This is a genomic window from Rickettsia endosymbiont of Cardiosporidium cionae (genome assembly GCF_015476335.1).
Classification (GTDB): domain Bacteria; phylum Pseudomonadota; class Alphaproteobacteria; order Rickettsiales; family Rickettsiaceae; genus JADHZC01.
Genome location: NZ_JADAQY010000002.1, coordinates 29,235 through 144,577, shown reverse-complemented (window position 1 = coordinate 144,577; position 115,343 = coordinate 29,235). Strand labels below are relative to the sequence as shown.

Below are 115,343 nucleotides of genomic sequence, written 5' to 3'. Positions count from 1 at the left end.
GGATACGCACTACTCCTAAAGACTGTCTTCTCAATGCATAAGGATCTTTAGAACCAGTTGCTTTTTCACCTGCAGCAATTAATGAAGAAAGATTATCCAATTTATCAGCCAATGCTAATATCGCTGAAGAATTACCAGGGATATCATCCTGTAACATCTGAGGCTTATAGTGATCCCTAGTGGTGAGTGCAATATCTAAATCTATAGATTCAAACACTGCATAATGGTAACCCATTACCCCTTGTAAACAAGGAAATTCTTTGACTATTTCAGATACCAAATCATGCTTACAAAACCTAGATGCCTTTATGGCATTAGTAATATAATCTTGATTTATATTACTACACTGTAATGAATTTTCGTATTGAATATCTTCACATATCTTTGTAATGCGTTGTACTTTGTCATATATACTACCTAATTTACTATGAAAAACTATATCCTTAAGCTTAACTAACCTAGACTCTATGGTCTCTGATATATCTCTATTATAAAGATATATAGCATCCTGCAGCCTGGCATATAAGACATTCTCATTACCCTTGATTACACAGCTATAATTGTCAGAACGTATATTTGCGACAAAAAGGAAATAAGGAGCTAATGCCCCTTTATCATCCCTCATAGTAAAATATTTTTGCTTAATGCGCATTGAGGCAATCAGTATCTCTTCTGGCATAGACAAAAATTTTTCATCTATTTTGCCAACGCACACAGTAGGATATTCAACTAACCCTACCACCTCTTCTAATAATTCACAATCCTGATTCAGGGTAAAGCCTAACTCCCTAGATTTATCTAATAACCCACTTTGAATATAACTTTTACGTTCATTTTGATCTATCCATACATAATGCAAAGATAGATAATTTTTATATTCACTAAATTTCTTTATACCTGAAATTACATTTGGACTAATAATTTTATGCCCGTAGGTGAAATCACTTGATGATAAATGCTCATATTTAAACCTGAGTAATTTTCCATTAAAAATACATAATATATTTTTCAATGGTCGCACCCAATACATAGTATGCCCTCCCCACCTCATCGACTTAGGCCATACATATTGTCCTATTGTATCAGCTATAGTATTGCTAAAAATATTCTCAGATAACTGGGGATAAATGATTCGTTTATAAAAATAAAATTTTTGGTTTCCAGTGTCAGAAAGATATAAATCATTTTCTGTGATATTGTTAGAATTACAAAAATTTTTGATTATATCTGGAGTAGCATGTAAAACTTTCGGACCTTTAACATTTATCTCCACCTTAGTACTGTAATCTGCAACCCCAACTATATGTAATATAATCCTTCTAGGGCCGTAGTAGTAATTAATCTTCTTATAACAGATATGATGTTGTATTAAATATTTAGCAAATATATCATAATAACTTAAACAAGCATGCTGTTGTAAAGCATAAGGAATTTCTTCACTAAGCAATTCAATTAATAACTCTTGACTCATCAGCTTTCTTATTCATATTCAATAAGTTACTACAACATAATTTGACTAAATTACGTATTCTAATAATATATGCAGCCCTTTCTGTAACACTTATCACACCATGAGCATCAAGTAAATTGAATAAATGACTAGCTTTTATACAATAATCATACGCAACTATTGGCAATTTACTATGAATCAATTCAAGGGATATCTGCTCTGCTTCCTGAAATTGCTGAAATAATAACTCAGTGTTAGAAAATTTGGTACTAAATTGTGAAAATTGTTTTTCTGAAATAAATTCTAATTCTCCATATGTGAATAATTTTTTACCGTTATTAGAATAGTTCCATACTATATCCTTTATTTGATCTTTTTGTTGAATATACAAAGCTAATCTTTCTAAACCATATGTAATTTCTCCAAGAACTGGAAAAATATCTATTCCAGCCATTTGTTGCATATAAGTAAATTGTGAAATTTCCATTCCATTACAACACACCTCCCAGCCCATACCAGAGGCTCCTAGAGTTGGAGATTCCCAATCATCTTCTATAAATCTTATATCGTTTTCTTCTATGTTAAGCCCTAACTTTAGCAAGCTATCCAGATACAACTGCTGCATATTATCAGGTGAGGGTTTCAATATCACCTGAAATTGGTAATAACGTCCTAATCTATTGGGGTGTGCTGAGTATCTACTATCTGTGGGTCTCCTAGAAGGCTGCACATAAGCTGCATTCCAACTATATTCAATTAATGACTTAAGAACAGTTGCAGGATGGAAGGTACCAGCACCCATTTCGAGGTCATATGGTTGAAGCACAACACAACCATAATCACTCCAGTAATTCTGTAATAGCGAAATTATTTGCTGAAAAGACAAAACTTGCATAATTAATAATTAATACCTCAACCAATAATACAAAATCAATAATTTTTGATAAAAAAATCCTACGCTCAATCGATACACTATAATAGAATTCTAATATAAAAACACTGAAATAACATAAATTATAGTAGATAAAATGAGAGCAGTAATATTATAAGGAAGCTGCGTAATAACATGATCCAAATGGCTGCAGCCAGCGCCTATTGAAGATAATATTGATGTATCTGATATAGGTGATGTATGATCTCCAAACACCCCCCCAGCTAACATAGCTCCTATAGTCATAGGAAGTATATTGATATCATTAATTAACAATTGACAAATTATAGGTATCAGCACAGCAAAAGTTACCCAGCTGCTGCCTGTACAGATTGAAATCATCACAGCAGTAAAAAATATCACTATAGGAATATAAGACTTATGAAAATTTGAAGAGATAATCACTGAAGCAATGTAATCTCCTACATTTAATTCATTCATTGCAAACGAAAATGCCCAAGCAAAAACTAACACATAAATAGCTGATGACATAGTTTTGTAACCTTCTGAAAGATTTAATACTAGATCTTTGTAATTTATAGGACAGAAAATTAAAAAACATATCAAAGAAAGCGTCCCTCCACAAAATAGTGAAAAACCCAACTTCATATTACTTAAAATAGATATAAAACTAACACTATCACTATAAATATAACCAGTAGCAAACATAAACAATAATGTAGAAGCAAATAACACCATTACACTCACAGGTATAGAATAAAATACCAATTTTGAGGATATCATACTAGTAGCTGGTGAATCATTATTGTTATTTTTTGCCTGATTTTCAAAATATAACATTTTAGGAAAATCAAAATTCCAAATAGAGAAAATAAATAGCATGATCAATGATATAATTGAATAATAATTATAACATACTGATTGCAGAAACAATTCTACACCGCTAGTATAAGGCAATCCAAATTGGAATATAGAACTATCCAATATTGCTACAATAAAAGCTCCCCAACTTGATAAAGGCACCATAACACACACAGGAGCAGCTGTGGTATCTAAATAATATGCCAATTTCTCTCTAGAAAGAGATTTTTTATCAAATAAAGTTCTTGCAGAAGAACCAATAGCTAAACTATTAAAATAATCATCTATAAAACATATAATACCCAAAAAAAACACAATAAGCTTGGCATAAGTCGGAGATTTGATATATTTTGTAATGCGTTCTGCAAGAATCGACATAGCTCCAGAGTAAGTATAAACAGATATAATAATACCTAAGACCCATAAAAATAATAATGTAAAAATATTATTCCAAGAGATTTGAGAAGATTCATAAAAAACTGATTGAAAATAACTAAATATAGTATAAATAGTTGAAAAGCCTATAGATTGGCCTTGTATTACTGCAGCTGTAACAATACCCGCAATCAATGAAGGAAGCGTTCTCCTGCTAATCATCATCACAACAAAAATCATTAATGCAGGAACCAGCACTATAGATTTAGTAAGCATATAATTTAATTTCAGATTTATATTTTAAATAACAAAGCATAAAGTGCTATTGATTACTATAACACGAAAAATAATAACACAGAAATTACCCTAGTCAATAGAGTTCAGTATTTTATATTTGATGAGAGAAGTCTTAGTTTTAGTCAAGGCCAATATAATACCAAATTCAATACTCCTTGCAATTAAAGAAGATCCTCCATAACTTATAAAGGGCAATGTCATACCCTTGGTAGGCAATAAATCAAGAGTAACACCTATATTGATACAAGATTGTATTCCAAAATTACTAATAATAGATAATAAAGTTAACTTTACAAAATTATTTTCTTCTTTATAAGCCTTTAGTAATACATAAATTGTTATAAATGCAAAGCATAGTATAATGATTAAGGATATAAACACTCCAAATTCTTCACCTGATACAGCAAAAATAAAATCTGTATGCGAATCTGGCAAGTATCTTTTAAACTCGCCCTCACCAGGCCCCTTTCCAAATATACTACCATTATAAAATGAAGCTAGTGATTGTTTCACTTGATAATTATCATGATATTGAGGATAAATATATTTATTTATCCTCTGAGATATATGAGGAAACATAAAATAACTAGCCATAAATACAACAACAGATAACATAACGGATATTACAAACCACATAATAGGTATCCCAGCAACAAACAACAATATCACAAATACTATTGTAATAATAACCAGCATACCAAAATCAGGTTGGATGATTATTAAAAATGCCAATATAAAATATAGTATACTAACAACATAAATTCTCACACGCAGAGTATATTCATCCAGAGAAAGGATTTTTGATACTACTACAAAAAAGAATGGTCTTATTATCTCAGAAGCCTGATATGATATATTAAATATAGAAATCCAACGTTTTGCTCCTTTAACTTCACGACCATAAAAAACAATAATAGCTAAAATAATAATATTAAATATTAACCCTAATAAAGAAATTCTTCTTAATGTTTGCTGACGAACATTTGATAATATAAACATTAATACAAGTGCAATACCTAAAAATATCACATGTCTTATAATAAAATAATTTTTATTCAAATGCATATTATTAGCTGCTCTTTCACTTGAAGTAATAACTAACAGTAATCCAATAGACATTAGTATAGAAATTGCTATAACTATTTTTTGGTCAACACTCCTCCACCAATTATTTATTAAATATTTCATGAGACAAGATCTACTTTATTAAAAATTGTTTTACTAAATCTACAAAATGATTTCCTCTATGCATGAAATTACTAAATTGATCAAATGATGCAGCAACAGGTGATAACAATATATTACAACTTCTATTGAGCAGCCCTGCATCCTCAACTGCTTTTAAAAATGCTTCATCAAGACAATCAAATAATTCTAAAGCTAGCTTGCCTTCAAGGTAACGCGATAGTATTAACCTATCTTTGCCAAACACATAAGCCTTTCTAACATTAAGTAATGCTACATCTAATGCTGAAAAATCAGTTTCTTTACATACACCTCCTAATATCCATAATATATCCTCAAGCGCAAGCAGAGCAGATTTAGTTGCATTGCTATTTGTTGCTTTACTATCATTATAAAATGATATTTTATATTTATAACCGATATACTGCAATCTGTGTTCTAGCGACTCAAAACTCCTGATATATTGTAGAATTTGAGTAGCAGGTATATTAAATATTCTACATATTATGTAACCTGCCAATATATTAGACTGATTATGATCACCCAATAAATTAATTTTATCTGGCAAATGATATGTTTTTCCACTGATATTATCAATAATTGTAGAATTTTTTATGTATAAACTATTGGAATCCATTCTAGAGTCATAATTATAAATAGAACTATGAAAAAATGTTATAATATGTTTATTAGGATAACTCTTAGTGTATTCTGTATAAAATTTAGAAGTTATATCATTAAAAATACCAATTACATTGATATCAGATAACATGCATAACTTAAATTTAGAATGGATATATGATGTAAAATCTTTATATCTATCTAGATGATCTGGGAATATATTAACTATTAAAGATAATGTAGGTTTAAATATCTTTAATAAATCTATCTGAAATGATGATAATTCAAGTATATAAAAAGCTTTACCAAATCTCATGTTTAAGACAGGTTGTCCTATATTACCTCCAACGTCACAGTCAATACCAGCTGACTTCATTATATGAAATACTAAAGATGTCACAGTAGTTTTACCGTTAGTACCAGTAATTGCTATAAACTTAGAATTTATATTTTGGCTATAAAATAAATCTATATCAGATGATATCCCTATACTATATTTTGTAGATATATCATAAATTTTATGTTCTGAACTTATCCCAGGGCTGAGATAAATGACATCTAAATTTTTCCAACATGAATCACTAATATCTATAATAGTTGCATCATCAAATCTAGACAAAAAGGATTTTCTTTTAGCTGCCTGATCGTCATAACATAATATTTTGTTATAACCTTTAGACACAAAATACTTATATAAAGATGTACCAGTTACTCCTAACCCTAATATTCCTATATTTTTCTTCATGATATTCCCATTTTCAGGAGTCCACTAACTGAAAGAAATTACTTGATTCTTTAATGAAATATACGCCCTATCCAGCTGATTGCTCAATGATAAAATAATTCTTCAAATTGATTAGATTTGACTAAAAATAATCCATAAACCAAGTAAGAAATTAATATTACAGCACCTATTTGGTGTAATAACGCTAAAATTATAGGCACATAGTAAATCAAGGTCAGTACCCCTAATACAAATTGTATTGCTACTGCAAATAATAGCACTATGGATAATTTTATTAACTTGGTATATCCAGTACGAATTAAAACTATAGCCAAAAATACATTATATAATAGTATAAAAATTGCGAACAATCTATGTAAACACTGTACTAATACTGGGTTATTCAATATATTCATATCCAGCTTTAAATGAAACAGCTCACTAGCTATAACATCCCCTCCCATACAAGGATATGTATTATATACTAAACCAGCATCAAGCCCTGCAACAAATGCTCCTATTATAATTTGCAGAAATACAATAATAATGGCTATAGATAAATATCTACTTACCACTGCTAACTGATTAGCATAAACAAACTCAGATACCAAAAACATATCAAAAGAAGAACGCATCAACTGCCAAAACAACATAATATATATTACAAGGGAAACAAATAAATGTAAAGCAAGCCTATAGTGGCTCACTGAAGGGTTATTCACCAACCCACTCTTCACCATATACCAGCCGATATAACCTTGCAATAATATTAACATACCTACAATGCAATAATAAAAGATATTTCGTGATGTAATATAATGACAGAATGCAAAAAATAAGCCTGGTATAATATACATAATGAATATTAATCTTCCTATAATTCTATGAATAAACTCGAGCCAAAATATCTTTTTAAATCCTCCAAGATCCATAGTAAAATTTGCATATTTATATTCTGGAGATAATTTGTATTTATTGAAAGCCAGCATCCAATCAGACTCAATTAAAGGAGGTATTACACCTGAAATAGGTAACCACTCAGTGATAGATAAGCCTGATTTCGTAAGCCTAGTCAACCCTCCTACGAATATTGCCAAAATCACCATAAAACACATTATGTATAACCATACAATAAAAAAATTTTTACTTTTATAACGACCTAAACTCATTTTATAAACTACGATCTAATATGCGAATACATAAAATACTATTTCCTTTTGTTATAAAATCAATAATAGTAAAACTACCTAAGTAAAAAATCTAATTTATTTCCTAACATCAGATCAACAATCGTGATATCCTTATTCACTGACTTAAATTCAGTTTGAAAATGTAGATATTGTTTAGGTGAAAACACAAGATTTTTGCGCTCAACTATATCCATCTTCAACACTCTATTACTATCATCCAAAAGCCTTACTCTAACTAAAGGCATTTCGGTTTTTCTGTTAGAAATATTAAATATTTTATAATCAACTACAATATGTTCTCTATCTTCATCATAAGAGATTTTTACATCTTCTATTTTCAACCTATTATTATCAAGAAATGAAGGGATACTAAAAGCCCTGGGGAATGTCATCACTATCATAAATACAATGATACTAAATAAAAAAATTGGAATAATATAAAGATAAAAGGGAATCTTTACCGGTAAAATAACAGGTAAATTGGTATCTTTGTCCAAATTTTTAGTACTAATACTATTACCTTGATTAGGGTATTGATGCCAAATATTCTTACAATTAGAACATTTGACCTTTCTACCATTATCTCCAATTTGTCCATCATCAACAAAAAAATTTGTCTTACATTTTTTACATGTAATATACATAACTAATAACTTTATAAATAATTCATTATATTTAAAAAATCAGTCGTTTATAATTGCTTACTCACTATATCTGATGTACAATTCGGCCCTCAGTTTTGTATCAATACAAGACACATATCTTAATATTTTTCTCTTCTGTTTAGAAGTATTCTAATGAAAGATAAAGATAAAATGAATCAAATAGCATCACTGATTTTATGAATATGCAAGAGTACAAAGATTTTATAGAAAAGCTATGGCAACAAAACTGCGAAAAACAGCTATTGCCCCAAACAGCTATAACAATAGCTCAGTCTAAACTAGATTTTATTATTAATCAACTAAACATTGGAAACATAAAAGTTTGTTACAAAGAAAATAATAGTTGGTACGTCAATGAATGGGTAAAAAAAGCTATTCTTTTATATATGAAATACTCTGATAACAAAATATATGAAGTTGGCAATATCCGCTGGTTTGATAAAATCAACAATAAATTTACAGAATATAATGAGAAAGACTTTATTACCAATCAACATCGTATCGTGCCAGGAGCCTTTGTGCGTAAAGGCTCCTATATAGGAAAAAACACAGTTATAATGCCTTCATTTATCAATATAGGCGCCCATATTGGTAATAATACTCTCATAGATACCTGGGCAACTGTAGGCTCTTGCGCTTATGTAGGAGAAAATTGTCATATTTCAGGTGGTACAGGAATAGGAGGAGTATTAGAGCCAGTACAATCTTTACCTGTAATAATTGAAGATGGTTGTTTTATCGGAGCTAGGTCCGAAATAGTAGAAGGAACAATAGTTGAGCATGGTTCTGTTATAAGTATGGGTGTATTCATCGGAGCTTCTACTAAAATTATTCACCGCGATACAGGAAAGATATCATACGGTAAAATCCCTGCATATTCTGTTGTAGTACCTGGTTGTATAGCAAATGAAAATAAAAATCTACCAGCTCTCTACTGTGCTGTAATAACAAAACAAGTAGATGCTAATACAAGAAAAAAAATTAGCATAAATGAGTTATTAAGATATTAATGTAACATAACAATGTTAACTTTTAAAAACTTATATTATTAGTACAACACACTGCATTAGTGTATATAAGTTCTATATTTTGGTTCAATTATAGTTAAGAATAATGATAATAACTCCAAATAACATTCTCAGTATGTATTCTTTTTGGGATTACACTCAACACCTAACTCTTTAGCTATAACAACGCTAGCAGAAAAGGCTATTAAAGCAACATAGATACCGGGTATTACAGTGCTATTTGTTATATACCAAAGCAATAAACAAATAAAACTGGTACTGCGCCCTAATATTTCTGTACCGAAGGCTTCAGAGATACTATTTACAAAATACCTATCTCGTATGACTTTAATATGTATCAAAAACACTGTTCTTGATACAGAAAACACTACCCCTAAGAACATTATCCATAATTTTGATAAATTAATTCCAAATAATCCTAAATTAGGGATAACCATAAATATAGGGATAATAGTAATCACAAATAAACTCGAAACTATGAGCATTATCTTTAATAAATTCTCTCTATTAATAATAATGCTTAATATTGGTATCATACTAACATTAATAAACATAAAAAATGTATTATAGGGCATCAATGCTTTTAGAGATATATTACTATTAGCTATTGGAATAAAATAATTAAAAAAAATAAAAGGAATTACATAAGTTGAATAAGAAAATGCATTAACTGAAAATAACTTTATAAAGGTTATTTTATGATTCAGAATTTTTTCTTTGATCTCTGGTTTACCTCCTAAACTAAATGTAGGTTTACTATTCTTTTTAAGATAATGAAACAATCTACTTGGTATAATTTTTAATAGATATAATATATTTTTCTGTAATTTATTCACTATATTAATTATTGATATCGGCAATGAACTAAAAAAATTAGACCACGAATTCCAGAAATTTAAACAGTTTGTAGATGCAAAATGCAATTTTGACTTCAATGATTGATATTTACTAGTATCGTTCAACATTGAAGCAAGATTTTCTTTGCTAGCTGCAATTCTAAGATAGGTAGCAGTAATGCTAGTTAACATTCCAACAATAAATGCTATCCTCCAGTAAAAATCAGGATCAGCACTATAGATTACCAATGTTGCTGCAAACGAAGAAAAACTTATACCTAACATAGTTGAAAACAGATAAAAACCACTGGCTTTTATTTGAAATTTTGCTTCAGTTACTTGTTCTAATACTAATAATTCTGATATAACCTGTTCTCCAGATGCAAAACTATTCTGCAAACTTCTAAACATTATCAGTAATATCGGAGCAAACACTCCAATTTTACTATATCCAGGTAATAAAGCTATAGCAAATGTAGAAATACTAATACCTTGTAAGGTATAAATTAATAACTTCTTAGGGCAATACTTAGTTAATAAATAACCAAATAATACCATAGAAATTGGCCTAGTAAGCATTCGAATAATTTTCTTAATGCTATGTAATAACAACAAACCTTCTACGCTTGATAATTGTGGGAAAAAGACACGTGATAGTACAGGCATCATAAAAATATACAAAGCAGAATCGTAATGGTCCAGGATATTGGCAATGATAATACTAAAAAACAATCTAGGAGATTTAAGGAAATCAGACATTTTAAATCTTATCATAAACCTCAAATGCCAAATTAAATTAAGTGATATTTGAATGATGAAGTTTCATATCATGCTGTATTGTAATAAATTTTACTATTTCTTGGAATATCTCATTCTTGATATGCTGCGTGATATTATCCAATAATTTTGTGTCAGCTAATTTTTTTTCTGTTAAAGATCGATGCTGTACAGCATTTAAACGTGCAAAAAATGCTTCTTGAACGTTATTTTGGTAGATATCAGTGTAATCACCTTTCTTAATATTAAAGATTTCACGCATTAAATTATAAGGAATATCATGATTATTAGAGAATTTATGCAACAGAAAATCACTTCTACTAAAAATATTATTTTTTAAAATAAGAAAATCTTTAGACTTAGATTGATTATTTGTGGTATATTTTTTTTTAAACTCTGCAAATTTGGATATATTATTACTTATTAGTTGTTTATTATAAAACCTAGCTCTTAAGATGGGTTCTACTTCTTCTAATGTTTGCTGCCTTTCCTCCATAATTTTGTACAACTCAACTACTACAATGCCAGATTGATTATTAAGCTCTATAGGATAAGATAACTCGTCTTGAATCATATCAAAAACTTGGTTAGATATTTCTGCTAATATAGGATTTTTATTATTATCCATAGATTGGCGGTTTATATTATTTATACTTATCGGTTTCAACCTAAATTTTTTAGCAATTTGTGATAAATTACTGCCGGCTTCTATTTCGGATTCAAAATCTTTAATATAATTAATGATTTTCTCCTCATTACGCATTGTACGCAGTAAAGAGACGATTTGAGGCTTTGACTGCGCTAAGCTTTTACCACTAAAATCCTCAATATTTTCTTCATAATATGCCTTAATTTCTGCATAAGTAATAGGAATAGTTTGACCGTTCAATGTATCACTATTAACAAATACATAGCTAAAACTTCTTTGCTCTGGTACTAAAAACTCCTGCTTAGTAGCCTCGTATATTTCATTTATCTGATCTTTAGTAGGATTTGATGATTTGCTATTAGCATATCGTTTTTTTAAATCATACTTAACTATATCCACTACCCTCTCTTCTGCAATGTAATATAAAAAATTCTTAGCGAGTATCTTAGAAGGTAAGAAAATATCTAAGAAAACCCCAGCCACATACTGCCTTAATAAATCTCCTTTTACCTCTTTAATATACTGCTTCTCTAGACCATCAGAAGCTCCGCTAAAATAGGATCGAAAAATATTTGGATCAAAATTATTATTAGAATCCTGAAAATATTCCAGCGTTTTTATAAAGTTAATAGCATAATTATTACTTAGATTTAGGTTATAATATTTAATAAAATATTCTAATACGGATTTATTAATTAATTTTTGTATTACTCTGTTATCTATTCCTAAATGCAATATTTCATTTTCAGTCAAGGTTTTATTAGTTTTTTTTTGTATATCTTCTATTTCGTATTTTTTTAGCTTAACAAATTCTTTTTTTGATATATTCTTAATACCGTTAGAAAATGTTACAACATAATCTTCTGTATTACTACTTTGGAATAATGCTATTGACTGAAATCCGATAAAACTAATGATAACTAAAGTTAATAGCAACTTAAGTATGAATTTAGTAAAATTTTTGTGTAACTGCATTAATTGAAAACAAAATTTGGTTTGATCAATATTTACCGATTAGATTCGATCGAATGATATCTATCCAAGTACTCTCAAAAGATAGTGCTTTATAAAAAATAGTGCAAGATGTTTTATTAATTTTTTTATATTTAAAAAATTATCTGTTTATGCCAAAAATGGTTATTATCAACTGGAAGATGCATTATTCACTGAATGAATCATTATTTTTTTTAGATAAATTACAATCGTTGAAAAACACCAGTAATTTTGAATTAATAATTGCACCTCCCGTACCACTATTATCATATTTATTATATAAATATACAGAGTACAAGTTCTGTACTCAAAATATAAGCTTATTTACAGGATATGGATCTTTTACAGGTGAATATTCTGCACAAATGATAAGGGATATCGGAGTAGAATATGCAATTCTAGGGCATAGCGAACGCAAATTATACATGAATGAAAAAGAAGCAGAAATAAAGATCAAGGTAAAAAATTGTCTTAATGCAGGCATTACACCAATCATTTGTGTAGGAGAACCTATTACCATAAGAAACAGTAACTCTTATAAAGAGTTCATAAAAACCCAAATTATTAACTCTGTTCCTCAAAATCTAAGTGGTAAAAAAATTATACTAGCATACGAGCCCATGTGGGCTATAGGATCAGGAAAAAGCCTCGATCAAGATAAAATTAATGAAATTTTTGATTTTATAAAAAATAATGAAGACTTAAAATTCTTAACAGAGAATTGTTGCATGGTATACGGTGGTTCTGTAGGAACAAAAAATTATAAAAATATACTTTCTATAGAAAATATCGGAGGATTATTATTAGGATCTACATCACTTAAAATAGATAACATAGAAATTATTTTACGTAATGTATAAAAACCGCAACAAAGAATGTGTTAATAAAATACTTGAAAAATTTTTAGGAAATTGGAAAATACTAAAGAACATCACTAACAAATCAGATGTAAGATGTATTTATAAAGGATCAGGCGGCGCAAGTTTTAAAATTCTACAAAATACACCTAACACAATGTTGTATGAAGAAAAACTCTTACTAAAAAATGATCTTATAAAATCAAGCAATATTATTGCATATCAAAAATATCTATATAAATATAATCAACAAAATACTATAATTTCTAAATATCTTAGCGATAACAGTTTCCTATGTAACATCTTTATGGTAAACAACCGTGCTAACGGCAAATATATCTGCAATAAAGATACATATAGCTTTAAATATGATTTTTCACTGAATTATCTTTGTATAACATACAATATTGAAGGACCAAGTAAAAATTTTTTGATTCATAATCACTATCTAAAGTTAAGTTAAGCTACTTGTTCAAATTAGCTATCAATTACGAGTTAATTAACCTGTAATTAGCAGTTTTTTTTTACTAAATATACTTATAAGTTGTCTCTTGAATTAATACTAATTCTATCAATAATCCCTATTTTTTAGTTGACTAATATGAAAATAACAATTATCATAGGCGGTAATCGGAAGGTTGTTAGATATTTTATGATGTAAATCTTAAGTAGTCTTATATTGGTCATACTGTATCATTAAAGTCTAGTTCATAAAACACCTACAGTTGGCTGTAGCCTTTATAGAACAGGATGGTTACAATTTTCTATAACACTTTACGTAAAGTATAGTTATTCATTTTTAAACCAAATTAATATGTTTAAATCAAATAAATTTTTATCAGGGCTAGCAAGTGTCTGCTTTAAAGCAAAAAGCAGTTCTAAGTTCGATAATACTACAGTTAGTAGCAAGGAAGATAATGCTAAGAACAATCTAAAAAGCAATGATTCTCCTCAAAGTGAGAATGATAATAATACTAACCAGCATGGCATAGCAGCTAGCATCTTCCATAGTATTAATTCTATAGCAACCCAGGCCTTGAAAACTACTGCACCAATAGCTAGTAAAATAGCTACTACTACATTTAGCGGAACCAAAACTGTAGCCTCTGCTTCATATGCTATAGCTAAGAAACACGTCACCGCAGAAAATATGAAAAGTGCCGCTAATACAATGTATGATATAGCAGCCTGGACCTTAAAAACTACTGCACCAATAGCTAGTAAAATAGCTAGTACTACATTTAGCGGAGCCAAAACTGTAGCCTCTGCTTCATATGCTATAGCTAAAGAACACGTCACCGCAGAAAATATGAAAAGTGCCGCTAATACAATGTATGATATAGCAGCCTGGACCTTAAAAACTACTGCACCAATAGCTAGTAAAATAGCTAGCACTACATTTAGCGGAGCCAAAACTGTAGCCTCTGCTTCATATGCTATAGCTAAAGAGTGCACAACTGTAGCAAAGCAATTTTATAATAGTAATTTACTAAAATCTGAAGATACATTGAAAACTCCTGATTATTATCATGATTCGAAGTTACTTAATACAATAATTGATACCAATACCTCAAGCTATCAACAAAATCCAGAGACTGGGATACCAGCATTGTCAAGTGTCTCTGAAAAACGTGAGTGTAAGTTAGAAGCTGCTGATTATCATTATGGTCAGAAGTTACTTAGTGCAATAATTGATACCACTACCGTGAGCTATCAAAAGGATTTTAAGAATAGAAAGATAGCATTGTCAAGTGTCTCTAAGAAACATGGGTTTAAGTTACAAGATTCTAGTGCAGGCTTTTTTTACAAAAATAGTGAATTTAATATGTATCAATCTGATGTTTTTGTTAATGAAGCAGATAAGACAGTGATTATCAGCAATCCCGGGACAAAAATTGGTTTAGTTGGTGTGAGGTTATACGATATAATCAATGATTTACAGTTGCTTTTAGGTTATACTCCTTCAAAGGTGTATCAAGCTAAGAGCTTTATTGATCAAAAAGTGACAAAAATAGTAAGTGAGTGTGTTGCTGATCCTGATAATGGCCCTGGTACTTGGAAAGTGATATTTACAGGGCACTCACTGGGAGCAGTTATATCAGATTTATCAGCTGTACATTTTCACAAAAAAACTTGTGAAGGAGCACTCAAAGAGTGTATACAGATATCATCTTTGACTATAGAAAATCCTGGATCTAAAAATTTGATTCAAGATAAAGCTGCTGCAAAAGATGTGTATTTCCAGGTTATAAATGGAGGAACAAATATTATTAATAGTATAAAATCCCAAATAACAAGTAAAGTGTGCTCTGTGAATCTATGCCCAATAAAGGAACAAGCAAATATTTTCAAAGAGGATTCTAATAAGAATATATTAAAAACTGTAATAGATTTTTTATCCTGTGCTGATCATCCTTTACCAAAATTCCGTATCGAGTTCAGTGACAACAATAATTCTGAATACAAAACAATGTATAATAAAGAAGATGGAAAATACTATCTTGTATCCGAAATATTTTCTTCAAATCCGCAGACAACTAAAAATGATGAACTAGAGAAATTCATATTTGCTGGCAATGCGAGACCTATATCAGAACAACTAGCCACAAGATTAGGAGAATTATCTACAAGATTAGAAGGAATTAATATTAATAATTATCAATCCAGCGATGTTGAGGATAAATTCACTAAACTTGACCTTAACTCTGATACACAGACAATTGCTAATTCCACTGACGCTGGTAGTGAAACTAACTCTTGTTGTGATAATGAACTAAATGATAGTGAGTTCAATATTCTGGATGATTATAGTATCACCAATGTTGGTGCTGAACAACATATAGAACAAGGAGAAATAACAGAAATGGTATGATCTGAAATAACAGAAGAGCAGTTATTATACTGCGAAGCATAGTGATTAAATAGTGTAACTGTTTCTAAGTAGTGGATTTGTATATCATTTACTTTGCACAAGTATAACTGCCTAGAAACATCAACTGCTATGAGTGCGATAAGCTTACAACATATATATATATAATTAAATAGGAAGAATACAACGAGCTGTAGCTTCTATCTTAATTAGAGTTACAACTTTTAGCGTTTCTTGTGGATAAATTCCGGTATTTTTCTGTGTCTTATATTGAATTATTTGAACTAACTACCTAAAACCGCTACAAAATTATCAGCTATTAAGTATATAACCAATGTTTAAATAAATTCCATAAGTCACGGCCGGCAATTATACATTTGATATGAATTTTATCTTTTGTAAATTAAACTGATATAATTGTTACATTAATTAAGATAAATATCAAAAAATTTGTTGATTCAAAATTCTAGTAGTATATACTCTATGATGGTTTGTGTAGTATATGTATAAAATTGTCATGAGCAATCAAGTAAAATGCAGTCCTCATATATGTTTAGTAGTATGCGAATTAATATGCGTATGTGTACTAAATATTTTCAAGTGACTGCTTGAAATTGGAATTCTGAGTTTATTTGAAAAATGGTGTCAGTTCATCAGAGAAAGCATGGTTGGTTAAAAGCAGGATATGTAGATTTTGTATGCGCTTTTTTAGATAGTCATTATATAAAACTAGTATGCTAATTAATTAGTAACTATTTATATCCTGATTATTGCGCGGTATTTATACCATTCGAAACTAATATAGACATAAATTACATATTATTAATAATATTAGAATATGTAGTTACAATATGTTAAATCATTAAGGTAAAACAAGCTACAGACCAAGCTTGATATAAAAACTTAATTTTAAATAATTAAATATAACTTAGATTAATAAAAGGTATCATGTTTAACGAAACGATAAAAAAAATAGATTGGAATGGCAACATTATAGAATTGAGCACAGGCAAGATAGCTAGACAAGCTACGTCTTCTGTATTAGTGAAAATGGGTAATACTTCGGTATTATGTACTGTTGTTATAGATAAACAAGCAAAGCAAAATATAGATTTTGTACCGTTAACAGTAAATTATCAGGAACAATCATATGCAGCTGGGCGTATCCCAGGAGGATATATGAAGCGTGAAGGAAATAATTCTGAACGTGAAGTAATAGTATCAAGGCTAATAGATAGATCAGTTAGAACGTTATTAGGAAAAAATTTTAACTATGAAATTCAGATAATTTGTACAGTAATATCATACGATTCAGCTCATAACCCCGATGTTTTATCACTAATAGGGGCTTCTGCTGCATTATCAATAGCAAATATCCCTTCTTTTACAATATTAGCTTCCTGTAGAATTGGTTATAGAGATAATAAACTAACTATCAATCCTAGCATACAAGAACTAGCTTCTAGTAAATTAGATTTAATCATTTCAAGCACTAAAGATTCAGTAATAATGCTAGAATCAGGTTGTGGTTTTTTAGCAAAATCAGAATTGTTAAAAGCAATTAAATTAGGCCAAGAATCTATACAGCCAGTAATACAACTTATAGAAGATTTTTCTACTACTGTACTTAATAGCCAATCATCAAAACAATTATATCAATATGATATTTTAGAAAATACTAACAAAGAACTGAAAGCTAAAATTGAATCTTTAGCAACAGAAGATATCATCAATAATTTTAGAATTACTGATAAATCTGAGAAATATGAAATAATCAGCAATATATTAGATAAAATTAAATCTCATGATTCACTAAAAGAACTCTATACAGAAGAAGAAATAAGCTTAGAATTCCTAAAAGTTAGAAATCAATTATTAAGTGACGAAATTTTAAACAAAAAAATTAGAATTGATGGAAGAACAGCAACAGAAATAAGAAATATTGCATCAGAGGTATCTTTGTTAAAGAGCACACATGGGTCTTCGTTATTTACTAGAGGAGAAACTCAAGCACTTTCAGTTACTACATTGGGTACTGCACAGGATGAAAAATTTATAGACGGATTAGAAGATACATATAAAGAATCATTTCTATTGGAATATGTGTTTCCTCCATATTCTACAGGAGATATAGCAGGTCTAAGGGCTCCTAGTAGAAGAGAGATAGGCCATGGAAAGCTTGCTTGGAAAGCACTGAAATCTGCTCTGCCTACTAAAGTAGACCATTTTCCATACACAATCAAAATTGTATCTAAGATTACTGAATCAAATGGCTCGTCATCTATGGCTACGGTTTGCGCAGCATCTATGTCTATGATGGATGCAGGAATACCAATTAAAGAACATATAGCAGGAATAGCTATGGGGCTAGTTAAAAATCAAAACGAATATCTAATTTTATCAGATATCGCAGCAGATGAAGATTATATGGGTTGTATGGATTTCAAAATAGCAGGAACTAGAGAATCTATAACAGCACTGCAAATGGATGTGAAATCTACTGGTGTATCAATTGATATCATTGAACAAATCATTGACCAGGCAACAGTCGGAATAAATTTTATTGTAGATAAAATGGATGAATCTATTAAATCTCCTAATGAATTATCACCACTTGTACCAGTATTCAAATCAATGAAGGTAAATCATGATCATATTAAAAAAATTATTGGATTTGGAGGAAGAACTATCAAAGAGATTTCTAGTACTACAAATACTAATATAGAGATTATAGATGATAAATCTGTGGTTTCTATTTCTAGTACGTCTAAAGATAACATACAGCTTGCTGTAGATAAAATTAATGATATTATTGCCGAACCAAAAATAGGAACAATTTTTGAAGGTAAAGTAGTAAAAATTATAGAAGCAGGGGCATTTATAAATTATGTAGGTTCTAAGGAGGGCTTTGTGCATATAAGCGAAATAGATAAAAAACATATAAATAAAGTTGAAGATGTATTGCACGAAGGACAAATGGTTAATGTTAAGATTATCGGCGTTGATAGATCTGGTAAGGTAAAATTGACAATTAAAAATCTTCACAATGATATAGATTTTGATTCCCGTAAAGATCGTAATCGTTCTGGAGAATCCAATTATTCTAATACTTCTGCACCTAATAACAGAAATTATAGAAGATATAATAATGATAATAACTCGAACGTTAATAACAACCCTAGAGTAGGAGTACGTAGAAATGCAGGGAAGCGTAATAGTGAGTATAACAATAATTTTGCTGCCAATAAAAGTTTTAAAAAAAATACTGATCGTGGTGTAAATAGAGATGGGCATAATAATAGCGAAAGAAAATGGTTTGAATAGTTTTTTTTACTGATATGTGTACCACCCACAGAGCAGAATCAATTTCTGCTCTGTGCTGTTGTCCTATCTTAAAAAATAAATCACCATGAGCTATATTGAGTAATAGAATATAAATCTTAAATTAGTTTTACATATTGTATATTTGAGAATATAATAACGTGTAGGTTGGAATCGAGAATGGTTTTATTATAGCAAACTTTAGCAAATATTTTTACCTACTTTTATTCTGTATTAATTTTTATATATTATTGGTTATATATTTTATAGATTAATTCAAAAATTTATCTAGATTTATTAATACAAAAAAATCTTCTAAAGAATAACCCTCATCGCATGATTTAGATAAACTAGGATCTAGTGGTATTTTATCTAAAATAGGAATGTTGTATGATTTAGATAAAGTTTCGGCACTATTGCCAGCAAAAATTCTTTTATTATGATCTGACAAATTTGTTACTAGATGCATATTCTCTATGATACCAAGTATCTTTATCCCAAATTTCTGGTATAAATCGATGGATCTTGCTACATCTATTTGAGATATTTTTTGGGGTGTAGTCACCATAACTACATAATCAATAAAATAATTCTGTAATAAACTTAAATGTATATCCCCAGTACCAGGTGGTGTATCTATTAGTAAATAATCTAAATTATCCCATAAAGTAAGAGAAAGTAATTTATATAATGCCTTGCTTAAAATAGGGCTTCGCCAACTTATTGCCGTATCACGATTAACTATAAAACCAATAGAATTTATATATACTCCATGAGAAAATATGGGCAACATTTTATTGTCAATGATTTCCGGGGTTCTATTACTATTAAATATCGTGGGAATAGATGGTGTATATATATCTGCATCCAATAACCCTACCCTCTTATTATATACTTTAGATAGCTTTTGTGCTATTAAAGATGTTAACGTAGATTTTCCTACTCCACCTTTACCAGAAACTATAGTTATAACTTTTTTTGCTGCATCTATTCTGATCTTATTACTTTTACCATTTAATATATTAATATCCCTTTCAGCGTGAGTATCATCTGATTTTTTAGATCTATGACTAATAAAAAGTATTTTCAAAGCTTTCCCCTTAACAAGTCCAGAAAGCTTATCTTGTATTTTAATTTTAATTATATTCAAATCTTGATTACTGAAATTTAATGAATCAACCATAACCAATATCTCGTTATCTCTAATTCTAACATTTGAGACCATATCCCTGATACATGAACCATTTTCTAGCAATAATTCATCAAATTTACTATATATTTGAGCTATAATGTCAGTCATACTTGCAATTATTATAAAATTCATATATTAATATGGTTATAGCTTAAATTTAGTATTATAAACAAGCATAAATTAATTAGATTTGGTAATGCATCTTTTAAAAAAGTCTCCTTGGGATGATTTAGATGATTCGAAAAATACGAACATCTTCAGTAAAAAGAAATATGATTTCATGAATTTTCAATTTAACTTTAATAGTAAATTTGTGTTATTCATTATTTTAGCTATTTGCTTATTATGGTTAACTTCTGGTATTTACGAAATAAAAGAGGGATCTGAAGCAGTAGTCACAAGATTTGGAGCTTTCAATCGTATCGCTAAGCCAGGTCTTAACTACCACCTACCAAATCCGATAGAAAATAAATTTATAGAAAAAATTGCTCAATCTCGTAGGGTAGAAATAGGTTACCGCTCAAATAACTCTTCAAAACATTATGGACGTTATCAAAATGCTTCTAATACTGCTTTCAGAGATATAGGTAATGAAAGCATTATGCTCACAGGAGATGAAAATATTATAGAATTGAACGTGGATGTAATGTGGCATATCAGTGATTTGAAAAAATACATATTCAACGTTGAAAACCCTAATGCAACAATAAAATTGGTAGCAGAAAGCGCTATACGTGAAGTCATTGGTAATACTCCTATAGCATCAGTGTTATCTAGTCAAAAACAAGAAATTACCGATAAAATAGAAATTTTAATACAGAGTACCCTAGATCAATATAATATTGGTATTAAACTAGAACAAGTACAATTACTAAAAGCAGAACCTCCAAAAGAAGTAATAGAATCATATAGAGATGTACAAACTTCTAAAGCTGATAAAGAAAAAGAGATTAATCAGGCACAATCATATAATAATGATGTACTACCAAAAGCTAGGGGAGAGGCAGCAAAATTGTTGCAAGAGGCTGACGCATACAAACAAGAAATAATATCAAAAGCTAAAGGGGATATAGATAGATTTAACTCAATATATACAGAATATCTACATAGTAAGGAAGTAACAAAAAACAGACTATACCTAGATACAGTGCGTGATATTCTCATGAATAACTCTAAAGTGATTATAGAGAATTCTACTCTACCTCATATGGATCTTAATACAAAATTAAAAAATTAATTAATAGAAATGAATAAAATCTACGCTATAATTTCTGTTCTGCTAATAATTGCCATTTTGCTTAATGCTAGCCTGTTTCAGGTAGAACAAAGACAAAATGCTATAGTCTTCCAGTTTGGAGAAGCAGTGAGAGTAGTGGAAAAACCTGGCTTAAACTTAATTATACCTCTAATTCAAACATATTCCCTTTTTGATAAGCATTTACTGGATGTCAATGCTGAATCTAAAGAGTTAACAGCTTCAGATGGTAAAAGAATTATAGTAAATGCCTTTCTAAAATTTCATATTATACAGCCTATTGTATTCTATAAGACCGTCTATAATTATCAAGGAGCTGAACTAAGGTTAAATAAAATTTTAGAATCTTCAATGAGAAAAGTAATAGGAAGGTTTCCATTAAACACTCTTCTTACAGACCAAAGGACTGTATTAATGCATAAAATTAAAAATTTAGTGGATGAAGAAGCAAAAGACTTCGGGATTAAAATACTTGATGTAAAAATTCTAAAAGCAGACCTCCCTTCAGAAAATGGAGCTGCAATTTACCGCAGAATGCAAACAGAAAGAGAAAAAGAAGCTAAACAAATCAGAGCAGAAGGTAATGAAGAGTCTGCAAGAATTAGATCAAAAGCAGATAAAGAAGTAAAAGTAATTATCGCAAATGCTTATATGGAAGCTCAAAGAATGAAGGGTATAGGTGATAAAGAATCTACAAGGCTTTATAACTCTGCATATAGTAAAGATCCTGAATTCTACTTATTCTATAAATCATTGTCTACATACAAAGAGGCATTACAAGATAACACATATTTGGTATTATCACCTAAATCAGAATTTTTAAAATACCTAAAATTGTTCCATTAGAGCTCTTTATTTGTAAATGATTTTGAATATAGCTTACTAACTGCTGAATTTATAGTTAAAATCATATTTTGTTATTTTATAAATTTGATATAAGCTTGCAACTGAATTAATACATATAAAAAATCAACATTTTATACCATGATACTTCAGGATTCTTTCAATGAAGAAATTGCAATTTTAAATTTTTATAGTTTTACTAAAATTCAAGATAAAGATTATTTGCTATACAAAATATTATTTCAGGCAAAGAAAAAATATATAAGAGGTACAGTAATAATATCAGATGAAGGGTTTAATGGAACAATTTCAGGGGAAGAAAAAGCTATAAAGCTGTTGTTATCGGATATCATAAAGATCTCTAATACAGATAACATTAATACTAAACTAAGCTTTAGCAATTTGCATCCATTTGATAAGATCAAAGTAAAGATTAAATCTGAAATAGTAAAGCTAAATGTTGGATATATTGATGTAGCAAAACATGCAGCTACATATATTCACTCAGAAAATTGGGATAATTTTATCAATTCAGAAGATGTAATATTAATAGATACAAGAAATCACTATGAAACAAAATTGGGGCATTTTAGAAAAGCAATTCACCCTAATACAGATTCCTTCCGGGATTTTGTATATTGGTTAAAGTCTAATAAATCTTTATTATCAGGAAACAAAAAAATTGCAATGTACTGTACAGGAGGAATAAGGTGCGAAAAAGCTACAGCATATATGAAAACTGCAGGATATACACAGCTTTTTCAATTAAAAGGTGGAATCCTGGAATATCTGGCTAACCAGTCAATAGAACATAAAAACTGGCGCGGAGAATGTTTTGTTTTTGATTCTAGGGTATCTATTACAGCAACCAATAAAATTAATTAATATATGTAAGATATAAATATTTTGCATATCACAACAACATAATTATTAACAATTTTTAATTACAACATCATGGAACAAGTCATAGAATCTCAAAAGTTAAAATACTATATAGATAAAATAGAAAATTTAGAAGCTACTAAAAAAGATATATTACAAGATATCAAATCTGTTTACGATGAAGCAAAATCCGCAGGATTTGATACCAGAGTAATGAAAGAAATCTTAAGAATTAAAAATATTGATAAAGCAAAACTGGAAGAACACGAAACAGTATTAGAATTATACAAAGCTGCATTAAATATATAGTAAGTAATCACAGCTAAACCTTGAACTAAATTCTACTCTCACTAATAATACATAAACTAGTATAAAGAGGTGAAATGCCCAAAGGATTCTTTTATAGCATCAGCTAGCTTCATGACTACGTGATGTGCGATAAAATATACTGTACAGAACATTACCATGATTTGTACAGGTGTGAATATAAAAAAGACCTGAAAACTTGGAATCATCCTAGATACTATTGCACCAGAAATCAGCAATACACCACTTAATATTATAATAGGAGCACAAATTTTAAAAGCTAACAAAAAGCTTTGATTCATAGCTTCTGCGACCATATTGCCTATATCTGATATTTGGACATTCTGATGTAATATTGATAAACTCTTATAACTTTCTGCTATAGCATATAAAAATATATGATGAATATCTGATATCATTATAACCAATATCAAGTATAAAATAAAAAAATTAGAAAATAGAGATTTTTGTATTCTTTGATGAGGATCAAAAAACAATGAAGCTCCTAAAGAAGACTGTGTAGAAATTAGATGGTCAATAAACTGAGTAATACTGAATATGATACGAGATGTGATACTAATAACAATACCTATAAAAAACTCCAAAGCAAGATATCCCAAATTAGGCAATATATTATCTTGATATTTTGGTAAATATACGACTACATTTGGTAATAGAACTATAGTGAAAGTAAACATTATTAATAACTTGTGTCTCTTCAAAAGATACTCATTATTCATAACATAAAAATTACTAATAGCAGCCCCAACTCTAGTTAATACTAATAAAAAATGGTAAATCAACTCTAAAATCTCTCTCTCAAGCACCCACTGCACCACTGATCAATAAAAAATATATAAAGACTTATTATATTGAAATTTCATTATTAGTCTAATTTAATATCATTATTTTTTTTAAACTCTAATAAAGTATCATCATCTGCATTAATACCCCACCTATCACAAATATTAACATACTGAGTGGTTAATAAATAAATCCTAACATTAAAAAAAAGCTTATATATTTTTTTTAGTATTATTGGTAATATAAAATATATCATCAATCCTACAGCTGTTGTAAAATATACCTGGTACCACAAATCTTTCGTAGAGATATAATCTAATATTACACCCTCTACATTACTAGAACTAAAGAGTTTTAGTAAAAACGGCAATATTCCAATTAAGTTAAAATTGACTACCACGTACGACATATTTTTACTCACATTTATGACTAATACCAACAATGAAGGGATTATTATCAATATAAACAAAATAAAACTGTTGTAGTTTATAGTGAATAAAAATAAGGCAACTACACCTAAGAAAAAAATTACTACTCTATAAAATAATGAATTAATAACATTAATAATCTTAAAGTACATATTAATATATCAAATATTTTTAACTGTTAAAACTAGAATAATTATAGCCAATAATATATAAGAAGTAATTATAGTAATGTTCTCTCCTAACTCTTTATACAATTTATAATTTTCTTGTTTATTACTAGTTAAATCTTTCATTTTTTTCTTTATATGCTGTAGCTTTTTCTTAACTTTAATATACTTTGAATTATCATTAAAAACCAACTTGTTACTTGATATAAGAAATTTCGCTATAAGCTTTATATCATGTAGTGTAGCTATTTTATCTAAACGCTTTATCATAGAATTTTTTAACTTCGTATCATATACAATATTACTAAGTAAAATCTTTAGTTCGTCTGTAATAACATTACATAAGCTATTGATAGGAATTCTTGGTAATTGACTATGTAGTAGATTTATTATAGATATAAATTTCAAAATATAATGCTTAGATAATGCTGATAATTTTTGTATACCAATAGTAGGATTAATATTATTTTCTAATTTTAATCTATACATAATAAATGAAATAACATACTGATCCAGGTAAATCGTTTTCTTATACTCTTTACTATACTCTTCTAACTCAGTCAACAAAACAGATATATTATCTATATATTGGTTTAAGATACTACTAATACATCCAATATTAGGGTTCAACATATATAAAACTGTCTCTAAATTACATCTAGATGAGTAATATTTATAATGCTCAACGATTTGAGCAAAAAGCTGTTTGTGTTTTTCTAATACATAGCCTATAGATTCTGTATTACTATAATACTTCCAAGCAGATTCCTTAATAAGATAATTAAATAACTCTTCTGCAAGTTGAAATTGTTTAGTTATCATAAAATGATAAAATAATTCCGGAATTGCTACTGCTGTTACTCCTATATTTTTAATTCTAATACATCCTTCTGAATCCAAAATTGCTAATAAATGACAGAACTTAAGGTCCATAACGATGGTTTGTATATTATTATACTGCTTAGCACTACTAATTTGATAAAAAAAATCTGGAATATTATTAAGAATTTGCATATTAGCTATCCATTGCTTAAACTGAACATCATTAACAAGATTTGAAGAATGCTGCCAATTCTTAAATATCACATAAGCAATAGCCTGGACAGAATAATATTTTTTGTTACTAAATACCAATGGATAATGATTTTTATTAAACAATTCACGATATAGGAATTTTTGATTATTGTTGTTGCTTTGCCACATAACAATATCTAAAAGGTCAGACCTTGTAGATATTTTATCCTCTAACGTAGATTGCAAAAAATATTGCATTTTGTTTGGGATCTTACTAGTTATTTGTTCTGAAACTATGGTTTTATATGTAGTATGTTCTAGCCGAAATATATTATAATCCTCTGTATTCTCGAATTGATCCCATGGAGATTGCTTTGATAGCAAAGAAAATACTAATATACCTAATGCATAAATATCACCTTTAACGCTATTAGGTCTTCTACCAGCTGGATGACAAAATAGAAACTCAGGTGCAATATAGTGATTAGGTTGATAATAATATTTATAGCTAGTTATAAATTCACGTAGTAAAAATTTAGGGCCGTTATCATTTTTCAATATAATATTACTACTATGTATATTATATCCATAGATACCAACTTCGCCTAATTTCGACATCAATTCTGTAAGACTAGATATAAGAGTTTCTAACTCTAACTTAGATATTAATCTATTATTTAAAAATATATTTGTTAAATTATCATGATAGTCATAATATTCTACTATAGATACCAAATGAGTAGAATGATCTCTTGAAAGTCTTACTATAGAATAATCAATCACGTTATTTAAATAACAATCCCTAAAATTCACTAACTTACTAATTTCTTCTACAGGTACTAAAAAATTATTTTTATAAATTATAGCAAAATATTTTTGAGAATTGTGAATATTAAATGCACAATAATAATCACAGAAATCATTACTAAGCTTGTATATATGTTGTGCTAAATCTATCTTATAAAGATCATTTACTACATCTATAGTGCTGCTTCTGTTAATACTGGGATACATTATTAATACTGATGAATCATAAAATAACCTAAATGTTATAAAAACTTTACTTATACAAGATATTCTAAATACAAAAAAGGCGCTAACACTAATTTAGTTTACAATACGGTGCTCTTGAGACTCAACCATTACAAAATCTGTATTTTCTATATTTATTTCTTTTTCGATAAATATATCATCAAATCCGATATATTTAACTTTGCCTATTAAAATACCAGGAGGATAAAATTGACTATCTCCTGAAGTATATATTTTTTCCCCAGTATGAATAGAATTTTTTGTTTGTAGATATTTCACTTTAAGGTTACCATTCTTTACTGATAATACAGCTTTTTCTTTAGAATGCTCAGTAACAACTGAAATATTAGAGTTAGGATCTAATATCAACATTACCTCAGAATAATGCTTACTTGTATTTATTATTCTACCAATCAGCGCACGATTAAAAGTTACTATATCATGCACATGAACTCCAAGTTCAGATCCTGCATTAATGACTAAACGTCCTGCACTATGATTATTGAGTGATCTACCAATTATCTTTGCTATAACTGTTTTAGGAGGCAATGTATATGCAATATTTAATAACTGTTTCAAATGCTCATTCTCCTTTTTTAGCATAAGATATCGATTATGAGAATCGTGTAAATTAATATTTTCTAAAATCAGACGTTTATTCTCTGAATCTAATTGCTGATAAAAAAATATCTTTTTCTTAATACCAGCAATGCAATTGTTGCACTCACTATAGAATAAGTTATTGAAATACAACATCTTCCCTGTAATACCGAGGACTAGCCTGGACTGAAAAGGATAAAAAGACAGAGATATAAAATAAATTGATAGCATCAGTAATAGCACCGGCAACATATTATAAAATATCATAAATAGCATATTGAGCAGCTCAAATAAGGCATCAATACTTCCTCTTTTTCTGTTCCTCAGCAGTACCATATAAACACACTTATGTATAAGTAACTAATAGCTATTATTATATCATAATCAAAAAGTTAATAGAATCTGTATTTCTAATATTTAAATAAAAAATCTATTGATATTTAGTATATAATGATATTATATATGTGTTGATAAGATAACGATGTTAGGTGTATTTTAAAAGTAAATGATTATTAATTAAATAGATGAAACTTAAAATTTTAGGTGGTTATGTATGAACTAACTGCAATTAATAGTAAGTATTGTATATATGAATACTTACAGCAAGTTAATAACATCCCTTCCTTAAGCTGCGAAGAAGAAGTGGATTTAGCAAAACAATATTACGCAAGCAAAACAATAGAAGCTGCACATAAGTTAGTCACCAGCCACCTCAAGCTTGTAGTAAAAATTGCACTTGGTTATAGAAATTATAAACTACCGATGTTTGACTTAATAGCAGAAGGCAACATAGGTCTGATGCAAGCAGTTAAAAAATATAACCCACACCTAGGGCATAGATTATCTACATATGCTATGTGGTGGATTAAAGCCGCAATACAGGAATTTATATTAAAGTCTTGGTCATTAGTAAAAATAGGAACTACAAACGCACAGAAAAAAATATTCTTTAGTCTGAATAAAATCAAACAAAAAATATCTAATATGTATGCTAGACCTGTCAATAGTGAAGATAGTAAAGATATTGCAATATCTTTAGGAGTAAATGAGTCTGAGCTTTTAGAAATGGAGCAAAGACTTTCAGGGCATGATGTATCTCTCAACCAAAGTTTAAATGATAATAATAATTCACCAGAAATGCTAGAATTAATACCAGAAACCAGGTTGGGTCAAGAAAAAAAATACATGCTCATCCAAAATACTAAACTCCAGCAAGCATTGCTTAACAAAGCTATTGATTCTCTGCAAAAACGAGATAAAGAAATATTTATAGCACGTAAATTAAAAGAATCGCCTTCAACGTTGCTAGAATTAAGTATAAAATACTCTATATCGAAGGAACGTGTAAGACAAATAGAGAATAGAGCTTTTGCAAAAGTAAAACAATTTATGTTAACCGGATTAGTATAAGATATATTGAACGTTATACTAAATATCCTAAAAGATATACGATACTACATCTACTACTGGTTTAAAAAAAATACACTAACCTCAATAGTAAGATATGCAATCAATGAAACTAATAAGAATTGATTAACCAATTATGATAAACTACAATAAGTTGTGTGTTGACTATATAAATAAAATCCTAACAGAAAACAGATATAGGTTGTTTGAGCCACTGAATAAAAATAGATGTATCTCTGATATACCAAATGCATATTTGGTTAATGGAACTCAAATAGTGGTATGGTGCAGTAATGACTATTTAGGAATGAGTAACAATCAAAAATTAATAGATACTGCTAAGCATTCAATAGAAAAATATGGTATAGGGTCCGGAGGGACAAGAAATATTTCTGGTACTACAGAATCAATAGTTAAACTTGAACAAGAAATTGCAGCACTACATACTAAAGAATCTTCTTTAGTATTTACTTCTGGGTACATAGCAAATGACTCTGCATTAGTAGCTTTATCTAGAATATTACCAGATCTAGTATTTTTTTCTGATGAATTAAATCACGCATCAATAATATCTGGTATATATAACTCTAGATCTCAAAAATATATATATAAACATTTAAATATGGATCATCTAGAAGAATTGCTACAAAAAATAGATATCAATACACCAAAAATAATTATTTTTGAATCAATATATTCTATGGATGGTTCGGTTTCACCTATACAAAATATTTGTGCTCTTGCAAAAAAATATAACGCCTTAACTTACATAGATGAAGTACATTCCGTAGGATTATATGGTGAACAAGGGGCAGGTTTAGCTAATATGTTAGGGTACGAAGATAAAATAGATATAATACAAGCAACATTAGCAAAAGCTTTTGGTGTTATAGGTGGTTATATTGCTTCTAATACGGTACTAATTGATGCAATAAGGTTAAATTCTAAGGGATTCATATTCACCACATCATTGCCTCCAGTTATTACAGATACAGCAAGAGAGAGCATTAAATATTTGAGACACTCTAATATTGAGCGTACACAACATAAACAAGTTATAAATTCTGTAAAAAATTACTTGAATCAGGCTGGGATTCGCTATATTAAAAATGATACCCACATAATAGCAATAGTTATAGGAGATCCAAACAAAGCAAAACAGGCATCTGAAATGTTACTTAGGAATCACAATATTTTTATACAGCACATCAATTTTCCTACTGTACCTAGAGGCACTGAAAGACTTAGAATTACCCCTACACAATTGCATACTGAGTCTATGATCAAAGATCTAATTGCTGGGCTGCTAGATGTATTTTATAAATTAAAAATTGATTTACCTTTACAAGAAATAGCTTGATATTTAGATAACATCAACTAAAATTCAGATATACAACTAGCTTATACAAAGTTAAGTATAATATATCACTAATTAAATAGATATAGTAGGAGGGGTAGCTAAGCGGTTTAAAGCGCACGCCTGGAAAGCGTGTTTACCTTATGGTAACGAGGGTTCGAATCCCTTCCCTTCCGCGCCAGCTTGTGATTTCTTTAGATATAGTAAATAAAATATCTAAATAATTTCTGCCTATAGCTCCTGTTGTATGTGTAAAATAATTATTTAAGAAAACACAAAGTTCTAAAACCTTGTATTATACTATGTATCGTAATAATTTCCTTGGAAGCGTAGTATGAAAATTTTGCAGTACTAAATTTTAGATTATAAATACTATTGAATTCATCGCTTTTAAGGTTATAATACTTAACCAAGAACTAACATTAATAACTAAGACTTCACACAGTTTAGCTAATTTCTGAGTTTTAATTAATTAGTACTTATTTATAAAACTACTCAGATTATTTAACAATTAAGAAATGAGGTATGCAAAATGCAAATTTGCTACTATCATATAAAACAGTAATCTAAGCTGGGGGACTATTCATTGAGTAACATAGTAATGAAAACTGACTTTATTTATTACTATTTGATCTATTAATTTCAATGAATCCGAATGGAACCCTAATTTTTGCTATATATAGTTAACTTTACATTACTTAGTATATTAAATATTTGTAGAGCATAAGATATAAAAATAGTTTATATTATCTCTTTTAAAATAAATTTTTTACAGAAAATTTTTGATTACTAATGTTATCAAAGCACAATACCAGAATTATTTCTATTATATTAATATTAGTGATACTCATCACAGCTTCAGTTAGCATGTTTTGGATAATATATAGGCCTGGTCCACTGAAAAAAGATACTGTTCTTACAATTAGCACTGGAAAAAACATAACACAAATATCTAACGAACTAGCAGCAAAAGATATTATTGATTCCCCATATTTATTTAAAATTATAGGATATATATTTAGTAAATTCGGCATTTTTTTTAAAGTTGGTGAATATAAAATACATAAATACTCCAGTATAGCAACAATTACAAAAATTCTAATATTAGGAGAATCTATAATATATAAATTAACTATTCCAGAAGGATACTCCATAAACCAAATATTACCAATAATAGCAAGTAACCAGAAACTAAGTGGTAAGATAGATTTTGCTGTAGAAGAAGGGGAATTGATGCCATCTACATATTTCTATTTATATAATGATACTAAAAATAATTTAATAAAAAAAATGCATTATGATATGTTAAATTTATTGGAGGATTTATATAAAAAAGTAGAGGATAAATCCATATTAAAAAACAGTAAAGATTTACTTATACTGGCTTCTATAGTAGAAAAAGAGTCAAGTGATGATATTGCAAAATCTAAGGTTGCTGCAGTTTTTCTAAATCGTTTAAAATGCGGTATGAAACTACAGTCAGATGTTACAGTAATATATGCACTAACTTTTGGCAAATCAACTCTCAATAGAGATTTGAATTATAAAGATTTAAAAACGCCATCAGAATATAACACCTATTATATTGATGGATTACCTAAAAAACCTATCTGTTGTCCAGGAATAAAGTCAATAGAAGCAGTAATAAATCCGGCAGAAATAAATGCAATATATTTCATCACAGATCATAATAATAAATATTATTTCTCTACTAATTTAAATGAACATAATAATTATAAACTTCAATTTAAAAAATTACGATGAATTCTTAATTTGTATTTTGTAGCATATTTATGTAAGATGTTACCTGAAAGTTATCACTACATGATTCAATAACATATATTTAGTATATATGATGCAAGATACAAGCAATATTTTAGATGGAAAGTCATTAAGTAAAAAAATTTTATTTACATTGCATGAAAAAATTTTGGACTACCATTCCAAACAAAATATCTTTCCAAAGATAGCTATAATAATAGTAGGAAATGATGAAGCAAGTGATATATACGTAAGTAGAAAAATTAAAGCTGCAAAATCTGTAAATATTCTAACAAAATTAGATGCATATAGTGAGGATATTAGTACAGAGAGTCTTATATCACATATTCAAGATCTCAATAAAAATCCTACAGTATCTGCAATATTGGTACAACTACCACTACCAGAACATATAGATGCATTAGCAGTAATTAATGCAATAGAAGCTAGTAAAGATGTAGATGGATTGCACCCAATAAATGTAGGATTGCTAAGCAATGGTAGTAGTCAGGGGTTTATACCATGTGCTGCCCGTGCATGCTATGAAATGATCAAATACTGCCAAAGTGATCTTACAGGCAAACATACAGTAATTATTAATCGTTCTAATATAATAGGTAAACCTCTAGCATCACTGTTATTAAGAGATAATTGTACTGTAAGTATATGCCATTCAAAAACTGATAATTTGTCTAATATAACATCAACAGCAGATATAGTAGTCTCCGCTATAGGAAAAGCAAAATTTTTAACAGAGGAATATTTTAACAATAACGCAATTATAATAGATGCTGGTATTAGTAGAATATCTATAGGGGATAAGTATAAGATATTAGGTGATGTAGATTTTGATACAGTAAAACATAAAGCAAAATATATAACGCCTGTACCAAACTCTGTCGGGCCTATGACCATTGCGTTTTTATTAGTTAATGTGTTTATAGCAATGCAAATTAACCATGTTAAAGATAAAGTTAAATAACATCCTAAATAAATATTTTGTATGCATATATGCATTATATAGCCTTGTAATATTCAGTATGCTAATGAAATCATGCTAATTCACCAAACTTTAATCAAAAATTTAAAGGAAATCATAACTGAAGCGGGGGATTTGTCTATAAATATTAGAAATGATGGATTAATTATAAAATACAAAAAAGATAACACCCCGGTTACTAATGCAGATATTGATCTCAGTGATTTTATATATAAAAATATTAAGAAGATGAATCTTAATATTCCTATAATCTGCGAAGAAAGAGCCAGTATAGATTTCCAATCTGATTATTTTTGGCTAATTGACCCCATAGATGGCACTAAGGGTTTTATTAACCAAGGTAAACATTATACTGTAAATATAGCTCTTATTTATAATCAGAACCCTATATTTGGTATGATATATCTTCCTGTATTTAAAAATCTATATTTTACAGATCATGAACAACAATTAATTAAAGAATTAAACAATAATAATTATTTTTCATCTAAAGTTCACGAAAATGATGAATTTATTGGAGTAATCGGAACAAAAAATACAGATTCTATCACCAAAGAATACATGCAATTCAATAATGTGCATAACATTAAAATTATACCTAGTTCCATTAAACTATGTTTGATAGCAGACGGCACATGTGATATATATCCAAAATTTGGTCACACAATGGCATGGGATACAGCCGCAGGACACGCATTAATAAATGCAACAGGAGGGAAAATAGTAAATGCAAATAATACCAACCAAGATATTAAATACAGAAAAAACAATTTTGCCAATCCTCACTTCATAGCGATGAGTAATAAATGGATACAACATAAATACAGAAAATAACACATTAATCTCATCACAATATACCATATCCCATTGAACGATAATAGGAAGGCACCTGGTCGGATTTGAACCAACGACCACTGTCTCCGGAAAACAGGACTCTACCAAACTGAGCTACAGGTGCAAAATAAAACTCAAATAATAGTATATTGTTTAGTGGTTGCTATTTTCTATTTTGTTTCTCTCTTATGAGCTTCTTTATATATACTATTCATATAAAATCCTGTACCAGCAGGTATTAACCTACCTACTATAACATTTTCTTTCAAACCTAATAACTTATCTACTTTACCCGATACAGCTGCCTGTGTTAGCACCTTTGTAGTCTCTTGGAATGATGCGGCAGAAATAAATGAGTTTGTTTCTAATGAAGCTTTAGTAATACCTTGCAATACCAATTCGTAAGATGCTGGTGTATTACCAGCTTTAATAGTTGCATTATTAATTTCTAACAACTGTTGTTTATCGATCACCTCTCCTACTACAATATTTGTATCACCAGAATCAGTCACTCTCACTTTCCTTAACATTTGTCTAATTATAACCTCTATATGCTTATTATCTATCTTTACCCCCTGTAATCTATATACGGATTGAATTTCTTGTATCATGTATTGAGATAATGCTTCAACCCCCATAACTTTTAAGATATCCTGTAATACAGGGTTACCATCTACTATGGTGTCACCTTTTTTAACGAAATCCCCTTCAGTCACGATTAAATGTTTACCCTTATTAATCACATACTCTAAACTATCTTCTGTAGTATCTGAAGTAATAATGATTCTACGTTTAGACTTATAATCCTTACCAAAACTTACATAACCATCAATATCAGAAATAACAGCATGATCTTTAGGGAAACGCGCTTCAACTAACTCTGCAACTCTAGGTAACCCTCCAGTAATATCTCTAGTTTTGCTTGATTCTCTAGGGATACGACCTAATATATCGCCTGCAAGTACTTTATCACCATCTAAGACACTTAATATCGTATTGATTGATAGATAGTGCTTCACCTCTAATCCATTAGACAGCTCTACCACGTTACCATCATCATCTAACAACTGGATACGAGGCCTTAAATCTACCTTTCTTGAATATTGTTTCGACTCAATAACTATTTTACTTGATATACCAGTAACATCATCCACAAAATCTTTAAAAGACACTCCATCTATCATATCCTTGAATACTACTATTCCAGATTTTTCTGTAATAATAGGTATATTATAAGGATCCCATTCTGCAAGTTTTTGATTTTTGTGTACTATATCACTATCTTGTACTATCAAATTTGTACCGTATGGTAATTTATATCTAGCTTTTTCACGTGAATCATTATCAGTTAACACTAGCTCACAAGAACGACTCATCACTATATTCATACCCTGAGAATTTTTAACAATATTAGCATTAATAACCTTTGCTATTGCTAAAAAATTTGCCTCTACAGAAGATACATCTACACCTTTAGTTGCGGCTCCTCCTATATGAAATGTTCTCATAGTGAGCTGAGTACCAGGCTCTCCAATAGACTGAGCTGCTATTACTCCGATTGCTTCCCCAACAGAAACCAATACCCCAGTAGCTAAATCACGCCCATAACATTTAGCACACACACCTATATTAGTTTTACAAAATATAACTGACCTTACTTTAAGTAAGTCTAACCCAGAAGATTCTATCTTATCTAATATTTCTTCATTAATCACTTCACCAGATTTAGCTAAAAGTTCATTGGTTACAGGGTGATAAGTATCCAACACGAGAGTTCTACCTAGTATTTGTTCTGCAAGTGCAACAGTAATTTCCCCTGAATCTATAACTGTTTTTACTTCTATTCCTTGCTCTGTACCACAATCTTCAATTGTAATAGTACAATCCTGCGCTACATCTACTAACCTTCTAGTAAGATACCCAGAATTAGCTGTTTTCAAGGCAGTATCTGTTAATCCTTTACGGGCTCCATGAGTAGAATGGAAATATTCACGTACGTTCAATCCTTCTTTAAAATTTGATATTATAGGAGTTTCAATTATTTCTCCGGAAGGTTTAGTCATTAACCCCCTCATACCAGACAATTGCTTAATCTGAGCTGCAGAACCTCTCGCGCCAGACATAGCCATCATATAGATAGAATTAACATTTTGTTGCTGAATTTGAGATTGCGACTCAGTAGAGTGAGTTCTACCTAAATCATGCAGCATATCATCTGCTACTTTATCAGTACATATAGACCAAGCATCTATAACTTTATTATATTTTTCACCAAAAGTAATTAAACCTTCTGAATATTGTCTCTCAAATTCTTTTGTTAAAGCTATTGTATTATCTACATGCTTAGATTTAGATTGCGGCACAATCATATCGTCCATACCAAAAGATATACCAGACTGAGAAGCATATTTAAAACCTAATTGCATCAATTGATCTGCAAATATTACGGTAGCCTTAGGACCGCAATATCTGTACACAGAATCAATAGCATTAGAAATATTTTTTTTTGTCATTTGTTGATTCAAAATTCTAAAATCAATGTAATGATTTTTAGGCAATAGTTGCCCTAATATAAATCTACCAGGGGTAGTATCAACTATAGATGGTATAAGTTCATTATTTATATTAAGCAATGAAATTCTACATTTTATTTTAGAATGTAAAGTAATCACATTATGGAATAGAGCATATTCCACTTCCTGTATATCATTAAATATTAAAGTGTTTCCATCAACATTATCAAATTCTAATGTTAGATAATATAACCCAAGAACTATATCCTTATCAGCTGATATGATAGGCTTACCATTAGCGGGACTCAAAATATTATTTGTGGACATCATTAAAATTCTAGATTCTACCTGAGATTCTAAAGAAAGAGGTATGTGAACCGCCATCTGATCGCCATCAAAATCCGCATTAAATGCTGCACATACCAACGGGTGCAACTGTATTGCTTTACCTTCTATTAATATAGGCTCAAACGCCTGAATACTAAGACGGTGCAAAGTAGGAGCTCGATTTAATAATACTGGGTGCTCTCTCATCACTTCTTCTAATATATCCCATACTTCAACTTTTTCTGCATCAACTATTTTTTTAGAATTTTTTATTGTACTAGAAATTCCATATAGTTCTAATTTTGAGTAGATAAAAGGTTTAAATAATTCCAGAGCCATTTTTTTAGGCAACCCACACTGGTGTAACTTCAGTTCTGGCCCCACTACTATTACAGAACGACCAGAGTAATCCACCCTTTTACCAAGTAAATTCTGCCTAAATCTCCCTTGTTTACCTTTTAGCATATCACTCAAAGATTTAAATGGACGTTTACTAGAATTTTTTACTACTTTTCCTTTACGACCATTATCAAACAATGCAACTACAGATTCTTGCAACATCCTCTTTTCATTTTTAATAATGATATCAGGTGCTTTCAGCTCCAATAGCCTCTTAAGTCTATTATTTCTATTAATTACCCTTCTATATAATTCATTTAAATCTGAAGTAGCAAACCTTCCTCCATCTAACATCACTAATGGTCTAATTTCAGGAGGGATAACAGGCAATACGTCCATAATCATCCACTCAGGTTTATTATCAGAAGCAAGAAAATCTTCTACTAACTTCAATCTCTTAGATAATTTTTTTTTACGAGTTTCAGAGTTAGATTGTAATATATCCTCACTTAAATTAGTCTTCAGAGACTTTAAATCCAGCTCTGATAGTAGCTGCTTAATAACCTCGGCGCCTGTTGATGCAACCAAATTGCTACCACTATAAAGATTCATTGCCTTATTATAAGATTCTACTGATAAAATATCCCCTTTACTTAAAGGCGATAATCCAGGGTCTACCACGATATATGTCTCGAAATATAATATTTTTTCTAGATTTTTCATAGTAATATCGAGCAAAGCACCAATCCTAGAAGGTAAAGATTTCAAAAACCATATATGAACCACAGGAGATGCAAGCTCTATGTGCCCCATCCTTTCTCTCCTAACTCTGGAGGATGTAATTTCAACTCCACATTTTTCACATATAACGCCCTTATATTTCATTCTTTTATATTTTCCACACAAGCACTCATAGTCTTTTACTGGACCAAAAATACGTGCACAAAATAACCCATCTTTTTCTGGCTTAAATGTACGATAATTAATAGTTTCAGGTTTAGTTACTTCACCAAATGACCAGGCTCTTACTTGCTCAGGACTAGCTATATTTATTCTAATTTGATTAAACTGCTGAGTATTAGAAACCTGACCTAATACATTAAATTCCTTAAACATATATAACAATACCTAATAACTTATCGATAAATTAATTTTCACTTTGATCAGTGCTAGATCCATTACTTTCTTCTAACTGTATATTCAAACATAATGACCTAAACTCTTTCATCATAACATTGAACGATTCTGGTATACTAGATTCGAAATTTTTATGACCTTTTACCATAGTTTCATAAGTTTTAATTCTGCCAATCACATCATCAGATTTTATTGTAAGCATTTCTTGCAATGTATAAGCTGCTCCATAAGCCTGCAATGCCCAACACTCCATTTCTCCAAATCTTTGTCCTCCAAAATGAGACTTGCCTCCTAAAGGTTGCTGTGTAACTAAACTATACGGGCCTGTAGATCTAGAATGGATCTTATCATCTACGAGATGATGTAATTTCAATAAATATTTATAACCTAATGTAATATTACGATCAAACAAATCTCCTGTTCTACCATCAATTAACTTTACTTGGCCAGAAAGATCTTGATTAGCTAACTCTAGCATATCTTTTATATTCTGAATTTTAGCTCCATCAAACACTGGAGTAGCAAAAAATACTGATTTTTTTATAGATTGACAAAAAGATAAAAATTCTTCATCCCCAAGAGTTTTGAGTTTTTCTAATTCAACGTCTTTACTGTATATATTATAAACGAACTGCCTGATAGACTCGATATCATATCTATTATGATAATAAAGATCTAATTTCTCTTGGATAGATTTGGCAAAATTTTTTCCTGCCCACCCTAAATGTGTTTCTAAAATCTGTCCTATATTCATCCTAGAAGGAATCCCTAGGGGATTCAATATAACATCAATTACTTCACCATCTTCTGTAAATGGCATATCCTCTACCGGTACTACCTTAGATACCACCCCTTTATTACCATGCCTCCCTGCCATTTTATCTCCTGGTTGTAACTTATATTTACTTGCTATAAATACTTTTACTATCTTTAAAGCCCCTTGTGCAATATTATCACCTATTTGAATTTTCTTAATTTTGGCATCTATTTTATTATTCAGAGAATTTATACTATTATCATAATGTTTTTTAATGCTGTGGATTTGATCCATAACACTAGTATCTGCTATAGATATATCACAACATTGGCTCAACGTTAGTGACTTCAAAGATTCACTACTAATAACCTTACCAATATCAGTATAATGTGTATTACTAGATGAAATTTGATTAACCAATAATTGTTTAATTCTTATCAATATGAAGCTTTCAATTATCTTAATCTCATCATGTTGATTTTTTAATAATTTTTCTATTTCCTGTTTTTCAATAGTCAAAGCTCTTTCATCTTTTTCTATTCCTCTTCTTGAAAAAATTCTCACTTCCACTACAGTACCAGTAACACCAGGTGGTACATATAATGAAGAATCTTTTACATCTGCTGCTTTTTCTCCGAATATAGCACGCAATAATTTTTCTTCTGCGGTAATAGCAGATTCAGTTTTTGGAGTCACCTTACCTACTAAAATATCTCCTGACTTTACTTTTGCACCTATCCTTACTATACCTACCTCATCAAGATGCCTTAAATATTCTTCACTAACATTCGGCATATCACGTGTAATTTCTTCTGGTCCTAACCTGGTATCACGAGCTACAACTTCAAATTCTTGAATATGAATTGAAGTAAAAACATCATCCTGTACTACTTTTTCAGAGACAACAATTGAATCCTCAAAGTTATAACCATACCAAGAAATGAACGCAACAAGTACATTTCTACCTAGTGCTATTTCACCCTGATCAATAGCCGGCCCATCAGCGATAACAGTACCTTTTTTTACATATTCACCAGAAGATACAATAGGCTTATGATGCACGCAGGTATTATGATTAGATTTTTGAAATGTCAATAGTTGATGTATATATACACGAGGAGTTCCATATTCATCGTATTCATCTGCCCTTAATACTATTCTAGTACTATCAACAAACTCTATTACCCCATCATTCAATGCCACAATAGCAGAGCCTGAATCTCTAGCTACACTGGACTCTATACCTGTACCTACAATAGGTGCTTCAGTAGTGACTAACGGTACAGCTTGCCTTTGCATATTGGATCCCATCAATGCACGATTAGCATCATCATTTTCTAAAAATGGAATCAATGAAGCTGCTACAGACACAACCTGCATAGGAGTTAAATCAATATAATCTACTTCTCCTGGCTTACATATTACTAAATTACCTGAATCTGTATAACATCTTACTACATCTTCAGTTATAACATTATCTTCATTTATTGATATATCAGATTGTGCTATCTTATACTTACTTTCATCGATTGCAGAGAGATACACAATATTATCAGAAACTACTCCTTGCTTTACACTACGATAAGGACTCTCTATAAAACCATATTTATTAATTCTTGCATATATTGCTATTGAATTGATTAATCCAATATTTTGACCTTCAGGAGTTTCGATAGGACAAATACGGCCATAATGTGTAGGATGTACATCTCTTACCTCAAACCCTACTCGATCTCTACTAACACCTCCAGGGCCTAAAGCAGATAAACGCCTTTTATGGGTGATTTCTGATAAAGGATTAGTCTGATCCATAAATTGAGACAATTGGGAAGTATTAAAAAACTCTTTTATAACAGATGTAAGCAACTTAGAATTTATTAATTCATTAGGCATAACAGTAGCAACATCTAACATAGACATTCGTTCTATCACTGCTTTTTCAACTCTAACCAAGCCAATTCTAAACTGATTCTCTATTAATTCTCCTACTGATCTCACCCTCCTATTTCCAAGATGGTCTATATCATCCACATAACCTCTAGCGTCCTTTATATCAATCAAATATTTTATAGTATGTTTTATATCATCTAAAGTTAAACAAGTATTCGATATATCTATATTTAGACCTATTCTAGCATTAATTTTTATTCTACCCACTTCAGAGAGATCATATCTATCAGGGTTAAAAAACAAATTTTTAAATAGATTTTTTGCTAAATCATTACTAACTGGCTCTCCAGGCCTTAATATCTTAAAAATATCAACTAAAGCAGATTCTTGATTGTAATTTTTATCAGATAATAAAGAATGCCTGATATAGGCATCACTATACACAGGATAATTGAGTACAGAAAACTCCTTCAAATTATTTGATTCAATTAATTCCAGCAGATTTTCATTTAGCTGAGTTCCGATTTTAATAATTACTTCTCCTGTTTTAGCATCTATAATGTCCTGAGCTGAGTATTTAGAATAGATAAGATCTTTACTTACAATAAAACGCTTTAATCCTAGATCTGCAAATTTTTTGGCTAATCTAGGAGTGATTTTTTGCCCTGCAGATAATACAACCTCCATATTATCTGCATTAACTAAATCATATGATAAGCGCTGAGATGTAAAACCAGTATGTAAAAAATCTGTTACCCACTCATTTTTATCATTTAAGTAATAAGTATTGGAATCATAAAAAGCACTAATTATATCTGTACTGCTCATACCAAGTGCCATCAAGAGTGATGTAATAGGTATTTTTCTTTTCTTATCTATTCTAAAAAATATGCAATCTTTAGCATCAAACTCAAGATCTAACCATGCTCCTCTATAAGGTATGATTCGTGCAGAGTATAAAAACTTGCCTGAAGCATGAGATTTACCATCATCATGGTAAAAAAATACTCCTGGAGACCTATGCATTTGAGAAACAATAACACGATCTATACCATTAATAATAAAACTACTATTAGGGGTCATCAGAGGAATATCTCCAAGATACACTTCTTGCTCCTTAATACCTTTAATCTCTCTTACACCAGTATCAAGATTATTTTCCATAATGACAAGATTAACTAGGATCTTTAATGCTGCTACATAACTAGCACTACTTTTTCTGCATTCATCAATATCATTTTTAGCATCTTCAATAATATACCTAACAAATTCTAATATTATATTATTACCAGAATCTTTTATAGGGAACATACTAGATAAAACTGCTTGTAATCCTTTATTTTTACGCTGAGATTCAGCAATTTTTAACTGTAAGAAATTTTCTTCATAAGATTCTCTCTGCACTTCTATTAGGTTAGGCACATCTGTTATTACTCTTATCTTACTGAAATCTTTCCTAATACGTGGTACAAATTTTGATTTATCATTCATGATAATAACGATCCCTCAATATCTATTAACGACAGAACTAACAATTGAATATAACAATCTAAACATCATGTAAAAATGGTTTTTTAATCCATTTAATATATTTTATTTAGCTTAACAATACACCCTAATTTTATAAACACTATAACTAAAAACCACTCACCCAACTATAAAAAACAACTAAGACATAACTGAACAACAATTTCAACAATTCATCACAAAGCGAGAAGCAACTTGAGCACTACAGTATTACAACACACATAGAAATAGTAAAAAAACCCGCTCTATAACAAGCGAACTAAAACAAATTCAAGTAAAATATTGCTTAAACATCTAGAAAAATAAAGTGTTACCAGATACAAATAATAAACGCAGTAACTTAAACTAAGTTACTGCTTAGAATCCCCTATATCACTTCAACTCCACTTGAGCACCTGCTTCTTCAAGTTTAGATTTAAGTTCTTGTGCTACATCATTACTAACAGCAGATTTAAGCACGACAGGCGCTTTTTCTATTAACTCTTTTGCTTCTTTCAACCCAATAGATAATACTGCCTTTACTACCTTAATCACCTCAAGTTTTTTAGCGCCAAACGAGATTAAGGTAACATCAAACTCTGTTTTTTCCGCGACTTCCTCAACTTTAGATTCAGTTGATATAGGAGCAACAGATACAGCCGAAGCACTCACTCCCCATTTTTCTTCTAATACTTTAGATAATTCTGCGGCTTCAATTATAGTCAAAGAAGATAAATCTTCTACTAATTTCTCTATATTTGCCATAAGACTTAATTACACCTCAATTTTTATTTTTATAACTAATAATCATATAGAGCAGCTTACACCACTATCCAATACATTCACAAAAAAATAAAAAAGTTAAATTTTATATTAGTTTATGTATATAAACAACAACAAGCCCTATCTACAGCCTACTACAACTATTGTAAGAATAATATATAAATATCCTAAAAATACAAGTACAATAAACATTATCAGATAGGAATTTTACGATTTTTCTGAATATAATTTACACAATTTAGCAATATTGGAGTAAGGAGTTTTAATAACATTTATTAATTGCACAGCTGGCAATTTTAGTAAGTTACTAATTCTTGCTCTCAACACATCTAATGATGGTAATTTCGCAATTTCCATTATCTCTGTTGGATTGAATATTTCACTATCAATAACTGCGGAGACAATCTTTAAAAACTGAAAATCTTTACTAAGGTCTACCACAGTCTTTATTGGGCTTAAAGATTCTTGAGAATAAACCACAGCAGTAGCACCACTAAAAAACGATTCATTATGTATAAAATTTGAATTTAATGCTGCAATCTTAGATAATTTATTATGTATAATTTTGATTTTAGTCTTTTCCTTTCTCAGAGAATTACGCAACAACGTAAGATCTGCAACCGTTAAACCTTGATACCGTATTATTATTATACACTTCATGTCAGAATATATTTTTTGCATATTTGCAATAAACTGAGATTTATTAGTCTTTAACACCTTAATTCCTTCTAATCTAAATAAACAGTTATTAACACTTAATTGATATACTAGACAAGTCTATTTTTACAGATGGCCCCATAGTGGACGACAAAAATATTTTTTTTAAATAACTACCTTTGATATTATCTGGTTTAGCTTTTACAATGGAAGTTAAAAAACTATCGATATTACTTACAAGATCAGCTATTATGAATGATATTTTACCTAATCCAGAATGAATAATACCAGACTTATCTATTCTGTACTCAACCTGTCCATTTTTAATATTTCTTATTGTTTCCGGCAAATTTGTAGTCACTGTACCCAATTTAGGGTTAGGCATTAACCCTTTAGGTCCTAAAATCTTAGCCACAGGCGCAACTAAAGACATCATATCAGGCGTAGTAATGCACACATCAAAATCTATAATAGATTTTTTAATATTATCTATAATATCCACAGAACCAGCCATATCAGCTCCTGAATCTAATGATAGTTTTATATTATCATCCTTACATATCACAGCAACTTTCACTGATCTGCCTGTGCCTGCAGGTAACACCACAGTGCCACGCACCATCTGAGAAGAATTTCTAGGATCTACACCCAATTTTATAGCTATATCCAATGTTTCATCAAAATTCACAAAACTGAATTTTTTAATAACAGATACAGCATCTTCGATACTGTAGAACTTATCCTTATCAAACTCCTGAAACACTTGTCTTAATTTTTTACCCATATCATTAACCAACAATAATGCAATAGTATTCAAATAACACTTAATATAATATCTTTATTCACTGTAATATCTTTATTCCCATAGAATCAGCAGAACCCTCGACTATTTTAGCTGCTGCTTCTATATCATATGCATTTAGATCTTGTAATTTTATTTTTGCAATTTCTAAACAGTCTTGTTTAGAGAGATTAGCAATATAATCTAATTTTTTAGTTGCAGCTGAGCCTTTAGTAATATTTGTATATTTCTTCAAATAAAAAGATACAGGAGGAGTTTTAGTGATAAAATCAAATGTCTTATCAAGATACACTGTAATAACTACAGGTACAGGGGTATTCTCATCCATTTTACTAGTGGCTTCGTTAAACAGCTTACAAAAAGACATAATATTCACACCTCTTTGGCCTAAAGCAGGCCCTATAGGGGGGCCTGCTTTAGCATTTCCTGCTGGTACTGTTAGTTTAATATATCCAGAGACTTTTTTCTGAGATTTCATAATAAAAATACTTTTTGTAAATATTTAGCCAAGCTAAAGACCATTTTACAGATTTTAAAAAAATATGCAAGATTTATAATGAACTTACATTTGATATCAAGCAATGATTTATCACTACTTAGTAACTTGAGTAAAATTCAGTGTAATAGGAGTAGCTTTACCAAAAATCGATACAGAAATTTTCAATCTTTCTGTAGATAAATTAACTTCTTCTACGATACCAGAAAAAGAATCAAAAGGGCCATCTGTTACCGTAACCTTATCCCCTACATTGTAAATGCTAACATTATTTGCGGCATCAGATTCTTGCTGCAACTGCTTAAAAATACTTTGTACCTCTTCTTTTGTAAGAGGTTGAGGGGTGGTTTTACTACCTAAAAAACTTGTACCTTTAGAAATATGCTTAACTAAATAGAAAGATTTATCGTTCATTTCCATATTTACTAGTATATATCCAGGCATTACCCTTTTTTCTACTATAATTTTTTTACCATGCCTTATATCTGGTACTTCTACTATAGGCAACACAATATCTTTGAAATATTGCTGCATATTACTTTTAATAATCTGCTCTTCCAAATTTGACTTGAACTTCTTTTCAGAACCTGCAATTGTCTGCAATATATACCAATTATACATACCAATTATTCAGTGTAATTATTATTTGAAATTATTTTAAATGAATTATAAATTGTATTGCATGATGTATTAAATAATCAATAAATAAAATAACTACACTACAACAAAAGACTGCTATTACCACTACCAATACCAAATTAAACAATTCTTTTCTATTTATCCAATGAATTTTTTTAAATTCTTGATACAACTGGAATAGAAATTTATATAACGAAGATTCCCTTATATGCTTCATATGCTACCTAAAGAGCAGGAGAGACAGGGCTCGAACCTGCAACCTTCGGTTTTGGAGACCGACGCTCTAACCATTGAGCTACACTCCTACAAAAATAATTTACAATATACATAACACTAACCAATATACCTGATAAATATTCAAAATAAAAGCAGATAAAATTACTGACTCTTACTATATATATTTAATACCTTAAACCAAATTAACAATAATTGCACATACAGTGAAATAAACACTTATAGCAAGAAATCTCAGACTAAAACTATACTAATGGTCGATTCTATTTAAATTATTAACAAATGTCAATGAACCGCAAAAGCCAACAGTTCATACAAATTGTAATTATCAATATAAAAGTTCTATTATATTATCTTACGCTACAAATAATTACTAAATAAATCTTATACAGACCTATTTAGTAATTATTTGATTCACAATATTATTCGGCACTTGATCATAATGAGAAAATATCATACTGTACTGGGATCTGCCTTGAGATAAAGAACGCAAGTTATTCACATAACCAAACATTTCCGCAAGTGGTACAAAGGCATTAATTACTTGTATGTTATTGTTCTGCGTCATATCATTTATTTGTCCTCTACGAGAATTTAAATCACCTATCACATCACCCAGATATTCGTCAGGAGTAATAACTTCAACTTTCATAATAGGTTCCAAGAGTTTTGGTGCACATTTAGGTATTATTTCTTTAAATGCATATTTTGCAGCAATTTCAAAGGCTAATACACTAGAGTCCACATCATGAAATGCTCCATCTATCAGTGTAGCTTTAAAATCAACCATAGGATATCCAGCAATAATACCTGTATTCATAATTGTTTTCAACCCCTTCTCTACTCCAGGTATAAAATCTTTTGGTATTACTCCACCTACAATTTTACTCATGAATACAAACCCATCTCCTGGGGAAAGAGGTTCAAACTCTATTTTAACTCTAGCAAATTGACCTGCCCCCCCAGTTTGTTTCTTGTGTGTATAATCAACGACTCCAAATTTAGTAATAGTTTCACGATAAGATACCTCAGGTGCTCCTATATTTGCTTCTACTTTGAATTCTCTTTTCATTCTATCAACTAAGATCTCAAGATGTAACTCTCCCATTCCACTAATAACAGTTTGAGAAGTTTCTTGATCTGTTCTTACCCTAAAAGAAGGATCTTCAGAAGCTAATCTTGAAAGGGCTAACGACATTTTTTCTTGATCTGATACAGATTTTGGTTCAATAGCCAATTGAATTACAGGCTCGGGGAATTCAATTTTTTCTAATAACAAATTAGAATCAATTTGTCCCAAGGTATCACCAGTAGTTGTATATTTCAATCCGGCAATCGCTACTATGCTACCAGCGGCTGCATATTTTATATCTTCACGATTATTAGCATGCATCAATAATATTCTACCCACACGCTCTTTTTTATTTTTTGAAACATTCAAAATGGTATCACCGGAATTAATCTGACCTGAATAAATTCTAATAAAAGTCAATGATCCTACAAATTGATCACTCATAACTTTAAAAGCCAATCCTATGAAGGCATTTTGTATATTACTCTGAATATTCACTAATGAATCAGTTTTTTTATCTATTGCATTAACAATTTTTATTTCATCAGGGGATGGTAAATATTCAACAATAGCATCCAGAAGTGACTGTACAGCTTTATTTTTGAATGCACTTCCACATAGAATAGGGATAAATTTTCCACTAACAGTAGCTTGCTTTATAACTTTTTTAATAGCATTCACAGATAGTGGTTCAGCTGCAAGATATTTTTCCATCAATTCATCATCCAACTCAGATAAAGAATCTAATAAACTAGCTCGATAACTATTTGAGATTTCTACCAAATCATCAGGGATAGGCTTATGAGTAAATTCCAATCCATAAGATTCACTAGACCAAACAACAGCATGCATTTCTATCAGATCCACTACTCCTACAAAATTTTCATTACTGCCTATAGGCAAATGTATTACTAGAGGATTAGAAGATAATCTATCTTTAATCATACGCACACATCTATAGAAATCGGCTCCAGTACGATCCATTTTATTAACGAAACATATTCTTGGTACATTATGTTTATCTGCCTGACGCCAAACAGTTTCAGACTGAGTCTCTACACCTGCGACACCATCAAAAACTGCTACCATTCCATCTAATACTCTTAAAGACCTTTCTACTTCTATAGTAAAATCTACATGACCAGGAGTATCAATAATGTTAATCCTTTTATCTTGCCAAAAGCAGGTAGTAGCAGCAGAGGTAATAGTGATACCTCTCTCTTGTTCTTGTTCCATCCAATCCATAGTGGCCCCACCTTCATGTACTTCTCCTATACTATAAGACTTTCCAGTATAATATAATATACGCTCAGTGGTTGTAGTTTTACCAGCATCAATATGTGCACAAATGCCTATATTACGTATATCAGATAACTTATAATGATTCGACATATCAAAAATTTATAACCAATTAAATATATTTAGTAATGTACAATAATAACAACGGTAGACTAGATTTTAAAATCTAGTCTAAATGCACGAAATGTTATACAATAGATATCTGTTTGTATCATAGGACATAAAAAAGCTAGAGCTACTCATTTATCCACAATAACAAACGAAATACCACACGAATTTCAGCACTTAATTTACAAAAATTCTTATAAATATGCTATAATTAACAAAAGTTAATGACGCGATAAACCCCTCTGTGCAAAATGCGCAAAAGCTTTGTTAGACTCAGCCATTTTATGCATATCATCTCTCTTTTTTATAGCACTACCTCTATTATTAAACGTATCAAATAGTGCCTCAGATAATTTTACTACCATACTACGGCCAGGATAATTACTAGCTGCAGCAATTAACCAACGCATAGATAAAGTATTCCCTCTAACAATATTGACCTGTACAGGAACTTGGTAGGTAGTACCACCAACTCTTACAGGAGTTACCTCAAGTTCAGGCCGAATATTCGAGATGCTTTCAGTAAACACTTGAAATGCATCAAGGCTATATTTGTCTGAGACTCTATCAAGTGCTTGATACACTATAGATTCAGCAAGAGCCTTTTTCCCGGATTGCATTATATGATTTATAAATTTAGCTAATAAAACACTATTATACCTAATATCTGGCTTGATAACCCTTTTTATAGCCGAATGACGACGAGACATAACTAATTCACATAATTAAATTATAAAACATAAGAGCAATACATAATACATTACTAAACAAAATATTTTTTGAACCTAGCAATGAAAATAAAACGCAGATCATTACAACCCGGTATCTCCAATGATGGAGATTCTAACCAAATAATAAAACAATGTCAATGAATCTATTTTAACAGTAGCAAACAGATACCACTGTACTCCTATTAATCAATCTGTATTGCGATAGGACAATCTAATAGCAAAAGATTTTGATGCTACTTTTAGGCATGGATATTTATCTCTACCAATGCAGGTATTAGTTAGCTAGTATTGTAGTACAGCTATGATTACTCCAACGCTATTACTAAAATAACCTTGTTAATAAAAAAAACAAAATGCGAAGAAGAATTTTATGATCAGCTATAACACCACACAAAATTACGATCATATTCTAGTTTTTTTCCCTTTTGCTGTAGGAAGCGGTGAATTATACATCCCATGGTTCAAATATTTTTCTTCTAATATTTGTTGTAGATATGCGGAATTAAAAGGTAGAGGACGGCATTTTCATGAAAATGCTTTTGACACGATAGAGGAGTTAATTGATGATTTTTTTCCAAAACTATATACTATACTTGATAAAGCATTTAGTTTTTTTGGACATAGCATGGGAGCTCTTATTGCCTTTGAGCCAGGCAAATCATTGTATAAAAAATTTAATATTGTACCTTGTCATTTATTTGCCTAAGGGTTTAGATCTCCAAGTCTTATGCATAATAGAGAATATATACACAAAATACCTAAAAAAGAACTGTTTCAAGAAATACAAAAACTAGGAAGACTAAAAATGTATTCTTCAATTAAAATAGAAGATTTTGAACCATTTTTTCCTACCATTTATAGCGATTTTAAATTATGCGAATTATACAAATATCATAATGATGATAGTTTTAAATTACCATCTAAAATAACTATTCTATGGGGAGATTCAGATGAATATATACAAAGTGAAAACATATTATTGTGGAAAAATGAGAGTTCCTTGCCAGTAAATTTTAAAAAATTTCATGGTGGGCATTTTTATATTTGGGAAAATATATTAGAAATAACATCTTTTATTAACAATCAAATCAAACAGAGGGAAAATTTATGAATTGTACTGAAATTAACAAAGATACAATAATTAAGAATATGGAACTCAATATGCATCAAAAGCTACAATATATTCCATCAAAAATATCTACTATGAGCATAAAAAATATAGAACAAACTTTAGTAGTGGATTCTGGTATGGCGACAGACACCTTTAATACAGCCTATGGTGACTCATCACAAAAACAGTTGCAAATGATGTAATGCAATATTATTTACAGAAAAAATTGCCAGTGGCATGGTGGATTGGACCATTTTCAGCACAGAATAAAGATTTAGAAAGCAATATGCAAGAAGCAGGTTTCGTACATGATGAACTTAATATAGGCTGTATTGTGATTTAGATCAATATAACCTAAAGCATTATCCAATACCTGAGATACTAACTATTAAAGAATGTAGCAGTGATAAACATTTTACAGATTTTGGTAACGTGCCGCTTCTATTTTTGAACCTACTTGTGAGCATGTGAAAAGCTTCTATAAAAAAATTTCATCTATAATACCTGATCAATCAAGGAAGAATTTAAGACTTTTCATTGGTTATGTAAATGATAGGCCTATATCAACAGCTGGTGTTTTTATAACTGATGTTGCTGGAATTTATGATATATCTACTCATCCAGAAATGCAAAATAAAGGCTATGGTTCTGCTATGTTTTATACGGCATTAAAGTTTGCTCTAGATAACGGTTTAAAAGAAATAGTATTACAAGCATCTGAAGATGGTTTGGGTATATATAAAAGGTTTGGATTTGAAGAAATCTGTGAATTTAATGTGTGGAGTAATAAAGATAAATTATAAATGGTTAATGTGGAGTGATGGTATGAAAAATTCTTCTTTAAGAATGATATTAATTTACTTTTATTTAATTTTAATTGCTTGTAATTCAGCTTATACTGATACCAGCTTAGAAAATTTAAAAAAGCTTTGTGATGCCTATGGTGTTAGTGGTTTTGAAGGCGATGTAAGAGAAATATTATCTAAATACCGGACAGAGCATAAAATTCAGTACGAAATTGATGGAATGGGTAATTTAATAGGTAAAATTCCTACGCACTCCAAAAAAAGCTTACTTATTTAAAAACAATCCAACTATGTATACTAACTGTTCTTACGCAATTAAGTAATATCTCAAGATCTACTACTTTTTAACAATTATTGATCAGATTTAGATATATTCTAGTTTATAAGAATTCTACTACAGCTTTAGAACACAATTTATATAATATTTTTGAACATACTAAGATTAGATCATTTACCTATATTTCTTACAGTAATTCTTTCTAAATAAACATAATGATTCTACACTTTAGCACATCTAAGTTATATATTCTTAATCAAAGATAGAATCTTTATTATTCTTTAAGCCTGAAATTATCATGTTTATAAGAAAATGATACATCACCCCAATTAATCTAAGATAGATAGAATTGAAAACTTATTTTGTTAATCAGATGTAATAACTTATACGTATGGATTATTAGTTTTTATAAACTCTAACCTGATAGGGGTTGAATATAATTTAAAATCTTTTATTAATTCACTAACTAAATATTTTTTATAACATTCTGTAATATTCTCCGGATCATTTGTGAATATTTTAAAACTTGGAGGTCGCGTTTTATTTTGAGTCAAATATTTAATTTTCACTCTTCTTCCTATTTTTTTATTTATAGGTAAAGGATGTTTTTTTAATAATTTAGCTATCCAATTATTAATTTTGCCTGTTGAAATACGCATATTCCAATTCTCATATGCCTTAATTACAGTATTAAATACTTCATGGATATTTTGTGATTTTTTAGCGGATATAAAAGTCACATAATAGTTTTTCATTTGAGGTAATTTATCGCTCAATAAATTATGAAATAACTTTTGATAATTAATTTTATCTGATATTAAATCAATTTTATTGATTAAAAACACTATCCCACGCCCTTGCGAAGCAGCGTAATTGGCTATTTTACAATCTTGAGATTCTATACCCACTTTGCTATCTAGCATGAGTATTATGATATTGGATAAATTTATTGATTTAATACTATCTTGATAAGAATACTGCTCTAATGTATTTAAACGAATAGATGATCTTTTTTTTAATCCTGCTGTATCAATAATTTTAAGTTTATAACCATTATGTTGGTGATATATATCGATTGATTCTCTAGTAGTACCCATTTCTTCACCAGTTATCACCCTATCTTGTTTCAATATAGAATTAATGAATGTAGACTTGCCTACATTAGGTCTGCCAGCAACCGCTAAAGATATTATATTATCACTTGCAGTATCAATCGGTATATTTATATTTTTTGTTATAGTAGTATTAACTAATGTTTTACTCTGTAAAAAATCTTTCCACTCTTCTAATAAGAATTGATATATATCTATAATACCGACTCCGTGTTTTGCTGATATTGCTACCATTTCTTTTCCTCCTAACTTGTAATAGTCTAGTTCGTGGTAAAAATTTGCCTCTGATTTATTAACTATTAACAAACAACTTTTATGACATTGTCTAATAAAATTTGATATGTAGTGGTCTACAATAGTTATAGGATTTTGATCAACTACTAAAAATACCAAATCAGATTCAATGATAGCTAGCTTGGTCTGTTCTAACATTTTTAATTGTAATGATTCATTAGGTTGGTTACTAACGATGCCTGGTGTATCGACTATCCTAAAATTAATATCTTTCAGACATGCATCTGAATATTTCCTATCTCTAGTAGTACTAACAGTATTATGTGTTAGGGCCCTAGATGATAAAGAAAAACGGTTAAATAATGTGGATTTACCAGTATTGGGCTTCCCTACCAGAGATATAAGTTTCTGCATATACAGCTTCAGACAAATAATAAAATCAATAAATACGTCTTAATGATATAGTATAATGAACAAAATTAAATTTTGCCAAAAATTAAACTAACATTGGTACCACCAAACCCAAATGAATTTGATAATACATAATTCAGTTTTGATTCTTGAGCTTCAAATGGTACCAAATTAATCTTGGCAGAATCTATAGGATTATCTAAATTTAGAGTAGGAGGCATAACTTGGTCACGTAGTGACAATACAGAGAATATCGCTTCAGCGCTTCCTGCGGCGCCTAATAAATGCCCGGTAGCAGATTTAGTAGATGACATAGAAATATTTTTATTATCCTCAAACAACTTTTGCACCATATTCAGTTCCACTTCATCCCCTAACTTAGTAGAAGTACCATGAGCATTGATATAATCAACTGAATTAGGATTTAATCCTGCATCATTCAGTGCATTATTCATAGCACGATAAGCACCTTTGCCACTAGGTGCAGTTATATGATAAGCATCACCAGTGAGGCCATATCCCAACAATTCTGCATAAATATTGGCACCACGTTTTAATGCATGTGAATACTCTTCTAGTACTAATATTGCTGCTCCTTCTCCCATGACAAAACCACAACGATCTTTATCCCAAGGCCTAGAAGCAGCCTTAGGATTATCATTATAATTTATAGCTAATGATCTTGCAGCAGCAAAACCAGCAACACCTACTGGTGTAATAGGCGCTTCAGCTCCACCTGCTATCATAACATCTGCATCTCCATATTTAATTATTCTACCAGCATCACCTATAGCGTGAGCACCTGTAGAACAAGCAGTAACAACTGAAGTGTTAGGACCTGAAAATCCATATTTAATAGCGACATGCCCTGGTAGCAAATTAATCAAAGCTGATGGTATAAAATAAGGGCTAATCTTAGATTTATCACTAGAATGAAAACTAACTGAAGTATTTTCTATAGCGCCAAGACCACCAATACCAGAACCAATAATAACTCCAGTGCTATTTTGATCATGCTCATTATCAGGTGCCCAGCCACTATCAGCAATAGCTTCTGTAGCAGCAACAATACCATAATGGATAAATTTATCCATTTTATGTAAATCTCTTGGCGCAACAAATTTTTCTATATCCAGACCATCTATATAGGCGGCTATTTTACAGGATATTTTAGATGTATCAAAATAATTTATTTTTTTTACTCCACTGACAGAATTTAAAATATTTACCCAAGTATCCCCTACATTAATTCCTAAAGAATTAACTAAGCCTAATCCAGTTACTACAACTCTTCTTATCATATAATTTTCAAATTAACTACACAGATATTTACTTATCACTATTCATTTATCGAAATACACTATGTTACTCAATTAACTGATACATTCTAAAATAAAATATCGAGTGATATATTTTAATTCATAACACCCTTAATTTACTATTAAAAATTATAAATCATTGCCAGTTTTACTTTTTATGTAATTGATCAAATCTTCTACAGTCACAATACCCTCAGACTCTTCTTCACTAATATTACACCCAAAAGCCTCTTCAAAAGCCATCATTAATTCTACTGTATCTAAACTATCTGCTCCTAAATCAGATTTTAATTTTGACTCCAAAGTTACTTCAACTTTTTCTTCTTTTAATTTAAGAGTATCTATTATCATTTGAATTACTTTCTGTTCAATACCTTCTTTCATAAACAAAACCTCGTTAAGATTAACTATAATATTATCCAAAATTAATAAAATTTCAACTTATAATATGAAATATAACCTTTATGGATAACATCTATCAATATTTTTTATTATCCAACACACTAAACCATTAACATACCTCCATTGACATGAAATGTTTGACCTGTTATATAAGAAGATAACGGACTAGCTAAAAATGCTACAAGATTAGCAACATCCTGTGCTTCTCCGAATCTTTTTTGCGGTATTTTTTGGAAAATTTGTTCTTTTTGACTCATGCTTAAAATATCTGTCATGTCTGATTTTATAAACCCTGGTGCAATCGTATTAACGGTAATAGACTTATTCGCAACTTCTGCAGCAAAAGATTTTGACATACCAATTAAACCAGCTTTAGATGCAGCATAATTAGCCTGGCCTATATTACCAGAAATAGCAACCACAGAACTAATATTAATAATACGACCAAATCTATTTTTCAACATTTTTTTTATTGCTTCTCTATTCAATATGAAATTGGCCTTTAAGTTTACTTCTATTACTTCAGTAAAATCATCATTTTTCATCTGAATAGATAATTTATCACGTGTGATACCCGCATTACAAACAATAACGTCAATATGATCTATTGAATTAACTAATTCACAACAGGCTTTTTCATTTTTCAAGTCACACGGTTTAATATAACAACGATCACCTAACTCACTGCAAAGTTTCTCTAATTTTTCAATATTGGTACCCGTGATATACACAGATGCACCCAATTCATACATTAATCTGCTAATAGCAGCACCTATAGTTCCAGAAGCTCCTGTAACTAGAATATTATAATTATCTAATTTTATCATATACCAGAATATTAAAATAAATTATTTAGTATGCTAATAGAGTGTTATCTATAGTACAGATTCGTTGTTTAAACCATTTTCAGATTTATTATTCGAAACATTTTGTAATAAAAATTCTTGATTATTTTGACAAAATTTTCCCCTGACTTTTCTTTCAATTTCGCTATATAAATCTTGATGTTCTAGTAAATATCGTTTTACATTTTCTTTCCCTTGGGCTATTTTATTGCCTTGATAAGAAAACCAAGAACCTGACTTCTCAATCAATTCAAGTTTAACGGCAAAATCTATAAGTTCCCCCTCTTTCGAGATACCATGTCCATATAATATATCAAAGTCTACTACCTTAAACGGAGGCGCTACTTTATTTTTAACAATTTTTACCCTTGTTTGATTACCTACAATCTCATCCTTATCTTTAATGGTACCAATTCTTCTAATATCAATTCTAACAGAAGCATAAAATTTAAGTGCATTGCCTCCCGTAGTAGTTTCAGGCGTACCAAACACAACGCCTATTTTCATCCTTATTTGATTAATAAAAATTATGATAGACTGAGTTTTAGATATAGATGAAGTCAATTTTCTCAGAGCTTGACTCATAAGTCTAGCCTGCAAACCCATATGTGCATCACCCATTTCGCCTTCTATTTCTGCCTTAGGAACCAACGCAGCTACACTATCTACTATTATCAAATCCACTGCACTAGACCTTACTAAGGTATCTACAATTTCTAACGCTTGTTCTCCGGTATCAGGTTGAGATAGTATTAATTCGTCAATTTTAATTCCAAGATTTTTAGCGTACAAAGCATCGAGAGCATGTTCAGCATCAATAAACGCGCAACTACCTCCTGCTTTTTGGCACTCTGCTATAGCGTGCAATGCTAATGTAGTTTTTCCGGAACTTTCAGGACCAAATATTTCAATTATTCTTCCTTTAGGAAAACCTCCTACCTCCAATGCTATATCCAGCCCTAAAGAGCCAGTAGAAATAGAATCGATATTCGTTTTTCTATGCTCTCCAAGTTTCATTATAGAACCCTTACCATGATTTTTTTCAATCTGATGTAATGCCACTTCTAACGCTTTCTGTTTGTCCATAATATTTTATCTTTTTAACCTAAGAACGTCATATAAAACTAAAAAAAATTATATAATTACCAAAACACACAATAGCTACCACTCATTTTATATGACAGTATAAATCCATATAAAATACTAGTAATAAATTAATAAGCAACATTACAACCAGATATTAATTAATCAACTCCTAACATTAAATATTAGGAGTTACTTCAATATATTCAAGAAACTTACTAATAACAATCAATAAGGATATTAGCTGAATTAATTTAAAAGTCAATCTACATAAAAATAATCTAACTCAAGATAACCATCTACAATACTAGAAAAAAAATTAGTAATAACAGCTTATATTGACATATTCATGACTTTATCTAGAGAATCCACTAACTTATTTTTTATTTCCACCACAGTTTTAAGAGTATGGGTTGCCTCATTTGCTGTTGTCATAACATCGATAACTGAAGTATTTTCATTACTTAAGCTAGCGGCAGCCTGCTCTTGTGACTGTAATATGCGCTTTAAATCACCAAGTATGTTATGGTCATTATTGCTAGCAATATCATGAGTACAATGTAAAGACGATGTAACAGTAGAAGTAGGAATTTTTGAATTATTTATTTTATTAAATTCTGCATTAACCATGTTATGGAATTTAACTGGGTCGTGTGAATAAACATGACATAAATTATTAAGATTTTGAAAATAAGTGCTATACATATTATTTACGTTCTGAAAATAATTACAGCTACTTGGTATCAACTGAATGTCCATAATAATCGAAATATTTTGTTAAAATTAGATTTTATTATAAGTAAGAATTGAAGAATATTAATCTAAGTGATACCATCATCTTATCAACTCAATGGTTTTACTAATCAAAGAATTTGAAATTTCCATGACAAATAAATTCGCCTCATAACTTTTCTGAGCTTCACTTATATCAGCTTTCTCAATTTGCAGTATAACATTCGGATATGCAACATATCCGTTAGCGTTCGCTTCTGGATGACTCGGATCGAATTTTAAAATAAATGGTGACTTGTCAAAAGCAATGTTTTTAATTTTAGGAATATTGAAACTCTTTTTTTTATTATATTGATTAAATACCAATAATCTTCTTCTAGAATAAGGATTTTTATTCAATCCACCAGATGTAGAGTCACTATTTACTAAATTTTCTGTAGCAATTTTAATTCTCGTAAGCTGAACAATATTTCCGTACACAGCCAACTCTATTGCATGCTTTAGATAATCTTGTTTTGCAAAAGTAACATAGGGGATGCTGGTTAATGTCATAACAACAAAAAAAACAAATTTCTTATAAAACTTCATTTACTTACCTCCTAATACTGATAGAAACAAATTATTTAATGCAGAGTAGGCTCTAATAGCAACATTATAGCTTTGTTGATTTTGTGATATCTCACTCATCTGCTGATTCATGGATACATTATTACCATTTGGCTTAGTCTCGTAGGAATTTTTTATTTTATTTATCTTATAATGGATACCATTGATACCATTTGGCCCCATATTCTTTGACCCTATATGCTTGGCAGAAGTTGTAGATAAACAAAATACATATCTTTTAGGTGCTGCTTTCACTAGATTCCCAGTATTATCGGCCATAGATACATCTTTCGCTTTGTAATTTGGAGTGTTTAAATTAGCTATATTTTCACTCAGGGTTTTATGTCTTAAAGAAAGAAATTCCAGATATTGCTTGATTAAACTAGATGTATTTACACCCTTTACGGTATTCTTATTACAGGGTACATTTTGAGTAGTTTTTACTCCACCACGCACTGCTGCAACTACAGTGCAGGCGCTATACTGCCCTGCAACAGCCAATATAAAACACAGCATGAATGCAAATTCAATAGCAAGCTTTAGTCTTACAAAAATACACATAACAAACAAAAAATCTAAACTTTAATAATTACCACATGGATCATCAACATCTTCGCGACGCAGAGCATACCAATAACGATAATCATGATCAATTTGTAATTAAGTAGTTTATTAAAAATTTGCTCTATGTGTAATAAAAATACAAGTAATTTGTAATCAGATATTAGATATGGATAACAAAAATCTATAGATTGATTTCAAATCCATCATATAATGGCTGAATATTGTTTGGTAGCACATCTTGTATTTTATGATAGTCAATTGTGTGATGCATACCAGTTAGCAAGATATTATTTGGTGTATATTTTTTATTCCAATCGAGTATCTTATCCAATCCTGCGTGTGAATGATTATGTTCATATCCTATACAATCCAGTACCCAATAATTAATGTTATATAAATATTTTTCTGATTCTTCAGGAAAAGATTCCACATCGCAAGAATATACAAAGTCATTAATTTTGATTCCAATACTGTTAATTTTTCCATGATGTTGAGCAAAAAACTGAATCTCTAGATTTTTTATATTAAATCTTTCATAGAAATTGCATGAATGTATCTTTAATTGATTATTTTTAAATAGATAATCATGTCTTTTTTTAAGTATCTCAGTTGTGCTATAATCAGTGTAGATAGCTAATGCTGAATTATTTATGCAGGAAAATATTCTGATATCATCTATCCCAGCAACGTGATCTGCATGGTAGTGGGTTAGAATTGCTGCATCCAATTGCGATATACGTTCTCTAATTAGCTGCTGCTTGATATCACAACCAAAATCCACTAACACCTTGGTGTTTTCCGTATAAATATATATTGCAGATCTGGTTCTTTTATTATAGTCTGAACTAGACTTACATACTGTACAATTGCATCCTATAATGGGTACACCAAGAGAAGCTCCGCATCCTAAGATTTTGATCTTTAACATGTGTTAGTTACTCATTCATGCTACTTAAAATAGTATATAATTTAATTGATTCCTATACAAAAACTTAAGTATAAAATTACATGACATATAAAGCAATATTTTATGATATGCTAGGTATAAATAAATGGCTATTTATATGGATCAACCAATTAACCAACATAAGTTTTATAGATAAATTTTTATATATTGTTGCACATAGTTTTGACACTAAATCCCTAGCGGTAATTTATTTGATTTATTGTGTATACCTATGTATTGCTATCAATTATAAGGTTAAAACATTCAACTTTAAAAACACAAAGATAAAGTATCTAAAAATAGAAGAATATTTTTTACCGAGATACTTAGTAGTAATTAAAATTACATTATGTTACGGAATTTTTATTATATTATTTACTATACTAAAAATTAGTAGCAATATGCCGAGGCCATTTTGCTCGCTCAATAATTTTGAATTCATCACTATAGAACAACTAAAAATGTCATCATGCTTTCACTCATTTCCTAGTGCACATACAGGTTCTGTAATACTCATTAGTTATTATTTATGGCAATATAGCAACAAAACAGTAAAATATCTATTTATCACTATAATATTGATAGTATCAATATCAAGAATTTCTCTTGCTATGCACTACCCAAGCGATATTATTTATAGTGTACTTATAACCTATATTATAATCCTAATAAACAACTACAGTGTTAACCAATCTAATTACTTCATTACACTGATTGGGAAAAAAATATTCAAAATGTTATTTTCAATATTCAATAAAACCAATAGTAAAATCAAAGTATAAATTTTGCTAGATCTATGTTTTTAACAAACCCTATCAATTTATCTTTAACAAAATTATCATCGATACTGATATTTTTTTTTTTATAAGATGTCACATCATAACTTATATCCTCGAGTAACTTTTCAAGGATGGTATGCAATCTACGAGCTCCTATATTTTCTATTTCCATATTAAATTTTTCTGCATAGCCAGCTATTTCAGATATTGCAGCCTCTGTAAATTTTATTTTATAATTTTCTGTTGCAATCAATGCTGTATATTGTTTTATTAAACTAGATTCAGGCTCCAACAAAATCCTTACCAGATCTCCTTTAGTCAGGGGATTCATCTCAACTCTGATAGGTAATCTTCCTTGTAACTCCGGTAATAGATCTGAAGGTTTGGTAAGGTGAAAAGCACCTGAAGCAATGAAAAGAATATGGTCTGTGTTTACAGTCCCATATTTAGTAGCAACGCTGGTACCTTCTATCAGAGGTAACAAATCCCTTTGTACTCCTTCTCTACTAACTTCTGCCCCTCTTGAATCAGATTTAGAAGTAATTTTATCTATTTCATCTAGAAATACAATGCCATCATTTTCAACAGAAGATATAGCCTGTTGAATTATTTTATCTTGATCAATCATTTTATCTGATTCTTCTAATGTAATGATCCTTTTAGCTTCTTTAACGGTGAGTTTACGCTGTTTAACCTTATTACCTCCGAAGGCTTTGCCTAGCATTTCACTAATATTAAAAACTCCCATTGCTGCTCCAGGTATACCAGGTATTTCTACACCTCCAGGAGCTGCAGGGTTATCTATTACATCAATTTCTATTTCTGTATTATCTAATTGATCACTAAGTACATTTTTACGAAATTGCGCTCTAGTATCAGGAGATGCTGTTTTACCTACCAGGGCATCTACGATTCTTTCTATAGCCTTTACTTTTGCTTTAGAAGCTATAGCAGATTTTGCGGTAGATTTCTGATAATTGATAGCAATTTCTAAAAGGTCTCTAACTATAGATTCAACATCTCTACCTACATATCCTACTTCTGTAAATTTTGTAGCCTCAACCTTAATAAATGGAGCACTTGCCATTTTTGCTAATCTCCTTGCAATCTCCGTCTTTCCTACACCAGTACTGCCTATCATTAAGATATTTTTGGGCATTATTTCACTACGCAATGGTTCTGGTACATTAATGCGTCTATACCTATTTCGTAAAGCTATAGCAACAACTTTTTTTGCTTGGTCTTGACCAACAATAAATCTATCTAATTCTTTAGAGATCTCTTTTGGACTCAAACCCATCATGTCTAATTTTCTATCTGATTTTTGACTAACAGCTTGTATATCTTTTGTATTCATAACCAAAATATTTTTATAATAAATCTTTAATAATCCTAGTATATTAAAAATAAAACATAATACCACTAATATCAACTTTGAATTGACTATATTGTCAATTTAATAAATTACTTAACTGTGGATACTTTTTTGACAATAATGTTATTATTTGAAAACACACAAATTTCTGCAGCTATATTCATAGATTTGATAGCTATTTCTTCAGCGGACATGTTTGTTTCAATTGAAACAAGAGCCTTAGCCGCAGATAACGCAAACAAACCGCCTGATCCTATTGCTGCAATATACCCTTCAGGCTCTATTACATCTCCTCTACCTGTTATTATTAAAATATTATCTTGATCAGCAACGATCAACATTGCTTCAAGATTTCTAAGATATTTATTTGTTCTCCAATCCTTTGCCAGTTCTACTGCGCTTCTAAGCAATTTATTTGAATATTTTTCCAATTTTTCTTCTAAACGCTCAAATAAAGTTAAAGCATCTGCGGTGGAGCCAGCAAAACCTGCTACAACTTTACTACCAACAAGCGTTCTTAATTTTTTAGCACTAGACTTCATAACAGTATTACCTAACGATACTTGTCCATCTGCTGCAATGACAACCTCATCATTTTTTTTTAGACAGAGTATAGTAGTTCCTTTTATATCTAGCTTACCCTGATTTGAAAATGAATCACACATACTTCAACTAAATTAATTTCTAATATTGTATTACCGCATTCCAATTATAAGTATCTAACTAATATCTTAAATAGAACAACCGAATACACAGATCAAACCATATACTAAGCTTTATTGCAAGATAGAAAATACTTTACACAGCTTTTTTAATTGAATTTTTATCCAAAGTCAATAATATTAGAGTTAATTATCCAGTACTCTGGATAACATGTACATGTTAGCAAAATCTTTATAGATGAAATTTAAAAATGTCAGTAAAAAACAATAATTTATATAACAAAGAAAATATTTTTTATAAAATTATACATGGACAAATAAAATCCAATAAATTATATGAAGATCAAGAGTTAATAGCAATTCAAGATTTATATCCCGTAGCACCAATACATTTTTTAGTTCTACCCAAAGACACTTACATAGATTTTGAAGATTTTGTGAAAAATGCAACTCCAGAACTCATTTCTCACTATTATAAAATGATACAAATATTAGCCAACAAATGTGGAGCAACTGAGTATAGAGTATTAACTAACAAAGGCACAAGCGCAGGGCAAACAATAACACATTTTCACACCCACGTGATCGGAGGCAAAAAATTAGGAGCACTAATAGGTAACTAGACTAGTGATTAATGATTCATTTCATTATATAATTTAAATTATATATCGAGTAAACAATAATAATACTAAAAATTAGTGATAAATGATCCAAAAAACTCATAAAAAATACAATATTGCAATAGCAGGGGCTACAGGTAATGTAGGACAAGAATTATTAAAATTCATCGAGGAAAGAAATTTTCCTGTTAACAACATATATTTATATGCATCCAAGCAATCATTAGGGAAAACACTAAGTTATAAAGAACACAAAATACCAATTTTATCTTTAGAAGATGCAACATTTAACGAGATTGACATATTATTTTCATGTACTAATGATAATCTTGCAAAACAATATATACCTAAAGCGATTGATAAAAACTGTATAGTCATAGATAAATCATCTCACTACCGTCTGGATGAAAATGTTGAGTTAATAGTACCTGAAGCTAATATTGCTAATATAAAACATTTAAAAAATAAAAAAGCCTTTATAATATCGAATCCTAATTGCTGTGTAATACCTATTGTAACGGCGTTAAAACCTTTGGATAATGCTGTGAAAATAAAAAGAATAGTAATATCTACATATCAGTCAGTCTCTGGTGCTGGAAAAGCAGCAATGGATGAATTATATTATCAAACACGCGATAAATATAGCTTTAGGGATATCAAAAAAAATGATATTTTCCCTGAACAAATTGCTTTTAATTTATTTCCTCACATAGGTAATATAAGAGAAGATGGTTACACAGAAGAAGAGTATAAGATAGAAAATGAATTAATCAAAATTATTGGTAATCACATTAGTGCAAATGTTACATGTGTTAGAGTGCCAGTATTTGTTTCTCACTCAATTTCTGCTAACATAGAGTTTAATCATGATATCACTGTACAAGAAATAGAAGAGATTTTAAAAGAATCAGATGGTATCTCAGTAAATGGTATTAATGATAAATTGCAGTATATCTCACCTATTAACGCAGTACAGCAAGATGCAGTTTTTGTATCAAGGATTAGGAAAGACAATTCTACCAGAAATGCAATATCTTTGTGGATATCTACTGATAATTTAAGAAAAGGAGCTGCGTTAAACTCTTTACAGATCGCAGAAGAATTAATAAGATAGTTAATCTGTCACTAACATTTAAATATAACTGGAGAGATATTTTTACTTGATCACTTATTAATAAATTAGTAGTTGCTGAGTATATTTTGACTAATATACAACCTGTGCAACCTAAAATGTTATATAAAATATAATTATTTACAATTAGATATATGATATTATCACAAAATATCTTGAGCTTATCACCAGATAACACGTATAATACAGAAGATTTTATAATTTCTTCAAGCAATCTGAATTCATATAATCTGATTACAAATTATACAAAAATATGGGGAACAGAGCCCTTCAGAAATACATTAATAATACAAGGACCTAAAAGTTCTGGTAAAACTTATCTAGGTAAAATCTGGCAAAATCTGCTAAAGGCAGAGTTTATTAATTATAAAAAAAAACTAAATATCTCTTGGATAAAACAACTTCAGGGATTTATAATAGATGACTTTGACAATATCAATTGGGATGAAGAACTATTATTACGTTATTTCAATATAATTAATGAACACAAGAAATATTTATTAATTTTCTTTACAAATATTCCTAACACTAAATTGCCAGATCTAAACTCTAGAATCGGTGCAACATACAAGGTAAAAATATTGATGCCTGATGAAACATTTATCAAAAATCTATTAGTTAAAAATTTTTCTAAATATTCTATAAATATAGAAAAAGAGGTAATAGCATATATAGTTAATATACTATCTAGAGAATATTTTAAGATCATTAATTTTGTTAAAAATGTCAATGAATATTCTCTTCAATATAAAAGAAAGATTACAATACCACTTATTAAGGAGATAATTGCTCTTGATCGAACATTTTAATTGAAAGTACAAAGCTTTCTTCAGCAAGAACCAATATTTGGTATATAACACTTAGCATCACCTAACAGTGAATTTAGTGCTATTTCCCATTTATCCTGGTTATTAGTTAAAAATACTAAATCTACGTCTACCTCAGATAATAACCATAAACCGTTTTCGATTTCAAATTCTAATTGACCAGGTTGCCAACTAGAATAACCTACCATAATCATGGTATTTTTTGGTCCAGTGCCACTAGATATATCTTGTAATATCTGAGAATTAGTACTTACATTAAGATAATTATCAGACTTATCAAATAGTAGATTTTTATTATATTCGTTAGAATGTAGAAAAAATTTTTTTTCAGTAGAGATAGGCCCCCCTAAATAGACCTCAAGCTTTAGTTCTGATATTATTAAATGATCCTCAATCTGATTAAGCAACTGATTCAGTGGCTGATTAATAATTAATCCAAAAGCTCCATCATCTCCATGATGAGTGATATAGATCAAAGATTTGTGAAATAACTTACCTTGATGTATTGAAGGGCTAGCAATTAGAAGCTTATTATTTAAATTAGAAATTTTTAAAATATTCATAAACTTAAAATGTACAATTCAAAAATTTACGTAAGAAATAATAGAATATAACATAATATCATATCCGACAACTCTATCGCCAAAGTATTAACTCTATCAACCAACTTCACATTTTTTTTTTGGTAAGGTATAGATAATATTCCCTCAAAGATTCTAATGAATAATCACCAGTATACTCCTTTTTTTGGATATCAACAATCTTCGCTAACAGATCATTAATTTCATCAATTTCACTCATCTTTTCTGTATCATTGATTTCATCCATACCGAAATTTCCTAAACTCTTAAGAACAGTAGCCTTGAAATCGTTGACCATCTTAAGTAAGACTTTTACCTTTTTTACTATACACACCAGATCCCTGGGCTTTATAACTAAAATCGCTACTAATATTACTATTAACAATTCAACAAAAGACACACAACAACTTTATATTAACCAAAAACTAACTGCAGATACACACCGAGACTCAAGTTTTCTTTTTCTCCTTTTTACTAAACAACCTACTTCGTATTTTATCAGAAATTATTATATTTTCACAGTCCTTTATTAAATATAGGACACGATCTGTAGGAGTGGCTCCCTGATTCAACCAGTACTGGACACGATCTTCTTTACATGAAAAACGATGCAAATTATCCTTTTTTAATAAAGGGTTATAATAACCCAATCTTTCTATAATATCACCATCACGGGGAGACCTAACATCGGCGGAAACCAACCTATAATGAGGACATTTTTTTCTTCCAAATCTTGCTAAACGAATCTTAACGGCCATAACTAATTTATATTATTTATAATTGATTATTTAATTTTTACTTCCTTAAACTCCACATGTTTACGAATTTTTGGATCATATTTCCTAAATGATAATTTTTCAGTTAAAGTTTTAGGATTACGTTTTCTTACTAAAAAATAACCTGTATCGGATGTACTCACCAATTTCACAAGGAAAGTTTTATTTTTTTTCTTAGATGACATTACTATAACTATATAGAACTTTATTTTTACTTACAAATTTTCACTCAATCGAGAACACAGAACTAAATATTCTCAATCTAAACTAACAAAATAAATAAAATGATAATAAAAACAACTAAAAATTCACTAACCCTTAGCTATCAACTACAGCCAGTCTAAATAAAATTTAAACACAAAACCTAAAGCTAATAAAACAGGTAAAATGAACTACCTAACACCGCTCTTGATTTGCGAAGCCACGCACCACCATCCTATATAAAAATCCTAGATATGTCAAACAATATGCAACAAAAGAAGTGTTATTAATAATTTAGTAGAAACTAATAATATTTCATTAATTATTTAATTAGTTAATAATTTCTTTATAGATTTATTGTGAATCATTATCATTGATAATTCTTTTGCTTTAGCTCTATCCATACTAGCAAGTATAGGAGCTATTTTCACTTCTTTCATGTAAGAAACTATTTTTACTAAATCATCTATTTCCATAGTATTAAATATCTGAGCTGCCTCCTTAGGTTTCATAGTTTCATATACCTTAGTCAACCTAATAATATTTTCACTATTTTGTTTATTATCTTTCTCTACTAGAGATCTGAGTTGATCAACCAACTCTTGCATTTCTGAAAATTTTTTATTTATTTTCTCTACTGTAGCATTAAGGAATGACTGCTGTACAGATAATTTTTGACTATTTTTTTCTAATACTTGCCTTCTATTAGATAAAGATTTTAGAATTTCCAGTTCACTATCACTCATATCACCCAGTGATCCATAACGATCAAACACACTATTTATTGATGCATCTTCAGGTGAATTGGTATTTTTGTTACCCTGCGTAGTATCCACTCTTGAAATATTGGAACTATTAATGGTTCCATTATCACTCCGGACTTCATCATGGTTTGAACCTTGTGTAGTAGACAATTGCTGATCATCCACCTTAGCATAGGCATTTTCTAACAAAATCGATTCTGTAGTATGATCTTTAGAGAAATATGACCATATAGCAACCTTACTACATAAGGCACCAACCTTGAATGTCAGTATAGCAATTAGCGCTAATAAAAATGTCATAAATGATAAAACTTTCACTTTTTAACACTAGTTACATTTTTTAAAAAATCATAAAAATTCATCTGCTGCGCCTCGTCATTATTGCTATCTTTATTTGCTACAATTATTTCTTGTAAAACATCTTTTAAATTTCTTGTATTTTTATTCAATAGATTTTTATTTGTATCTTTAGAATGAACTGCTTCATTTTTTTTATTACTATTATCACTTTCTACTAAATTATTTGTATCTACAGATTGGTCAAACTCAACAGCTTCATCAACATCTATTTGAGTTTTAACTTGAGGATCATTAATTATAGCATGGGTAGTATGTTTTAAAATATCTTCTTGATTATCTATCTTATCTGATGCCAGTATTTTCTTACTTACTTTAACAGAACTTACTAAATTATTCTCTATTTTTATAGCGCTACTGATCAATGACTTCAACTTATCACACGCTGCTGAACTTATTTCTTGAGCATTTTCTACATTGTCCTCTGCTCTAGAAATGGTAGCATCCAACAACTTCATCATTTTTGTGATTTCTACCTTGCTATTATGAAATTCATTAATGCGCTTTACTAATAAAATACTATAAGCTATACAAGTAGTTACAGCTATTAGTATTAATAAATCTAGAAATAACATTCTTACTACTTAATTTTAATTTAACAATTGAATTTAGCAAATCACTAAAAATTTAATGCCTCTTAAAAGAACAAAAATTTTTACCTAATACATCTGCAATATACATTACACTTATATTTAAGTCATCATATTAAGAACTTACCTGCACTGCATTTTTTACCTTAAAACCCATTTTATTACCAATTTTTCCTATTTTTCCAAGCAATAACCCAGTATCATCAGAATACATAACCATATCACGGTCTTTATGATGGCTTGTCACTAAGGTATCTCCAACCTGGATTTGCATTATATCCGATAATCTAAATTCACTACTAATCACTGTATCCAAATTTATTTCAACATCTGAAACCAGTTTACGCAATACACCGCTCCATTCCTGCAATGTTCCGTATTTTTCACCTAAAAACACTTCTTGCATCTGTGGTTTTACAGGCTCTATTGTTTTATAAGGAATCATAACTGCAAATGGTAAAGATTTCTCATAAATTGTAATCTTCAACTCTATAACCATAGTGGCATCATCTGATCTAGCAATATTTAAAAAAATTGGATTATCCTCTAATTTTTCGAAAATAAAGCTAGTAGGTACAATTTGGTCAAAAGATTGACCAAGAGCAACCAGAAAAACTTCAGATAATTGACGTGCAACACACCGCTCAATTGAGGTTAATTTTTTCTTAGAATTTTTTATATTAATCTTAGTTTTATTATAACTCTTTTTTCCTCCTAATAGCAGATCTACAAACGATACTACAGTAAGATAATCCAATACTAGCAATCCATAAGAATTGTTCCATTCAACGGCTTTAAATACAGCTAAGGTATAATGAGCATCATAATTCTGAAAATACTGCATAAATCTTGTAGAGCTCAATTCATTAACTTTTACTTCTACTACCTCAGATATTAAATTTCTTAAACTATTTGATAATTGTTGTATAAACTTTTCAAATGCCACCTCCAACATAGGCAATCTGTCATAATGCTGTACAAATTTATCCAACATCAATCTTATGCCACTTACCTCTTTCACTGTACTATCACTAGCATCACCGAAATGTTTTTCTTCCATAATACTTATTCTTAGCTAATGCATTAAATTAAAAATATTAATCATTGATTTTATTAATTTTCAATTAGTTACTATCTCTTTTAACAATATTTCTTGCACAACAACTGGAGCAACAATTTTACTCACCCTCTTTAACAACTCTTCTTTAATTAACAGCAATCCAGCTGTACTATGAAATTCGAGTGAATTAAGAGAAGTTAAAAATACCAAAATATTATCTTTAATAACAGGAAACATAGTTTTTACTACCTTAACATCAGATGCAAGAGCTAATTTTAAAAAAATACCTAGTCTAAGATACTTTTTGCTACTGCTACTACTAGTGCTATGTAACTCCACTAGCATAGGCCCGAGTTCAACATAATTATTCGAACTATTATTAGGTGTAAGAGTTTTATGAGAATTATAGAAAAAACTATAATATACAATAAACGCACCCACTATGATGGAGAGCGCAGATAAAACAACAATTACACTACTATTAAAAATAAAACCTTTAACACGGTATATTATACTATTTTTAACTGTTTTAGCATTTTTAGTATCATTATTATCACCGCTGAATTCTGTACCCTTCACACTACCATCTAATACCATAGGCTGCGATTCTTCATTTTCTGACATAATCAAAATTTTTTTATAACTATTCTCATATACCTATCTAGGCCATAGAGTATTAAATACTATATTAAAATAGTATACATTTATATGCATATAGTAATAAATGCAAGATCTCAAATATCATATAGTGACATTTAAGCATCAACAAATGAAATAAATCTGTATATCAAACAAATATCAAATAGTAAATTTTATAATATAAATACTATTTGACAGTTTATCACACAATGCGTTATGATCCCGGTGTGGATTAGGAGAGTTGTATAGCTATTTCTTGATCTTAGAATTATATCTAGTATGAATTTTTAAGCGATTATTAATACATATACTCATTGCTTAGTCAATATGTGAAACTTGTAACACTAGACTCGGTGATGGAATCAAAATAAGGAGAGGTGGCCGAGTTGGCTTAAGGCGCTCCCCTGCTAAGGGAGTATAGAAGTCATATTCTATCAAGGGTTCGAATCCCTTTCTCTCCGCCATGAACCTTATGGGGTTTTTATCTGTGTACTGTTTCAATTGAAAAATATCAGAAATACTACTGTATCAATATCTTAATTCATAAAAATTGCAAAATAACAGATAGGCAATCATGTTAACAAAAAAAATATATACAGATAATACAGAGAGATATATCTCGTATAAGATAAATATCTGCAATCTAGATCATGAAGCTACATACGTGATATTTTCACACGGGCTGATGTCTAATATGGAGGGTGCTAAAGCAGCTTATTTAGAAGAATTTTGTTATAGAAATAATTATAATTTTATTAAATTTGATAATTTTGGGCATGGTAATTCTTCGGGAGAATTTATAACTGAACATATTACTTCTTGGTATGAAGGATTACAATTAATAATTAATAAATTAACTAATAATAAAAAAACAATACTAGTTGGGTCAAGCATGGGTGGGTGGATCTCTTTATTAGCAGCTATGTACCACCCATTCACTAAAATTATAGGAGTGATAGGGCTAGCTGCAGCAGTAGATTTTACTGAAGAGTTAATTTGGGATTATCTTTCCACAGGACAACAAAAAGAAATGGTACAAAATAATTTATACTACGTACCCTCAAGATCTGTAGATTGTAATGATGCATATCCTATAAGTTACGATTTAATATTAGATGGTAGAAAACACCTGCTACTTAAACAGGATGTTATTAACATTACTATACCAATTATATTAATACACGGTATGAATGACATGTCAGTACCTTATGACGTATCTACTAGATTGATGAATAAAATTTTATCTAAGGATATAACTTTAAAATTAATAAAAAACGGTTCTCATAGCCTATCGAGAATTCAAGATCTTACTACCATAGGAGAATCTATTAGATGTATAGCGAGTAATTCCAATAATATTCCTTAATCGGTATTTACAATTATACGAAGTAGATAATCATATTGATATTATCAATAGTATCTGATAGATTTGTTGGATTAAAATTAGCGATTAGAAGTAGCATCCGCTGGCATACAATCATCAATACTGTTTTGATAAATATAATCCAATATAAAATATTAATTAGTAATGAATCATAGTTTTTTGAATTTAATCGTATCTTTAGTGATTTCACTTTTAATTATATTCGGTTGGAATTATTTTTACAAAAAATTATCTACAGATAGCAATCAAAATATTGCTAATAAGAGAAATACTGAAAATGACCAAAAAAATAACAAAAATTCATATAAAGAAGAATACAGTTCTACAAATAAGTTAACAAAGAAAGATAAAACATTAGAAAAGGTCATTATTGATTCAGATACATTGCTTGGATCAATTGACCTAAAAGGCATAAGATTCGATAATCTAATATTAAAAAATTATCAAAAAACACTCGATAACGATAGTGAATTTGTAGAACTGTTATCTTATAAAAATACCCACCGTTACTTTATAGAATGTGGTTGGATAAGCAATGATACTAACATAGATACGCCAAATAATAACAGTATTTGGAAATCAGATAAACAAACATTAAAAGCTAATGACTCAGTAACACTCACTTGGGTAAATTCAAAAAATATTTTATTTAAAATAGAAATATCTCTTGACCAACACTACTTATTTACTATACGTCAATCAATTACTAATAATTCAGGCAAGACAATATCTACTAAATTATATGGTCTAATAAATCGTAATTATGTAGATGAATCTCAACCATATAATATGAGTAATATACATCAAGGTTTTATAGGCAATATCAACAATAAATTGGAAGAATATAAATATAGCGACGTGAAGGAAAAGCAAAAAATAACCTTTGATCAAACCAAAGTAGATTGGATAGGAATCACAGACAAATACTGGCTTACTTCTTTTGTGCCAGATAAATCATTAACTTATAACACAAATTATCAGTATAGTAATTCATCAAATCAAGAAAGATACCAAGCAGATTTTATTTCATATAATCAATCAATAGATGATAATAATACTCTCTCCGTAACACACAGAGTATTTTTAGGAGCAAAAAAGGTAGATTTATTAGATCATTATGAAAAAATACACGATATTAAGCTATTCGACAGAGCAATAGATTTTGGTTGGTTCTACGTATTAACAAAACCTATATTTTATGCAATGAATTATTTTTATACATATGTAGGGAATTTTGGCATTAGCATAATGATTGTTACAATACTTATTAAGTTAATGATGTTCACTTTATCTAATAAGTCTCATAGATCTGTACAAAAAATGAAATCTCTACAACCTGAAATAGAAAGAATAAAAGAAATATATCAGAATGATAAAACAAAGATAAACCAAGAAGTCATGCTGTTATATAAAAAAGAAAAGGTAAACCCAGTTGCTGGTTGCTTACCTATTATAATACAAATACCTGTATTTTTCTCTATATACAAAGTGTTGTGTGTAACTATTGAAATGAGGCATGCCCCATTTTTTCTATGGATAAGAGATTTATCTGCTTCAGACCCTAGTAATATATTTAATCTATTCGGAATGCTATCGTTTAATACTCCTGATTTTTTACACATAGGTGCATGGCCAATAATAATGGCGCTGACCATGTTGATACAACAACGTTTAAATCCTGAACCAGCTGACCCTATACAAGCAATGCTCATGAAATTTATGCCTTTGATATTTCTTTTTATGTTTGCAAACTTTCCAGCAGGATTACTAATTTACTGGTCTTGGAATAACATATTATCTATACTTCAACAACTATATATCAATCATATTAGTACAAAACTACAAACATAAACAATAATATGGGAAAGAATACTATTTTTAACAAAGTAGAGTTCATATTCTCTATATATAGCGGTAGCCAATCATACCAATTAACTCTACCACAGATAGTGTTTATAGGGAAATCTAATGTTGGCAAGTCTACCCTGATCAATAATTTATGCTATAGAAAATCAATAGCGAGAGTATCATCTACTCCTGGATGTACCAAAGCTATAAATTTTTTCCTGATTAATGAACAATTTTTGTTAGTAGATCCACCAGGATATGGCTATGCTAAGACCCCTAATAAATTAAAAAATTCTTGGAAAGATACTATATATAGTTATTTAGACTATAATAAAGAATCTATTTTTGTTAATCTACTAATAGATGCAAGAAGGGGGGTAAAAGATCCAGATAAACTCATGTTATCTTTGTTAATTACTATGTCAATTAATTTTCAGATTATATTCACAAAATCGGATGCGATCAGTGACACTAAATCATTAATACATAATACTAAATTAGATTTACTATCTACATTCAATATTAACCCAACACTAATATCTTTGAGCTATAAAGATCCAATTGCTTTAAATATGCTGAGAAACAATATGATCCTAATCAAGAATGATATAAAATTAAGAATTACTGATAAAAGTTAAACAGTTTATAAAATTCTGCCTTTAATATTCTATCGAATTTTGTTGTTGTAGTAGAAATATTTAACTCTTGTAGTGAGGTAATAGAAAGATTTTTCATACCACATGGAATAATTTGGTCAAATTTTGTTAAATCTGTATTAATATTCACTGCAATTCCGTGATATACTACCCATTTTCTTACTCTAAGCCCTATAAATGCTAGTTTAGAATGACGATTTTTATATTTAGTCCAAATACCTATATGATTTTCTAATCTATAGGATATAACATCGTAATTATACAGAGTATTAATCATCCACTTCTCTATCATATATAGATAGTATTTAAGATCTCTTTTATAATATTCATTATCTAAGTTAATTATCGTATATATGATTCTTTGCCCAGGGCCATGGTATGTTACCTTACCGCCACGGTTGGTTTTAATCACTGCTGTATTGCTATTATTAACAATTTCTTCTTCTTTATTATTGCTACCTCTACCTATAGTATAAATATCTTCATGTTCGAGCAAATATATTGAATCATTACAATTTTTGCTAATAATTTTTTCTACATATTGTTCCATTAACAAAATAATCTCCTGATATTTCTGTGGAGATTGAAAATGCACCCAATCTATCATATTATTAATAGATTAATATAATTAGATATAAACATATTCTGTTGCTTTGCATAAACCAATGGTTTTTTTATTCCACAAGCTACCAGAGCTACCAGAGCTACTATCATTACATATCTCATCAATGTCACTTTTTACTTTCTAATATAAACTTTAAATTTAAATAAGTAGCCTATCACTAAGATAAAACTTATAGTGATAAAAAACGATATCACTGAAGGATCAAACGTAACTTGTATTACATGCTTAAATAAAATCATTGTAGATAATCCTAATCCCATGCCTAATAGTACTATATTTTTATGAGTCCTGAAACCTAACACTGTGATTATAATCACTGGCACTGCTATTACCAAATAAAAACCCTTTGTTAACAAGATGATCTTCAATAAATTATTTTCATATAAAGCTATTACCACTCCAATTGATCCTAGAATCAATGAAAATAATTTAGCGGCTAATAATTTATACCTAAAACATGAAGATGGCAAAAGATCATTAGCAAAAGTTACAGCTGCACTATTTATATGAGAATCTGCAGTAGAAATAGATAATGCAACAATCCCTGTGATCAATATCCCAGATATCCCCAAAAAAAATGAATACTGCCCTATAATGGTAGAAATAATATTATCCGGATTTAAATCCTGCTCAATAGAAAATATCGATACAGGAATAATAACAATTAATACTGAAAATATAATCAGTACTACCGATGAATAAAGAATCACTTTGCGCATTTTAGATAAATCTCCAGCTACTATTATCCTATGTATTATGGTATTAGAAGATAAACCCTTTACACCAAAAAACAGTGATAAATTTACCATTTCCCAAAATGATGCATTACACATATCTAGCAATGATAACAAGTTAAACTTATTAGACATTTTAATTGTGTCTAAAGCAGTTGTACTACTACAAATATATTGAAATGATAACGCACTAATAATCATAATAGTGATAGAAAATGCAATAAATTGTAATACATCTGTGTATATTACAGATCTTATACCTCCAAATGCAGAATATACTATAATTAATATTGCTGAGAATATTATAGATATCTTAGGATCAATACCAGTAAAATATTCAAATATTTTACTAAAAACACTGAATTGCGCAGCTATAGAACCTATAGAACTTAATATACTAGATACTGATATAAGATATCTAACATTATTGCCATATATCTTAGAAATAGCTTCTGCAATAGATATACTCCCTAAAACTATTTGCATTCTAGGTACAAAAAAAATGCCAAATATTATGAATGAAATAACAATCGCAATATCACTTATAAAATAAGCAATCCCATATTCATAAATGCAAGATAACTCAATAAAAAATCCACTACCACTCAAATAAGTTGCTACTATAGTAGCAACTAGTACAGGTGTTGAAAATACCCTACTACCTAAAGCAAATTCTTTAAAAGATTTTACCCGAAAAATAACTGTTAATACTACATAAAACATAGCAATAACAAATACAGAAATAACCAATAAATCTGCTATACCTAACTCAAACTTCATACTACTCGATACTGCACTCAATAAACATAGGGATAAATCTATTACTCCATGTTGTAATGAATATTAATTTTGCCGTAACGAATTGATTTTCTGAGTTTTATCTTCTAATCGTAGTATTTTATGAGAATCAATAGTAGGCCTTTTATAAGTCATAAATCCTCCCTCTAAATCAAAAAAATAGTGAAACCAAATTAAAATAAATGTTGTCATCATTGCCCCTACTGCATCGCCAATCGGGGAAACTTGTTCTATTGCATATAATAATGATGAACCTCTCATTAATATCAACCACGGAAACGCAGTTATAGCCAGCGCTCCCATATACATACTAGCTAATATAAGATTTTTATGTGTTCTAAATCCAAATATAGTGCAAATTAATATAGGAACCACCATACCCACATAAAGTGTTTTGAACAACAGCATAACAGACATTGCTTCTTCCATATAAAGACTGAGTATTAGAGAAATAATACCGATCAAAAAAGAGGCAATCCTAGCTAACAAAAGATGATATTTAGAATTAACATTTTTACAAATATCATTGACAAAAGTAACAGCTGCAGTATTGATATAAGAATCTGCACCCGACATAGAAACTAATACTAATCCTAATAACAAAATACTAGTAACTCCTGAATCTGATAATTTGTGCAATATAAAATTTAGCATATCATCACCATCTAACCCAGTAGAGCCAACAAATAATAATACTGATATAAGAGCAATTATGATAGCAATAATGATCAATATAAATGCAGCAATTAAAAAAATTTGCCTAGATTTTTTTAAATCATCTGAAACCAATATTCTATGAATATTAGTTGGCAGCAATATATTTCTAAACATTATGAATAAAAAAAGATGAGATATATCTTCAAAAGATCCTGTAGCATCAAAAATTTCTCGCAACCTAAATATTTTATGCTCCTGTAATACAGAAAAATTTTCATAATTATCCAGAGCTAATTTAGCCATTACAAACAAAGTAATAATAATTGCAATGATAAATGTCAATACCTGTATAAAATCTGTATATATTACGGATTTTATACCTCCGAAAGATGAGTATAAAATTAATATAAGTGATATACATATCGTAGCCAAAACTGCAGAAGTACCAAAAAAATACTGAACTATTGTTACCAATATATTGAATTGTAAAACTATCACTATTATATAACTTAAAATACTAGTAGATGATACTATATATCTTACAGTGCTTCCATAAATTCTACCCATAGTTTCAGCTATAGACAAATCTCCTAAAAATATGTGCATTTTAGGTATTACAAAAATTGCCAGTATAATTAAACCGATATAAGCCCCTAGACTTGGGATAAAATAGCCAAAACCGGACTCATATACAGATCTTAATGAAAGAAAAAACTCACTCCCACTAATATGGCTAGCTATTATACTACCAACTAGCATAATGATAGAAACATTCCTATCACCCAGGGCAAAAAATTTGAAAGTTTTGACTTGTGGGAACACTCTAAATGCAACATAAATTATCGCAATAAATATTGCTAACACAGCTAACTTTTCTAACTTAGTGATATTCATTACATATTCTATTATTTCCATTGCTCTATAGTAAATTAAGTGACTTATTAATAACATCCTGCAGGCTTGCCATTTTAATTAATTATTCACCTATAAGCAAATATAATATACCGGTATTAATAGAGAATTTACTATTGAGTGATATAGATAAAAAAACAATTGTTATATAACCATTAATTACAGTTAACTAATTAACTATTGAGAACTAGAAAAATAACACAGATCAATCTTTAGTAGAAAAATGATGATTTTATATTCTTTAGTAAATTTATTTTCTTATTAATCTTAGCTAAAAATATACTATTAAGAATATTTTTTATATAATCATCATGATTGAGTATGAAATTAATCATGATTCTCATTTTCATCTAGTTTTCATATAAAGTTAAATATTCACAAAGATGATCAAAAATATCTTAATACTCGTTAGATATCAATATAAAACCATTCTAACATTACTGTTAATGTTGCTATTAATAATTTTCATATATCAAGGCAATAATTTTACTAAAGATAATAATTTACAAACCAATGAGAGTAATAATATTACAAAACAAACTAAAAACAATAACTTGATCCAATCTACGGTAATACCAGGCAATAATAAATTAGCAAATAATGGTATTAATGAAAATATTGTTCCTTCAGCAGAAATAGCGCACAGAAAAGCTATGATGGTTGATGAGCATGATATGATGTTCGGCGACATTAACTCAAAAATAGTAGTAATAGTATATTTATCACCTGTATGTTATGGATGCGCATATTATTACAAAAATATTTATCCAAAAATTAAAGAACAATATATCAACACAAATAAAATTTTATATATTCCTCGAGAGTTTGTATCTAACTCACAAGAATTCTATGCTTCTGTACTTGCTAGATGCATAGGTGATACAGAAAGTTATCTAAGATTTATGAATGTAATATTTAATAGACAATTCCAATGGGCATTTAGTAAGAATTATAAAGAAATTCTATATAACATAGCGCAGATAGGTCTGGTGCCTAAAGAACAATTCAAAAATTGTATTATTGCTAATCAAAATTCAGATTCTCCTTTAATTAAAAAGACACATTTATTATCTAAATTTTCTGATTTTGGCGTAGTACCTGTGTTAATCATTAATGGAGAACAATATGATTTCCCACATAATATAAGAGAATGGAATAAAATAATTGATGAAAAACTGAACAAAAACAGTTAAAATGATCGGGAGCGGAGTTTTGCTGTGTGGTGTTGTTATGCTCTTAAGGTTATATTAGTTTGTTCTATTGCATTCTGTATGAATCTGGATCAAAAATTTTCAGCAGCCTCAAGCTTTATATAAGTCAGACTTATAGTAGAAAAATTGAATTTGGTATGGGTATTACGCAATTGGTTTTATTATATAACTTAACCTTTTCCCTATATGACAGCGTTAGATTGACTTCTAGATATAAAGCATCTGGATATAGATATACCACACAATATTGTAGATTTTGTAATTTGATTTTGCAAAACACTTTAAAACTATAATAAGTAAGTGGTTATGAATTTCAATCCCTTAGATCAGTTCAAAATTGTCAAAATATTTGCTATAGATTTATTAGGCTTTGATATTAGTATCACTAACTCGTCATTATCGATGACACTGATTTGTACAATGATAGTGCTATATTATTATTTTGCTTTCAAAAATATAAAATTGATACCTTCTAGAGTACAAGCAAGTGCTGAACTGATAATAGATGCAATAAATTCTATGATTGAACAGAATACAAGCACTAAAGGTGAAAAATTTTTTCCTTTAATATTCACTTTATTTATCTTCGTATTGGGTTGCAATCTTTTTGGAATGTTACCCTACAGCTTCACAGTTACCAGCCATATATCTATAACTTTTATGATGTCAACAATATTTTTTGTGATAATCACTATATACTCTATTATAACCAATAAATTAAATTTTATTTTTATATTTGTACCTAAAAATATTCCACGTTGGATGATCCCAATAATGGTCATTATAGAATTATTCTCATTTTTATCTAAACCCATTATTCTATGTTTACGTCTTACCATTAATATGATAGCAGGCCATATAATACTAAAAATACTAGCTTTATCTGTAGTGGCAGTATCTTTATATTTGAAGCCTTTACCAATATTTTTAACTTCTATATTGATAGGATTTGAGATATTTATATCCATATTACAAGCATATATATTTAGCATACTATCATGTGTATATTTGGGTCACATTATTGATACACATTAAATTTGAATTATATTATATTATTATTGAAATTATAATATTGAATCTGTTAGCAAATTAGTATTATAATCTACCGTGTACATCTATTTAAGTAAGATGATTTAATGGCATACAAAAAATTATACAAATATGGTAGGTCAATATGGAAGGTTTTAAATTTATCGCGATAGGTTTTATGGTATTTGGTATGGCAGCAGCGGCACGAGCAATAGCAGATATTTTTAGTGCATTGCTTGAAAGTACAGCCCGTAACCCTTCTGCGGCAGATCAATTACAAAAAATGGCACTGATAGGAGCAGGGCTATCAGAAGCAATGGGTCTGTTCTCATTTATCATAGTAATGTTATTGTTATTTACCTAGAATCATTTATTAAATAATTATTTGTTATAATCGGATATTGATAAATATGCCACAGCTCGATTCCAGTAATTTTATTTCTCAAATTTTTTGGTTATTAATTCTGTTTACATTACTGTATGCCGTAGTATCTAAATTTATTATTCCAAGGTTTTTACAAATTTTACAGAAAAGAAAGGATAGCTTGCTCAAACATTTTGAATTGACAAAATTCTATAATGACAGAATATTGCTACTACAAAATCAACATAAATGCTCAGTAGATGCAGCACACGATGAAGCACAGTTAATATATAAAAACTCTGTGCTTCAGTTAGAAGAAATAAAAAAGGATAAACATCAAAAATTGGTACAAGAAATAATTGAATATAAAAAAAATCTGGATAATGTAATTAGTGATTTTCAATCAGAATTTGCTAATCATGAGTTGAATATGTGTTTTAATTTATCAATGTTAATTTTACAAAAAATCACTACCCAAAGGATAGATGATAAAAAACTATATGATATTTGCAAAAAAGTAACAATAAACTAACTGATAATATTATGATAACTGATTTGTTTGACAAGCTCAATAATGAAAATTTGTGGATTGCTGTAGCTTTTATAATTCTAGTTTTATATTTATATATTTCAGTACGAAAAGTAATAATACAAAGATTAGATCAGAAAATTTTATCTATAAAACAGCAATTTTCAGAAGCAGAATTAGTAAAAAATAATGCTAAGCTTCTATATGAAGATATAAATACTGAAATACAGAGATTTGCTTCACGCAAAAAAGGAATAATTGATAACGCACAATATAGTGCGGATCAATTTGTTACAAATAAGAATATACGATTAAATTCAACAATAGAAAATAAAAGAAAATCTGCCGAACAATCGATGATATTGAATAAGAATTTAAAAATAGAAAATATTTGTAATGAATTGAATCAAAAGGTGCTTTCTGCTACTAAATGCTACATAAAAGAACATCTTGATATTACAACGATTAACACAAAGATACTAGAAAATATACGTAATAATAATCAATCACTTTGATAAGTAAGACTTAGTATTGCGTGAAGAGATTTGGATTTTTTGGCGAGGTAGCTCAGTCGGTTAGAGCAACGGAATCATAATCCGTATGTCGTGGGTTCGATCCCCTCCCTCGCTACCAATAAATATAAGTATAAACTAAACCTCAAGCATCTTATCACTCTAATGATTAATACCAGTACCCATGACATTGTATCCAGAATCTACATAATGGATTTCTCCTGTAACTCCACTGGATAAATCACTCAACAAATATAAAGCTGATTTTGCTACTTCCTGTTGTGTAATATTTCTTTTTAACGGTGCAGTATTTTCATGTATTTTAAGCATTGCTTTAAAATCTCCTATTCCACTTGAAGCTAATGTTCTAATAGGCCCAGCAGAAATGGCATTGATTCTTATATTATTTGCACCCATATCATGAGATAAATATTTTACGCTTGTTTCTAATGCAGCTTTTGCTAACCCCATTACATTATAACCAGGGATCACTTTTTCTGCTCCATAATATGATAAAGTTAATATTGCTCCATTTTTTTCCATCAAAGATTCAGCTTTTCTAGCAATTTCAGTTAAAGAATAACATGATATATGCATAGAATTCAGAAAATTTTCTAAACTAGTATCTATATATCTTCCCCTTAATTCATTTCTATCAGAGAAAGCAATAGAATGTACTATAAAATCTAATCTTCCCCACTGAGATTTGATGATATTAAATAAATTATCAATAGAGTTGCTATCTGTAATATCACATTTTTCTAATATTTCACTATTTAACTTCGTAGCTAAAGGGTGAACTCTAGATTTAAGAGACTCTGTTTGATATGTTAAAGCAATTTCTGCACCATGTTCTTTTAATAATTCTGCTATGGCCCAAGATATTGACATATTATTTGCAATACCCGTAACCAAGCCTTTTTTCCCTTGCATTAAGAGATGTTCTTGATTTCTCATATTATGATCAAAATTAAGTTGTTTATTGTATATCACTCAAATAATATATCATATTGTTTAAGACTGAAAGCAACAACTTTAATTAAAATCAGCATAAAAAATTAATTGATAATTATTTTTAAAAATGAACATAAAAGTTAAGAATATTCTATATGGTATGTTATGCGCTCTATCATTTGCTCCTACCTATTTTACATTAGGATTATTTACAACTTCTGTATTATCTTACCAGATAATGAATAGCAATAAATCTTCTAATGCTTTTGTAAATAGTTACTTTTTTGGATTTGGTTTTTTTTTAGTATCTTTTTATTGGTTATCAATTGCAGTAAGCATATATATCGAGAAGTTTTGGTGGGTTATCCCATTTGCATTATTCGGAATACCAATCTTTATGTCTACATTTACAGGGTTGATTGGAATGGTAAGTTGGTTATTTAGAAAGTCTAGTCTCTATCATTTAGCTTTTTCTATCATATGGGTTAGCACAGAGTGGATAATATCTTGGATATTCAGCGGCTTTCCTTGGGCTTGTATCGGGTATAGTTTAGGATTTTCAGATATATTATTACAATCCAGTAGTGTTTTCGGTATTTTAGGATTAAGCTTTATAACAATATATGTAGTAAGTAACTGGCATATATTGATAATTAAAGATATAAAAAAAATTAAAATACAAGCTATAATGTCCTTAATAATAATAGGTTTGAGTATAATTTACGGATCAATGAGGCTTAAAAATAATGCTACAGACTTTACAAAAATTAAAACCAGAATAGTACAAATTTCCACACCACAAACCCAAAAATGGGATTTCCAGCATTTTCTATCAGAACTCAATAAATATATTGAACTATCAAAAATAACCGGAATGCCAGACTTAATTATATGGCCTGAATCGGCATTGATATTACCATACTGGCATGAGAATATTTATACTAGATTAATGAGTGTTTTCACTAAATACAATCAACTACTAATCACTGGTAGTATCAGTTTGGGTAGTGAAACATCATACAGTAAAGAAAAAAATCACTTTATTTCTATGATTGCTATCGATAATAAAGGGAAATTAATATTTGACTATCATAAAAGTCATTTAGTACCATTTGGTGAATATATTCCATATAAACATATATTGCCTATAAAAAAAATAACTCATGGCTTTTCAGATTACTCAGCCGGTACAGCAAAAACTGTATATATACCAAATCTAAATTTGCAGATTATACCCATAATATGCTATGAATCAATATTTTCTGCCGATATACGTAATCTTCATTATACCAACCAAAATAGTAACTTACTGATAAATATAACAAATGATTCATGGTATGGAAATTCTTCTGAACCTTTTCAGCATTATTTAATAAACAGAGTAAGATCTATAGAAAACGGGTTGCCTATGCTCAGAGCTACAAGTAATGGTATATCCGCAGTAATAGATCCTTATGGACGTAACATTAAACAATTAAAACTGAATCAATTAGGGATAATAGATAGCAACATTCCGTATCCGTGTACCCAAAAAACGTTATTCGTTAAATATGGTACTTACACCTTGTTAACATTAATATCTACAGTAGCAATATTACAGTGTATTATTGCTACAATAATATATAAAAAGTCGCCACTAGCAACCAAAAATACTTGATAACTAAACATACTCATAGTATCATCACCGGCGGTTTAAGTATTTAGGTAAATATAAGTTATTAGGTAAGTAGTAGATATGTCTCAAACAGAAACTAAAGGGCGTGCTGGAATCATAGATAGATTAGTCAGCAAGCGTCTTAGAATGCGTAGAATAATGTTAGGTCTGAGTCAGCATGAGATAGGTAAAGCGCTCGATGTTAGTATTCAGCAAATACAGAAATATGAAAAAGCTGTAAATCGTATTTCCAGTGGAAAGTTACATATTTTAGCTAGGTTTTTACAAGTGCCTGTAAGCTATTTTTTTGATACATCTGGAGAAGAGTCAACAGCAATGTCTAATCTTTTCGTTGCAGAAGAACCAAGTCAATATAATGGTGAAACTCATAGGAATTGTGTATCTGAAAGAGAGATAATTAGCTTAGTACAAGCATTTAGTGAAATCAAAAGCTCTAATAGTAGAAAAAAGATTATAGAACTCACTAGAGTGATGTCATAAAAAGTGGTAACAGCATAGAACATAACTACTGACAATATTAGAGATTCATCGTTGTATTGTAGCGTGTATGCTATGCTAGCTTTGTACCATTATGAATATCACGTGCTGGTAATAGCACAAATTGTTATATCAAACTATTCAATCATCGACAAAAACTCCCTGTAATTGAATGTTACCCCAATTTCATGGGTGATCAAAGAGAATAACTCGTTGTTGCTACTATCCTTCCACAAATTACTATCGGTATCAAGTTTAAAATGATAAGGACCAGTAAACGGAGATGATACCCATATTTCTTTCAAAGAACACTGCTTATTAATAACAAATGTTTTACAATCATCTATCGTAATGGTTAATACTTCATTACTAACATCTGCTTCTATATTATCAGATATAGCATGCTCGTCTAGCCTATCATTAATGTAATGTAGAAGCTTGTGAAAAAACGATAAAAATTCTTGCTGCGACATCCAGATAAAAGACAAACGGTTACTAATTATATCTACATATATTATACGATATAGACATTGCAATATCCAGTGTAGATTGTGTTATTAGTTTAATTTAACTAAAATAGCCTAAATACTATCAATTATCACTATATTCAATTTATTTAGAGTAAATATTAACCTATTTATACTAACATCAATAGTATATTATATAATATTAGTTGTAATTAACCAAATAATATTTGTGGTAGAGATTTGTCATTTTTCATGAGTTCAGATAATACCCTTAGAGCAATCTGCTGCCAAATAGACCCTTTCTGTAATTCTATTATAAACTTATTTGTATCAACATTAGATTGTTCTAATTTCCCACTCTTAATTGTACCTATATTATTCCCCTTGAATCTTATTTTGATCTTACCAGCATCTGGAGTTCGCGTATAACTATTGCCTTCCACAGTATTTAGCGCATTTATATCATCAAAAGTTGCGATTGGTATATCAAATAACATCCTAGTATCTCCATTATCAAACATACCATATAATGTACCCTCACTTATTATAATATCATCAATGTTACCATACTTCCTTCCTCCAGCTTTTAATTGTACATTACCTAAAAATTTTTCATCCCCTAAATTTACTTGTTGTATTTGTGATTTCGATAAAAAATCAATACCAACTTCTTGTATATTACTATCACCGTTATGATGATTAATGCTAATAGGGGAATTAAATTTTTTTACAGATGATAAATCTAATTTTCCATCACTGTTAAAGTTCAATATACCTGAATCCAAATACTGCAGATCACCTTTTTCACGAACATCAAAAATTTCAACAGCCCACCTATTAGTAGCAAGTTTTGCAAATTTAAAATTCAACTGAAATTCATTTCCTAAACTATCAAATAATGTAACATTTGAACTTAAAATACTAGATTGAGGAAATTTATTAGATGATAAATTAGAATTAGGATCGGTAACATCATAAGCAGCTGTCACCATATTATTACCTTCTATACCAAAATATCTTAGTATTTCATCTTTATCTCTTGTTATAACAGTTGCCACTACACTAGATGATAGTGTAATATTTTCTATACCAGCAGTGGTATTACCTATTTTCTTATATGAGAAATCACCTGAATTGATTACTGAGCTATTAATGATTTCTGTACTATATGATATAGAAAAATTATCATTATCAATTCGTGTGATTTTATAGTAAGCATCTGGTATTGAAACATCGTGTGTTGTAGGAGATGAGGCTCCAGATTCAGCAATCTTTCTAACACCAAAATCCTTAAGATAAATTATGTCACCATCTGTAAGTCCGTGCCCTATTTTATGAATCTTCATAACTTGATTAGTAGCATCAGTAATGTCAGTATCAATTTCTGAAATTGAAAAATCTGGTTCTAATAATCCACGGTCAGACTGGACCCGGTTCCATACAGCATTAAGATTAGACAAATTTTGAGTAGTTATAGGGAATCCTGTAGCTGTAGTAGTTCCTCCAAGTGCTTTAGGATCATTACTAATAACAGATATTTCAAAACCCATTGGATCTACATTAGTAACAAAATATTTACCATCTGGTATATTGTTAATATTCATACCAGAAATATTAACAACATCTCCTATTTGCAAACCATGAGTATTGGTATCTATTCTTACCGTGGCTCTTCCTAAATCTGTTCCATTTCCTATCCTAGCAGAAAATATTTTATTATTTTCTATACTATTGCCTAAGAGAGACAACGACATTTCTGCAGAATTCGGAGATATTATAAGATTACCTGCATTCAATTTTGTTCCAGTTGAGCTATCAGGTAATTTATCAACTAATTTTTCTAAAGATTTAAAAGAATTAAACCTATTAGTAGAAGCTGGTATATCAGATAATCCTAAATCATTCTTTATATCTCCTTGAAATTTTACTTCAAGATTAGGGTCCTCCGCAGCTATATATAAAATGTTATTTCTTATAACTGCTGTCAAATCATGTACAGCATTAATCTTATCTGCTAGAGTTTTAATACTATTAAATCTATTATCTTCCACACTATTTAAATTTCCTACTATAAACTCATAACTCTGGCTGGTACCACCAACTAACGTAATCTTTAGCGTTTTGTCTAAATATTTACTATCAAATGGAGAATTGATATCACTAACATCTAATACCTTAAACCGCTCTGATACTGAATATGAATTTGCAACACCTCCATATTCTAATACTATCTCTGGCCCTGAATCTGTTTTTAATATTATTTGATCACCAATATTTATATTAGGATTTTCAGAATAAGATATAATGAATTCATCTTGAGGGTGATTCTTTAAATGCATTCTAATATCAGATGCTTGCAATATGCCGGACTGAGAATTAAGTTGCAGTTCAGATACAGCAATACTCTTTGTTTTTTCTGGAGAACTAAAACCAACCCCAGAGAGATCTATTGGTTCAAGGTTATTTACATCTTGTACATTTACAACTCCGTTACCATTTTCATTTGACTTTACTCCTAACAACTTATATCCATCTGTATTATGCAACTCTCCCTTAAGATTTTTATCAAAACTCCCATTTCTAGTATAAGATACTTTACCCCCTTCATCAGAAACTACAAAAAGCCCTTCTCCATTTATTCCCATATGCATTTTATTATTTGAATCAACTAATGGTCCTTGCTTATGAAGATCTTGCTTCACTGTTACTGCTGCACCACCTCCTGGATCAGTAACAAAATGTGGGATTAGTTCTTTAAACCCTACCTGCTTTGATGCATGCAACTCACGACTAAGTATAGTAAGATGTTTATTATTAGGTGCTAGCGAGTTAACTGCTACATCTGTTGCTGATGTCATAATAGTTAATTGTATTTGTATTTTTAAAATATAATGCAAATGAATATTGAGCATAAATTATGCCAAATTGTAATTTACATAAAAATTAATCCTATTAATTTGCACTATATAACTTTTTTTGTTATCGTTGCAGAAAATATCCTTTATAATTTAGGTATTAGTTGTATATTGCCAGTGCGATTAAAAAATCAATATTAATTAAGATATGAAAATCAATTGACATTATATGTCTGGGTTAGAAATTAATAAGATTATTGCTTCAATTCTATTATCAAGTTTGATAGCAGCACTAGTAGGGTTTATAGTAAATTTAATATATAAACCAAATTTATCCATCTCAGATAGGGGCTATAGAATAGTAGTCAATGATGTCGATAACATAAGTACAGAAAGTTCCAAAGTAGAAGATACCCGTGAGGATTTTAACATTCAAGAATTAATCGCACACGCAAGTGTTGAACATGGTAAATCTCTTAGCAGAAAATGTATCGCTTGCCATAGTTTGCAAAAAGATGGAGCTAATAAGATAGGGCCAAATTTATGGAATGTAGTAGGTCGTAACAAAGCAACAGCTAAGGGTTTTTCATATTCTAAATCTATGATAGAATTAGGAGGTGTATGGGATGAAGAATCCTTGTTTTATTTTCTACAAAAACCTAGTAAGTATCTACCTGGTACCAAAATGGTGTTTATAGGATTCAAAAAAAAACAAGATATTGCAAATATATTAGCATTTCTTAAATCCCAGCATGATTAAGCAAGATATTTTTATTTGAATATTATTAAAACTTCTTATATTTAAAAAATTTGCCATAGATAAGCTATTTATATATAACTAACTGAATAATGATATTTTATGCAAAAGCGATATATTACACTGGATGAAGATGGAGCATCTCCTATTAAAATGTGGACAAAAGGCGTGTTTGTAGATGATAAAGCTAAAGTACAATTGATTAATACCGCTAAGATGCCTTTTATTTACAAGTGGTTAGCAGTAATGCCAGATGTCCACGTTGGAAAGGGTTCAACTATTGGTAGTGTCATACCCACGATTAATGCTATTATCCCTGCTGCTGTGGGTGTAGATATTGGTTGTGGTATGATGGCAATTAAAACATCATTAAATGCATCAGATTTACCAGATAATTTGTTTCTTATACGTACAGCTATCGAAGCAGCAGTACCACATGGCCGTAGTGTATATAAACATACACTAAATAATATTGATGAAGGAGCTTGGAAAAATATACCCAAAAATGTAGAAAATGCTTGGCAAGAATTAGAATATGAATTCAAATTAATTGTTGAAGTAGCTCCTAAGATATCCAAAACTAATAATATAAACCATCTTGGTACTTTAGGTGGTGGGAATCACTTTATAGAAATATGCCTTGATGAAAATTCTCAAATTTGGATTATGCTACATTCAGGTTCCAGAGGTGTTGGTAACGCTATAGGTAGATATTTTATTGAGCTCGCTAAAAAGGATGCTAAAGATTATATAGGCAGTTTACCTGATAAAGATCTAGCATATTTTTCAGAAAATACTAAAAATTTTAATAATTACATCTTTGCTGTAGAATGGGCACAAAAATTTGCTCATGTTAACCGTGAAATTATGATGTCAAATATTATCGAAGTATTAAGGCAGACTATAAGTAAAAAATTCACTACAGATCTTGCAGTTATAAATTGTCACCATAATTATGTAACACGTGAAATACATTATGGTAATAATGTTTTTGTTACTAGGAAAGGAGCCGTGCGAGCGGGAAAGGGGGATATGGGTATTATCCCTGGCAGCATGGGGGCAGAATCTTTTATCGTACGTGGTCTTGGCAATCAAGAAAGTTTTTGCAGTTGTTCTCACGGAGCTGGAAGAATTATGTCAAGAACAGAAGCAAAGAAGCTTATTTCACTCGATGAACATATTACAGCTATCCAAGGGGTAGAATGTAAATTAGATGAAGGCCTGATAGATGAAACTCCTAATGCTTACAAAGATATTAATAAAGTTATGGAAGCACAAAGTGATCTAGTAGAAATACTATATAAACTAAAACAAATTATCTGTATTAAAGGTTAGTTACAAACTAAAATATGTAATAACTAGCTGATAAAAAAGCCACTGTATTTAGATGAATTATAACAAAAAATCCATATCATGCACCTATATAAAATATTAAAGTTTCTCTTTTAATATTTACTAATATATCATTATTAGTATTATTGAGATGCACTGGTTTTTTTTGGATATCTAATTAATTATTGTATATTATATCACGTTAGCATATGAAATGTTTTAAGATTTGTGTTGTATGTTTTGTATTAGTACTGATTCTAATAGGAGTGTATAAATTTTTGGATCCTAATGCTTATGTAAATGATTCTGTTAAGGAAAATACAATTTTAGAAAACCCTTCTATGGCAAAAGATTTGTCTGTGCAATTATATACTAAAATAGGTTGTAAATATTGTACTCTTGCACAAAATCTTTTAGATAAACACAAAATACATTATTCCAATAAAGATATTAGTTTTAATCAACAATTACAGTTAGATCTAGTAAAACTTACTGCGCAAACAACAGTACCTTTTGTATTTATAAATCATAAATTCATAGGAGGATACGAAGAATTGGTAAAATTTATGAACTCTTATAACCCAAAGTACTCTGCAGAGAGAAAAGATCAATGAGCTAAAAGCCTCATTTATTGCCATAACAGAAATTTGATTCGAAGTTACAACAACACAGTAATATACTATCACTCATATGAAATTAAGTTGTAGATAAAATCTATAGATTAATATAGGTTATACTTATCAAAAATAATTCTTTCTATTACTGTATCAAAAGCATTATTTATCAATTCATCACAATTCTCTTGTATTGTCGCATTACTGTTGATTCCTAATTTTTTTTTAAACCATGATCGTTTACTTTCTATATATTGAATATCAACATTCTTCATATCATAATTTCTGTTAATAAATGAATAAATATCATCTAATCCATCAATTAATCCAAAGTTACTGGCGACATCACTAGACCAAAATTCACCATTAAATAATACATCATCATTCTGAGTTAATCTTGTACTTCTTCGTTGTTTAATATATTCTATAAAATTCTGATGAATAGTTTGCTGTAAATTTTTCACTATTTTAATGTCAGTTTCTTTGAGAGGTGAAAAAGGGTCTAATACAGATTTGCTTTTACCTTCAGAAAAAACCCTTCTCTCTATCCCTAATTTTGAAATGGCACCATGAAAGCCAAAGCCAGTACTAATTACTCCTATACTACCTATCACAGAATTTTGAGCAGCGAATATCTTTTCTCCTGCGCATGCCAGCCAATAGCCACCTGAAGCTGCTATATCCTCTATAAAGCTGTATATGGGTACTGAATATTCTTTACCCAAATTAATAAGACGTCTTGCTATTAGCTCTGATTGTACTGGCGACCCTCCTGGAGAATTGATAATCAGAATAACTATTTCTAAATTCTTAATTTTGAACATAGACTCAATTAGTTTATTCAAATCTGAAAATTTCATACCAGATCTTAAATTACCTATCTTGCCTATTACACCTTCTAATCTTAATACAGCTATTTTAGATTTAGTTTTTCTTATCCCAAAAAACGTCAAAGGAGAAGATAAAAATTGTTCAATTTTACTTTGACTTTTACTGCTTACTAATGACTTAGAGTTTGGTAAATTATCACTCTTACTAAGATTTTGATCGTCAATGATTCCCATATGTATATCTATATCAATAAACAAAATTTCTATTTTATGTAAACAATATTATAGCAATATTACCCACTATTTAACTAGTTAAATAGAAAAGGCAGCTTACATCCCTACACTAATAACATTAATACACCAAATCAATATGGATATCAACTCGGAGATTATTACTATTCTCATCAATCGTGGTATATACCATCAAACAAGATTTTCTTTCGTGCATTTTCTATATATTTAAGATTATTAGAAATAGCATTAAATAAAATACTAGGTATACTAGGCAAATCAGTGCGAGCAATTATATTAATATGGTGATTGTTGATACTTACTCCAAAAGAAGGAGAAGTAAACTGGTAACCATCTATTTCCTTAGAAATATACAACATATTGCCTATAATGATAGATGTGCTAAACTCTTGACGATTAATAACTGTCTTTGCAATTTGTTTTAAATGATAGCTAGGAGAAAAATTATGTGCATAGAACATAATAAGAGATAATATTACCCTGATCTTATGCGTAAATGATATAGATGTCTGTAATATATAATCTACTAGCATATTAGGAACAAAATTAACATTTATATGTCTGTATTTTGATAAAACAATAATAGCATATGTCACTATATTTTTTATATCTAAACCTGATATTTCCGGTAACACGTCAGCTATAACTTGATGATATTTATCAAAATCCACTGCATTTTCAGATACTTGATATCCCAATAATTGCTCTTGTATAGGATTTTTAGCTTTTTCTTTACTTTCCATCAATTCAAGCCTTAACCCTTCCTTCAACCCATAGCTTGAAACTATTATCATTTTAGGAACAAATAAATCTATTAGTGCCTTTACTAGCATACATGCATTTTGATTCAAATTTTGCTCTTTAGAAAAGAGATTACTTAGCTTAATTTGATCTATGAAAAGCATAAGCCTGTCTGCTGGTATTTCAATATGATGTACATTTTTTATTGGGTAATTAGTCATTCTGACAAATAACTTTCCTATAAATCTTAGGCTGCCCCCGATAAAAAATATATTCTCTATTACACCAGAGCACTGTATGTTATTGGCAATAATTTGCTTGATTTTTAATACAGACAAAAATTCATACGGACATTTTTTTATTTTACTTCCCAATTCCAGTGATACAACTTTATTGACTTGATTATTTATAATTTCTATGAGTTCTAAGCTCCCTCCTCCAAAATCTACTGCCATCCCACTAGAATAACAAATATTGTTTAATAATCCTTTAGCACTAAGATACCCCTCTTGTTCTCCGGAGATTACTTCTATTACTAAATTAAATTTATTTTTTATATAATGTATAAAAGATTGAGATGATTCATGACCTCTAAGAGCAGCAGTAGCGATGCATTTTATTTTCATAATTCTTAAATTGTATAATATATATACAATATACTCAAAATATTTATCAGAATAAACAAACTGCTGATTTGCTAATAAGTTCCTAATATCTACCATAAATGTTTTAGTTAAGATCTCATAAGCCCCTACTGTATTATCATTAAAACAACTAAACCTAATCGCATTGGAACCTATCTCTATAATCCCTGATCGCATCTCACTATGTATACAACATATTAATAAAATATTACTCAATAATCATATTGTTTTCTAAAATCTGGTTTGGTACGAAAGTCTTAGGTAGCAATTTTTTTGTAAAATTTTTATCCTGATAATACAAGATTTTTTTTGATTTAATAGGAGGAGATGATTCTATAAGCAGAATCTGCTCATCTTTCGGTAATTGAATCACTTCCTGTGGCAAAAGTAAAGCTCTTTGTACTTTAGAAATATTTTTTGTTTTGTTAGCAAAATTTATATCAATAAATGTAGATCTATTATATGACTCTTGCTCTACTGTTTTATTGCCACATAATTGAGATATTAATGTAGCAGTTTCATAGTTATTAGCTGCAAATGTGATACGATAAGTGGTATTAGATAAAAATGAATTCATACCTGATTCTTCGTATATCCCTTTTAATTGTTGTGTATCTTGTACTATTAAAAATAACCTTACATTATATCCTCTAAAATAAGCTATGCCCGTTTTAAATTGATCCATTTTCCCCAGAGTAGGAAACTCATCCATCATAAACATTACCCCATAAGGTTCTGTTGTTTTATTAGGTATTTTACGTGTTAAAAATTCTGCAGCTTGTTGATAAAATACCTGCATTAGCTTCTGTAATCTATTAATATTATCAGGAGTTAATCCTACATACACTGTAATTTTTTTAGACTTCATTTCTTGCAGATTAAAATCTGAGCTTGCTGTAGCTTTATCAATCAACGGATTAGCCCATAATTCTAATGAGGAATTCATTGTAGATATTACTCCAGATCTTTCTTTCTCTGCTTTTTGTAAAAAGGCTGCTATATTCATATAACCTACAGGGTGAATTACCTCCCCTAACGTATCAAGTGCTACCGTCAAAGTATATGCAACATCATCACTTCTCATAGTTCTTACCACTTCTCCAAAGGATTTTTCTTTAGTATCATCAGATAATAGATATAACACTACTCCTAGAAATAAGCTTCTTGCTTCGTTAGTCCAGAATTCTTTTTCTGGCATAATTAAATTTGCAATTTTTTGAACATCATCTACCATTTGTCCAGGTTTTTTACTAATCCAATCTAACGGATTATAACAATGTGTTATACCATCAGGGTTAGAAGGTTCCCAAACAAATATTTCTTGCCCCATTTTTTTTCTCCATCCACTAGTTAATTCATAATTCTCTAATTTTATATCATGCACTATGACAGAATCTTCCCAAAATAATAAATTAGGTATTACAAAACCTACACCTTTACCAGAACCAGTAGGAGCAAATAATAAAGAATGTTGATATCCACCTGCGACAAAATATCCTTTACTATCTCTACCAAGTAAAACTCCTTTTTCACATCTTAAGGATGCCTGTTTAATATCTGATGAATTAGCCCATTTTGCAGATCCATATACATCCTCCTGCGGTTTTAAATATTCTAAGTTTATAATAAAATCAAACTTTTTTATATATATTAGTATTTCTAATATTAGTGGTAAGAATATAGCCAAAGACAACTTAATTTTGATATAATCTAAAAAATTTAAATCGATATTACCCCAATTGATAAACAGCCAATATATCCAACTATAACTAAGTTTTAACACATTCCATTCTAATCCGAGAAAATCATAGGATTGTACCGTTAAAATGATAATATTGGCATTGAAAAACAAACAAAAAATTATAATGATAATATGAAATATTATAGATATAAATCCATCAAACATAGTGTTACAAAATATATTACATTATATATATAAAGTTAAATCACTGAAATAATATTTCAGATACATATCTTTTACCAGCTTTTCCTCTTTTAAGCTGTACAATTATATCTATTACTGAGTTGATATAGTTTTTAATCTCATCAACAGGGATTCCTAATCCTGCTTGTATAATCATCAACTTTAATTGCTCTATTGCCATAATTGGTGTATCTGCATGCAATGTAGCAATTGAACCTGGGTGGCCAGTATTGACTGCTCTTAAAAAACTAAATGCCTCTGCTCCCCTTAATTCTCCTACTATAATTCTATCTGGTCTTAATCTTAGGCATGCTTCTATTAAATCCTGTGTAATAACTTGTGCCAATCCCTGTTCTCCTTTAGAGACTAAGAGATGCAGTTTATTAGGATGGTTATTTAGTATTATTTCTCTAGTATCTTCTATAGTAATCAATCTTTCATCACTTGGGATAGCAGAAAGCATAGCATTACCAAAAGTAGTTTTACCAGTAGAAGTACCTCCACTAATCAATATATTTTTTTTAGTGAGCACTGCATGTTTTAAAAACATCAAAATATTATGTTCTTTTAGATAATTATCTAAAATTTCACGATTTTTATCACTACTAGGCTCGGTGCTTACATGATCAAATGCTCCTGTATTTGCATATGTATCTAAGCATACATTTAAACTGCCACTTTTTCTTATTGATAATGCTACGACACCTGGTTCGCAAGTAGGTGGAAAAACTATTTGTATTCTATATCCATTAGGTAATGTAGCAGATAATAAGGGCTTTTGTTGAGAAATCATTTGTTCAGTTGATTGAGCTATCAGTCTACCTAAACCTAACAAATGTTCTAAATCCAAATCAGAAATATGTTCTAATCTTTGATTACCATATTTTTCAATCCAAACTTCGCAAGGCTTATTGATCATGATTTCGTTTACTCCTTCTTCAGAAAAAATTTTATGAAATGGTAATAAATAAGTTTCTAAAGCTTTTAAGCTCATGGCATTAATTTAGATTGAATAATTATATCAGATGGAAACAAATAATCTTTATTAACATAGACTTTTATCATAGTACCTTGGTGAATACTAACTGTAGTTTTCCAAGTTGGTTCATTGAATATTAACTCTCTTGCGGTATTAGTTAATTCTTTAAATGCCTTTTTAGAAGATTTTTGTACTTGAGTTTCTGTAGTATTAGTATTATTAACCTTTAACAAACTATCCAAGGATGTGTTAACAGTTGAAATCAATGAAGTTAATTTACCTGAGCTATTAGCTGTAGTATCATTTCTCAGCGTAGAGCATTTACTACTGATAGTAGAATATGCACTTGAACTTACATTATTAGTACCAAATGCTCCTAGAGCATCATTGCAAATTTTATTTATTTTTTCATTATCATTAAGGTTGCTATCTAATACTATATTGTTAGTAATTACTCTAATATTGGCAACATTAGTTTGTAATTTGGTAGATACATTTGTATTTTGTATAGGTTTAATGATTTTATCTAGAATTGATGCAACTCCAATGTCAAAAGTAGAGAGTAGAACAGCATTTGTTAATCTTTCTTTTATTTTTAAATCTATGTTACCCTGAGTTCCCTTTAATCCTAAATTATCTATATTAGTACCATCAAAATTGATACTATAACCATTTGTTAAGTCTATCCTACTCCATACGACTGCAACTCTTCCATATAATTCATCCACATTAGTGGTATATTGCCCAAATAGCTTAGATCCTTTAGGAATTAATATATTTTTGCCTATTTCTGAGTATATATCCCTGCTTATTACGGCTTTAATTTCACCTCCAAAATCAGTATTTATAGCACTTTCTACTACTGCTTCAATCAATTTACCTTTAGCCATTACTAAATTTAAGTTACCTCTCTTCTGAAAGTTATTACTAACTTCTTGTTCTTGAAGAGATTTTTGGGGTAAAGCACCACTAATTAGAGTAATAGGAGAAGTCCTTTTTTGTTCTCGTCTTCTAGTAATTTTTTCTGCATCTAGATTCTCAGTAGCTGGAAAGAAATTAGGAGGAGTATTAGTTGATTTCCATACTACAGGAGGATTATCAATCTTTTTTTCATTTAAACTATCATCAACAATATCTTGTTTTTCTTGAAGAGCTTGTATATCTTTACTTGGTTCAAAATTTGCTACTTTTATGTCTGATTCCAGATTATTTGTATTATTATCTTCAGATTGAATTTGATCATCAGATGCTGTCTTATTCATAAAATCTGAATTATTTACCAACGTCATATCATTACTATCCTGTAATACAGGCAATTGTGGAATTTCAGGGATGTATCCTCTATGACCATCATTAGCTTTCACTGTGATTTTAGGTAGTTGAAATTTTTCATTGCCATCTTCTGTATCATCATCTCTAATAAAAAAATAATATATATAAGTAACCGCAAATAATGATATAAATACTAATAACGTAAAATTTTTTTTATTGAAACTAGATACTTTTGATAATTCTTCTTCAATATGGGCCACATTATGTGTATTAGCAATTTCGTCATTATTGTTGTTTGGCTTATTCTCCATATTTTATTTTTCTATCGATTTAGAATTATTAATATAGGATTTTTTCTTCTTTTCATGATAAGAGAATCTTATTACATAAACTAAATCTTGTTCTCTGCCTTCAACCAATTCTTTTGACACAAGATCAAACTGATAAGTCCTTTTATTAGTAATAACAATCATATTTGTCTTTATGTATTTTTCTAAGGCCTTAATAAATAACTTATTATCCAGTGGAGTAATTTTCCAAGAATAAGTATCACCTAAAGTAAGAGTTTTAACAAATTCATTTTTTTCAAATTCAATATAAGATTGAAATCCGCTATGAAGAACTATAAGATAGACTTCATCTTGATTATATATATATTTTTTAATTCTGTAATCGACTGTAATATCTGTATTTTTTGTAACGGATACCGCTTGATAACTCAAACATGTTATAATTCTAAGATTAAGAATCAAAATTAATATTACGGTTCTAACTATAATCATCATCAACTCTATAAGATGTCACAACAAACCCTACTGGATTAATATCTTTATCTTGTTCTGTAAGCTCAACTGCAGTGTATGTGAATTCTACTACTACAATTTTATTAAAAACCATCATAGATCCTGTAGTTTCATGTATAGAAAATCTGACAATATACCTATCATCTTTAATTTTAGACCATGATTTTATTGTTAAATACGTAGTATTTTGTGTATTGTATTTAAGCGCTAAATCGTTATCTTCATTTTGAATATACCCCCAATATTGTCTATATACATCTGTTGTAGAGAACAGTCTAATTGTGTGTCTAGCAAGAGTTGTAAAATCCACGGGGTTATAAGTTTCTCTTGCTATAATATATTTTTTGATAAAATATTGAGATAATGCATCGTTACCTGAAAGTAAAGACGATTCTAATGGATTCACTATACTGAGGTTACCTGTAGTATTATCTATTTGCACTACGAATGGCTCAAATTTTCTAAAATGATTCATGTATATAACTGCTACTGTACCAATAGCGGTAGTAAGTAATAATATAAACACCAATAACACAAGCCAATTACGTTGAATCAACATATATTCATACTGTCTTGTATAACAATCTTTACTCTGATCTAAACCAGTATTACTAATATTACTGTTACTATTTTTATCACCAATTCTGGATTTAAGGAAAGCAAACAAATTCATCTTATTTTACTAATACAAGATAGCAGAACATTTAATAGCTTAATGATTCATTAATGATTATTATATGACATAAAGGAATAGAAATAAATTTTGTTATATCTATTGCGAGTCAATTTTAGAAATTAATTGTTTTTTTGAAACAATTAATACTTTAGAAAAATAATCACCACTTAAGAATATCACTAATATAAGAAATGTTAGTGATGTATAGAATTGGGAGATGATTCTACATACTCTATATCACATTTTTCAGCTACTACCGAAGTAATGCTATCTATAATCATCGCGTTCACTATTATCTGATCAGAAAAATTTACACCTGAGGTTTCCAACATATTTTTCCACAATATACGTGTAAGATATCTATTAAAATTATCTATATCACTCAAGTGATTACACTGACTCTGAGCACATGTGCTAGATGTTTCATTCAAAAGCTTTTTAAAGCTCACTCCAGAGGGCTTTATCATATGTAAAGCATTATTACCATTATCAATTTGCACTGCATCATATATTCCAGATATATACATATACTACCCAAATAAATATAAAATTTATAAAATACTATTTTATTCTAAAATAAGAATATCAAATCTCTTTATAAAGCAACAAAGATTATACAATAACAAATTATCCTATAAATAACAAATTCATCTCACCTCTATTACAGCATCTAACGCTCCCACGAGTTTAATATTATGTAATATATTTATAATATCTCTTGGCCAGACGCCTAACTTATTTAATCCTGTAACCAAATCACTAAGCTTTGCTCCTCCTTCTAGATTATGCATTTTGCTCCCTCTCCTTTGATCCACTAAATTATTGATATTTTCTAAATCTTCTTGAGAAGTAGTAAAAGGTAAAGAGTCATAATATTGATTTTGGATAACATTCACTATCAAATTACCTTGCGCTATTGCTACTGGTCTGATATGTACCTTATCGCCTATAACAATGGTACCAGTAGATTCATTTATCACAATTTTTGCTTTATAATCAGGTACTACAGATATAGATTCTATTTCTGATATTAAGTCAACCAAATTTTGGTAACGATACTCTGGTACAGTTATCTTAACTGTAGCTGAATCAGTAGCCATAGCTATATTGCCTTTAATGTTGTTATTAATGGCATTAGCAATTTTATAAGAAGTACTAAAATCTGGAGAATGTAAAGATAATCTAATATTTTTCATATCATTAAACTGAAAATTTATTTCATTTTCAACAATAGCGCCAGCCTGAATATAACCATTAGTTTCTATAGCACGATTTCTAGTTTTTATTTCTGGAGAGATGCTAACAAAATCTGAAATAGAAACCGTACCTTGAGCTACTGCATAGACTTTTCCATCAGCCCCTAGCAATGTGGTGGCTAACAAAACTCCTCCCTTAAGACTTTTTGCATCCCCAAGAGCGCTAACTTTAATATCTATTTTATTACCCTGAGTTGCAAATGGTGGTAAATTTGCAGTTACTATAACGGCGGCTATATTTTTTGTATTGATATTTGAACCTTGAACATTCACCCCAAGGCGATCCAAGAAATCAGAGAGTCCTTTTTCTGTAAATACTGCATTTTTGAGATTATCTCCAGTACCATTTAACCCAACTACCAACCCATGACCAACAAGCAAATTATCTCTTACTCCTTCAACAGATGCAATATCCTTAATTCTGCTTTCCATAGCAAAAGCATCAAACAAACCCAGTACATATACTAAACATATGAATAAATTTTGGATTACAGCACAGAGCAAATACATTACCTATGAATTATAAACAAAGATTGATTTTAAATAGATACAATATAGAACAAAACTCAACTAACACATTGTAGGATTAATTTTTTGATAAGCAACAACATTATTGTTTATATGCTATGTTTAAATCAAAAATAATGTTTAATTTCAACAATTTAGACATTATTAATACAATAAACATCAATTTTTTTTATACTTCTTATACTCATTGTATAACAAACCTATGATTGATTCAATGTATCCCATATCTTTCTTGCTTTGACTAAATCATCAAAAATATCTATAGCCAAAACCGAATCTTTTATACAACAAACTTTTATACTCATACCATTTTCTAATGCCCTCAATTGTTCTAGCTGCTCGTATTTTTCATACTTGCTAGGCGTAAATAATACAAATTTTTTTAAACATTTCACTCTAAATCCATATATACCTATATGATGTAAAAATTCTTTTGCTCCATAAGGTATAGGGTACCTTGAAAAATAAAGAACATTATCATTACAGTCTTTCACCAATTTTACGTTATTAACCGAGGTAGCAATATCGTGACCAACACGAGTTGCCAATGTCAATATGTCACAGTTACTTTCTAAAAGTTGACAAATAAGATAATCCACTATATTAGCGCTTATAAATGGCATATCCCCCTGGATATTAACTACATATTTAATTTTATCTTTATTTTTTATCCTTTCAAGTGCCTTATAGACCCTATCAGTTCCAGAAATACAATTTTCTGTTACTATGTACTGAATATTTGCTTTTTTAGCTATATTTACTATTTCTTCAGAATCTGTTGCCAAATAAAGATGTTCCAATTGTAATTTTTGAAGATTATACATAACATGTTCAATTAATGTCATTTCTCCTATTTTAGCCAGCAATTTGCGTGGTAATCTCTTAGAATTTAACCTAGCTGGTACTATCACAGCGACATCTGAATACATAATCCTTAGCAATTATATTGAATAATTTTCATTAAAAATCTCACAATCTTACGGTATAGGATTTTCAAATAGCATTTACCTGCACTATACTAATCATTAATTTTAAATTTTTCAATAATAAACAAATATACCAATTATCTTTAAGTAAAACTTAAAATCAATATTATTGAATGGCATCTAATAACAAAAAATGCTACTCATTTAAGATGTGAAATTTTCAATTATATCAATTATATGAATGTATAATTATATATCTTGTTAGTATAATGATGGTTACTACAATGTTATTGATAGAATAACATAAAAAAACTAAAACTAAACTAATGCACTAAGTAATCTGATTTTATACAGCAAGTCCTATATAGGTATCTACTACTTCTTAACAGTTACTAATTAGGTCATATATATATTTTGTTCAACTTAAAAATAGTTTATTAATATTATTCCTAGAATTATTTGTCTTAATACATAATTACTCCAACTACTCTAACTATTATTCATTAATTAGTTAGATATGTTTATGCCAAATTTATTCCTTTTACTTTTTGTCTTTCTTGTCATTCCAAGCAAATTACTTGATATTATTCTCTTAGAACAAATAAAACACCTAAATATTCATGATGAGTTTTTTCTGTACTAAAGTGTAGATTTTATAACATCTTCAACAAATACTCACCTTTAAAAAGCATTATACATCTTCTAGTTAGCAGAGATTGATAGCTCTCTTATTTTTTCAATTCACAATCTAACAATTTTTTATGTTTATTGCAGTATTTGTATCTCTAGCATACACAGATTTACATATTATTACAAATTCATCTTCTTTAGCTTAACTTATAATTATCAATTTCTGCATACAGAATACATATAGAATTTACTAAATATTATAACTAAAAACAGTTAGATCAATTAAATATTAGAATATTTAATTCTAACTTTAATTTTGATGCATCAGCTCCATCAGCTCCATCAGCTCCATCAGCTCCATCAGCTCCATCAGCTCCATCAGCTCCATCAGCTCCATCAGCTCCATCAGCTCCATCAGCTCCAAATTTGAATGATAACTAGATAATTTACAATTAAAATAAAAAGGATTTGGCACAAATTATGCTAGTTTAGTTTGTAAGTAAAGTTAATTATTTTATCATTACGAAGAATGCATATTATCGATAAATTACTACATAATTTTTCCACTAAAGCATCCAGTATGCATTGTGATACTGAGTGTAACTTTAATGATATCCTGAATCAATTACCATCTTTAGAAAAGATACAAAATGATTCTACAACCACATCTTCATTAAATAATAAACAATATTCAAAGCAATCTTCTAAAAAAGATGAAGATCCACTAATTATTTTGGCAATCGGAATTCCACAGAATGGAAAGATATATTTTGAACAACAAACTGAAGAGTTAACAGAATTATTATCTGATTCTAAAAAGCACGAAAACACACCAATAGAACTGAACGACAGTGATGTACATCATAGCAATAAATTTCTGGAAATAGATGAAAATTCACAATTTTTGTTACTTAATAAAACAGTGAACACAAAGGTAGAATTAGAAGATATTATACTAGATTTTTACAAAAAAAATGCCTTGAGCTTTACAGAAAATGAATTAGACCTTGATGAAGCAAAATCTGATATTATCAGTATACAATCTTACGCAGAAGGTGATTTTTGGAATATAGAAACTAATGATAAAAAAATCAATAATAGATGTATAAATATAAATTTGTTAGAGAATTCTAAGCAAAGCCCCTCTCTATCTAACATGATAACTCATAATAATAATGAAACTAATTTAACTAAATTGATCAAGCCCAATGCTGACATTTTAGATCATAAAACACAGTTTTGTAATGAAATTGAATTCAAAAACTCAACTACAACGTATAATCTTGGTACATCAATAAAACAACAACAAATAATACAATTAAACTATTCTAATTATCAAGAATTTAGCAAGATATACGATATCAAAAATTATTTGAATAATACAGAATTACTTGCTAAGTATACTAAGAACATAAAAAATCACTACACAAATAATCTAGACACCACTCCATATTCAATTAATTACCAAAATATGGATTCTAAATTTAAAAATATACTAGACTGTATCGGCAAATATTGTACAGAAACACCAATAATAAATTCTAATTATAATGTAGCTAAATCTAAAATTATTATACATATCATCACTCAAGAATTAGGTAAGATTGATGTAGAAATGGATCTAGCAATGCTAAATAATACGTATTTTACTAAGAATATCAATATTACAGTTGAAGAACCATCTACATTAAAATATTTAAAACAATCAATCAACATTTTATCAGATGCTTTAAATCAAGATAAAAAAGAAATTTATGAAACATCACTAAATTTGAATTTAAAGGACAATCTAGGTAGCAATAACGATACCGGATATAATAACCAAAATTCAAAAAAATATGGTATAAATGCTACAAGTTCTTCTATAAATAAAAATAAAAACAATGAGATACCCATTAGCAATTACGATAAAGATTATGTATATGGTACCATTCACTTGGATATCTTAGTATAAGAACTTAATTAAATTATATGTAGTACTATGTGGAATTCAATAACCAGTGATTTTGGAAGAATTAGTAACCAATCACCAAATAGTAGACAAAATCAAAATTCCAATTTTGGATCATATGCAGAAATACAAAAAACTGTTATGGAATTAATGGTAGCAAATTTGCAGAATGCTGATCCTTTCAATGAAAACCAGAATTTGTCAAAGGATATGTTAGAAAATAACAAATTATTCCTAGAAACACAGGCAATGGAGTTACAAAGTCAACAAATGTCTGAAATGTCAAATTCTATAGAAAGTGCAGCTGGGTTCAATTATTTGGGAAAAATGGTAAATTATCCAGCTAAAGAAGAAGATTTTGATGGTAATACTCCTGTGGAATTTGCTTATAATTTAGATATCAATGATAATATATTGACTGGTGATTCTAGAATATTGTCAAATATAAAGATATTCGATATGAATGAGTGTCTAGTATATTCAACTCAATCGCCTTCTAATGGTACTAGAGAAAATATTTTTAGATGGCCAGGGCAAGATAATGCAGGCAATCTAGTGCCAAAAGGTAGATATTATATAGAAGTACAATCGAAGATTGTAGATAATGATAATGTTACAAAAAAGATAATAGCTACTAATACTGAAGCAAAGTCTAAGGTAGTAGAACTTATTTTAGATAATGGATTAGTTACAAAATTAAAACTGGAAAATGGTAAGATAATAGATAGAAAACATGTTGCAACCTTGAGTGAAATAAACTGAAGTAAAAATTTCTTGAATCATCGGGTATCTTTGTAGTACAATTCGCTTACACACATGTGCCGTAGTGGTTGCATTGCTATTTGGGTATTGTAGAATTTTTAGTGCTATGCCAAAGTGTGTGTACTTGTTTCCGTTAAAGAATGGAGTTATGATTATATTCAATGTGATGTTATCTCGTAATATTGATGGTAGCGGAGTAGCTTTCTTAGACTTTAGTAAGTCTATTGAACAATACTCTGGCTACCGTGTAATCAATATTACTAGTTCATTTGCTAAAATTAATAGTGACATTCAGTCTATCAAGCTACCAAATTTTTCTTCTAACTGTATTTTATCTAAAATATATTTAAACTTTCTGATTAAGAAATATAAACCATCTATAATCTTGATACATTCTGCTAGAGCAGCAAAATTTATAAAAATCTTTACTCATAAGATAAAAAATGCAGTAGTCATAGGTGTAGCACACAGCTATAAAAATAGAGCTTTATTACAAAAATCTGACCAACTGATAGTGCCCAGTGAACACATGCTAAAATATTTTGTCACTTGTGGTTTTGCCAATAATAATATTCATATTGTAGCTAATATGATAAATGTTACTGAAAATTATGTTGCACGCAATTATCACAAACAGTTAACTATAGGAGGATTAGGAGCATTAACTAAAACAAAGGGATTTGAATATCTTCTACAAAGCATCTCTATACTGATCAATAGAGGTTATAAAATTAAGCTATTAATAGGAGGAAGTGGAAAAAATAAACAATTTCTACAAAAATTATCCAAGATGCTAAAAATAGATAATTCTGTAGTATTTTTAGGATATGTAGATAAAAAGGAATTTTTTCAACAAATTGATATATTTTGTTTACCTTCAATTTACGAAAGTTTTGGTATCGTAGTATTGGAAGCAGTTATGTGCTCAGTACCTGTTGTTGTAACAAATTCATACGGACCTACCAATATTATAGAAGATAGAAAGAATGGATTAGTAGCAAAGCCTAAATCTGGAGCAAGTTTAGCAAAAAATCTTGAAATTCTAATTAATAACCAAGAATTATCACAAGAATATTCGAAATTAGCATATCAAAAATTATGTACAGAATATGCTATGCCAGTAGTAGGTAAAAAGATTACATCTTTGCTACAAAAAATCAAAAATAATATATAGTGAAGGTTTTTGTATGAGTGTTATATAACTGTGAGAAAAATTACTATCATAGATAGGCAGGATAACTTGCTGTATATAAGCTGACCTTTTATTTTATCTATAAACTCTTAGTATAATCTTGGCTGCACTTATTAAATAATTTTATTTGAAAATTAATAAATTCAGAATCTATATTCTGTATATCTGCAGCTGCTTTGTTGGCATTTAATAATAACTCAACATCCCTTTGCAAATCCGCAAATATAAATTTTATTTCCCCACTTTGTTTAGTACCGAGTATCTCACCTGAACCACGCAACAACATATCTTTTTCAGCAATGTAAAACCCATCTGTACTCTCCTTCATTATTTTTAATCTTTGATATGCAATTTTAGACAATCTATTAGGATTATACAATAATATCGCATAGGATTGTTTATTTTCCCTACCTACTCTACCACGCAGCTGATGTAATTGTGCTAGCCCAAACATTTCTGCATTTTCTATTACAATTAATGTGCTATTGGGTATATCTAACCCGACCTCTATAACAGTAGTAGCCAGTAATAATTGATACTTACCATCAATAAAATCCTGCATAATAGATTCTCTAAGAGGTTGTTTCATTGATCCGTGTAACATTGCTACAATATTTGGATAATATTGGTTTAATAACAAGTATCGCGTATTGATATCCGTAAGATAATCTTGATTATTAGAGGATGATTTTTCTACTAGGGGACAAACCCAATAAATTTTTTCTCCTGCAATAATTTTGCTTTCAAGTGATTTAACTACACTACTAAGTTGAGTAATAGACTTTAATATTGTAATTACGGATGTATTAGATTGGGGTTTTGACAATAATTTAGAAACCTGAATATTACCGAACATTGTTAGCGCAAGGCTTCTTGGTATTGGTGTGGCTGTCATAATTAATACATCAGGATTATCAGCTTTATCAATTAATGCCAGGCGTTGTGCTACTCCGAATCTATGTTGTTCGTCTATCACTACATATCCTAAATTGTTAAATTCTATATCATATTGAAATAATGAGTGTGTGCCAATAACTATATCTACTAAACCATTTTTTAGCTTAGTTTTTATATTTTGTGATTCTTTTACTCCAATAGAACCAGTAAGAATAACTATTCTTACTGATGTAAAACTAAAAGCATGTTGAAAAAATTTGTAATGTTGCCTACTTAATAAATCGGTTGGCACCATTAGAGCTGCCTGCATCCCAGATGCAATAACATTTATCATAGTCAATAATGCTACTAGAGTTTTGCCTGATCCTACATCTCCCTGTAGCAACCTTAACATTTGCTTAGCAGAAAATTGTTCAGATTCAATTTCTTTAATGGCATTTGCTTGGCTTGATGTTAAAGTAAAACCAAGATTTTCTAATATATTTTTTTGTAAATTTGATGCTCTAGATATTTTGCGATATACATATGAAGATTGAAACTTGCTATTCAACAAATTTACAGCACATTGATTCGCAAATAACTCCATATATGCCAACCTATTCATAGTATGTTCTATTTCTAAATCTATTTGGTTTTTATTTGCGTGAGTTATATCGATAAAATGTATCTTCCTTATCAAAGAGTATAATTCTTTAGTATAAATTATCTCTGAACTAGTGGAAGTAACAGATTTTAATAATTTATTCAAAAATTCTAATGTAATCATCACATACGAGTATAGTTGATAATTTGTTATTCCGTATGTTAATGGATAAGTAGGAAATATATCGCTTATTTGTTGTTCTGTAAGTACAAAATTGGGATGCACAATGCTAAAAACATTACTAGAAACTATCTGTAATTTACCTAAAATCCTATATTGTTTATTGATAGCTAATTGAGCATGAATAAATTTAGGTATTGGATTAAAAAACAATAATTTAATCAATCCTGATTCATTATACGTGTATATTGTAGTTACAAGCTTGTTATTATTCTTAACTTTAGTAATATCCTTGATAACTACATTAATGTATACTAAAGCATTTTGCGGTAGATCACTCAACTTATTAGATGATTGATGATAACATATATCATAAGCTATAGGCCTATGAAATAGCAAATCTCTCAAACACAAAATCTTTAACCTAGATAATGAGTCCAAAGTAGATTTTTTAACATTAATTACATCTGATATTTCAGTAAAAAATATATTATAACTGCCGCAACTGAACACTTCCTTACTTACCATCACTAATCATGGAAACTAAAGCAATCTATTATTGCCTATTATTATAAATCATTCAATTTATAATTTTTTAATACAGCCAATAACAGACTGAAAATTGTACATTATTCAGTGCAACAAATCAACTTACACCCTGACAATACATATTGTTGTTATATCAGAAATTATAAACATCTGGTTTATTCATACGAATCAGTAATCTAGACTACCAGTATAATCTAGTATTATTATCAGTTAATAGTAATTTAATTGCATAATAACAAAAATAATGTTAGCATTCTCACCTACTAGTTATCATCTACAGAAATATTAAAATGTAATGTCAAGTTGGATCCTACAGGGATTCACTAGATATCGGTAATATTATTGATAAGTATATTAAAAAAATAAACTAAAAATATTTTCAGAATGAATTGCTTTAAATCTTTTGCACTTGGTAATCAAAAATTCTCTACGTTAGCGTTAGTAGCAACGATCGTTGTTAGTTACATTAGTGGCAGTAGCATTATAGTAACGATAAACAATATTTATAAAGGAAATTTGTATATTTTCTTTACCAAATTTAGTTCATATATTGCAATCCTAGTATTAGGATTTGTGATTATTCCAAGATTACAAAGCTTTTCAGGTAGTATATCTATAGCTGAAGCTATAGGTAAAATTTACGGTAAGTGGGTAAGGCGTATAGTATCTTTAACAATTATTATGAGTGGTATTTGTATGATCACTATACAATTCAAAGCTTTTTTTAATATATTTACACTCATTACCAATACCGATGTTAAAATATACACGGCAGTTAGTATATTATTAGTTATAATATGTTCTAGCTTATGGGGTATAAAAATAATTATATATAGAGATATTGTAGCATTATTTGTTTTTTGCCTATCAATGATTTTAATATCTTTGATAATTATTTATTCTGCAGATATTTCTAGTGAAAAATTATTACAACTGGGTGAGTCTGAGCAATTTAATTTTAAAAAAATATTTAACATAGATGATCCTGTACAAAATATAATGCACTTGAATTTAGTGTTGTTTTTAAAAACCCTTGTCAATCCTGTAGTTATGCATAGAACATTGATAGAAAGTGACCTAACAAAGTTAAAAAAGGTCATGATAATTTCTGCTATAATATTGATCTGTATTGAAATAATAATATCGATTATTCCGATATCTTTATTTATCATTAACCCGAAATTAGATCCTAATTTATTAATAGCTGAAATAGTTAAGAAATACTCACATATTACTATAGTTTCAACGGGATTAGTATTATCTGTTATAATGATATCAACATATACTTCTCATATCAATACATCTGCTATAACATTCGCTAATGATTTATGCAGTTGTAAAAATCCTAAAACACAACTCTTTATTGCAAGATTCTTTTCTATATTCTTAGTGTTGACAGCATTGATCCTATCTTTTATTTCAAACAATTTATTCATGATAATAATATATATTGCCAAGCTTTACCTAGTGGTATCATCCCCAGTGATATTACTAACTATTCTTGGTTTCAGAACAAAAAAAGCAATAATATTAATATCCATGGGACTAGGGCTTTTTACGATAATTAAGGAACCTCATTTTTATGGATTTGTAAAACCAGTTGCAGCAATAGCAGTGACGACATTATCTATTATTGTGCTTCACTATCTGACCCATGTAAAAAAGACAGTCTCTGTAAAAACAGTCTCCACAAAAACAGAGCCTCTAAAGACAGAGCCTGTAATTGAAACCAAATCAGAAGACCATCTGAACTCTTTAAGAAATGAAAGAATGAAACAGGAAGAAAAGTTAAAAGAAAAAATGAGACCAACACATAAAAATCCTTCATGATATTGAATATAAAGATAAAAATCTTGTAAAAAAAGCTGCCTGAAAACTAATCCATTAAACTATGATAAAACAATATACAAATAGCTATACTCTGATTTATTAAAATTTTATTCTAATATTACATCTTGTAGTTCTACCTGGATTGATTTCTTTTCGTTATATTTATTTAGCTTTAATTTACCTAATATAGATATATTAACTTTTTTCTCACAAAATACTATTGAAGCTATAGGAGTATTAATCATATTAAATCCTATGACATGTAATTTTGTGTAATCTTCATTTGATTTTAACAGCAAATACAAATGATATTTACCTATTATACTAGATTTTACTATATTTAGATTTTTAAATTTAAATATAGGAGCAGGATTACCTGTTCCATAAGGCTCAAGCTTATTAATTTCTGTTATTAATTGCATATGAACAGCATTGGTAGATAGCTCTGTATCATAAAAACTATCTAAACGATTTGCATTGGAATCCAAATCTCTTTTACAGCAATCAATAAAAAAATTATGTAATAAGAGCAAATTTTCTTTCTTGACAGTAAACCCTGCGGCCATTTTGTGCCCTCCTCCATTTATTACTAAATTTTGTGATTTTGCTAACATTATTTTTGCACCTAAATCCAACCCAATAACAGATCTACAAGAAGCTTTACCTATATCATGATCCATCGATATAATAATCACAGGTTTATTGTATATGTCTTTTAATTTACTAGCAATTATACCTATTACACCTTGGTGCCAAGAATAACCTACAGCAAAAATTACTGGAGTATCACTTTGCGTTTCAGCAATTTCTATTGCTTCCTTTAAAATTACATCTTCTATTTCTTTCCGTTGTTTATTATACTGATCCAATTTACGCGCAATGGATTTTGCTTGATGTTCTGAAGATGTAGAAAGCAGAGTTGCACCCAAATTTGATTCTCCAACCCTACCACCAGCATTGATTCTAGGGCCTAAAATAAATCCTAAATGATACACACTAATTACATCATTAATTTTTGAAACATCGTATAGTGCTTTATAACCAATATTCAAAAATTTCTTTGCTATTTTTAGTCCTTGACAAACAAAAGCTCTATTAATATCAGTAAGTTTTACTACATCACACACAGTACCAAGTGCTACTATATCCAGCTGATTGATTAGATCAGGAATATCTAAAGAATGTTTAATAAAAAAATCTTCTTCTTTTAATCTTGATATAAGTGCAACCACAAATAAAAATGTTACACCGACTGCTGCAAGATGTCTGTATTCAGTAGTACAATCTGGTCTATTAGGGTTTACTATTGCTAATGCAGGGGGTAGACCTTCTGAAGCAATATGATGATCTATTACTATTACATCCAAATCGATTTCCACTGCATAGTTAATCGCTTCAAAGGCTACCGTACCACAATCAACAGCAATCATTAAATCAGCTAATATTTGATATTTAATTTTATGCACGGTACTCTGATTAGGTCCGTATCCTTCAGTAATACGGTCGGGTACATAAATTTCAGATACCACTCCCAATTCACTAAGAACATTTTTTAGTAAAGCTGCAGATGTTGCTCCATCTACATCATAATCTGCAAAGATACATAATTTTTCTTTTCTTTTTATTGCTAATACCACCCTATCAACAGCTGTATCCATATCAACTAGATGAAATGGATCAGGTAATAAATTTTTAATTTTGGGATCCAAAAAACTCTTGCCTTGCTCTATTGAATTCACTCGACCAGAAAGTATCGTTGCGATAAAATGACTCACACCTAATTCACTAGATAAATCACTAATCAAATCACGATTTATTTTTTTTTTATACCAATATTTACCTAATAGTGATTTTTTTGCGTTAATTTCATCATTACTCTGTTGCATTAATTTTTATTAATTAATCATTATCCAAGAAATACTACATACTCAACTACTAAACCAAAAATAAATAAGCAAGACCCAAAAAACTAAGGAATCCAAAAGCATCTGTCAATGCTGTTATTAAAACTCCAGAAGCGGTAGCAGGGTCTATAGACATGTTATCCAGTATGATTGGGATACATGATCCAAATAATCCAGCAAAAATAAAATTTATTATAACAGCTGCACAAAAAATTATACTTAATTTGATGTTACTAAATAAAATATATGTAATAATACCCCCTATTATAGCGAGCATTATGCCATTTACTAAACATATAAAAATTTCTTTCAATATATTTTTAGTAACATTAACATTAGTGATCTCTCTGTTACTCAGTGCTCTTACGTGTAGTGTCATAGTTTGTGATCCTACATTACCCCCCATAGATGCTACTATCGGCATTATAGTTGCGAGAATAACAAGTTTAGAAATAGAAGATGTGAATTGATTAATTATCATAGATGTCACAAACGCGCTGACAAGATTCACGAATAACCACGGAAATCTTTGCTGTATTGAAAGATATAGATTAGCAAATATATCAATATCATGTACTCCTCCAAGATGCATAAATTCATTTTCGGTCTGTTCTTGTATTATATACACCATATTATCTATAGAAACAGTACCTAATAACTTTCCTGTTTTAGTTACTACTGGAACTATTGTTAACGCATATTGTTTAAAAATAAACACTAGATCATTTATCTCAGTATATGCATCAACTTTTTTGAATTTAGAATTCATCAATTCAGATAACTGAGTATTGCGGGGAGTTCTTAATAAACTACTAACTAAAATATTTCCTACGGGCTCATATTTATTATTTATTATTATTGCTGCGTAAAAATCCTTTGATACCCCGACTCTTCTTAAAGAATCAATTGCATAGCCTACATTCCAATTTTCTTTAAATACTATAAAATCTTTTTCTAAAATTCTTCCTACAGTATTTTCTGGATAATTGAATCCTTCAAGAATTTTTTGTTGTTGTTCATACTCCAGATTCTCCAGTACTTCTTGCTTTATTTCTGGTTCTAAATTTTCTATTACTTCGATTGCATCTTCTATATCCAGATTATCGATTAAGTATGCTGATTTTCTTATACCCAATATTTCGACTACTTCTTGTTTTTTAGTATTATTAATACATACTAAAGTTTCAGGATGCAAATTATCACTAATTATGGGTAAAATATCTTTAAGCAACTTTTTACTAAGATTATCTATAAAATCAGCTATATCAGCATAGTGCAAATCACCTAACTCTACAGCGGCTGCTTCTAATTTTTGTTCTTTAACTAACTCAGTAATATAATACAGGTGATTATCTAATTCTCTATAGTATTTTTCTAATGAATTATCATCCAAATTTGTCATGTCATGGCTCTGAAATAATGAATTGATAAAAAATCATTTTATTGATTGAGCATATAAAGTCTCATTTGGTGCGGCCGAGAAGACTCGAACTTCCACTTTATCACTAAAACAGCACCCTCAATGCTGTGCGTCTACCAAATTTCGCCACGGCCGCCTTAGATCTTTAGATAGAACTAAGATTAATTTGACTTAGCCATTATACAGAATACATCAACATTATCAATGATATTCCAAATTACTTCTAATCAATCACTCATGCAAAGAAACTATAAACAATTAATCTAAAATAATTAACCCAACAAATCTTGTGAATTTATTGGAAGCTGTTTTTTAAATTCTTGCTCTCTTTGCAGATGTATTTGAGCCTCTTGTGATAATTGTCTGAAAAGTTCTATTTTCTGTTTATTGATATTTGCAATATTCTGACGATATTCTATAATTTCTTCTATAACTTCTAAGGGTAAAGTAGTAAGATAGGCTTTATACTCATTAATGATTTCTTCAAAAACGATACGATTTTTTAACTTTATTTCTCCAGATTTTTCAATATTATCTCCTAGATTAGCTTGCGCTGTTGTATAGATCAATATGAACATTATCGATACCTGAATCGTTTTTAAAAATTTCTCCATAATTAATACCCGCACTTTAATACATAATGAACATAATGAAAGTAGTTAGAAAACTAATGCCTTGATTATAACTATTATTCATAAATATCATGATAGAAAAATTAATCCCAAATTTGTAATATAATCTATTTTCGTAGATATGATGCTATTATGATACAAAACAATATTCAGGGTTTAATAAAATATTTAATTAAACCAATACGTAGTATTGTTATTGATAAAATTATGTCTTAGAGCCTTATTTTTTAGACTCAAAACATATGCAATGCTCAATATTGCATCTAACTTGGCAAAAATTTGATCAAGAATTTAAAAAAATATCAAATTTTGGAGAATTTACTTAATTTGAATTTACAATTATAAACATCTGCGACATATATACCACGAATCGATATCATATATCACTAGAATGTGCATTATTTGTTAATTTTATTTATCAAAATACTGTGATTAGTGATAGGTTGGATCGTAGCATTTTGCCCTTTAATAGACCTAGTCTTTATGGAGCAATTAAATATGTGAGAGTGTTTATAAACAACAAAAATTGCTAAATAATNCTATTTTTTTCATTTAAATATAGATTTTTAGTAATATTTTTTAGTTTTCTATTTAAATATTCTATAATATGTGCTATAAATTCACTTATTATCAATTAAANCTAAATCATATTTGAATTTATATTCAAATTAAAATAAAATAAAAAAAGAGGTTTAAAAATGAAAAAANTATTATTGACAGCTGCTGCTGTCAGTGCTTTGGTTTCTTCTAGNGCTTTAGCTGCTGATGAGGGGAGCGCAGGNAAGATTTATCTTAAAGGTCAAATCGGGATCAATTTCGTCAACAAGCTTAAAGATAAATCTAAAGATAAAAGCGGCNTNAAGTTTAAGTCATCTAGTTCCTTCGTAGGAGGCGNAGGTATTGGTTATTATTTTTTAGATAACTTAAGAGCTGATGNTGAGTATGTCTTTAGTGACTTATCTCACAAGTCTTTGGAAGGTTCAAAGNAGAGTAAAACANTAAAGNCAAAGCTTACTGAT

The 115,343-nt window shown here is 29.4% G+C and carries 105 protein-coding genes and 6 tRNA genes (1 of these 111 only partly in view); 44 read left to right on the top strand and 67 right to left on the bottom strand.

The genetic code is table 11. The features are described from left to right. From glyS to IHI24_RS01880, 7 genes are all read right to left on the bottom strand, one after another. Positions 1-1,471: the 5' portion of a glycine--tRNA ligase subunit beta gene (gene glyS, locus IHI24_RS01910; RefSeq protein WP_194966381.1), read on the bottom strand. Its footprint begins 632 nt before the window's first position; the window shows 1,471 of its 2,103 coding nt (coding positions 1-1,471); the start codon lies at positions 1,469-1,471; the stop codon falls past the left edge of the window. Next, the gene (locus IHI24_RS01905) at positions 1,449-2,345 is read right to left on the bottom strand and encodes a glycine--tRNA ligase subunit alpha (protein WP_194966380.1); all 897 of its coding nucleotides are present in this window, start codon (positions 2,343-2,345) and stop codon (positions 1,449-1,451) included. Before IHI24_RS01905 ends, glyS begins: the two co-directional genes overlap by 23 nt. Positions 2,346-2,435: 90 nt before the next feature. Next, on the bottom strand, positions 2,436-3,854 hold the full coding sequence (locus IHI24_RS01900; RefSeq protein WP_194966379.1) for a Na+/H+ antiporter NhaC family protein: 1,419 nt from the start codon (positions 3,852-3,854) through the stop codon (positions 2,436-2,438). 90 nt (positions 3,855-3,944) lie between these two features. Further along, positions 3,945-5,063 (bottom strand): FtsW/RodA/SpoVE family cell cycle protein, encoded by a 1,119-nt coding sequence (locus IHI24_RS01895; protein ID WP_194966378.1) that lies wholly within the window; start codon positions 5,061-5,063, stop codon positions 3,945-3,947. Positions 5,064-5,073: 10 nt separating this feature from the next. Next, a complete protein-coding gene (gene murD / locus IHI24_RS01890; RefSeq protein WP_194966377.1) occupies positions 5,074-6,426 on the bottom strand; it encodes a UDP-N-acetylmuramoyl-L-alanine--D-glutamate ligase in 1,353 nt (450 codons plus the stop codon). Between the two features lie 83 nt (positions 6,427-6,509). Further along, entirely contained in the window at positions 6,510-7,574 is a 1,065-nt protein-coding gene (locus IHI24_RS01885; RefSeq protein WP_194966376.1) for a COX15/CtaA family protein, read from the bottom strand. Between the two features lie 74 nt (positions 7,575-7,648). Continuing rightward, entirely contained in the window at positions 7,649-8,239 is a 591-nt protein-coding gene (locus IHI24_RS01880) for an MJ0042-type zinc finger domain-containing protein (protein ID WP_194966375.1), read from the bottom strand. A gap of 203 nt (positions 8,240-8,442) precedes the next feature. On the opposite strand from IHI24_RS01880, the gene dapD reads away from it, so the two are divergent. Then, complete coding sequence (dapD, locus tag IHI24_RS01875) at positions 8,443-9,270, top strand: 2,3,4,5-tetrahydropyridine-2,6-dicarboxylate N-succinyltransferase (RefSeq protein ID WP_194966374.1); 828 nt, start codon at positions 8,443-8,445, stop codon at positions 9,268-9,270. Between the two features lie 128 nt (positions 9,271-9,398). Here dapD and IHI24_RS01870 read toward each other — a convergent pair whose 3' ends face one another. Next, positions 9,399-10,898 (bottom strand): MFS transporter, encoded by a 1,500-nt coding sequence (locus tag IHI24_RS01870; protein WP_194966373.1) that lies wholly within the window; start codon positions 10,896-10,898, stop codon positions 9,399-9,401. 22 nt (positions 10,899-10,920) lie between these two features. Beyond that, on the bottom strand, positions 10,921-12,525 hold the full coding sequence (locus IHI24_RS01865) for a peptidylprolyl isomerase (RefSeq protein ID WP_194966372.1): 1,605 nt from the start codon (positions 12,523-12,525) through the stop codon (positions 10,921-10,923). Positions 12,526-12,674: 149 nt separating this feature from the next. Here IHI24_RS01865 and IHI24_RS01860 point away from each other — a divergent pair, with 149 nt between their 5' ends. The 4 genes from IHI24_RS01860 (at position 12,675) to pnp (ending at position 19,593) form a co-directional block, all read left to right on the top strand. Further along, positions 12,675-13,403 carry a triose-phosphate isomerase gene (locus tag IHI24_RS01860; protein ID WP_194966371.1) on the top strand — a complete coding sequence of 243 codons (729 nt, stop codon included), beginning with the start codon at positions 12,675-12,677 and terminating at the stop codon, positions 13,401-13,403. Next, positions 13,396-13,863, top strand: coding sequence for a DUF6314 family protein (locus IHI24_RS01855; RefSeq protein WP_194966370.1), 468 nt, complete (start codon positions 13,396-13,398; stop codon positions 13,861-13,863). The genes IHI24_RS01860 and IHI24_RS01855 overlap by 8 nt, the downstream gene beginning before the upstream one ends. 351 nt (positions 13,864-14,214) lie before the next feature. Beyond that, a complete protein-coding gene (locus IHI24_RS01850) occupies positions 14,215-16,272 on the top strand; it encodes a lipase family protein (RefSeq protein ID WP_194966369.1) in 2,058 nt (685 codons plus the stop codon). A 945-nt stretch (positions 16,273-17,217) separates the two neighbouring features. After that, positions 17,218-19,593 carry a polyribonucleotide nucleotidyltransferase gene (pnp, locus tag IHI24_RS01845; protein ID WP_194966368.1) on the top strand — a complete coding sequence of 792 codons (2,376 nt, stop codon included), beginning with the start codon at positions 17,218-17,220 and terminating at the stop codon, positions 19,591-19,593. A 268-nt stretch (positions 19,594-19,861) separates the two neighbouring features. On the opposite strand, the gene IHI24_RS01840 is transcribed toward pnp, so the two are convergent. Next, the gene (locus IHI24_RS01840; protein ID WP_194966367.1) at positions 19,862-20,914 is read right to left on the bottom strand and encodes a P-loop NTPase; all 1,053 of its coding nucleotides are present in this window, start codon (positions 20,912-20,914) and stop codon (positions 19,862-19,864) included. 64 nt (positions 20,915-20,978) lie between these two features. Between IHI24_RS01840 and hflK the strand changes: the two genes are divergently transcribed. From hflK to IHI24_RS01820, 4 genes are all read left to right on the top strand, one after another. Next, the gene (gene hflK, locus IHI24_RS01835; RefSeq protein WP_194966366.1) at positions 20,979-22,019 is read left to right on the top strand and encodes an FtsH protease activity modulator HflK; all 1,041 of its coding nucleotides are present in this window, start codon (positions 20,979-20,981) and stop codon (positions 22,017-22,019) included. A gap of 9 nt (positions 22,020-22,028) precedes the next feature. Further along, a complete protein-coding gene (gene hflC / locus IHI24_RS01830) occupies positions 22,029-22,883 on the top strand; it encodes a protease modulator HflC (RefSeq protein ID WP_194966365.1) in 855 nt (284 codons plus the stop codon). Between the two features lie 138 nt (positions 22,884-23,021). Beyond that, complete coding sequence (trhO, locus tag IHI24_RS01825; protein ID WP_194966364.1) at positions 23,022-23,765, top strand: oxygen-dependent tRNA uridine(34) hydroxylase TrhO; 744 nt, start codon at positions 23,022-23,024, stop codon at positions 23,763-23,765. A gap of 69 nt (positions 23,766-23,834) precedes the next feature. Next, positions 23,835-24,071 carry a DUF2312 domain-containing protein gene (locus IHI24_RS01820; RefSeq protein ID WP_194966363.1) on the top strand — a complete coding sequence of 79 codons (237 nt, stop codon included), beginning with the start codon at positions 23,835-23,837 and terminating at the stop codon, positions 24,069-24,071. A 56-nt stretch (positions 24,072-24,127) separates the two neighbouring features. On the opposite strand, the gene IHI24_RS01815 is transcribed toward IHI24_RS01820, so the two are convergent. The 4 genes from IHI24_RS01815 to mreC all read right to left on the bottom strand — a co-directional run bounded on the left by IHI24_RS01815 (position 24,128) and on the right by mreC (position 28,449). Next, positions 24,128-24,895: a flagellar biosynthetic protein FliR gene (locus IHI24_RS01815; protein ID WP_194966362.1), complete on the bottom strand. Its 768-nt coding sequence runs from the start codon at positions 24,893-24,895 to the stop codon at positions 24,128-24,130. Between the two features lie 59 nt (positions 24,896-24,954). After that, a complete protein-coding gene (locus tag IHI24_RS01810) occupies positions 24,955-25,452 on the bottom strand; it encodes a hypothetical protein (RefSeq protein WP_194966361.1) in 498 nt (165 codons plus the stop codon). Positions 25,453-25,461: 9 nt separating this feature from the next. Beyond that, entirely contained in the window at positions 25,462-27,495 is a 2,034-nt protein-coding gene (locus IHI24_RS01805; RefSeq protein WP_194966360.1) for a protein kinase domain-containing protein, read from the bottom strand. A 93-nt stretch (positions 27,496-27,588) separates the two neighbouring features. After that, positions 27,589-28,449 (bottom strand): rod shape-determining protein MreC, encoded by an 861-nt coding sequence (mreC, locus tag IHI24_RS01800; protein WP_194966359.1) that lies wholly within the window; start codon positions 28,447-28,449, stop codon positions 27,589-27,591. A 213-nt stretch (positions 28,450-28,662) separates the two neighbouring features. On the opposite strand from mreC, the gene rpoH reads away from it, so the two are divergent. The 6 genes from rpoH to IHI24_RS01770 all read left to right on the top strand — a co-directional run bounded on the left by rpoH (position 28,663) and on the right by IHI24_RS01770 (position 34,472). Beyond that, positions 28,663-29,523: an RNA polymerase sigma factor RpoH gene (rpoH, locus tag IHI24_RS01795; RefSeq protein WP_194966358.1), complete on the top strand. Its 861-nt coding sequence runs from the start codon at positions 28,663-28,665 to the stop codon at positions 29,521-29,523. Between the two features lie 133 nt (positions 29,524-29,656). Next, positions 29,657-30,880, top strand: a complete 1,224-nt coding sequence (gene hemA, locus IHI24_RS01790) for a 5-aminolevulinate synthase (protein ID WP_194966357.1) — start codon at positions 29,657-29,659, stop codon at positions 30,878-30,880. 88 nt (positions 30,881-30,968) lie between these two features. Further along, a tRNA-Ser gene (locus IHI24_RS01785) sits at positions 30,969-31,053 on the top strand. Positions 31,054-31,669: 616 nt separating this feature from the next. Beyond that, positions 31,670-32,641, top strand: coding sequence for an endolytic transglycosylase MltG (gene mltG, locus IHI24_RS01780; RefSeq protein ID WP_194966356.1), 972 nt, complete (start codon positions 31,670-31,672; stop codon positions 32,639-32,641). A gap of 88 nt (positions 32,642-32,729) precedes the next feature. Continuing rightward, positions 32,730-33,620 carry a bifunctional 5,10-methylenetetrahydrofolate dehydrogenase/5,10-methenyltetrahydrofolate cyclohydrolase gene (locus tag IHI24_RS01775; RefSeq protein ID WP_194966355.1) on the top strand — a complete coding sequence of 297 codons (891 nt, stop codon included), beginning with the start codon at positions 32,730-32,732 and terminating at the stop codon, positions 33,618-33,620. Between the two features lie 72 nt (positions 33,621-33,692). Further along, entirely contained in the window at positions 33,693-34,472 is a 780-nt protein-coding gene (locus IHI24_RS01770) for a 3'(2'),5'-bisphosphate nucleotidase CysQ family protein (RefSeq protein WP_194966354.1), read from the top strand. A gap of 50 nt (positions 34,473-34,522) precedes the next feature. Here IHI24_RS01770 and IHI24_RS01765 read toward each other — a convergent pair. The 12 genes from IHI24_RS01765 to rpsG form a co-directional block, all read right to left on the bottom strand. Then, positions 34,523-34,596, bottom strand: a tRNA-Arg gene (locus tag IHI24_RS01765). Between the two features lie 46 nt (positions 34,597-34,642). Next, positions 34,643-38,767, bottom strand: a complete 4,125-nt coding sequence (rpoC, locus tag IHI24_RS01760; RefSeq protein WP_194966353.1) for a DNA-directed RNA polymerase subunit beta' — start codon at positions 38,765-38,767, stop codon at positions 34,643-34,645. A gap of 31 nt (positions 38,768-38,798) precedes the next feature. Then, positions 38,799-42,926, bottom strand: a complete 4,128-nt coding sequence (rpoB, locus tag IHI24_RS01755; protein WP_194966352.1) for a DNA-directed RNA polymerase subunit beta — start codon at positions 42,924-42,926, stop codon at positions 38,799-38,801. Positions 42,927-43,334: 408 nt separating this feature from the next. After that, positions 43,335-43,706, bottom strand: a complete 372-nt coding sequence (gene rplL, locus IHI24_RS01750) for a 50S ribosomal protein L7/L12 (RefSeq protein ID WP_194966351.1) — start codon at positions 43,704-43,706, stop codon at positions 43,335-43,337. 225 nt (positions 43,707-43,931) lie between these two features. Beyond that, positions 43,932-44,441, bottom strand: a complete 510-nt coding sequence (gene rplJ, locus IHI24_RS01745) for a 50S ribosomal protein L10 (protein WP_267463599.1) — start codon at positions 44,439-44,441, stop codon at positions 43,932-43,934. Between the two features lie 31 nt (positions 44,442-44,472). After that, positions 44,473-45,165, bottom strand: a complete 693-nt coding sequence (rplA, locus tag IHI24_RS01740) for a 50S ribosomal protein L1 (RefSeq protein ID WP_194966465.1) — start codon at positions 45,163-45,165, stop codon at positions 44,473-44,475. Between the two features lie 58 nt (positions 45,166-45,223). Continuing rightward, the gene (rplK, locus tag IHI24_RS01735) at positions 45,224-45,661 is read right to left on the bottom strand and encodes a 50S ribosomal protein L11 (protein WP_194966349.1); all 438 of its coding nucleotides are present in this window, start codon (positions 45,659-45,661) and stop codon (positions 45,224-45,226) included. A 114-nt stretch (positions 45,662-45,775) separates the two neighbouring features. Continuing rightward, the gene (gene nusG / locus IHI24_RS01730; protein ID WP_194966348.1) at positions 45,776-46,300 is read right to left on the bottom strand and encodes a transcription termination/antitermination protein NusG; all 525 of its coding nucleotides are present in this window, start codon (positions 46,298-46,300) and stop codon (positions 45,776-45,778) included. A 31-nt stretch (positions 46,301-46,331) separates the two neighbouring features. After that, positions 46,332-46,535, bottom strand: coding sequence for a preprotein translocase subunit SecE (gene secE / locus IHI24_RS01725; RefSeq protein WP_194966347.1), 204 nt, complete (start codon positions 46,533-46,535; stop codon positions 46,332-46,334). A 15-nt stretch (positions 46,536-46,550) separates the two neighbouring features. After that, positions 46,551-46,623 (bottom strand) — tRNA-Trp (locus tag IHI24_RS01720). 323 nt (positions 46,624-46,946) lie between these two features. After that, positions 46,947-49,016: an elongation factor G gene (fusA, locus tag IHI24_RS01715; RefSeq protein WP_194966346.1), complete on the bottom strand. Its 2,070-nt coding sequence runs from the start codon at positions 49,014-49,016 to the stop codon at positions 46,947-46,949. A gap of 236 nt (positions 49,017-49,252) precedes the next feature. After that, on the bottom strand, positions 49,253-49,741 hold the full coding sequence (gene rpsG / locus IHI24_RS01710) for a 30S ribosomal protein S7 (RefSeq protein WP_194966345.1): 489 nt from the start codon (positions 49,739-49,741) through the stop codon (positions 49,253-49,255). Between the two features lie 391 nt (positions 49,742-50,132). On the opposite strand from rpsG, the gene IHI24_RS01705 reads away from it, so the two are divergent. From IHI24_RS01705 to IHI24_RS01680, 6 genes are all read left to right on the top strand, one after another. After that, on the top strand, positions 50,133-50,468 hold the full coding sequence (locus IHI24_RS01705) for a thioesterase II family protein (RefSeq protein ID WP_194966344.1): 336 nt from the start codon (positions 50,133-50,135) through the stop codon (positions 50,466-50,468). Positions 50,469-50,489: 21 nt separating this feature from the next. Then, entirely contained in the window at positions 50,490-50,873 is a 384-nt protein-coding gene (locus tag IHI24_RS01700) for a hypothetical protein (protein WP_194966343.1), read from the top strand. Further along, positions 50,870-51,076 (top strand): hypothetical protein, encoded by a 207-nt coding sequence (locus IHI24_RS01695; RefSeq protein ID WP_194966342.1) that lies wholly within the window; start codon positions 50,870-50,872, stop codon positions 51,074-51,076. The genes IHI24_RS01700 and IHI24_RS01695 overlap by 4 nt, the downstream gene beginning before the upstream one ends. Next, entirely contained in the window at positions 51,076-51,216 is a 141-nt protein-coding gene (locus tag IHI24_RS01690; protein ID WP_194966341.1) for a hypothetical protein, read from the top strand. The genes IHI24_RS01695 and IHI24_RS01690 overlap by 1 nt, the downstream gene beginning before the upstream one ends. A gap of 124 nt (positions 51,217-51,340) precedes the next feature. Beyond that, positions 51,341-51,676 carry a GNAT family N-acetyltransferase gene (locus IHI24_RS01685; protein ID WP_194966340.1) on the top strand — a complete coding sequence of 112 codons (336 nt, stop codon included), beginning with the start codon at positions 51,341-51,343 and terminating at the stop codon, positions 51,674-51,676. Then, on the top strand, positions 51,639-51,956 hold the full coding sequence (locus IHI24_RS01680; RefSeq protein ID WP_194966339.1) for a hypothetical protein: 318 nt from the start codon (positions 51,639-51,641) through the stop codon (positions 51,954-51,956). The genes IHI24_RS01685 and IHI24_RS01680 overlap by 38 nt, the downstream gene beginning before the upstream one ends. A 383-nt stretch (positions 51,957-52,339) precedes the next feature. Here IHI24_RS01680 and der read toward each other — a convergent pair whose 3' ends face one another. The 9 genes from der to IHI24_RS01635 form a co-directional block, all read right to left on the bottom strand. Then, the gene (gene der / locus IHI24_RS01675; protein ID WP_194966338.1) at positions 52,340-53,716 is read right to left on the bottom strand and encodes a ribosome biogenesis GTPase Der; all 1,377 of its coding nucleotides are present in this window, start codon (positions 53,714-53,716) and stop codon (positions 52,340-52,342) included. A gap of 65 nt (positions 53,717-53,781) precedes the next feature. Beyond that, positions 53,782-55,014, bottom strand: a complete 1,233-nt coding sequence (gene fabF / locus IHI24_RS01670) for a beta-ketoacyl-ACP synthase II (protein WP_194966337.1) — start codon at positions 55,012-55,014, stop codon at positions 53,782-53,784. A gap of 147 nt (positions 55,015-55,161) precedes the next feature. Continuing rightward, entirely contained in the window at positions 55,162-55,416 is a 255-nt protein-coding gene (acpP, locus tag IHI24_RS01665) for an acyl carrier protein (protein WP_194966336.1), read from the bottom strand. Between the two features lie 119 nt (positions 55,417-55,535). After that, positions 55,536-56,261: a 3-oxoacyl-ACP reductase FabG gene (gene fabG, locus IHI24_RS01660; RefSeq protein ID WP_194966335.1), complete on the bottom strand. Its 726-nt coding sequence runs from the start codon at positions 56,259-56,261 to the stop codon at positions 55,536-55,538. 48 nt (positions 56,262-56,309) lie between these two features. Continuing rightward, positions 56,310-57,365, bottom strand: a complete 1,056-nt coding sequence (recA, locus tag IHI24_RS01655) for a recombinase RecA (protein ID WP_194966334.1) — start codon at positions 57,363-57,365, stop codon at positions 56,310-56,312. A gap of 330 nt (positions 57,366-57,695) precedes the next feature. Further along, positions 57,696-58,121, bottom strand: a complete 426-nt coding sequence (locus tag IHI24_RS01650) for a flagellar hook-basal body complex protein FliE (protein WP_194966333.1) — start codon at positions 58,119-58,121, stop codon at positions 57,696-57,698. Positions 58,122-58,196: 75 nt separating this feature from the next. Continuing rightward, entirely contained in the window at positions 58,197-58,682 is a 486-nt protein-coding gene (locus IHI24_RS01645; RefSeq protein WP_194966332.1) for a flagellar basal body rod protein FlgC, read from the bottom strand. Next, the gene (flgB, locus tag IHI24_RS01640; protein WP_194966331.1) at positions 58,683-59,261 is read right to left on the bottom strand and encodes a flagellar basal body rod protein FlgB; all 579 of its coding nucleotides are present in this window, start codon (positions 59,259-59,261) and stop codon (positions 58,683-58,685) included. A gap of 184 nt (positions 59,262-59,445) precedes the next feature. After that, entirely contained in the window at positions 59,446-60,192 is a 747-nt protein-coding gene (locus tag IHI24_RS01635; RefSeq protein ID WP_194966330.1) for an MBL fold metallo-hydrolase, read from the bottom strand. 80 nt (positions 60,193-60,272) lie between these two features. Here IHI24_RS01635 and IHI24_RS04785 point away from each other — a divergent pair, with 80 nt between their 5' ends. Beyond that, on the top strand, positions 60,273-60,992 hold the full coding sequence (locus IHI24_RS04785) for a phosphatase PAP2 family protein (RefSeq protein WP_194966329.1): 720 nt from the start codon (positions 60,273-60,275) through the stop codon (positions 60,990-60,992). Here IHI24_RS04785 and hslU read toward each other — a convergent pair. Together hslU and hslV are read right to left on the bottom strand one after the other, a co-directional pair. Then, positions 60,982-62,346, bottom strand: coding sequence for an ATP-dependent protease ATPase subunit HslU (gene hslU / locus IHI24_RS01625; protein ID WP_324187231.1), 1,365 nt, complete (start codon positions 62,344-62,346; stop codon positions 60,982-60,984). The two genes, IHI24_RS04785 and hslU, sit on opposite strands and share 11 nt — an antisense overlap. A gap of 107 nt (positions 62,347-62,453) precedes the next feature. Next, a complete protein-coding gene (hslV, locus tag IHI24_RS01620; protein ID WP_194966328.1) occupies positions 62,454-63,029 on the bottom strand; it encodes an ATP-dependent protease subunit HslV in 576 nt (191 codons plus the stop codon). A gap of 248 nt (positions 63,030-63,277) precedes the next feature. On the opposite strand from hslV, the gene IHI24_RS01615 reads away from it, so the two are divergent. The 3 genes from IHI24_RS01615 (at position 63,278) to IHI24_RS01605 (ending at position 65,587) form a co-directional block, all read left to right on the top strand. After that, complete coding sequence (locus IHI24_RS01615; protein ID WP_194966327.1) at positions 63,278-63,649, top strand: HIT family protein; 372 nt, start codon at positions 63,278-63,280, stop codon at positions 63,647-63,649. 82 nt (positions 63,650-63,731) lie between these two features. Beyond that, on the top strand, positions 63,732-64,760 hold the full coding sequence (gene asd / locus IHI24_RS01610) for an aspartate-semialdehyde dehydrogenase (RefSeq protein WP_194966326.1): 1,029 nt from the start codon (positions 63,732-63,734) through the stop codon (positions 64,758-64,760). Between the two features lie 152 nt (positions 64,761-64,912). Further along, positions 64,913-65,587, top strand: coding sequence for an HdaA/DnaA family protein (locus IHI24_RS01605; RefSeq protein ID WP_194966325.1), 675 nt, complete (start codon positions 64,913-64,915; stop codon positions 65,585-65,587). A gap of 20 nt (positions 65,588-65,607) precedes the next feature. On the opposite strand, the gene IHI24_RS01600 is transcribed toward IHI24_RS01605, so the two are convergent. The 8 genes from IHI24_RS01600 to IHI24_RS01565 all read right to left on the bottom strand — a co-directional run bounded on the left by IHI24_RS01600 (position 65,608) and on the right by IHI24_RS01565 (position 70,558). After that, entirely contained in the window at positions 65,608-66,168 is a 561-nt protein-coding gene (locus IHI24_RS01600) for a YqgE/AlgH family protein (RefSeq protein ID WP_194966324.1), read from the bottom strand. A gap of 106 nt (positions 66,169-66,274) precedes the next feature. Further along, positions 66,275-66,586 (bottom strand): Sec-independent protein translocase family protein, encoded by a 312-nt coding sequence (locus IHI24_RS01595; RefSeq protein WP_194966323.1) that lies wholly within the window; start codon positions 66,584-66,586, stop codon positions 66,275-66,277. Positions 66,587-66,635: 49 nt separating this feature from the next. After that, positions 66,636-66,944, bottom strand: coding sequence for a 30S ribosomal protein S16 (gene rpsP / locus IHI24_RS01590; RefSeq protein WP_194966322.1), 309 nt, complete (start codon positions 66,942-66,944; stop codon positions 66,636-66,638). 26 nt (positions 66,945-66,970) lie between these two features. Then, on the bottom strand, positions 66,971-67,147 hold the full coding sequence (gene rpmG, locus IHI24_RS01585) for a 50S ribosomal protein L33 (protein ID WP_194966321.1): 177 nt from the start codon (positions 67,145-67,147) through the stop codon (positions 66,971-66,973). A 342-nt stretch (positions 67,148-67,489) separates the two neighbouring features. Beyond that, a complete protein-coding gene (locus IHI24_RS01580; protein ID WP_194966320.1) occupies positions 67,490-68,227 on the bottom strand; it encodes a MotE family protein in 738 nt (245 codons plus the stop codon). Between the two features lie 14 nt (positions 68,228-68,241). Then, complete coding sequence (locus tag IHI24_RS01575; RefSeq protein ID WP_194966319.1) at positions 68,242-68,859, bottom strand: hypothetical protein; 618 nt, start codon at positions 68,857-68,859, stop codon at positions 68,242-68,244. A 130-nt stretch (positions 68,860-68,989) separates the two neighbouring features. Next, a complete protein-coding gene (locus IHI24_RS01570) occupies positions 68,990-69,934 on the bottom strand; it encodes a FliM/FliN family flagellar motor switch protein (protein WP_194966318.1) in 945 nt (314 codons plus the stop codon). Positions 69,935-69,994: 60 nt separating this feature from the next. Further along, positions 69,995-70,558, bottom strand: coding sequence for a flagellar basal body-associated FliL family protein (locus IHI24_RS01565; RefSeq protein WP_194966317.1), 564 nt, complete (start codon positions 70,556-70,558; stop codon positions 69,995-69,997). 386 nt (positions 70,559-70,944) lie between these two features. On the opposite strand from IHI24_RS01565, the gene IHI24_RS01560 reads away from it, so the two are divergent. From IHI24_RS01560 to yihA, 4 genes are all read left to right on the top strand, one after another. Further along, positions 70,945-71,037, top strand: a tRNA-Ser gene (locus tag IHI24_RS01560). Between the two features lie 110 nt (positions 71,038-71,147). Further along, positions 71,148-71,939, top strand: coding sequence for an alpha/beta hydrolase (locus tag IHI24_RS01555; protein ID WP_194966316.1), 792 nt, complete (start codon positions 71,148-71,150; stop codon positions 71,937-71,939). Positions 71,940-72,101: 162 nt separating this feature from the next. Beyond that, complete coding sequence (yidC, locus tag IHI24_RS01550; RefSeq protein WP_194966315.1) at positions 72,102-73,808, top strand: membrane protein insertase YidC; 1,707 nt, start codon at positions 72,102-72,104, stop codon at positions 73,806-73,808. 8 nt (positions 73,809-73,816) lie between these two features. Next, positions 73,817-74,443: a ribosome biogenesis GTP-binding protein YihA/YsxC gene (gene yihA / locus IHI24_RS01545; protein WP_194966314.1), complete on the top strand. Its 627-nt coding sequence runs from the start codon at positions 73,817-73,819 to the stop codon at positions 74,441-74,443. On the opposite strand, the gene lipB is transcribed toward yihA, so the two are convergent. The 3 genes from lipB to IHI24_RS01530 all read right to left on the bottom strand — a co-directional run bounded on the left by lipB (position 74,427) and on the right by IHI24_RS01530 (position 78,190). After that, positions 74,427-75,068, bottom strand: coding sequence for a lipoyl(octanoyl) transferase LipB (lipB, locus tag IHI24_RS01540; protein ID WP_194966313.1), 642 nt, complete (start codon positions 75,066-75,068; stop codon positions 74,427-74,429). The two genes, yihA and lipB, sit on opposite strands and share 17 nt — an antisense overlap. A 131-nt stretch (positions 75,069-75,199) precedes the next feature. Then, positions 75,200-76,600: a sodium:solute symporter family protein gene (locus tag IHI24_RS01535; RefSeq protein ID WP_194966312.1), complete on the bottom strand. Its 1,401-nt coding sequence runs from the start codon at positions 76,598-76,600 to the stop codon at positions 75,200-75,202. Between the two features lie 63 nt (positions 76,601-76,663). Beyond that, positions 76,664-78,190: a sodium:solute symporter family protein gene (locus IHI24_RS01530; protein WP_194966311.1), complete on the bottom strand. Its 1,527-nt coding sequence runs from the start codon at positions 78,188-78,190 to the stop codon at positions 76,664-76,666. A gap of 380 nt (positions 78,191-78,570) precedes the next feature. Here IHI24_RS01530 and IHI24_RS01525 point away from each other — a divergent pair, with 380 nt between their 5' ends. From IHI24_RS01525 to IHI24_RS01500, 6 genes are all read left to right on the top strand, one after another. Beyond that, positions 78,571-79,380 carry a thioredoxin domain-containing protein gene (locus IHI24_RS01525; protein ID WP_194966310.1) on the top strand — a complete coding sequence of 270 codons (810 nt, stop codon included), beginning with the start codon at positions 78,571-78,573 and terminating at the stop codon, positions 79,378-79,380. Positions 79,381-79,704: 324 nt separating this feature from the next. Beyond that, complete coding sequence (locus IHI24_RS01520) at positions 79,705-80,433, top strand: F0F1 ATP synthase subunit A (protein WP_194966309.1); 729 nt, start codon at positions 79,705-79,707, stop codon at positions 80,431-80,433. 139 nt (positions 80,434-80,572) lie between these two features. Continuing rightward, positions 80,573-80,791 carry a F0F1 ATP synthase subunit C gene (locus IHI24_RS01515; protein WP_194966308.1) on the top strand — a complete coding sequence of 73 codons (219 nt, stop codon included), beginning with the start codon at positions 80,573-80,575 and terminating at the stop codon, positions 80,789-80,791. Between the two features lie 46 nt (positions 80,792-80,837). Beyond that, entirely contained in the window at positions 80,838-81,323 is a 486-nt protein-coding gene (locus IHI24_RS01510) for a F0F1 ATP synthase subunit B family protein (RefSeq protein ID WP_194966307.1), read from the top strand. Positions 81,324-81,334: 11 nt separating this feature from the next. Beyond that, the gene (locus tag IHI24_RS01505) at positions 81,335-81,835 is read left to right on the top strand and encodes a F0F1 ATP synthase subunit B family protein (RefSeq protein WP_194966306.1); all 501 of its coding nucleotides are present in this window, start codon (positions 81,335-81,337) and stop codon (positions 81,833-81,835) included. A 41-nt stretch (positions 81,836-81,876) separates the two neighbouring features. Continuing rightward, a tRNA-Met gene (locus IHI24_RS01500) sits at positions 81,877-81,953 on the top strand. 41 nt (positions 81,954-81,994) lie between these two features. Here the strand turns inward: IHI24_RS01500 and IHI24_RS01495 are convergent. After that, positions 81,995-82,789 carry an enoyl-ACP reductase FabI gene (locus IHI24_RS01495; protein WP_194966305.1) on the bottom strand — a complete coding sequence of 265 codons (795 nt, stop codon included), beginning with the start codon at positions 82,787-82,789 and terminating at the stop codon, positions 81,995-81,997. A 124-nt stretch (positions 82,790-82,913) separates the two neighbouring features. On the opposite strand from IHI24_RS01495, the gene lnt reads away from it, so the two are divergent. Then, positions 82,914-84,443 carry an apolipoprotein N-acyltransferase gene (lnt, locus tag IHI24_RS01490; protein ID WP_194966304.1) on the top strand — a complete coding sequence of 510 codons (1,530 nt, stop codon included), beginning with the start codon at positions 82,914-82,916 and terminating at the stop codon, positions 84,441-84,443. Between the two features lie 78 nt (positions 84,444-84,521). Further along, positions 84,522-84,941, top strand: a complete 420-nt coding sequence (locus IHI24_RS01485) for a helix-turn-helix domain-containing protein (protein WP_194966303.1) — start codon at positions 84,522-84,524, stop codon at positions 84,939-84,941. Between the two features lie 134 nt (positions 84,942-85,075). On the opposite strand, the gene cyaY is transcribed toward IHI24_RS01485, so the two are convergent. Together cyaY and IHI24_RS01475 are read right to left on the bottom strand one after the other, a co-directional pair. Continuing rightward, positions 85,076-85,411: an iron donor protein CyaY gene (gene cyaY, locus IHI24_RS01480; RefSeq protein ID WP_194966302.1), complete on the bottom strand. Its 336-nt coding sequence runs from the start codon at positions 85,409-85,411 to the stop codon at positions 85,076-85,078. Between the two features lie 206 nt (positions 85,412-85,617). Beyond that, on the bottom strand, positions 85,618-88,263 hold the full coding sequence (locus IHI24_RS01475; RefSeq protein WP_194966301.1) for a flagellar basal body FlgE domain-containing protein: 2,646 nt from the start codon (positions 88,261-88,263) through the stop codon (positions 85,618-85,620). Positions 88,264-88,489: 226 nt separating this feature from the next. Between IHI24_RS01475 and IHI24_RS01470 the strand changes: the two genes are divergently transcribed. From IHI24_RS01470 to IHI24_RS01460, 3 genes are all read left to right on the top strand, one after another. Beyond that, positions 88,490-89,020 (top strand): c-type cytochrome, encoded by a 531-nt coding sequence (locus tag IHI24_RS01470; RefSeq protein WP_194966300.1) that lies wholly within the window; start codon positions 88,490-88,492, stop codon positions 89,018-89,020. 99 nt (positions 89,021-89,119) lie between these two features. Continuing rightward, positions 89,120-90,352: an RtcB family protein gene (locus tag IHI24_RS01465; protein ID WP_194966299.1), complete on the top strand. Its 1,233-nt coding sequence runs from the start codon at positions 89,120-89,122 to the stop codon at positions 90,350-90,352. 206 nt (positions 90,353-90,558) lie between these two features. Next, the gene (locus IHI24_RS01460) at positions 90,559-90,963 is read left to right on the top strand and encodes a glutaredoxin (RefSeq protein ID WP_194966298.1); all 405 of its coding nucleotides are present in this window, start codon (positions 90,559-90,561) and stop codon (positions 90,961-90,963) included. A 107-nt stretch (positions 90,964-91,070) separates the two neighbouring features. Here the strand turns inward: IHI24_RS01460 and IHI24_RS01455 are convergent, their stop codons facing one another. The 11 genes from IHI24_RS01455 to IHI24_RS01405 all read right to left on the bottom strand — a co-directional run bounded on the left by IHI24_RS01455 (position 91,071) and on the right by IHI24_RS01405 (position 102,899). After that, a complete protein-coding gene (locus tag IHI24_RS01455; RefSeq protein WP_194966297.1) occupies positions 91,071-92,027 on the bottom strand; it encodes a S49 family peptidase in 957 nt (318 codons plus the stop codon). A 170-nt stretch (positions 92,028-92,197) separates the two neighbouring features. Next, positions 92,198-93,607, bottom strand: coding sequence for a Ppx/GppA phosphatase family protein (locus IHI24_RS01450; RefSeq protein ID WP_194966296.1), 1,410 nt, complete (start codon positions 93,605-93,607; stop codon positions 92,198-92,200). A gap of 31 nt (positions 93,608-93,638) precedes the next feature. Continuing rightward, positions 93,639-95,336 (bottom strand): type IV secretory system conjugative DNA transfer family protein, encoded by a 1,698-nt coding sequence (locus IHI24_RS01445; protein WP_194966295.1) that lies wholly within the window; start codon positions 95,334-95,336, stop codon positions 93,639-93,641. 40 nt (positions 95,337-95,376) lie between these two features. Next, the gene (gene virB11, locus IHI24_RS01440) at positions 95,377-96,348 is read right to left on the bottom strand and encodes a P-type DNA transfer ATPase VirB11 (RefSeq protein ID WP_194966294.1); all 972 of its coding nucleotides are present in this window, start codon (positions 96,346-96,348) and stop codon (positions 95,377-95,379) included. Then, a complete protein-coding gene (locus tag IHI24_RS01435) occupies positions 96,345-97,916 on the bottom strand; it encodes a TraB/TrbI/VirB10 family type IV secretion system protein (RefSeq protein WP_194966293.1) in 1,572 nt (523 codons plus the stop codon). The genes virB11 and IHI24_RS01435 overlap by 4 nt, the downstream gene beginning before the upstream one ends. 3 nt (positions 97,917-97,919) lie before the next feature. Then, positions 97,920-98,390 carry a TrbG/VirB9 family P-type conjugative transfer protein gene (locus IHI24_RS01430; protein WP_407690720.1) on the bottom strand — a complete coding sequence of 157 codons (471 nt, stop codon included), beginning with the start codon at positions 98,388-98,390 and terminating at the stop codon, positions 97,920-97,922. Next, positions 98,374-99,081 (bottom strand): VirB8 family type IV secretion system protein, encoded by a 708-nt coding sequence (locus IHI24_RS01425; RefSeq protein WP_194966292.1) that lies wholly within the window; start codon positions 99,079-99,081, stop codon positions 98,374-98,376. The genes IHI24_RS01430 and IHI24_RS01425 overlap by 17 nt, the downstream gene beginning before the upstream one ends. A gap of 197 nt (positions 99,082-99,278) precedes the next feature. Continuing rightward, positions 99,279-99,611 carry a hypothetical protein gene (locus IHI24_RS01420; RefSeq protein ID WP_194966291.1) on the bottom strand — a complete coding sequence of 111 codons (333 nt, stop codon included), beginning with the start codon at positions 99,609-99,611 and terminating at the stop codon, positions 99,279-99,281. Positions 99,612-99,731: 120 nt separating this feature from the next. Continuing rightward, positions 99,732-100,850 carry a flagellar basal body P-ring protein FlgI gene (locus IHI24_RS01415; RefSeq protein WP_194966290.1) on the bottom strand — a complete coding sequence of 373 codons (1,119 nt, stop codon included), beginning with the start codon at positions 100,848-100,850 and terminating at the stop codon, positions 99,732-99,734. Between the two features lie 218 nt (positions 100,851-101,068). After that, a complete protein-coding gene (gene kdsB / locus IHI24_RS01410; RefSeq protein ID WP_194966289.1) occupies positions 101,069-101,797 on the bottom strand; it encodes a 3-deoxy-manno-octulosonate cytidylyltransferase in 729 nt (242 codons plus the stop codon). 937 nt (positions 101,798-102,734) lie between these two features. Continuing rightward, on the bottom strand, positions 102,735-102,899 hold the full coding sequence (locus tag IHI24_RS01405; RefSeq protein ID WP_228777138.1) for a hypothetical protein: 165 nt from the start codon (positions 102,897-102,899) through the stop codon (positions 102,735-102,737). Between the two features lie 54 nt (positions 102,900-102,953). On the opposite strand from IHI24_RS01405, the gene IHI24_RS01400 reads away from it, so the two are divergent. The 3 genes from IHI24_RS01400 to IHI24_RS01390 all read left to right on the top strand — a co-directional run bounded on the left by IHI24_RS01400 (position 102,954) and on the right by IHI24_RS01390 (position 106,311). Next, complete coding sequence (locus tag IHI24_RS01400) at positions 102,954-104,378, top strand: hypothetical protein (RefSeq protein WP_194966288.1); 1,425 nt, start codon at positions 102,954-102,956, stop codon at positions 104,376-104,378. A 27-nt stretch (positions 104,379-104,405) separates the two neighbouring features. Beyond that, positions 104,406-105,137 carry a flagellar hook assembly protein FlgD gene (locus tag IHI24_RS01395; RefSeq protein WP_194966287.1) on the top strand — a complete coding sequence of 244 codons (732 nt, stop codon included), beginning with the start codon at positions 104,406-104,408 and terminating at the stop codon, positions 105,135-105,137. A gap of 106 nt (positions 105,138-105,243) precedes the next feature. After that, positions 105,244-106,311: a glycosyltransferase family 4 protein gene (locus tag IHI24_RS01390; protein WP_194966286.1), complete on the top strand. Its 1,068-nt coding sequence runs from the start codon at positions 105,244-105,246 to the stop codon at positions 106,309-106,311. Positions 106,312-106,408: 97 nt separating this feature from the next. Here the strand turns inward: IHI24_RS01390 and IHI24_RS01385 are convergent, their stop codons facing one another. Continuing rightward, positions 106,409-108,517: an ATP-dependent DNA helicase RecG gene (locus tag IHI24_RS01385; RefSeq protein ID WP_194966285.1), complete on the bottom strand. Its 2,109-nt coding sequence runs from the start codon at positions 108,515-108,517 to the stop codon at positions 106,409-106,411. A 405-nt stretch (positions 108,518-108,922) separates the two neighbouring features. Here IHI24_RS01385 and IHI24_RS01380 point away from each other — a divergent pair, with 405 nt between their 5' ends. Then, positions 108,923-110,368 (top strand): SLC5/6 family protein, encoded by a 1,446-nt coding sequence (locus IHI24_RS01380; protein WP_194966284.1) that lies wholly within the window; start codon positions 108,923-108,925, stop codon positions 110,366-110,368. A gap of 107 nt (positions 110,369-110,475) precedes the next feature. Here IHI24_RS01380 and recJ read toward each other — a convergent pair whose 3' ends face one another. The 4 genes from recJ to IHI24_RS01360 all read right to left on the bottom strand — a co-directional run bounded on the left by recJ (position 110,476) and on the right by IHI24_RS01360 (position 114,306). Further along, positions 110,476-112,233 (bottom strand): single-stranded-DNA-specific exonuclease RecJ, encoded by a 1,758-nt coding sequence (gene recJ / locus IHI24_RS01375; protein WP_194966462.1) that lies wholly within the window; start codon positions 112,231-112,233, stop codon positions 110,476-110,478. Positions 112,234-112,303: 70 nt separating this feature from the next. Then, positions 112,304-113,674, bottom strand: coding sequence for a magnesium transporter (gene mgtE / locus IHI24_RS01370; protein ID WP_194966283.1), 1,371 nt, complete (start codon positions 113,672-113,674; stop codon positions 112,304-112,306). Between the two features lie 66 nt (positions 113,675-113,740). Continuing rightward, positions 113,741-113,828: transfer RNA gene (locus tag IHI24_RS01365), tRNA-Leu, on the bottom strand. Positions 113,829-113,964: 136 nt separating this feature from the next. Continuing rightward, a complete protein-coding gene (locus IHI24_RS01360; protein ID WP_194966282.1) occupies positions 113,965-114,306 on the bottom strand; it encodes a hypothetical protein in 342 nt (113 codons plus the stop codon). Between the last annotated feature and the right edge of the window lie 1,037 nt (positions 114,307-115,343).

What these genes read in the sequence shown, in the direction of transcription:
- IHI24_RS01380 (WP_194966284.1), top strand. Translation starts at nt 108,923, where the DNA reads ATGAATTGCTTTAAATCTTTTGCACTTGGTAATCAAAAATTCTCTACG.
- IHI24_RS01485 (WP_194966303.1), top strand. Translation starts at nt 84,522, where the DNA reads ATGTCTCAAACAGAAACTAAAGGGCGTGCTGGAATCATAGATAGATTA.
- IHI24_RS01505 (WP_194966306.1), top strand. Translation starts at nt 81,335, where the DNA reads ATGATAACTGATTTGTTTGACAAGCTCAATAATGAAAATTTGTGGATT.
- IHI24_RS01860 (WP_194966371.1), top strand. Translation starts at nt 12,675, where the DNA reads ATGCCAAAAATGGTTATTATCAACTGGAAGATGCATTATTCACTGAAT.
- IHI24_RS01430 (WP_407690720.1), bottom strand. Translation starts at nt 98,390, where the DNA reads ATGATGATTATAGTTAGAACCGTAATATTAATTTTGATTCTTAATCTT.
- fusA (WP_194966346.1), bottom strand. Translation starts at nt 49,016, where the DNA reads ATGTCGAATCATTATAAGTTATCTGATATACGTAATATAGGCATTTGT.
- rpsP (WP_194966322.1), bottom strand. Translation starts at nt 66,944, where the DNA reads ATGGCCGTTAAGATTCGTTTAGCAAGATTTGGAAGAAAAAAATGTCCT.
- IHI24_RS01840 (WP_194966367.1), bottom strand. Translation starts at nt 20,914, where the DNA reads ATGAATTTTATAATAATTGCAAGTATGACTGACATTATAGCTCAAATA.
- IHI24_RS01850 (WP_194966369.1), top strand. Translation starts at nt 14,215, where the DNA reads ATGTTTAAATCAAATAAATTTTTATCAGGGCTAGCAAGTGTCTGCTTT.
- rplA (WP_194966465.1), bottom strand. Translation starts at nt 45,165, where the DNA reads ATGGGTAAAAAATTAAGACAAGTGTTTCAGGAGTTTGATAAGGATAAG.
- IHI24_RS01770 (WP_194966354.1), top strand. Translation starts at nt 33,693, where the DNA reads ATGCTAATTCACCAAACTTTAATCAAAAATTTAAAGGAAATCATAACT.
- secE (WP_194966347.1), bottom strand. Translation starts at nt 46,535, where the DNA reads ATGAAGCATATAAGGGAATCTTCGTTATATAAATTTCTATTCCAGTTG.
- pnp (WP_194966368.1), top strand. Translation starts at nt 17,218, where the DNA reads ATGTTTAACGAAACGATAAAAAAAATAGATTGGAATGGCAACATTATA.
- hslV (WP_194966328.1), bottom strand. Translation starts at nt 63,029, where the DNA reads ATGTGTGATTCATTTTCAAATCAGGGTAAGCTAGATATAAAAGGAACT.
- nusG (WP_194966348.1), bottom strand. Translation starts at nt 46,300, where the DNA reads ATGTATAATTGGTATATATTGCAGACAATTGCAGGTTCTGAAAAGAAG.
- rpoB (WP_194966352.1), bottom strand. Translation starts at nt 42,926, where the DNA reads ATGAATGATAAATCAAAATTTGTACCACGTATTAGGAAAGATTTCAGT.
- IHI24_RS01385 (WP_194966285.1), bottom strand. Translation starts at nt 108,517, where the DNA reads ATGGTAAGTAAGGAAGTGTTCAGTTGCGGCAGTTATAATATATTTTTT.
- hemA (WP_194966357.1), top strand. Translation starts at nt 29,657, where the DNA reads ATGATAAACTACAATAAGTTGTGTGTTGACTATATAAATAAAATCCTA.
- yidC (WP_194966315.1), top strand. Translation starts at nt 72,102, where the DNA reads ATGAATCATAGTTTTTTGAATTTAATCGTATCTTTAGTGATTTCACTT.
- der (WP_194966338.1), bottom strand. Translation starts at nt 53,716, where the DNA reads ATGCAGAAACTTATATCTCTGGTAGGGAAGCCCAATACTGGTAAATCC.
- lipB (WP_194966313.1), bottom strand. Translation starts at nt 75,068, where the DNA reads ATGATAGATTGGGTGCATTTTCAATCTCCACAGAAATATCAGGAGATT.
- fabG (WP_194966335.1), bottom strand. Translation starts at nt 56,261, where the DNA reads ATGATAAAATTAGATAATTATAATATTCTAGTTACAGGAGCTTCTGGA.
- IHI24_RS01895 (WP_194966378.1), bottom strand. Translation starts at nt 5,063, where the DNA reads ATGAAATATTTAATAAATAATTGGTGGAGGAGTGTTGACCAAAAAATA.
- hflC (WP_194966365.1), top strand. Translation starts at nt 22,029, where the DNA reads ATGAATAAAATCTACGCTATAATTTCTGTTCTGCTAATAATTGCCATT.
- IHI24_RS01905 (WP_194966380.1), bottom strand. Translation starts at nt 2,345, where the DNA reads ATGCAAGTTTTGTCTTTTCAGCAAATAATTTCGCTATTACAGAATTAC.
- IHI24_RS01605 (WP_194966325.1), top strand. Translation starts at nt 64,913, where the DNA reads ATGATATTATCACAAAATATCTTGAGCTTATCACCAGATAACACGTAT.
- IHI24_RS01465 (WP_194966299.1), top strand. Translation starts at nt 89,120, where the DNA reads ATGCAAAAGCGATATATTACACTGGATGAAGATGGAGCATCTCCTATT.
- murD (WP_194966377.1), bottom strand. Translation starts at nt 6,426, where the DNA reads ATGAAGAAAAATATAGGAATATTAGGGTTAGGAGTAACTGGTACATCT.
- IHI24_RS01575 (WP_194966319.1), bottom strand. Translation starts at nt 68,859, where the DNA reads ATGTTATTTCTAGATTTATTAATACTAATAGCTGTAACTACTTGTATA.
- IHI24_RS01645 (WP_194966332.1), bottom strand. Translation starts at nt 58,682, where the DNA reads ATGAAGTTTTATAAGAAATTTGTTTTTTTTGTTGTTATGACATTAACC.
- mltG (WP_194966356.1), top strand. Translation starts at nt 31,670, where the DNA reads ATGTTATCAAAGCACAATACCAGAATTATTTCTATTATATTAATATTA.
- asd (WP_194966326.1), top strand. Translation starts at nt 63,732, where the DNA reads ATGATCCAAAAAACTCATAAAAAATACAATATTGCAATAGCAGGGGCT.
- recA (WP_194966334.1), bottom strand. Translation starts at nt 57,365, where the DNA reads ATGGACAAACAGAAAGCGTTAGAAGTGGCATTACATCAGATTGAAAAA.
- IHI24_RS01700 (WP_194966343.1), top strand. Translation starts at nt 50,490, where the DNA reads ATGCATAATAGAGAATATATACACAAAATACCTAAAAAAGAACTGTTT.
- IHI24_RS01805 (WP_194966360.1), bottom strand. Translation starts at nt 27,495, where the DNA reads ATGTATCCCAGTATTAACAGAAGCAGCACTATAGATGTAGTAAATGAT.
- rplL (WP_194966351.1), bottom strand. Translation starts at nt 43,706, where the DNA reads ATGGCAAATATAGAGAAATTAGTAGAAGATTTATCTTCTTTGACTATA.
- IHI24_RS01525 (WP_194966310.1), top strand. Translation starts at nt 78,571, where the DNA reads ATGATCAAAAATATCTTAATACTCGTTAGATATCAATATAAAACCATT.
- IHI24_RS01810 (WP_194966361.1), bottom strand. Translation starts at nt 25,452, where the DNA reads ATGTACTTTAAGATTATTAATGTTATTAATTCATTATTTTATAGAGTA.
- IHI24_RS01600 (WP_194966324.1), bottom strand. Translation starts at nt 66,168, where the DNA reads ATGAATATTTTAAAAATTTCTAATTTAAATAATAAGCTTCTAATTGCT.
- cyaY (WP_194966302.1), bottom strand. Translation starts at nt 85,411, where the DNA reads ATGTCGCAGCAAGAATTTTTATCGTTTTTTCACAAGCTTCTACATTAC.
- IHI24_RS01415 (WP_194966290.1), bottom strand. Translation starts at nt 100,850, where the DNA reads ATGTATTTGCTCTGTGCTGTAATCCAAAATTTATTCATATGTTTAGTA.
- IHI24_RS01535 (WP_194966312.1), bottom strand. Translation starts at nt 76,600, where the DNA reads ATGAAGTTTGAGTTAGGTATAGCAGATTTATTGGTTATTTCTGTATTT.
- IHI24_RS01570 (WP_194966318.1), bottom strand. Translation starts at nt 69,934, where the DNA reads ATGGAAGAAAAACATTTCGGTGATGCTAGTGATAGTACAGTGAAAGAG.
- IHI24_RS01775 (WP_194966355.1), top strand. Translation starts at nt 32,730, where the DNA reads ATGATGCAAGATACAAGCAATATTTTAGATGGAAAGTCATTAAGTAAA.
- IHI24_RS01395 (WP_194966287.1), top strand. Translation starts at nt 104,406, where the DNA reads ATGTGGAATTCAATAACCAGTGATTTTGGAAGAATTAGTAACCAATCA.
- rplK (WP_194966349.1), bottom strand. Translation starts at nt 45,661, where the DNA reads ATGAAATCTCAGAAAAAAGTCTCTGGATATATTAAACTAACAGTACCA.
- mgtE (WP_194966283.1), bottom strand. Translation starts at nt 113,674, where the DNA reads ATGACAAATTTGGATGATAATTCATTAGAAAAATACTATAGAGAATTA.
- IHI24_RS01435 (WP_194966293.1), bottom strand. Translation starts at nt 97,916, where the DNA reads ATGGAGAATAAGCCAAACAACAATAATGACGAAATTGCTAATACACAT.
- IHI24_RS01520 (WP_194966309.1), top strand. Translation starts at nt 79,705, where the DNA reads ATGAATTTCAATCCCTTAGATCAGTTCAAAATTGTCAAAATATTTGCT.
- fabF (WP_194966337.1), bottom strand. Translation starts at nt 55,014, where the DNA reads ATGATAAGAAGAGTTGTAGTAACTGGATTAGGCTTAGTTAATTCTTTA.
- hslU (WP_324187231.1), bottom strand. Translation starts at nt 62,346, where the DNA reads ATGAATACAAAAGATATACAAGCTGTTAGTCAAAAATCAGATAGAAAA.
- IHI24_RS01530 (WP_194966311.1), bottom strand. Translation starts at nt 78,190, where the DNA reads ATGGAAATAATAGAATATGTAATGAATATCACTAAGTTAGAAAAGTTA.
- rpoH (WP_194966358.1), top strand. Translation starts at nt 28,663, where the DNA reads ATGTATGAACTAACTGCAATTAATAGTAAGTATTGTATATATGAATAC.
- IHI24_RS01565 (WP_194966317.1), bottom strand. Translation starts at nt 70,558, where the DNA reads ATGTCAGAAAATGAAGAATCGCAGCCTATGGTATTAGATGGTAGTGTG.
- dapD (WP_194966374.1), top strand. Translation starts at nt 8,443, where the DNA reads ATGCAAGAGTACAAAGATTTTATAGAAAAGCTATGGCAACAAAACTGC.
- kdsB (WP_194966289.1), bottom strand. Translation starts at nt 101,797, where the DNA reads ATGTATTCAGATGTCGCTGTGATAGTACCAGCTAGGTTAAATTCTAAG.
- IHI24_RS01695 (WP_194966342.1), top strand. Translation starts at nt 50,870, where the DNA reads ATGAATTGTACTGAAATTAACAAAGATACAATAATTAAGAATATGGAA.
- flgB (WP_194966331.1), bottom strand. Translation starts at nt 59,261, where the DNA reads ATGTGTATTTTTGTAAGACTAAAGCTTGCTATTGAATTTGCATTCATG.
- IHI24_RS01450 (WP_194966296.1), bottom strand. Translation starts at nt 93,607, where the DNA reads ATGCGATCAGGGATTATAGAGATAGGTTCCAATGCGATTAGGTTTAGT.
- IHI24_RS01580 (WP_194966320.1), bottom strand. Translation starts at nt 68,227, where the DNA reads ATGACATTTTTATTAGCGCTAATTGCTATACTGACATTCAAGGTTGGT.
- IHI24_RS01390 (WP_194966286.1), top strand. Translation starts at nt 105,244, where the DNA reads ATGCCAAAGTGTGTGTACTTGTTTCCGTTAAAGAATGGAGTTATGATT.
- IHI24_RS01360 (WP_194966282.1), bottom strand. Translation starts at nt 114,306, where the DNA reads ATGGAGAAATTTTTAAAAACGATTCAGGTATCGATAATGTTCATATTG.
- lnt (WP_194966304.1), top strand. Translation starts at nt 82,914, where the DNA reads ATGAACATAAAAGTTAAGAATATTCTATATGGTATGTTATGCGCTCTA.
- IHI24_RS01425 (WP_194966292.1), bottom strand. Translation starts at nt 99,081, where the DNA reads ATGAATTTGTTTGCTTTCCTTAAATCCAGAATTGGTGATAAAAATAGT.
- IHI24_RS01705 (WP_194966344.1), top strand. Translation starts at nt 50,133, where the DNA reads ATGATCAGCTATAACACCACACAAAATTACGATCATATTCTAGTTTTT.
- IHI24_RS01690 (WP_194966341.1), top strand. Translation starts at nt 51,076, where the DNA reads ATGCAATATTATTTACAGAAAAAATTGCCAGTGGCATGGTGGATTGGA.
- virB11 (WP_194966294.1), bottom strand. Translation starts at nt 96,348, where the DNA reads ATGAGCTTAAAAGCTTTAGAAACTTATTTATTACCATTTCATAAAATT.
- IHI24_RS01870 (WP_194966373.1), bottom strand. Translation starts at nt 10,898, where the DNA reads ATGATAAGATTTAAAATGTCTGATTTCCTTAAATCTCCTAGATTGTTT.
- IHI24_RS01615 (WP_194966327.1), top strand. Translation starts at nt 63,278, where the DNA reads ATGTCAGTAAAAAACAATAATTTATATAACAAAGAAAATATTTTTTAT.
- IHI24_RS04785 (WP_194966329.1), top strand. Translation starts at nt 60,273, where the DNA reads ATGACATATAAAGCAATATTTTATGATATGCTAGGTATAAATAAATGG.
- IHI24_RS01445 (WP_194966295.1), bottom strand. Translation starts at nt 95,336, where the DNA reads ATGTTTGATGGATTTATATCTATAATATTTCATATTATCATTATAATT.
- IHI24_RS01470 (WP_194966300.1), top strand. Translation starts at nt 88,490, where the DNA reads ATGTCTGGGTTAGAAATTAATAAGATTATTGCTTCAATTCTATTATCA.
- rpmG (WP_194966321.1), bottom strand. Translation starts at nt 67,147, where the DNA reads ATGTCATCTAAGAAAAAAAATAAAACTTTCCTTGTGAAATTGGTGAGT.
- IHI24_RS01495 (WP_194966305.1), bottom strand. Translation starts at nt 82,789, where the DNA reads ATGAGAAATCAAGAACATCTCTTAATGCAAGGGAAAAAAGGCTTGGTT.
- IHI24_RS01555 (WP_194966316.1), top strand. Translation starts at nt 71,148, where the DNA reads ATGTTAACAAAAAAAATATATACAGATAATACAGAGAGATATATCTCG.
- IHI24_RS01885 (WP_194966376.1), bottom strand. Translation starts at nt 7,574, where the DNA reads ATGAGTTTAGGTCGTTATAAAAGTAAAAATTTTTTTATTGTATGGTTA.
- IHI24_RS01880 (WP_194966375.1), bottom strand. Translation starts at nt 8,239, where the DNA reads ATGTATATTACATGTAAAAAATGTAAGACAAATTTTTTTGTTGATGAT.
- mreC (WP_194966359.1), bottom strand. Translation starts at nt 28,449, where the DNA reads ATGGTACTGCTGAGGAACAGAAAAAGAGGAAGTATTGATGCCTTATTT.
- IHI24_RS01460 (WP_194966298.1), top strand. Translation starts at nt 90,559, where the DNA reads ATGAAATGTTTTAAGATTTGTGTTGTATGTTTTGTATTAGTACTGATT.
- rpoC (WP_194966353.1), bottom strand. Translation starts at nt 38,767, where the DNA reads ATGTTTAAGGAATTTAATGTATTAGGTCAGGTTTCTAATACTCAGCAG.
- IHI24_RS01420 (WP_194966291.1), bottom strand. Translation starts at nt 99,611, where the DNA reads ATGTATATATCTGGAATATATGATGCAGTGCAAATTGATAATGGTAAT.
- IHI24_RS01515 (WP_194966308.1), top strand. Translation starts at nt 80,573, where the DNA reads ATGGAAGGTTTTAAATTTATCGCGATAGGTTTTATGGTATTTGGTATG.
- trhO (WP_194966364.1), top strand. Translation starts at nt 23,022, where the DNA reads ATGATACTTCAGGATTCTTTCAATGAAGAAATTGCAATTTTAAATTTT.
- hflK (WP_194966366.1), top strand. Translation starts at nt 20,979, where the DNA reads ATGCATCTTTTAAAAAAGTCTCCTTGGGATGATTTAGATGATTCGAAA.
- IHI24_RS01865 (WP_194966372.1), bottom strand. Translation starts at nt 12,525, where the DNA reads ATGCAGTTACACAAAAATTTTACTAAATTCATACTTAAGTTGCTATTA.
- acpP (WP_194966336.1), bottom strand. Translation starts at nt 55,416, where the DNA reads ATGAAAGAAGGTATTGAACAGAAAGTAATTCAAATGATAATAGATACT.
- IHI24_RS01855 (WP_194966370.1), top strand. Translation starts at nt 13,396, where the DNA reads ATGTATAAAAACCGCAACAAAGAATGTGTTAATAAAATACTTGAAAAA.
- rpsG (WP_194966345.1), bottom strand. Translation starts at nt 49,741, where the DNA reads ATGTCTCGTCGTCATTCGGCTATAAAAAGGGTTATCAAGCCAGATATT.
- IHI24_RS01510 (WP_194966307.1), top strand. Translation starts at nt 80,838, where the DNA reads ATGCCACAGCTCGATTCCAGTAATTTTATTTCTCAAATTTTTTGGTTA.
- IHI24_RS01475 (WP_194966301.1), bottom strand. Translation starts at nt 88,263, where the DNA reads ATGACATCAGCAACAGATGTAGCAGTTAACTCGCTAGCACCTAATAAT.
- IHI24_RS01650 (WP_194966333.1), bottom strand. Translation starts at nt 58,121, where the DNA reads ATGGACATTCAGTTGATACCAAGTAGCTGTAATTATTTTCAGAACGTA.
- IHI24_RS01400 (WP_194966288.1), top strand. Translation starts at nt 102,954, where the DNA reads ATGCATATTATCGATAAATTACTACATAATTTTTCCACTAAAGCATCC.
- IHI24_RS01455 (WP_194966297.1), bottom strand. Translation starts at nt 92,027, where the DNA reads ATGGGAATCATTGACGATCAAAATCTTAGTAAGAGTGATAATTTACCA.
- IHI24_RS01635 (WP_194966330.1), bottom strand. Translation starts at nt 60,192, where the DNA reads ATGTTAAAGATCAAAATCTTAGGATGCGGAGCTTCTCTTGGTGTACCC.
- yihA (WP_194966314.1), top strand. Translation starts at nt 73,817, where the DNA reads ATGGGAAAGAATACTATTTTTAACAAAGTAGAGTTCATATTCTCTATA.
- IHI24_RS01820 (WP_194966363.1), top strand. Translation starts at nt 23,835, where the DNA reads ATGGAACAAGTCATAGAATCTCAAAAGTTAAAATACTATATAGATAAA.
- IHI24_RS01900 (WP_194966379.1), bottom strand. Translation starts at nt 3,854, where the DNA reads ATGCTTACTAAATCTATAGTGCTGGTTCCTGCATTAATGATTTTTGTT.